Raw genomic sequence first — 112,238 nt, 5'->3', positions numbered from 1 at the left:
TTGCGCGACGCATGGCACCAGGCACGACAGCGCGAGGGCCGCGGCGGCCGCTGCTCGAGATGGCTCGAGTTTTCGGAATGTGATTCTCATTTTTTTGCCTCCATAGTTCGCTCACGCCGGCACCGAGATGGCGCCTGCCTCGCGTGAGGCCCTCAATCATCTTTGGCGGCGATTTTGAGAGAGCCCATTGTTTGAAAATCGGACGAAATAACCCCCCGCGCCTCGTTGCGTCGAGGAGGTTCAAAAAGAAAGCGGGAGAGAAATGGCGGGAGCGGACCTACCGATGGCGCGTGACGGTGCCGAGCATTCCCCGCATCCCGGGATAGTCCGGCAGCTGATTGACCGATACGCCGCGCGCCTTGGCGTAAAGCGCGAGCATGTCCGGCAGCCGTTTGATGATATCGAGCCGCCGGGCTACGGTATAAGGGTGCGCGCGAATGAAGCCGTCCTTGTCGCGCCGCGTGGCATCGGCGAGCTTGTCCCAGGCCGGCACGGCGGCACGAGGATCGAACCCGGCGCGGGCGGCGATATCCGCGCCGATGACGTCGGCTTCGGTTTCGTCGGTCGCGTCGTATTTCGTCGAGGCGGCAGGCGGACCGAAGGTCGCTCCCGTCGCCGGGGTGCCGTCGAGACCGGTTACCCCGAAAAGCGGCGGAATCGGGTTCGCGCCCAAGGAGATCGACGGCGGTTGACCGCCGAGCCGCTCGCGCACCTGCTCACGCAGTGCGTGCGCGATTTCGTGCCCGATGAGCAGGCCGAGCTCGTCGTCGCGCAAGCGAATCCGATCGAGCAGCCCTGAATAGACGAGAATCTTGCCGCCGGCCAAGCAAGACATGCCGATTTGAGGCGAACGGACGACGTTGACTTCCCAATGCCAGTCCTTGACGCGGTCGCTCCATTTTTCGGCAAGCGGGGCGAGCCTCATGGCGATGGCGCGGACTCGGTCAACTCGGGCATCGCTCGCCGGAAGCAACCGCCCCGACTCGCGCGCGCGCTCGACGAGCGCCGCGTATTCCACTGCCGACTGCGCCTCGAGAATCGGCGGCGGCACGAGGTTGCGGAACATCGCGTCGTTGCCGAAGTGGATGTCGGTGCCGGGCGTATAGGTCGGGTCTTTCGCGGCCGCGGCCGCGGCCGCGGTCGCGCTCGGCTTGGCCGCATGTGTGCGTCCCGGCAATCCGACAAGGCCCAGCAAAATAGCGAATGCTGACAGCAGCACGCGCGCCGACGCGAAGCAGCGCCGATCGAGCGAACGATTGTACGGACGGCCCTCCGCCGTTATGTGCGAACCCGCCATGGTGCGATCTTCGGCAACAGCAGCATGCCGGGTGCGGCCAGCACGGCGCAAACGAGAAAATAGTCGAACCAGCCGATGCGGGCGACGATGAAGCCGCTCGCGGCCGACGCCAGTGTGCGCGGCACCGACGCGAGGCTCGTGAATAGCGCGAACTGCGTCGCCGTGTAGCGCGGATCGGTGGTGCTCGCGATGTATGCGGTGAAAGCGGCGAGCGTGAGCCCCGTCGAAAACGTTTCGAAACCGTAGATGAGTGCCAGCGCCGCGGGCGAGGGGCCGATCTTCGCGAGCCAGGCGAAGCCGAGCGTCGAGACGATCTGCACCGCGCCGAAGATCCACAGCCCGCGCGCGATGCCGATCTTGACGAGCCACGCGCCGCCGATTATGCCGCCGGCGAGACTGGCCCAGAACGCCGTCGTCTTGGCGATCACGCCGATCTGCGTCTTTTCGAAGCCGAGATCGAGGAAGAACGACGTCGAGAGCGTCGTCGCCATCGTATCGCCGAGCTTGTAGAGGAAGATGAACGCAAGGACGACGAGCGCCGCCACCCAGCCGTCGCGTGCGACGAATTCCGAAAGCGGCAACACGATCGCCTCGCGCAGGTTTTTCGGCGGTGCGCCGTGCACTTCGGGCTCGCGCACGACGAGCGTCATCGCCATGCCGGGCAGCATGAACGCGGCCGTCGCGGCGAAGACCGTGGTCCAGGGCAGATGGTCGGACAGAATCAGCGACAGCGAGCCCGGAATCAGCGCGGCAACTTTGTACGCGTTCACGTGCACCGCATTGCCGAGGCCCTGCTCGGTATCGGCGAGCAGTTCGCGCCGGTAGGCGTCGATGACGATGTCCTGGCTCGCGCCGAAGAACGCGACGAGCGCCGTCAGCGCGGCGACGGTCCAGATCGCGTCGCGCGGCGACACGAAGCCGAGCGAGGCGATCGCGCAGGCGACGAGGATCTGCGTGGCCAGCATCCAGCCACGCCTGCGGCCTGGGCGCCAGCCGGGCAGGTGTGGCACGTAGCGGTCCATCAGCGGCGCCCAGATGAATTTCCAGGTGTACGGAAATTGAATCAGTGCGAAAAGACCGATTTCCTTGAGATTGACGCCTTCCGAGCGCAGCCAGGCCTGCACGAGATAAACGAGCGTGAAGAGCGGCAATCCGGACGTGAAGCCGAGAAAGACGCAAATCAGGATGCGCCGGTTGAGGAACGCCCGCCAGCCGGGATGGTCCTCGTGGGCGGCGAGCGCGCGCGCCTCATGCGGCGGATTGGGAATATCGCGTTTGATAGTCGGCCTCGTCGGTTTCGCGCGCAACGCCCGAAAGCCCGGGCGATGGCCCCGGGGGCTCAGCTGCGCTTCACGCGGTAGACCGCAAGACTACCACGCCAGTTCTCGCCCCATCGCACCGTGCGGCCGCCGTGCAGGACGACGCGATCGAGGATTTCGATGCCGACCTCGGGCGCGAGCGCCTCGAAGTCTTCGATGGTCAGCACGCGCACGTTCGGCGTGTTGTGCCACTGATACGGCAGCGACTTCGAAACCGGCATGCGCCCTTTCACGACCGACAGGCGATGCGGCCAGTAGCCGAAGTTCGGAAACGAGACGATGCATTGCTTGCCGACGCGCACCGTCTCGCGCAGGATCGCGGCCGTCTGATGGATCGTTTGCAGCGTCTGCGAGAGGATTGCGAAATCGAAGCTGTCGTCCTCGAAGAGACGCAGGCCGTCTTCGAGGTTTTGCTGGATGACGTTGACACCGTGCTTGACGCAGGCCAGCACGCCGGCATCGTTGATCTCGATGCCGTAGCCTCGCACCTCGAGCTCCTCGCCGAGCAGCGCGAGCAGTGCGCCGTCGCCGCAGCCAAGGTCGAGGACGGTCGAGCGCGGCTCGACCCAGCGCGCAATCGCGCGAAAATCGGCTCGCGTCGCGAGCGAATCGATGACGGCCTGGTTCACGCTCCGACCTCCTCGGCAATGCGTTCGTAATAGGCGCGCACGGCGTTGTGATAGCGCGCGTCGTCGAGCAGGAAGGCGTCGTGGCCATGCGGCGCATCGATTTCCGCGTACGTGACGTGCCGCTTGTTGTCGAGCAGCGCCTTCACGATCTCGCGCGAGCGCGCGGGTGCGAAGCGCCAGTCCGTCGCGAAGCTGATGACGAGATACCGCGCGCTCGTCAGCGCGAGCGCGGCGGTCAGGTCGCCGCCAAACGCCTTGGCCGGATCGAAGTAGTCGAGCGCGCGCGTGAGCAGCAAGTAAGTGTTCGCATCGAAGTAGTCGGCGAACTTTTCGCCCTGATACCGTAGATAGGACTCGACCTCGAACTCGACGTCGAAGCTGAAGTTGTAGGCCTCGGCGGCGCCGACCGAGCCGTTCTCGCGGCGCAACGCGCGGCCGAACTTCGTCGCCATATCGTCGTCGGACAGATAGGTGATATGTCCGATCATCCGCGCGACGCGTAGGCCGCGCTTCGGTTTCACGCCGTGCGCGTAATAGTCGCCGCCATGAAAGTCGGGATCGGAGAGAATCGCCGAGCGCGCCACTTCGTTGAACGCGATGTTCTGCGCGGAAAGCTTCGGCGTCGATGCGATATCGATACAGTGCGCGACGCGCTCGGGATACATCATGCTCCAGGCGAGCGCCTGCATGCCGCCCAGGCTGCCGCCCATCACGGCGGCGAAACGCTCGATGCCGAACGCGTCGGCCACGCGCGCTTGCGCATGGACCCAGTCTTCGACGGTGACGACGGGAAAACTCGCGCCATACGGGCGCCCCGTGGCGGGATCGATGCTCATCGGCCCCGTCGAGCCGAAGCACGAGCCCAGATTGTTGACGCCGATCACGAAGAAGCGGTTCGTATCGAGCGGCTTGCCGGGGCCGACCATGTTGTCCCACCAGCCGACGTTCTTCGGCTCGCCGGCGTACGTGCCGGCGACATGATGGGAGGCGTTGAGCGCATGGCAGACGAGCACCGCGTTCGAGCGCGCGGCATTGAGCGTGCCATATGTTTCGACCATCAGCTCGTAGCCCGCGAGCGCGCTGCCGTTTTGCAGCGCGAGCGGCTGGCTGAACTGCATCCGTTGTGGGGCGACGATCCCGACTGATTCCATTCACTCCGCCTTCTGATTGAGCGGCTAAATGGTGTCGGCGGTGCGCGGGCGGGCGAGTTGCGCGGCTGACGACCTCTTTAGCCGCATTTATACCGAACCTCAGGACACCCGGGTTCACGCGCCCGCAATCGAGTCGACAAATCGGCGCGTCACTTCGCTCGCCCGGGACGCTCCCGGGGCGAGTCGCAAAGCATAGCGGAAAATGTCATTAGGCGCTATCGGCTATTGCAGAATGAGCCGAAGCTGCGCGTCGGCATGCTCGGCGGGCGCGCGCGTAAACCCGCTCTTCGCGTAGCGATGCCAGCGGCCGAGCACATAGCTGACGACCAGGCTCGCGCGCACGGCGGGATCGTAGTCGGCCGGCAGCGGCACGCTTGGCGTCCCGTCGGCGCCGGGCGCGGCGCCCGCCGCTTGATTGGCCTCCATCAGCGCCAGCCGCAGACATTGTTTCACCGAGGCCTCGACGCGCTCGAGCATCTGGTTGACGCGCTCGGCGAGGCGCTCGTGCTCGCCGACGAGCGCCTCGCCCGTCAACACGCGCGTCATGCCGGGGTTCTTGGCGGCGAAGTTGAGCAGCATCAGGCCGATCGCGCGCGCCTGCAGGACGCCGTTCGGCTCCTTGGCGGCAATCTGGTTGATGAGCGCGAAGAACGTTCCTTCGATGAATTCGATGAGCGCTTCGAACATTTGCGCTTTGCTCGCGAATTGCCGGTAAAGCGCCGCCTCAGAGACGCCGAGCCGACCCGCGAGCGCGGCCGTCGTGATTTTTTCGCCTTTGGGGGCTTCGAGCATCGCCGCGAGCGTCTGAAGGATGTGCACGCGCCGCTCGCCCGGCTTCATGCGCGGTGCGCGGGCCGGGCCCGAGGGGTCCGGCTCGCCGTCTACGATCGCTGCTGACTGCCGCTCGGTCGATTGCATCTGCGCCCCCGACAACGTTGTCTTCCGTTTTGGAACGTGCGTCCGTGACCCCGGCGGCGTGCCGCTCGCCGGGACCGCGTTTGCCAGGTGTCCCGACTCGGGAAACCTGTTAGAGCTTTTGCTTTTGCAGCGATTTTAGCGAACGAACGCGGCGATCGACATAATGCGGTCGGCCCGTGCCGGGCAGGCGCGGGCTCGACCCATCGCGCTTCGGCGCGGCGACGAGGTGACCGACGACCCAGACCGTGCGGATGCCGAGACGCCGATAGCGCTTCAGGTGGCCGCGCGTGTCTTCGACGAGAACGGCGTCGGCCATCCGCGCGCGGGCCTCGCGCAGCACGCCGCGCAACATCGCGAGATCGGGCTTGGCGCGCCAGACGCCACCCTGCTGCATATGCTCGATGGCGACGACGCGCTCGAAAAGCCGCTCGATCCCGAGCCCAGCCAGCACGGCCCGCGCGTAAGCTTCGGGCGCATTGGTGAGAATGAACTTGCGGCCCGGCAGCGCGGCGATGAGGCGCGCGAGGCCGCGCTCGGCGCGCAGCATGTCGCTCAGGTCCGGCAGCGTGTGAACGACCCGCAGGAAATCGTGAGGATCGATCGGATGATGGCGCGCCAGCCCCGTCAGCGTCGCACCATAGCGGCGGACGTAGCCGAGTCGCAAACGGTCGGCCTCGGCGCGCTCGACGCCCAGCGCGTCGACGATGTACTGCGTCATCGCCTCGTTGATCGCCGGAAAGATCGCGAACGAGGCGCGATGCAGCGTGTTGTCGAGGTCGAAGAGCCAGACGGGGCGCGAGGCGTTCGAGGTGCGGCGCAGTCGGCGGCGCCGGGTCAGCAGGCTGGGCATGGTTGCGGAAGGCGGCTGCGGCGGCCGGCGGCTCACGTCCCCAAGGGGATTGCCTTCGGGGCACCGGTGCAGCCGCCTCCTGCCTTTGGAGCGCGTTAAGGGGCGCTCCTCAATGAGAGCGGATCATCGTGCCGAACGGCTGCTCGGTCAGGATTTCGAGCAGCACGGAGTGCTCGATCCGACCGTCGATGATGTGGACCGAGCGCACGCCGCTCTTCGCCGCGTCGAGCGCGGAGGCGATCTTCGGCAGCATGCCGCCCGAGATCGTGCCGTCTTCGAACAGCGCGTCGATCTCGCGAGCCGAGAGATCCGTCAGCAGGTTGCCCGATTTGTCCATCACGCCGGGGATGTTCGTCATCATGACGAGCTTCTCGGCGTTGAGGACGACGGCGAGCTTGCCGGCGACGAGGTCCGCGTTGATGTTGTACGAGAGGCCGTCCTCGCCGAAGCCGATCGGCGAAATGACGGGGATGAAGGCGTCGTCCTGCAGCGCGCGCACCACGGCCGGGTTGATCGACTCCACCTCGCCGACCTGGCCGATGTCGACGTATTGGCCGGGATTCTCGCGGTCCGGCATCATCAGCTTGCGCGCGTGAATGAGGCCGCCGTCCTTGCCGGTCAGGCCCACGGCATGACCGCCGAAATGGTTGATGAGCGTGACGATGTCCTGCTGCACTTCCCCGCCGAGCACCCACTCGACGACTTCCATCGTCTCTTCGTCGGTGACGCGCATCCCTTGCACGAACGTGCCCTGCTTGCCGATCTTCTTGAGGGCCTGGTCGATCTGCGGGCCGCCGCCATGCACGATGACCGGATTGATCCCGACCAGCTTGAGCAGGATCACGTCGCGCGCGAAGCCTTGCTTGAGCCGCTCCTCGATCATCGCGTTGCCGCCGTATTTGATGACGACGGTCTTGCCGTGGTATTGACGAATATAAGGCAAGGCCTCAGCCAGAATTTCGGCTTTCAGAGCGGGTGGGATCTGGGAGAGGTCGATGGGCTCGGACATGGCGGCAAGCTCGGCGGGCAAACGGGTTGAAACGGTAGGAACGGTCGAAAACGCGCGGAACCGGGGCGAAAACAGGCCGAATTGTACAGGACTGATTGTGGACGGGCGGCTTGCTCCGCGGTTTTTAGTCGCAGGCGCAACGGTTGCACGCGGCTCGGCGGCGAGGCGCGCATGCGGCGTGCCTCGAACGCTGGCATCATGCACTTATATCGTCATTTTCCGGCGGCGAACCGTCATGTGCCCCCCGAACCGATCCGCGGCCTCGGCAGCCTCCGCCGCGCCGGCGCGTTGTCCGCGTTGCGGCGAGGCGTTCGATTGCGGACGCCAGAGCGGATCCTCCGACTGCTGGTGCGCCTCGATGCCGAAGCTGCCTGCCGAGCGTCTCGCCCCCGGCGCGCCGTGCTTGTGTCCGCAATGCCTCGCCGCGGAACTCGCGGCCTCGGGCGGCGAGTCTTCGGGGCGTTCGGCGGCCGATACTCACGATTCGTCGTTTTCGCCCTCTTCGTCGTCTCCGTCAGACTGATCGTTCCGATGCAGCGTATCACCAACACCGGCCGCGTCAATCTGGGCCATCTGTTCTGGCTGCGCAGCCTCGCCATCATCGGCCAGTTGACGACGATCGCCGTCGTCCAGCAGTTCTTCGGCGTGCATCTGCCTTTGCCGGCCATGCTGATGATCATCGCGCTCGAGGTCATGTTCAACGCGCTGACCTGGATGCGCGTGAAGGGCGCGCGGCCCGAGACGAACCTGGAGTTGCTGGGGCAGCTCTGGGTCGATCTCGGCGCGCTGTCCGGTTTGCTGTTTTTGTCGGGCGGCACGACGAACCCGTTCGTCTCGCTTTATCTGCCGTCGCTCGCGATCGCGGCTGCCGTGCTGCCGTGGACCCACATGATCTGGCTCGCGATTTTCGCGATGTGCTGCTACGTCGCGCTCGGCTTCGACTCGGTGCCGCTCAATATGGATAACCCGGCGAACCTTTTCGACTATTACCGCGCCGGCATGTGGGTCAACTTCATGGTGAGCGTGGGCCTCATCGCCTGGTTCGTTGCGCGCATGTCGAATGCGCTGCGCCAGCGCGATGCGGCGCTCGGCGACGCGCAGCAGCGTTTGCTGCGCGACGAGCGGGCGGTGGCGCTCGGTGTGCAGGCCGCGACCGTTGCGCATGAGATGGGCACGCCGCTGTCGACGATTTCCATGATCACCGAAGAACTCCGCGACGCGGCACGCGCGGACAAGGGGCTTGCGCCTTATGCAGCCGATCTCGAAGTGCTCGAGAAGCAGATGACGCTTTGCACGTCGGCGCTGGCGCGGCTGAGAAGCCGCGCGTCGGTGTCCTCGCATCGCGAGGAGCTCGGCGAGTGGCTCGCCGGCTTCAGCGAGCAATGGCGGCTGCGGCATCCGCACGTCAAATTCGAGCGGCTTTCGGAGCCTTCAGGCGCTGCGTGGGTGGAAGACACGACGGCCGTCGGTCAGATTCTGACAATTCTGCTCGACAATGCGGCGCGTGTGAGTCGAGATAGCGTGACGTTGCGGGCGACGGTCGACGCCGGCTTGATCGAATTCGAAGTGCGCGACAGCGGGCCCGGCATTGCGCCGGCATTGCGCGCGCAACTCGGCGCGGCGCCCGTCGACAGTACGCAAGGCGGCCACGGCGTGGGCTTGTATCTGGCATTCTCGGCAGCGGCGCGACTCAACGGCTCGCTCGAGCTCATCGAAGGCGAGCCGCGCGGCACGCGCGCGGTGCTGCGCGTGCCGGCCGCCTCGTCGGCTTCAATTTCGGATTCGAAGGAGAGTACAACATGAGCGATACGAACTTCCTCGTGATCGACGACGACGAAGTGTTCGCGGGCGTTCTTGCACGCGGACTCACGCGCCGGGGCTACACGGTTTTTCAGGCGCACGATGCGAAGGAGGCCATCAAGCTCGCGAATGAGCATCAGTTCGAGCTCATGACGGTCGATTTACATCTCGGCGGGGATTCGGGGTTGAATCTCGTTGCCCCGTTGCGCGATCTGCAGCCCGATGCGCGGATGCTCGTGCTGACCGGCTACGCGAGCATCGCGACGGCCGTGCAGGCCGTGAAGGATGGGGCAGACAATTATCTGGCTAAGCCGGCGAACGTCGAGTCGATTTTGAATGCGCTGAAGGTGGAGGCGAGTGTTGAGCAGGCAGAAGCCGCGCTCGAGAATCCGTCACTACTATCGGTGGCGCGGCTCGAATGGGAGCACATTCAGCGGGCGCTGGCCGAGAACGGGGGGAATATCTCGGCGACAGCGCGCGCGCTCAATATGCATCGGCGCACGTTGCAGCGGAAGTTGGCTAAGCGGCCGGTAAAGCAGTAGGCGTCCGCCCCCTTCAGGCGCCGAATCCGATAACCGGCGCACTTGCCCGTGTCGATTCAGATGTAGTAACATCTCTACATTTTCCGCCTAACCCTGTGGGGGCCCCTATGACCATCACCACTCTGTCGAGCCGGGAACTCAATCAGGACGTGACCAGGGCCAAGAAGGCGACGAAGGACGGTCCGGTGTTCATCACAGATCGCGGTAGGCCCGCGCATGTGTTGTTGAGCTTCGAAGAATATCAAAAGCTCACTCAGCAGCGCCGCAACATCGCCGACGCCCTTGCGATGCCCGGCATCGAAGACATCGAATTCGATCCGCCGCGCGTCGACATCAAGACTCACCCGGCTGAGTTCGAATGATGTTTGTAGTCGATACCAATGTTGTTTCCGAACTGCGAAAGGTGAAAGCCGGCAAAGCCGATGCGAATGTCGCGGCGTGGGCGGCGAGTGTCGATGCCGCAGCGCTCTTCATTTCGGCGATCACAGTCATGGAGTTGGAGACCGGTGTCTTACAAGTGGAACGACGGGACGCAAAGCAGGGCGCAATGTTGAGAAGCTGGTTAGAGCACCACGTGTTGCCGGAGTTCGCAGGTCGGGTGCTACCCATCGATAGCACCGTGGCACAGCGGTGCGGCCGCTTGCACGTGCCCGATCGGCGCTCTGAGCGCGACGCCCTTATTGCCGCTACGGCGCTCGTGCACGGGATGACCGTTGCTACGCGCAACGTAGCTGATTTCGCCGCGACAGGCGTCGGTATCTGCAATCCTTGGATGGCCTCGGCATGAGAGCCATCTCAGCTATGGGTGGGATTCAAAATTCAATACAACAAATTCTCGGCCGAGCCCAAAAGTTTGATGGCGATACCCGGAGCGATCCCAGAAAGCATCTGTGAACCACCGACGAAATTTGTGCGCATCGGGAAAGCGGAACTCACCAAAATTCGGATCAAAAAAGATAATCCCCTCGTCTTTGTGCACGTACGCAGCCATCCCGTGGCTTCCGTGAGCACCTGAGAGCTCAATGCTTTTGTAACCGTCCTGCCGGCCGGCGGTGTCCAGCATTGCATCGAGCAGGCGCCCGGTGCCTTCGGCACCGGTTCTCCCCCTGCGTCTAAGCCCGTGCCGCTTGACGCCGTGTTCTCTTAACCAAGATTCGGTAACCCGATCCTGGTCAACGTCATTGGCCAACCCTGCGATTTGCAGCTGCTTGACTGAATACAACTCATCAATACGAAACTGTCCCTTCCGTCCGTTGGTATAGAGTCGGTCAAATAGACTCTGCCCGTCCGCATGCCTGGCTATCCAGTGCGCTGACAGCGCTTCACAGGTCCCCCCCGAAGTTTCGACATGCTTCATGATTTGCTCCAGGAAGGTGCCTTTTGTCTGGGCAAACTTGAAGCTGATCGTGCCGCCGTACGAGGCTACAGAGCTGCGCACGCGGCTCAGGCGAGCCCTGAAGTAAAGATGTATGAGCCGATCCCGGATCATGCTGGCGGCGAAGGTGCTGGTCTGGTTCCGCTGGCCTTCGCTCGTGAGTTCGCGATCTAACCGCGCGCTGCTAGGCAAACAGCTTAGCGCTGGCATGTAGCGGCTGGCGTGAGACGATTGCGACGTCGGGGGGAGGCGCGAAGGTATCTCGAGATTTGCAGAATAGTGCGGCGGTATATTGCTGAGTGCCCTCACGCCCGGAGTGATTGCAAGCGCCGTGTCCTGCTCACTTGGTGCTGCCGTGTCGGCATTTTTACTGAGCGGCCGCCTTTCGAAGCGTGAGCTTTCTGGACCCGAGTACATCACCGCTCCGTACCATTGGCGTTATTTGGTGCTCCGCAAGCGGTCGCACAATATGTGGGAGAGAGACCCGTCGTGCGCATCTCTCTATGGCAAAGTCGCAATTTGGCTGGACATCTGCGTCGCAGCTACTTTGGCGTTCAAAACATTCGGAACCGCATCCGGACGATCGCGTAGTTTGAATTTTATTGTTGCACCGAGATGAGATACCTGACAGTAATGAGAGTGTTCAGCGCGCCGACGAAGAGGTATGAAGACGCTGCGCTACCCGGTAAAGCGGCCTGCAAGCCGTTGGTGAGGGGGAAATGTCGCCAGACGAGGGGTAGTCGAGCCCGCAGCGTGCTCGTTTCGATCAGCAGGACCTCAAACCAGCGGCCCAACAAAGGCCGCTGATTTTTGCCGCCGCATTTGGCCATCGAGTGCGCTGTCTAAGGCAGGTATCGCTTACGGAACGTGGCGCTTACGGGCATAACGGTCACAGTACGTACCGCGACAAATCCTCGCTCTGCGCGATGTCGCCGAGCGCGTTATCGACATAGGCTGCGTCGATCCGCACGACCTTACCCGCATGATTGCCGGCCGCGAACGAAACGTCTTCGAGCAGTTTTTCGATGACGGTATAAAGTCGCCGCGCCCCGATGTTTTCCGTGCGCTCGTTGACCGAGTACGCTATTTCGGCCATGCGCCGGATGCCATCGTCCGCGAACTCGAGTTCGACGCTTTCTGTCGCAAGCAGCGCTTGATATTGCTTCACGAGGCTCGCGTCGGTTGCCACGAGAATCGATTCGAAGTCTTGCACTGACAGCGAATCGAGCTCCACACGAATCGGAAAGCGCCCCTGCAGTTCGGGAATCAAATCGCTCGGCTTCGAAAGGTGAAACGCGCCGCTCGCAATGAAGAGAATGTGATCGGTCTTCACCATACCGTAGCGCGTATTGATCGTCGTTCCTTCGACGAGCGGCAGCAGATCGCGCTGCACGCCCTGGCGCGACACCTCACCCCCGCCGCCGCCCAGCTCGCCGCTGCGCGAGGCGATCTTGTCGATTTCATCGAGAAAGACGATGCCGTTCTGCTCGACGTTCTGGACGGCCTTCGACTTGACCTCCTCGTCGTTGAGCATCTTGGACGCTTCCTCGTCGGTCAGCACTTTCAGCGCTTCCTTGACCTTCATCTTGCGGCGCGTCTTCTTGCCCCCACCCAGGTTCGCGAACATCGAGCGGATCTGCTCGGTCATGTCCTCCATGCCGGGCGGCCCCATGATGTCCATGCCGAGCTGCGGCAGCTCGACGTCGAGCTCGATCTCCTTGTCGTCGAGCTGGCCCTCGCGCAGGCGTTTGCGAAACGTCTGGCGCGTCGCGCTGCCTTCGGCAGACTCGCTGCTCGACGCTTGCGAGCCGAAGCCGACGGGCCGCGCGCTCGGCAGCAGGATGTCGAGAATGCGATCCTCGGCCTGATCCTGCGCCTGCGTGCGCACCTTGCGCATCTCCGTTTCGCGCGTCTGCTTCAGCGAAATTTCGACGAGATCGCGCACGATGCTGTCGACATCGCGTCCCACATAGCCGACTTCAGTGAATTTCGTCGCCTCGATCTTGATGAACGGCGCATCGGCGAGCTTCGCGAGACGCCGGGCGATTTCGGTTTTGCCGACGCCGGTCGGCCCGATCATCATGATGTTCTTCGGCGTGATTTCCTGTCGCAGCGGCTCGGCGACCTGTTGGCGGCGCCAGCGGTTGCGCAGCGCGACCGCAACGGCCTTTTTCGCCTTTTGCTGGCCGATGATGAATTTGTCGAGTTCCGAGACGATCTCGGCGGGCGTCATGGTGCTCACTCTGTTCTCCCTTCCTTACTCGATTGTCTCGATGACGCGGTTATGGTTCGTATAGATGCACATGTCGCCCGCGATCGCGAGCGATTTCTCGACGATCTCGCGCGGCGAAAGGCTCGTGTTTTCGGCAAGCGCGCGCGCCGCGGCCTGGGCATAGGCCCCGCCCGAGCCGATCGCGCAGATGCCACCTTCGGGATCGAGCACGTCGCCGTTGCCGGTGATGACGAGCGTGGTGTTCGCGTCTGCCGTGATCAGCATCGCTTCGAGGCGGCGCAACATACGGTCGGTACGCCAATCCTTGGCGAGCTCGACGGCGGCGCGCGTGAGATTCCCCTGGTGCTTCTCCAATTTCGCCTCGAACCGATCGAGCAACGAGAACGCATCGGCCGTGCCGCCGGCGAATCCGACGAGCACCTTGTCGTTGTAGATGCGCCGGACTTTCTTTGCGCCGCCTTTCATGACGATGTTGCCAAGCGTCACCTGGCCGTCGCCGCCTAGCGCGACCTGGCTGCCGCGCCGCACGGAAACGATCGTTGTGCCGTGAAATTGCTCCATTGTGCGTTCCTTCAAAAACGTCGAAAGCGCCGTCGGCGCATGCACCGCGCGGCAGAAACGGGTGGTGGGCGAACGGTGGCCGGCAAAAGGCCACCGCTCGCGCGACGCACGTCGAGTCCATTTTAGGGCGTGCGCTGTTTTATCAAGAGCCAACGGCACGCCTCGACCGGAAAGTAGCCCCCCGGCGCGCGAGTGTCGGGTGCCCGCTGCGGCCGCTCCGATGGCACGACGCTGAAATAAGGGACAGTTTTCAGTAAAAAATAAAAAACTACTGAAATTCGATGATCCTGGGAGCGGTGAGCAGACACTGCACGGACGCGAAGCGAGTCTCGCGCCGTAAGCGCGCAGTGCAGCCGCAGCGGGACAGGCACACGCGCATCGGCGCATCGAGCAGCGGAAAAAGAAAAGCGCGCGGTATGCCGCGCGCCTCTTGAGGAAGCAGCGTAAAGACGCGCGGCCGTTGCCGCCGCGCGAAAAACGCGCGTATCAGTCGCCGAAAAGCTTCTGACGCAACTCGCGGCGCTCCTGCGCCTCGAGCGACAGCGTGGCCGTGGGACGCGCGAGCAGGCGCGGTATGCCGATCGGCTCGCCCGTTTCCTCGCACCAGCCATACTCGCCCGATTCGATCCGCGCAAGCGATTGCTGCACCTTCTTCAGCAGCTTACGTTCGCGATCGCGCGTGCGCAGCTCGAGCGCATGTTCTTCCTCGATCGTCGCGCGATCAGCCGGGTCCGGCACGATCACCGTTTCGCGCAGGTTCTCGGTCGTTTGACCCGCATTGCGGAGGATCTCCGCTTGCAACTGTTCGAGCCGATTCTTGAAGAAGGCGAGCTGGTCCTCGTTCATGTAATCCTTCTCGCTCATCTTCAGGATTTCGGCTTCGGTCAAGAGTCGTTTCGTCGTCATCTGCGTGCTTCTTAAATTGCGAGGCAAAACCTATACATATTGCCTGCACTTTCGTGTTGCCCGCAAGCGGCGCCATAAACGAGAGGCGCCTGCGGCAGCCCGGCCGTCACTCCGGCGAGCGCCGCTGCGGGGCCGAACTCCTTGGAAACCGATCCTCGGATGCTCCTTCCCGTCTCGAGCCACATTGCTCGATACGGGCGGCCCGTCATCCGCGAAACGAGGCCGAGCGCCGACGTTTCGCTTCGTGTCGTTTTTGTTTCGACAATATCCGGATAAGGTTTTCCGGTGTCGCCGCACCCGCTCAGCCCCGTCTAAGCAGGCGCCCGCGCCCGCCGGAGAAGCCTTGCAGCCCCCTGCCATACTCTGGCGGGCACGTATTGTAACTGAATCGCCCTTGCGCGCCGCAACAGAGAAAACCCGTGTCGCGGCACCTCTAATAACCCAAAAATATAGCGTGCGAGCGGACAAAAAGCGATCACCCACTCTCGCAGCCGCGCTCGCTTGCGCACGCTCGGGCACTCGTCGTCGGCGGGAGCCTCAGACGAGGCAGGCGTCGAGGCCGTCCGTGATCAGATCTTGCGGCAGATCGATACCGATGAAGACCATCTTGTTCGTCTTCTTCTCCGCCGGCAGCCATTTGGCGGCCAAGTCGCTGCCCATCATCTGGTGGACGCCCTGAAACACCACCTTGCGGTCGACGCCTTTCATGTAGAGCACGCCTTTGTAGCGCAACAGTCGCTCGCCGTAGATTTGCAGGACTCCGCCGAGAAAATCCTCGAGCTTGTTCGGATCGAACGGACGGTCGTTGCGGTAGACGAACGACTTGATGCGGTCGTCGTGGTGCGCGTGATGGTGATGCGCATGGCCGTCGTGGGCGCAATGCCCGTGGTCATGATCGCAATCGGCATGATCGTGATCATGGTCATGGCCGTGCGCGTGGTCATGATCGTGATCGTCTTCGGCAAGGAAGTCCGGGTCGATCTCGAGCTTCGCGTTGAGGTTGAAGCCGCGCAGATCGAAGATTTCCTTGATGTCGGCGTCGCCGAAGTTGACCAGCTTGATCGGCGCCTTGGGATTCATATGCACGAGGCGGTGACGTAGCTCGCCGAGCGCGGCTTCGTCAACGAGGTCAGCCTTCGTGACGAACAGGCGGTCGGCGAACCCGACCTGACGCTGCACGACTTCGTGCTCGTCGAGCTGATTGTCGGCATGCTTCGCGTCGACGAGCGTGATGATCGCGTCGAGCAGGAATTCGTCGGCGATTTCATTGTCGATGAAGAACGTCTGCGCGACGGGGCCCGGATTGGCGAGGCCTGTCGTCTCGATGACGACGCGGTCGAACGCGAGCTGGCCCGAACGCTTCCTTTCGGCCAGATCGCCAAGCGCCCGCACGAGGTCGCCGCGGATCGTGCAGCAGATGCAGCCGTTGCTCATCTGCACGATTTGCTCGCCCTGCTCCTGGACGAGGATCTCGTTGTCGATGTTCTCTTCGCCAAACTCGTTTTCAATGACGGCGATCTTCATGCCGTGCTTTTCGTTCAGGATGCGCTTGAGCAGCGTGGTCTTGCCGCTGCCGAGGAAGCCGGTCAGGATGGTGACGGGAATCATGGGAATCGCCTGTCGGATCGGGTTAAATCAGGGTCGTAACCGCTATCGGGCGGTCAACTAAATATCGAAGGATACTCGTCGGCGGGATGGCGCGCTCGCGGGCGCGTCGGCGCTGGCGCCGTGGTGGCCGCCGGCGGCCTGCCTTTCGCACGGAAACTGCATTTAAATGGGGGTGCGCTAGAGGATTTGCAATAGCAGGCCTTTCAGATACTCGCCCTCGGGAAACGAAGCGAGCAGCGGATGATCGACGCCGGCGCCGAGCCGCCTGAGGATCCGAGCGTCGACGCGTGCATCCGCCGCGGCGCCCGCGACGATTTTTTGGAACAGGTCGGCATCGATCGCACCCGAGCACGAGTAGGTGAAGAGCAGCCCGCCCGGCCGTAGCAGCCGGAAGCCCGACAGGTTGATGTCCTTATAGGCGCGCGCGGCGCGATCGACGTGCTCGCGCGCCGGCGCGAACTTCGGCGGATCGAGAACAACGAGATCGAAGCGCTCCCCCTCGTCGGCAAGCCGCCGCAGCGTGCGGAACGCGTCGGCGTCGAGCCACTCGGCGCGGGCCGCGTCGAAGCCGTTCGCTTCGACGTTTGCGCGCGCGAGCCCCAGCGCTTCCCCCGACGAATCGATCGACACGACGCGCCGCGCACCGCCTTTCAACGCCGCAAGCGAAAAGCCGCCGGTGTAGCAGAAGCAGTTGAGTACGTCTCGATCGGCGGCGTAGGCCTGCACGAGTGCGCGGTTGTCGCGCTGATCGACATAAAAACCCGTCTTGTGCCCGCTTCGAACATCTACGTGATAGCGCACGCCGTTCTCGCTGGCGATCAGCGTCTCGGGCGGCGCGGCGCCCGCGAGTACGCCCGTCGTTTGCTCGAGCCCCTCCTTTTCGCGGATCGCCACGTCCGATCGCTCGTAGACGTTGGGGCAGCCCGTCGCGCCGACAAGCGCCGCGACGATCGCCTCTTTCCAAGCCTCCACGCCGGCCGCCATGAACTGGCAGACGAGCTGGCCGCGAGTGGTCGCTTCATCGCCGGGCTGCGGAAGGCTGCCGTCTTCCTTCGAAGAGTCGCCCAAAGGGATTTCCTTCGGGGCATCCCCCACGGGGACTACCTTCGGGGCATTCCCCACGGGGACTACCTTCGGGGCGTCCCCCAAGGGGATTACCTTCGGGGCATCCCACACGGGGACTACCTTCGGGGCATCCGCAACGTAATAGTCGACGATGAGCCCCGGCAGCCCGTCGGCTTCGCCGAACACGAGCCGCACGGCCCGCGTGCCGCTGACGAACGAGCGCCGGTGCCCCACGGCGCGTTGCACGCGGCGCTTGAAGAATGCGTGATCGATCGGCTCCGCTTCGTCGAAGCTCCAGACGCGCAGGCGAATTTGGGAGTGAGGACTGAAGGCCGCGCGGGCCAGAAAGCGGCCGTCGCTCGCGCGCACGACGACGGTCGCGCCGGGCGCGGGCTTGCCGTCGACGCGCTCGATGGCGTTCGCATAGACCCACGGGTGACGGCGCAACAGCGATTTTTCTTTCGACGGTTTGAGCGTGACGGTATTCATGATGATGCAACAGTTTTTGCGCATCGATGCTGCCTCACGAAGGCCACCGGTCTTCGTGACGCGCATCGAACGTCAATCGCGCTTTTTGGCGCGCGGATGCGCCGTATCGTAAATTTGCGCGAGGTGCTGGAAGTCGAGCGACGTATAAATCTGCGTCGCGGCGACGCTCGCATGGCCAAGCAGCTCCTGCACCGCGCGCAGATCGCCGCTCGATTGCAGCAGATGCGTCGCGAACGAGTGACGCAGGACGTGCGGGTGGACGTTCGCCGGGACGCCGGCGGCGAGCGCCGCCCGTTTGACGCGCTCGCGCACGACGTTCGGCGACATGCGCGCACCGCGCGCGGAGAGAAAGAGCGGATGCGGGTCGAGCTTGACGAATGCCCCACGCGCGGCGAGCCAGGCCGACAGCGCCTCGACGGCTTTGCGGCCGACGGGAACCGTGCGCCGTCGCTTGCCCTTGCCGAGCACCGTCACCTCCGCCGCCGCGAGATTGAGCCAACCGGCCGAGCGGTAGCCATCGACTTCAGCGAACGCGACGTCGAGCCCGACGAGTTCGGCCAGACGCAACCCCGACGAATAGAAGAGCTCGAGGATTGCCTGATCGCGCAGGCCTTCGGCGTCGACACTGCGCTCGGCATCCATGAGCGCCGCCGCGTCGTCCACGGACAGCGCTTTCGGCAGCCGCTTCGGCTGCTTGGGCGCACGCACGGCCGCCACAGGATTGGCCGGCATCTCGATGCGCTCGGCAAGCCATCGGTAGAACGCGCGCCAGGCCGACAGCCGGTGAGCGATCGAGCGCGCCGAGAGGCCGTTTGCATGCGCCCGCGCAACGGCGCCGCGCATATCGGTCGCTGTCAGGGCTGCAAGCGGGCGCCCATTCGCCAGCGCCGCAAGCGCCTCCAGCTCGTGCATGTAGCTGCGCAGCGTATGCTCGGAGAGCCTCCGGGCGTGCTCGAGGCTCGACAGATAGGCAGCGATCAGTTCGTTGTCGGCCGGCTGCACGGTCGAGGTCCCGGGGCGGTGAGCAAGTATCGAGAAGAAAACGGCCAGACGGCGCGCAACGCGTGTCCCCCGTTGTTCGGCTATCGCATCAGCAACCGGCTCAACGCCGCGCTGGCGAGCGTGCCGATCTGCATGAGGAAGTCGGTCGCCATTCCTTCGTGAAAACGTCGCGGATCGGGCGAGCCCATCACAAGAAGGCCGAACGTCGGGCCTGCATCGTCGGCGCCCGTCGACGAGCTCGCCGAGGCGGTGGCCGGCTCGCGCAGCGCGATCAGCGCGACCGACTGAAATGCTTCGGTCGATTCGCCCGGCGAGAGTTCGACGCCGCCGTTTTCCGATGCTGCGGCGCCCGCTTTCGCCGCAGGTGCCGCGGCGTCGAGCCATTGCGCCGCCTCGAAGCCCGTGTTGGCTCCGCAATAAGGCGCACCGAGGCTCGCCGCGAAGATCCGGACCTCTTCGCCGACATGGCGCGCAAACTCGGCCTGCGCGTAAGGCTCGGCGACATCCCAGAGACGCAGTGCCGCGCTCGGCACGTCGAAGACTTCGGTCAGCCCCTGCGTGACGGTGCGCGGCAGCGCATGCGTGTCGCGCTCGGCCATCACTCGGGCGGTCCAGCGGTTGAACTTCGCCGCGATGCTGTCGTTCTCGTGCCCATAGCGCAAGAGCTCGGCGAGCCGCCGCTCGAGCAGCTTGTTCTTCTCGCGCAGCATGTCCATCTGCTTTTCCTGCAGCGAGACGGCGGCTTTGCCATGCGGATTCGCGAGCCGGACGGCGGCAAGCAGCTCCGCGTGCCGCGAGAAGAACTCCGGGTTGGCGAGTAGAAATTCGGCGACTTCGCGATCGTTCATCATGGGGCGCAAAAAAGGGGCTGGCGGAAACGCTAACGACGTCTGCTCAATCCGGCAATTCGATTTCACCCTCGAACACCGTGGCGGCGGGGCCGGCCATCGTGAGCGGGGCCGTTTCGTCGCGCGAGCCGTCCCAGGCAATGGTCAATGTCCCGCCATGCGTTTCAACGGTGACGGGCGAATCGAGAAGGCCGCGCCGGATGCCGGCCGCGACCGCCGCGCAGGCGCCGGTCCCGCAGGCCAGTGTCTCGCCTGCGCCACGCTCGAAGACGCGCAGCTTGATCGCGTCGCGCGACACGATTTGCATGAAGCCGGCATTGACGCGTTGGGCAAACCGCACGTGGCGCTCGATCTCAGGGCCTACCGTCAGGACGGGATAGGCCTCGACATCGTCGACGACTTGCACCGCATGCGGATTGCCCATCGACACGACCGACACCCAATGCGTCGCTCCGGCTGCCTCGACGGGCCAGACGGTATCGGCGCCTTCCCGGCGACCCACGAGACCGCTCGCGTCGAACGGCACTTTTTCAGGCTCGAAGACGGGCCGGCCCATGTCGACGACGACTTCGCCGTTGTCCTGCATCGTCAGCGTGATGAGGCCGCCATGGACCTCGACGCGCACGCTGCGCTTGTCGGTGAGCCCTCTATCGCGGACGAACTTGACGAAGCAGCGCGCGCCATTGCCGCAATGCTCGACCTCGCCGCCGTCGCAGTTGAAGATGCGGTACCGGAAGTCGGCGCCGGCCGTACGCGGCCGCTCGACGAGCAGCAGCTGATCGGCACCGATGCCGAAATGACGATCCGCCAGCGCGCGCACGCGCTCGGGCGTCAGCGCGAGTTCGCGCGTGTAGCCGTCGAGCACGACGAAGTCGTTGCCCGCGCCGTGCATTTTGGTGAACTTGAGTCTCATGGCGGGCTATTGTAAGCGACGCGCGGCTCTCGCGAGGCTCGCGTTCAATAGAAGCTCGGCATGCCGGGCGGACGCGTCTTGAATCGCTTATGGACCCAGTAGTACTGCTCGGGCATGAGCGGAATCTGTTCCTCGAGGAATGCGTTCATGCGGCGTGCGTCGGTTTCGTCGTCGCCGCTCGGGTAGTTCGCCCAGGGTTTGAAGACTTTCAGCCGATACCCCTTGTAATTGGGCAGCACCTCGCCGATGAACGGTACGACTTGCGCGTTGCCGGCCTTCGCGAGCCGGCCGACCGCGGTCAGCGTGCAGGTCGGAATGCCGAAGAACGGCACGAAGGTCGAATTGCGCAGGCCGTAGTCCATGTCGGCGCCGAGCATCACGGGCTTTCGCTCGCGCAGCCAGCGCAGCACGATGCGCGCGCTGTCGGCGCGGCTCGCCATGTCTGCGCCGAAGCGGCCGCGCGCATGCTTGGCCACCTCCTCGAGCTCGGGGTTCGACATCGGCTGATAGAGCGACGCGCATTGGCGCCTGAGCGCCCGGTTGATGTAGATCGAGCCCGCCTCGATGCCGACGAAGTGAAAGCCAAGCAGCAGCGTCGGCGGCATGTCGGGATCGGTCAGATCTATTTCGCTGTCGACCTGAACGAGCTTGTCGAGCTTCTTCGCCGACGCGAACCATTGGACGCTGCGCTCGAGGTAGCTGCGGATCGCCTGCCGAAAATGCTTGCAAGCGATTTCCTCGCGCTTTTCGTCGCTCCATTCGGGAAAGCAGAGCGTCAAGTTCGTGTGGACGATGCGGCGCCGCCGGCTCGGAATCTGATAGAGCAGCCAGCCGAGGCCGTCACCCGCGCGCGCGACGAGGCCGTAGGGCAGCATGGCGAGCAGCTTGAGCAGCCCGATGGCGATCTTCGTGCCGACTCGCGTCAGCATGCGCGGCCTCCCGAACGGGCCGGGGTGGCGAGCGCGCAAACGCCTGAGGAAAGGGGGATCGGCAAGAGAAAGACCAGACCACTGGCAGGGTGATTCACGAGGCTCGGTATGTGGCGATTTTGGAAAGCCGCTATAATACGACCTTCGCCGAGTTAATTGACAACTTGCGGGGCGAAGCCGCCGGGCGCGATCAGCGCTCCCGCGGTGCAGGAATCCGCTAAAGCGTCGCCGCTTCAGGCTCCCGAAGTTGGCTACGTGAAACGCAAAGAACCGTAACCAATAAGGAGTCCGAAACGTGGCAAACGACTATCTCTTCACCTCCGAATCCGTTTCCGAAGGTCATCCCGACAAGGTCGCGGATCAGATCTCGGATGCCATCCTCGACGCCATCTTCGCGCAGGACAAGTACTCGCGTGTCGCGGCCGAGACGCTTTGCAACACCGGTCTCGTCGTGCTGGCCGGCGAGATCACGACGACCGCCAACGTCGACTACATCCAGGTCGCGCGCGATACGATCAAGCGCATCGGCTACGACAACACGGATTACGGCATCGACTACCGCGGCTGCGCGGTGCTCGTGGCTTACGACAAGCAATCGCCCGATATCGCACAGGGCGTCGATCGCGCGCACGACAACAACCTCGATCAGGGGGCGGGCGACCAGGGCCTGATGTTCGGCTATGCCTGCGATGAAACGCCCGAGCTGATGCCGCTTCCGATCCACCTGTCGCACCGGCTCGTCGAGCGTCAGGCGAGCTTGCGTCGCGATGGCCGTCTGCCTTGGCTGCGTCCCGACGCGAAGTCGCAAGTGACGGTGCGCTACGTCGACGGTAAGCCGCATTCGATCGACACCGTCGTCCTTTCGACGCAGCATGCGCCCGACGTCGAGCTTCCCGCGCTGCGCGAGGCCGTGATCGAAGAGATCATCAAGCCGACGCTGCCGGCCGAGCTCGTCAAGGGCGATATCAAGTTCCTCGTGAACCCGACGGGGCGGTTCGTCATCGGCGGTCCTCAGGGCGACTGCGGCCTGACGGGCCGCAAGATCATCGTCGATACATACGGCGGCGCGGCGCCGCACGGCGGCGGCGCGTTTTCGGGCAAGGATCCGTCGAAGGTGGACCGTTCGGCCGCCTATGCGGGCCGCTATGTCGCGAAGAACATCGTCGCGGCGGGACTCGCTTCGCGCTGCCTGATCCAGGTGTCCTATGCGATCGGCGTGGCGCAGCCGACTTCGGTGATGGTCAACACGTTCGGCACGGGACGCGTCTCCGATGCGAAGATCACCGAACTCGTGCGCGAGCATTTCGATCTGCGTCCGAAGGGCATCATTCAGATGCTCGACCTGTTGCGTCCGATTTACGAGAAGACGGCTGCGTATGGCCACTTCGGCCGCGAAGAACCCGAGTTCTCCTGGGAAGCGACCGATAAGGCGCTCGCTTTGGCCGAGGCGGCCGGCACGGAACCTGTGGCAGCCGTGGCATAAGTCGCGCGAAGGTCCGGCGACGCGAAGGCGCCCGCGCCGGGCGCTGACGGCCGAGTTCGGTCAGGATCATAGGAAACCCGGTGGCTCGCTGCGGCGGCTCCCGGGTTTCGTTTTATCTGGATAAGGTCGTGTCGTCCTGGCGCTGGCGAGATTAGCCGTCTTCGCCTACTTCGACTGGATCGGGCAACTCGGGCTGCGCGGGTTCTTCCTGTTGCTGTTCGGGCTCATCGGCCGGGTGTTCGGACGCGCCATCGCCGTCCGCGCCGCCGCCGCCGAAAAAGCGCTGTATCGACTCATCGACGTTCAAGCCGCGCAAAGTCGGTATCGGCATCATCAGCTCCCATTCGTCAACAATGACGATTGAAAGCCGCGCAATGCGCATACCCGCGCGAAGGCGCGGGCCGAGCGAGCGTCAGCTGTTCGACATCTCAATCGAAGCAGTTTCGGAACGCGACGGCCACGATGACGGGCATGCACATCACGAGCGGAATGGCGAAATACGGCACTTCCAGGTCGACGACCCAGCTGTAGACGAGCCAGCCGATCCCGGCCGCAAGCGTGCCCACGCCGACCAGTGCGGTGAGGACGTTCAGCATCCGTTTCGACATGCGCTTACGCGGCCTTTCTTCGTTAGGAGCCATATTCGGAGGCATCGAGCGCGGTTTCATGGGTTGTATTTTAGTCCGCTGCCGACCGCCGGGGCGGGCTGAAGCGTGCGCGCTCGCGCGCCGCGGCACGAGCCACCGTCTCTCCCCGATCTCGGGGAGGCACTCGTTCGTCAACAGTTCCGAGCTTCAGCGCCGCTCGTCAGTGGTCCACTGAGGAGGCGCAATTTTCGTGCTCACGGTGCGAACGAGAACCATCCCGCGCTGGCTGCGAGCCGCCTCACGCGCCGACTGCTCATCGCCCGATACGAATTGCGCGCCGCCGCGGCGCGAGGCCGTGTGTTGTGGCGCAGGAGGGTGTTCAGCGAGAACGACCGCACGGCATTCCTCGCCAGTAGCGCCGCAACGAGCGCGCGGAGCCAGGCGCGCAGGACGCCGGCCGGCTCTGACCTCACGCTCGGATTCGCGCGGGCCGATTGTCTGCGGGCGCTTGCGGCGTGGTGGCGCAACGCGCGAACGATGCCGCGCCGCGCCGGGCGCGCCGCTTTCAGCGCGGCTTGTTTCAGGCGGAAGGCAATTCGTCTTTTCATGGATGGCAGAGTAACAAGGTCAGTGCGCGCTGGACCGCTGCCAGCGAACTGTCTGTCCGCCAGCGCCCCGCGGCTGCGTCGCGGGCGCGCATAGCAAACCCCCTTGAGGAGCAGTCAGCGAACAAAGTGAGCAAGGGCCGTCCAGTGGCGCCGCGTTCGACGCAGCAATCGTGCCATGTGAAGCTCGAGGGACGGACGGCGCGCAGTCCGGCGTCAGAACGGCGGCCGAGCCGCGTCGCCGGAGAAGGGCTAGTGCAATCCATATAACACTCAAGCCTACACGGGGATCGTGACAGAGGAAAGTCGGTATCACCCCGGGGCAGCGCTGCACGGGTCCGGTGTACCGGTGCACCTGCGCGGTGTCGCGCAACCTGGACCGTCCCCGCAGCCCACGCGCGACCCGGAGCATACCGTTCGCGCCCGCTTTACAATAGGCGGTGCTGCTACAACAACCGCCTTTCGGGAACGGATCGTCTCAATGTCAGAGCAATCGAAGAAAGAGCAGGTAGACACGCTACGTGAGCGCGGCTACGTCGTGGTGAAAGGGCTCGTCTCTCCTGAGCGGTGCGCCGCGCTGAAAGCACTAGCGTTGAAAGAGCTGAACGAAGCGAAGCCGCCCATCGAATACGAGGCCGATCTGCGCTATCCCGGCGCCCCCGAATCGAGGCAAGCGCCCGGCGGACATACCGTGCGCCGCTTGCTCGACGCCTACGCGCGGCATGCGCTGCTGCGCGAATGGGCCGCGGCCGTGGAAGTGCGCGGATGGATGGAGCTTTACTTCGGCGAGACGCCGCATCTTTCGCGCGCCCATCACAACTGCATCATGACAAAGCACCCCGCTTACGGCAGCCTCACGGGCTGGCATCGCGATGCACGCTATTGGTCGTTCGAGCGCGACGATCTCATCTCGAGTTGGCTCGCGCTGGGCCCCGAATTCGTCGATAACGGCGCGCTCTGGTTCGTGCCCGGCTCGCACAACCAGGCGTTCACATCCGACCGCTTCGACGCGGCCAAGTTCTTCCGCTCGGATCTTCCCGAAAACAGCGCGCTGATCGCGACTGCCGTCTCGCCCGAGCTAGAGGCGGGCGATGTCGTATTCTTTCACTGCAACACGCTGCACTCGGCGAGCCGCAACGTCACCGACGAAGTGAAGTATTCGCTCGTCTTCACCTATCACGGCGCGAGCAACGTACCGTTGCCGGGCTCGCGTTCGGCGTCGAAGCCTGAGGTCGTGCTCTGAGCGGGTGGGGGCGGCTAGCCTCTGCGTGAGGAGCCCACGGACGAAGCCAATCCGATGAGCCCGGCGATCGTGGCGACGACGCCACCCGCAACGAGCCAGATCGTCTTGTTCGTCGGCGCGCCCGTGAAGATGCGCGACATGTCGTTCGCGAACGAATGGATCGACTGGCCGCCGAAATAGAGCAGTACGACGCCGCCTACGATCAATGCAATGGAAACCGCTTTCGTCATGGCAATTGGTGTGAATGGGAACGTCGCCGCCCGGGAATTGGCGTGGCGCGTGTCCGTGTGTTTCAAGTCCGCTCGCCGCCGAGTCGCCGCATGGTGCGTACCCGAGGGCGCCGGCCCCGTTTCGAGTTTATCCATGAGGACCCAAAATGGCCTATGAAGCCGCTTCGAGCCGCTACGCGGAAATGCAATACCGCACGTGCGGCAAGTCGGGATTGAAGCTGCCGGCGTTGTCGCTCGGTCTTTGGCACAATTTCGGCGATACGACGCCGCTTTCGACGCAGCGCGACATTCTGCGCACGGCGTTCGACCTCGGCATCACGCATTTCGATCTCGCCAATAACTACGGCCCCCCATATGGTACGGCCGAGATCAACTTCGGTCGTCTTTTCAAGGACGACTTCCGCCCCTACCGCGACGAACTGCTCATTTCGACGAAGGCCGGATGGGATATGTGGCCGGGACCTTACGGCCAAGGCGGCGGTTCGCGCAAGTATGTTCTCGCGAGCCTCGACCAAAGCCTGCAGCGCATGGGGCTCGACTACGTCGATATCTTCTACTCGCACCGCTTCGATGCCGAGACGCCGCTCGAGGAAACGGCCGCCGCGCTGGCGAGTGCGGTACACCAGGGCAAGGCGCTCTACGTCGGCATCTCTTCCTATTCGGCGGGCAAGACGCGCGAGATCGCCGAATTGCTGCGCGAGCACAAGGTTCCACTCCTGATTCATCAGCCCTCGTACAACATGCTCAACCGCTGGATCGAAGGGGGGCTGCTCGACGCACTCGACGAGACTGGAACCGGTTGCATTGCGTTCACACCGCTTGCACAGGGGCTACTGACATCGAAGTACCTGAACGGTGTGCCTGCCGATGCGCGTATCAACAAGCCGGGGGGCGGCTCGCTGCAACAGAGTCATTTGAGCGCCGAAAACATCGAGCGCGTGCGCAAGCTCAATGCGATCGCCGAGCGTCGCGGGCAAAGCCTGGCTCAAATGGCACTCGCGTGGGTGTTGCGCGATGCGCGTGTCACGTCCGCGCTCATAGGCGCGAGTCGGGCGGAGCAGGTACGCGAAAACGTCGCGGCGCTGGCGCGCCTCGACTTTTCAGCCGACGAGCTGGCCGAGATCGACCGCTATGCGACGGAGGCCGGCGTCAACCTTTGGGAGAAGCCGTCGACCGATCAGCCGATCCGATAAGGCAGTCGGGCTTACGCCCGCGCCGCTAGACGAGTGCGGGCAATCCTTCCACGAGCACGACCGCGAACACGACGCCGAGCATCGCGCCGATCACCCGCAAAAAGTTGTGGAGGAACGTCGACGAGGTGGGGCACGCCCCGAGGAATAGCGCGCCCGCGAGCGCCATCGGGATGATGAGGATGAAATCGCTGATCGTGAAGTAGTGCATCATGCTTGTCTCCTCCTTTTTGTTCGGCGCGCGGTGCCCCACTGGGCAGAGCGTTCGCGTTTGCCGCTTTTGCCGCCCTGGGTTCGCCGTGGGTGCGCCTCGGACGATCGGTCCGTAGCGCACCATGCCTTAAATCAGTATAGGAGACCGTTCAGCCAATGGTGTTATGTTCAGCGAACGCGCGTGCCGCCGCCGAATTGGCGCTTGAGCGAGGCCCGGCGTGCGTGACGCCCGGTCTCGGGCGCCGTTATTGAGCGTCGCTGGCCGGCGCCGCCAGGCTTGGCGCCGGTTGCGGCGCATCGGCGGCTCTCGCCGTGGTTGCTGTCGGCTTGACGTAATCGGGAGCTGTCTCGGCACAGCCGCCCAGCGCGACGGCGGCCGCCGCCACGCAGGCGACGCGCGCCGTTCCCGCCAGCAATGAAATGACCATACGAATTCCACTCCTTCGCGATGTGATTTGCCGCCGCGGTTTCGCATTGGCGGCATACTTCACGCATACCGACAATCGTACCGCGTGCAGCGTCTTTCGGCAGACAGCGATTCGTAAGGATGAATGCGGGAAATGACGGCAGATAGGTCGTTACATTCGGCTATCGTGCCGTGACGGTTCCGTGAACAATCGCTCCATGCGCCACGGCCCAACCACCCATTACTGACCACGGGGAAACATCATGCAAGTCGGTTCGATCGTCAGGTCCGTGCATATCGCGGTGCCCGCGGGCGCGCGCGGCATCGTCATGCGCATTCTCGGCAACATGGCGATGGTCGTTTGGTATGCGGGCGAGCCTGGCGCATCGCTGCAACTCAATACCGAGCCGTTCTTTCTCGAGGACCTCATCGATACCGGCGAGCTCGTCGCCCGCCCCGCCGGCGCGCTGGTCCACTGAGCCGAACTCCAACGCGCCGATCACAGCCCCCGGTAGATTCGGCTCGGATATTGAGCGCCGGTCCGGCCGCCGTTGCGGCACAATGCCGGAATGAACGACGTCCCTTTTAATTCGCCCGATCCGTCCGATTCGTCGGACTCTTCGAGCGCGCCGAACGCACACCCGCCTGGGCATCCTGCCACGCATCGGCCCGAGGGCGACGATGCGCATCCCTTCACGCGGCTCACGCCCGAATGCGTGCTGGACGCGCTCGACAGCGTCCTCGCGCCGGCCGGACAGCGCACGGATGGGCGGCTGCTGCCGCTCAACAGCTACGAGAATCGCGTTTATCAGGTCGGCGTCGAAGACGGTCCGCCCGTCGTCGCCAAGTTTTACCGGCCCGAACGCTGGTCCGACGAAGCGATCCTGGAGGAGCATGCCTTTGTTGCGGAGTTGGTCGCGCGCGAGATTCCGGCCGTGCCTGCACGCGTAATCGAAGCGAGCACGCTGCACGCGTTCGACGGGTTCCGCTTCGCCGTCTTCGACCGGCGCGGCGGGCGCGCGCCCGAGCTCGAGCGCAGCGATACGCTGGAGTGGATGGGGCGGTTCATTGGGCGTATCCATGCTGTCGGCGGCCAGGCGCCGTATGTTGCGCGACCGTCGCTCGACATTCGCTCGTTCGGCTATGAGCCGCGCGATTTTCTGCTCGAAAGCGGCTTCGTGCCCGTCGACGTTCGGCCCGCCTACGAGGCGGCCGCGGCGCTCGCGCTCGAGGGCGTCGAGCGCGCGCTCGAGGAGGCCGGCGACGTGCGGCAGATCCGCCTGCATGGCGATTGCCATGCGAGCAACGTGCTTTGGACCGACGCCGGCCCGCATTTCGTGGACTTCGACGACAGTCGCATGGGGCCGGCCGTGCAGGATCTGTGGCTCATGCTGCCGGGCGGGCGCGCCGATGCGACGCGCGCGCTGTCCGATTTGCTGGCCGGTTACGAGGATTTTTGCGAATTCGAGCGGCGCGAGCTGCTTCTGATCGAACCCCTGCGCACGCTACGGCTCATTCACTACGCCGCGTGGCTTGCGCGCCGCTGGGACGACCCTGCATTTCCGGCTGCGTTTCCCTGGTTCAACACGCAGCGCTACTGGGAAGCACGCGTGCTCGAGTTGCGGGAGCAAATCGGAGCGATGCAGGAAGCGCCGCTCAGCGCCTGAGCATCAGATTCATTACCATATTGAATCGCCTTCCGTAAGGCGGCAGCAACAGCGCGCGGCCGTTCAAGCGCGCCTGCCTGAACACGGGCTTCATCTTCGAGAATGTCATGAAGCCCTCGTAGCCGTGATACGCGCCCATTCCGCTCGCGCCGACGCCGCCGAACGGCAATCCTTCGCAGACGATCTGCAGCAGGGTTTCGTTGATCGCGACGCCGCCCGATACCGTTTCGCGCAGCACGCGCTCGACCGTCGCGCGTTCCTCGTCGAAGAGATAGAGCGCCAGCGGCCGTTCGCGCGCGTTGACGTAGTGGATGGCTTCGTCGAGCGTGTCATACGGAACGAGCGGCAGCAGCGGGCCGAAGATTTCCTCTCGCATCAACGCACAGTCCGCGGGTGCATTCGTCACGATGCAAGGTGCGACGCGACGGCTCGCCGGGTCCGCGGGAATCGAGGCGTGACGGGGCCGCGTTTGCGCGACCGCGGGCTCCAGTTCCCGATGCAGGTCCCCTTCCGGTCGCGATGATTCCGGCTCGAGCCCGTTCGCCAGCGGCTGCGGCATGTCCGCCAGCAGGTGCACCTGCGCGCCGCCCGTGACGGCTTCGTCGGCGAGATGCACGAGTCGGGAGAAACGCCGATCCGACACGATCGTCGTGTAGTCGCGGTTGTGCGCAAAGTCGGGGTAGAGCTTGGCGACACGGTGTCGGGCGCGTGCGATGAACGCCTCCTCGCTGCCGCGCGGTACGAGCACATAGTCGGGCGCAATGCAGGTCTGGCCGGCGTTGAGCGTCTTGCCCGCGACGATGCTGTCGACGGCGGCATGAAAGCGTGCATGAGGCCCCACGATCGCGGGCGATTTTCCGCCGAGTTCGAGCGTGACGGGTGTCAGATGCTCGGCGGCGCTGCGCATGACCTTTCTGCCGACGGAGGTGGACCCCGTGAACAGGAGATGATCGAACGGCAACGCGCTGAAGGCCGTGCCGACCGAAGCGTCGCCATTGACGACGGCGACATGATCGAGTGCGAAAGTCGCGCCGACGAGCCGCTCCATCAGCGCCGACGTATGCGGGGTCGACTCGGACATCTTGATCATCGCGCGATTGCCGGCCGCGAGCGCGCAGATGAGTGGACCGGCGGCGAGCAGAACCGGGTAATTCCACGGCGCGATGATGCCGATGACGCCGAGCGGCTGCGGCATGACCTCGGCGCGCGCGGGCCGCAGCCAGAGGCCTGTCGCTCGACGTTGCGTCTTCATCCATTGCCGGCCGTGCCTGAGCGCCGAGTCGATCTCGTTTTTCGCGAGCCACAGCTCGGACAGCAACAGCTCGGCCTTCGCGCGCTGTCCGAAATCGGCGCTGAGCGCGTCGGCAAGCGCGTCGCTGTTGTCGAGCAGCATGGCGCGCAGCGCTGTCAGGTGGGCAGCCCGTGCGTCCCACGGCGGATAGGGCTCGCGCATGTGGGCCGCTCGTTGCGCGCGCAACAGCTCGGTGAGCGCCGCGTCATCGGGCAAGTCGTTTTTCATCGTGCGCTCCGAAAGACCTCGGCGCTACTGGCCGAGGAGGGAAAATCGACTCGATGTTGGTCCGGTGTCGGGGTAGCCGCTTTCGACTCAAGGCGCGAATGCTCGCTCGACGATCGCGGCATGATCGAGTCCCCCCGGCAGCGTCCCGTGCACGCGGCCCCATTCGACGGCGCCGCCGGCTGCTGGACCGCCGGGCAAACCGGGCGCATCGGGAAGACGCGTGGCGATGAACGCTTCGGCGCTCGAAGCGGGAGCATGCCGGAGCATCAGTACCGCTTGAGCGCACAGCACCAGCTGCTGTACGAGGCGGCGCGCCAGCGCCTCGCGGGCCTCGGGCGGCGCGGCCAGGGACCACTCGAGGCCGTCCAGCGCCGCTTCCATCGAACGATGACCTTGTGCCTCGCCCCGCCAATGCGCGATGAGGGCCTGCGCGCCTACGGGATCGCGCTCGAGCGCGCGCAGCACATCGAGGCACATGACGTTGCCGGACCCTTCCCAGATCGAGTTGACGGGCGCCTCGCGGTAGTAGCGCGCCATCGGCGCTTCCTCGACGTAGCCGTTGCCGCCGAGCACTTCCATTGCTTCTCCGCAAAACGCCAGCGCGCGCTTGCAGACCCAGAATTTCGCGGCCGGCGTGACGATGCGGCGCCAGGCGCGGTCCACATCGCCTTCGCGTTCGCCGCTACCCGCCTCGGCTGCCAAGTGGGCGTCGAAAGCGCCTGCGAGACGCATGAAAAGCATCGTCGCCGCTTCCGATTCGAGCGAGAGGTCGGCCAGCACATTGCGCATGAGCGGTTGATCGATGAGCAGTCGGCCGAACGCGGTGCGGTGCCGCGCATGGTGGATCGCCTGAACGAGCGCCGCCCGCATCAGCGCCGCGCTGCCGATCACGCAGTCCAGCCGGGTGTAGTTCGCCATCTCGATGATCGTCGGCACGCCCCGCCCGGCCTCGCCGATCAGCACACCGTACGCGTCGAGGAATTCCACTTCGCCGCTGGCGTTCGAGCGGTTGCCGAGCTTGTCCTTGAGCCGGTTCAGCTGTATGGCGTTGCGCTTGCCGTCGGGCGCGAAGCGCGGCACATAGAAGCACGAGATGGCCTCGTCGTCGTCGATGCGCGCGAGGACGAGATGGGCGTCGCATTGCGGCGCCGAGAAGAACCATTTGTGGCCGACGAGCCGGTATGCGCCGCCGCGGCCGCCAGCTTCGAGCGCGTAGGCGCGCGTCTGGTTCGCGCGCACGTCCGAGCCGCCCTGCTTTTCCGTCATCCCCATGCCGACCATCATCGAACGCTTTTCGGCGAGCGGCACATCGCGCGCGTCGTGCTCGCGCGAGTAGAGCTTATCGGCGAGCCCGCTGAAAAGCGCCGGCTCACGGCGCAGCACCGGGATGCTCGCGAACGTCATCGTCAGCGGGCAGAGCGAGCCCGACTCGAGTTGCCCGTGCAGAAAATAGCCGGCGCAACGCGCGGCCATCGCACTGGGTCGCGGATCCGAGAACGGCAGCGCATGGAGCCCTTGCTCGCGCAGCAGCGCGAGGAGACGCTGCCAGCTTGGGTGAAACTCGATCGTATCGATCCGCTCGCCGCGCGGGCTGTACGTGAACAGCTCGGGGGCGTGGCGGTTCGCCTGGCTCCCGAGGGCCAAGATCTCGGGCGTAGCGAGGAGCGCGCCCAGGCCCGCCAGCGCTTCGCCATGCCAGCCGGCACCTTCGCGCTCGACGGCCGCGACGAGGGCCGCATCCGTCGCGTAGAGGTTGTAGTGCTCGAGCGGCGGCGTCTGGTTCGTCACGGCGTGCGTGGCCTGCGGAACCTGCGCTTTCATCGACGTTGTCTCCCGTTATCCCCGTTGTCTTGGCCTTGCTCGGGTTTCTCTGCTTTTGACATGGCGGGCGGCGCCGCGTTTGGGCGTCAACCGGCTTTCGAGCGTTTTACGCGTTTCGCGTTGCCCGTTCGTCGCGGCGTGCATGCCGCCGTCGGGCGTCCCTGCATGATAGGTTCGGTACGGCTGATCCGTTTAGAGGACGGCCTCTGCCGTCGAGTGCCGCAGACGTATGCGCACCGTCTTCATATGCGAAACGCATAGCGGGCAGGAATGGCGCGCACTCATGCCGGGGGCGATTCCGTTCGCATTGGGGAGAGGAGATCGAATTCGGTGGAGACGCGGCCTGGCAACGTTTCGCGCGCGACCTCCAGCCAGGCGCGTGCCGCATGCGAGAGGTAGCCATTGCGGCGCCAGCCGACCGCCATCTCCCACGATATCTCGGGCTCGATGACAGGGCGGCAGGTGAATTGCGCCGCGTCGAGCCGGCGGCAATAGAGCGCGGGCAACAGCGCAATCCCGAGGCCGGCGTGAACCAGCGCCGCCATGAAATCCCAGTGGCCGCTGCGCGCGACGATCGTCGGCGCGAAGCCCGCATCCCGGCAGGCGCGCGTGACGACATCGTTGAGCGCCAGGCTTTCGCCATAGAACACGAACGACTCCGCCGCGAGTTCGGCGAGCCGCACTTCTCGCGCGGCATCCCAGCGTGAGCCGTGGCGCGCGACGAGCCAAAGCGGGTGGCGCGAAATCGGCAGGACGTCGAAAAGCTCGGCATCGACCGGTAACAGCAGGCCCCCGAGCTCGAGCTCGCCCGCGAGCAACGCCGCTTCGATTCCGCGCGAACCCTGCTCGAAGAGCTTGAGCTCGATTTTCGGGTAGCGTCGCTTGAATTCGGCGATCGCGGGCGTGAAGAGGGAGCCCCCCATCGGCGGCGTGCCGATCGTCAGTTCGCCGCGCCCGAGCGTGCCGATATCGTCGAGCTCCGCTTGCAACTGCGCGTGCGCGGCGAGCACTTCCTGCCCGCGCTGAAAGACGATGCGACCTTCATCGGTCAGCACCATCTGACGACCTTCGCGCAAAAGAAGCGGCGCCCCGATCTCTTCTTCGAGCGCTTTCACCATCTTGCTGATGGTCGGCTGAGTCACGAAAAGTCGCTCGGCGGCCGCGGTGAAGCTTTGCTGGCGAACGACTTCGACGAAGTAGCGCAACGCGCGCAATTCCATAAGCTGTTCCAAATTGGAATGGACTCGATGAGTTTAAGTCATTTTATTTATGAAGTCGATGAGCCTACAATTTCGTCATGGAGTCAATAGGGAGTTGTGCGATGTCGGCGATGAAGCGAATGGAAGGCTTGGTGCGCATTGCGGGACAGACGGCGTTTCTGGCCGCGCTGTGGTTCGCGGCCGATTTCGTGTCCCGCCGCCTCGGTCTGCCTGTCCCGGGCAGCGTGCTCGGGCTTGCGGCGCTGCTCGCGCTGCTGCTTTCCGGGCGCGTCGCGCCGCGCTGGGTGAAGGCGGGCGCCGACTGGCTGCTCGCTGACATGCTGCTCTTCTTCGTGCCGGCGGCGGTTGCGGTCGTGCAATACGGCGGCCTCTTCAAGTCGGACGGTTGGCGCCTCGCGCTTGCCGTCGTCGCGGGCACGCTCACGGTGATGGTGGCGGTTGCCGTTACCGTCGACCAGACCGCGCGGCTCGAGCGCCGGCTTGCGCTGCGCCGCGTGCGTGTCTCGCGCCCGCCGGTCGCGCGCAACGCGCACTGAGGCCGGCGGCGAGCAAGAGCGCCGCCGATCGATCCCTGTCACGCTGAGAAGCCGATGATCGCTTCGTTCCATTCGCTGCTGGCCGCCGGCCCCAGGTGGGTCGCCGCCGCCTGCTTCGTGCTGACGATCGTGCTTTACGCGGTCGGAAAGCGGCTGTATGCGCGCGTGAAGAGCCCGTGGCTCACGCCGCTCTTCGTCGTGCCGGCGCTGCTCGCCATCGTCGTGCTGGCGGCGCATATCCCCTATTCCGTCTATTTCGCCGATACGCGCTGGCTCATGTGGCTGCTCGGCCCCGCGACGGTCGCGTTCGCTGTGCCGATCTACGAGTATCGCGAGCTGATCAAGCGTCACTGGCTTTCGCTGACAGCCGGGGTGACGGTCGGGATCGTCGTCGCGGTCTGCGGATCGTTCGCGCTCGCCAAGCTGCTGCACATCTCGCCGGAGGCTTCGCGCAGCCTGCTGACGCGCTCCGTTTCGACGCCGTTCGCGCTGGCCGTCTCCGACGCCATTCATGCGCCGCGGCAACTGACGGCGCTCTTCGTCATCGCGACCGGCATCGTCGGCATCTTCGTCGGCGAGCTCGTGCTCGCGCTGCTGCCGCTGCGCACGCGTCTTGCGCGCGGCGCGCTGTTCGGCGCCGGCGCGCACGGGGTCGGTACCGTCAAGGCGCGCGAGCTCGGCAGCGAGGAAGGCGTGATCGCGAGCCTCACGATGATGATCGCCGGTGTCGTCATGGTGCTGATCGCGCCGCTCATCGAGACGGTGTTCGGCAGCGCCTTCGGTTGAAACGGCGCGTGATCGGTCGGTGGAGCGACCGGTGACGGCTGCGGGCCACATCGATGCGACGCCCGCCCTCCCCGCGTTTTTGCTACAATTTCTGCCGTTTCCGAGGAGCGTTGCGACGGATCACTCCGCCAGGCTCGGAAACTTCAATCGGACCGGTGCGCGCAACTGCGCGTTTCGCGGCTCCATCGAACGGCGCTCACGTCTACTTTTTCTATGACTTTTTAGAAAGGAGGGCGTGATGAACGCCGCTGTCTTCGAATCGAAGCAAGACCAGAATTTCGTCGTCGCCGATCTCTCGCTGGCCGACTGGGGCCGCAAGGAACTGAACATCGCCGAGACCGAAATGCCTGGTCTCATGCAGATCCGCGCCGAATACAAGGCCGCGCAGCCGTTGAAGGGCGCGCGCATTGCCGGCTCGCTTCATATGACGATCCAGACGGGCGTCCTGATCGAGACGCTGACGGCGCTCGGCGCCGAAGTCCGCTGGGCCTCGTGCAACATCTTCTCGACGCAGGATCACGCGGCCGCCGCGATCGCGAAGACGGGCACGCCCGTGTTCGCCTTCAAGGGCGAATCGCTCGACGAGTATTGGGAGTTCACGCACCGCATCTTCGAGTGGCCGAACGGCGAGTTCGCGAACATGATCCTCGACGACGGTGGCGACGCCACGTTGCTGCTGATCCTCGGCTCGAAGGCCGAGAAGGACCGTAGCGTCATCGCGAAGCCGACCAACGAGGAAGAGGTTGCGCTCTACAAGGCGATCGAGCGTCATCTCGCCATCGACGGCACCTGGTATTCGAAGCGTCTTGCGCAAATCCGCGGCGTTACCGAAGAGACAACGACGGGCGTGCACCGCCTCTACCAAATGGAAAAGGACGGCCGGCTGCCGTTCCCGGCGATCAACGTCAACGACTCGGTCACGAAATCGAAGTTCGACAACCTCTACGGCTGCCGCGAATCGCTCGTGGACGGCATCAAGCGCGCGACCGACGTGATGATCGCGGGCAAGATCGCCCTCGTGGCCGGCTACGGCGACGTCGGCAAGGGCTGCGCGCAATCGCTGCGCGGGCTCGGCGCGACGGTCTGGGTCACCGAGATCGATCCGATCTGCGCGCTGCAGGCGGCGATGGAAGGCTACCGCGTCGTGACGATGGAGTACGCGGCCGACAAGGCCGATATCTTCGTGACGGCCACGGGCAATTACCACGTGATCACGCACGATCACATGAAGGCGATGCGCCACAATGCGATCGTCTGCAACATCGGCCACTTCGATTCCGAAATCGACGTCGCGTCGACGCGCCAGTACACGTGGGAAAACATCAAGCCGCAGGTCGATCACATCGTGTTTCCCGACGGCAAGCGCATCATTCTGCTCGCCGAAGGCCGCCTCGTGAATCTCGGCTGTGCGACGGGCCACCCGTCGTTCGTGATGTCGAACTCGTTCGCCAATCAGACGCTCGCGCAAATCGAGCTCTTCACGCGCGGCGGCGAGTACGAGAACGAGGTCTACGTGTTGCCGAAGCACCTCGACGAGAAGGTCGCGCGCCTGCACCTCGCGCGCATCGGCGCGCAGTTGACCGAGCTCTCGAACGAGCAGGCCGGCTATATCGGTGTCGACAAGAACGGGCCGTTCAAGCCGAATCACTATCGTTACTGATCGCCAGTCTCGCGCAAGACAGGGACGGTGCGTCCGTGGCATGCTTCGCCACGGACGCGATCGGCGCCCCGGCTTCGGCTGGGCCTTTGCAATCGGCCGCCTCGACGATCGATGACCGCATACCGGCAACCCTGTCTCGAAAACAACCACTGGAGCTGACATGACCGTGCTGCTGACCTGGGTGATCAATGCGCTCGCCCTCCTGATCATCACGTACATCGTGCCGTCGATTCACATCCGCAGCTTCGGCACGGCGCTCATCGTGGCGCTCGTGCTCGGCCTCATCAACGCCGTGCTGCGCCCCGTGCTGATCGTGCTCACGCTGCCTGTGACGATCGTCACGCTGGGCGTTTTCATCCTCGTCGTGAACGCGCTTTGCTTCTGGCTCGCGGCGTCGCTGTTGAAGGGCTTCGAAGTGTCGGGATTCTGGTCGGCGTTTTTCGGCTCCATCCTTTACAGCATCGTGTCGTGGCTGCTGTCGGCCGTGATACTCGGCAATCGCAGTCTTGGCTGACGGCCGCGGCATTTGGCAAGCGCAGGCAACATGAACCCCATCGAAATCTCTTTCGAATTCTTTCCGCCGAAGACGTCCGAAGGCGTCGAAAAGCTGCGCGCCACGCGCGGGCAGCTCGCGCGACTGAAGCCGAAGTTCGTCTCCGTCACGTTCGGCGCGGGCGGCTCGACGCAAGAAGGCACGCTCGACACCGTCCTCGAAATGGTGAAGGACGGCCTCGAGGCCGCCCCGCATCTGTCTTGCATCGGCTCGTCGAAGGACGATCTGCGCGCGATTCTGGAGCGCTACCGCGCGAACGGCATCCGGCATATCGTCGCGCTGCGCGGCGATCTGCCGTCGGGCATGGTCGAGCTGGGCGAGTGCCGTCACGCGTCGGATCTCGTTTCCTTCATTCGCGCTGAGCACGGCGACTGGTTTTGGATCGAAGTCGCCGGCTACCCCGAGTACCATCCCCAAGCGCGCTCGCCGCGGCACGATCTCGAGAACTTCGCGCGCAAGGTCAAGGCGGGCGCCAACTCGGCGATCACGCAATACTTCTTTAACGCGGACGCGTACTTCCGTTTCGTCGACGATTCGCGCAAGCTCGGCGTCGAGGTGCCGATCGTGCCCGGCATCATGCCGATCACGAACTACACCCAACTCATGCGTTTCTCGGAGAACTGCGGCGCCGAAGTGCCGCGCTGGATTGCGCGCCGGCTCGAAAGCTTCGGCGACGATCGCGAGGCGATCCGCGCGTTCGGACTCGATGTCGTCACGCAGCTTTGCGAGCGGCTCGTGAAAGAAGGCGCCCCGGGGCTGCACTTCTACACGCTCAACGGAGCGGCCGCCACGAAGGCGATTTGCGAGCGGCTCGGATACGGGCACGGCGCGTAAGCGGACCACACTGCTCGAGTAGGCGTGTTCTTATCGAGGAATTGGCGCGAGGGCCGCATCGCCTCGCGCTTTTTTCTTTTTCCGTCCTGACAGTTCGCGGGTTCGATCTTTGCGGCATTGGTATTTTCGACCGCTTGTTCGGGTAATTAAAGCTCAGTAATATCCGCCTACGCCGGCGGAGCCGGCATACGACTGGAGGATATATGAACCAAAACAAACGTTTGCGATTCGCGCGGGCCACCGCCTGCGCGGCCGCAGCCGTGGCGGTATCGCTCGGCGCCGCGACGATCTCGCAGGCGGCGACGATTCCGAACAAGACCCTCGTTTATTGTTCCGAGGGCAGCCCGGCGGGCTTCGATCCCGCGCAATACACGACGGGCACCGACTTCACGGCCAATACGTTTACGGTCTATAACAGGCTCGTCGAATTCGCGCGCGGCAGCACCAATGTCGAGCCGGGGCTCGCGGAGAAATGGGATGTCTCCCCGGACGGCAAAACGTATACGTTCCATTTGCGCCATGGCGTCAAATTTCAGACGACGGCCTATTTCAAGCCGACGCGAGAATTCAACGCGGACGACGTCGTCTTCACGTTTGAGCGCATGCTCGACCCCAACCAGCCGTTCCGCAAGGCCTACCCCGCGACGTTCCCGTACTTCACCGACATGGGTCTCGACAAGCTGATCAAGCACGTCGAGAAGGTCGATCCTTACACCGTTCGTTTCGAGCTGAGCGAGGTCAGCGCCCCGTTCATCCAGAACATGGCGATGGAGTATGCGTCGATTCAGTCGGCCGAGTATGCGGATCAACTGTTGAAGGAAGGCAAGGCGGCCGACATCAATCAGAAGCCCGTCGGCACGGGTCCGTTCATCTTCCACAGCTATACGAAGGATGCAACGATCCGCTACGACGGCAACCCCGACTACTGGAAGCCCGGCGAGGTCAAGCTCTCGAAGCTGATCTTCTCGATCACGACCGATGCGAGCGTGCGCGCGCAGAAGATCAAGCGCGGCGAGTGTCAGGTGATGAGCTATCCGAAGCCCGCCGATATCGCCACGCTCAAGGGCGACTCGAACATCGATATGGCGTCGCAAGCCGGCTTCAATCTCGGCTATCTCGCCTATAACGTGCAGCACAAGCCGCTCGACAATGTCGACGTGCGTCGGGCGCTCGACATGGCGATCAACAAGCAGGCCATCATCGAGTCGGTCTATCAGGGCGCGGGCCAGCTCGCGACGAACCCGATGCCGCCGACGCAGTGGTCGTACGTCAAAGACCTGAAAGCCCAGAAGTACGATCCCGACGAGGCCAAGAAGCTGCTCGCGAAGGCGGGCCATGCGAACGGATTCGATATCACGCTCTGGGCGATGCCGGTGCAGCGTCCCTACAATCCGAACGCTCGACTGATGGCCGAGATGATCCAGGCCGACTGGAAGAAGATCGGCGTCAACGCGAAGATCGTCACCTATGAATGGGGTGAGTACATCAAGCGTGCGCATACCGGAGAGGACGACACCATGCTGATCGGCTGGACGGGAGACAACGGCGATCCCGACAACTGGCTCGGCACGTTGCTCGGATGCGAGGCGATCAACGGCAACAACTTCTCGAAGTGGTGCTACAAGCCTTTCGACGATCTGATCCAGAAGGGCCGCACCACGAACGATAAAGCGCAGCGCACGAAATACTACGAAGAGGCGCAGCGGATTTTCGCGGATCAACTGCCGTTCTCGCCGATCGCGCACTCGACCGTCTATCAACCGACGACGAAGAACGTCGTGGACATGAAGATCGATCCGCTCGGCTACTCGCGCTTCGATGGCGTCAGCATGAAGTAGACGATCGGCGTTACCTTTGAACGGGCGGTGATGCACGACCGCGACACGGATCCGGCGACAGGGGCGGCATGCTCCTCGTCGCCGATCGCGTTTTCTTTCTCGACGATATAGGGACGAACCATGTTCCGATTCGCTTTGCGCCGGATCGGGATGGTGGTGCCGACGTTCATCGGCATCACCATTCTCGCATTCGCGCTGATCCACCTGATTCCGGGCGATCCCATCGAAGTGATGATGGGCGAGCGCGGCGTCGACCCCGCCCTGCACGCGGCCGCGCTGCACCGGCTCGGCCTCGACGAGCCGCTGCCGATGCAGTACCTGCACTATGTCTGGCGGGCGCTGCACGGCAACCTCGGCAGTTCGTTCATCACCGACACGAGCGTGATGGGCGAGTTCCTCGCCCGCTTTCCCGCCACCGTCGAGCTGTCGGTTTGCGCGATGCTGTTCGCGCTCGTCGTCGGCTTGCCGGCCGGCGTGTTCGCGGCGCTCAGGCGCGGCAAGCTGCTCGACCATGGCGTGATGGGCGCCGCGCTCACCGGCTACTCGATGCCGATCTTCTGGTGGGGCCTGATTCTCATCATGTCCTTTTCGGTCACGCTCGGATGGACGCCCGTGTCGGGCCGCATCGCCGTCGAGTACGACATCCCGCGCGTGACGGGCTTCCTCTTGATCGACTCGTTGCTCGTGCCCGATGAAGGCTCGTTCAGGTCGGCCGTGAGCCACCTCATTCTCCCGTCGATCGTGCTCGGCACGATCCCGCTCGCCGTCGTCGCGCGCATGACGCGCTCGTCGATGCTCGAAGTGCTGCGCGAGGATTACATCCGCACCGCGCGCGCGAAAGGGCTTTCGCCCGTGCGCGTGATCGTCGTGCATGCGCTGCGCAATGCGCTGATTCCGGTCGTCACCGTCATCGGTCTGCAAGTCGGCACGCTGCTCGCGGGCGCCGTGTTGACCGAGACATTGTTTTCGTGGCCCGGCATCGGCAAGTGGCTCATCGACGCGATCAGCCGGCGCGACTACCCCGTCGTGCAAGGCGGCATCTTGCTGATCGCCACACTCGTGATCGTCGTCAATCTCATCGTCGATCTGCTCTACGGCGTGCTCAATCCGCGCATTCGCCATACACGCTAAGAGGCTGACATGGCAGACATACAAAACGCAATCCCCGAGGCGATTACGCCGGCGAGCGGCCGCGCGCTGGCCGCTCGCGAGTTCTGGGCGCAGTTCTCGCGCAATCGCGGCGCCGTCGCGGCCGGCATCATCGTCCTCGCGCTCATCGTCGTAGCGATCGCGGCACCCGTCGTCGCGCCGCATAGCCCCATCGAGCAATACCGCGACTTCGTCAAGATTCCGCCCGTCTGGGAGAGCGGCGGCAATTGGCGCTTCGTGCTCGGCACCGACGAGGCGGGCCGCGACATGCTTTCGCGTCTCATCTACGGCGCGCGCATGTCGTTCTGGATCGGCTGCGTCTCGGTCGTCCTCGCGCTGATTCCCGGCATCGTGCTCGGGCTCGTCGCCGCGTTCTTCGAGAAGTGGGCCGATACGCCGATCATGCGTCTGATGGACGTGCTGCTCGCGTTGCCTTCCCTGTTGCTCGCGGTGGCCGTCGTCGCCATCATCGGGCCGGGCCTCCTCAATACGATGCTCGCGATTGCGATCGTCGCGCTGCCGGGGTACGTGCGGCTCACGCGCGCCTCGGCGCAGGGCGAATTGCACAAGGAGTACGTGACGGCCTCGCGCGTGGCCGGCGCCAGCACGCCGAGGCTCATGTTCTCGCAGGTGCTGCCCAACTGCGCCGCCCCGCTGATCGTGCAGGCGACGCTCGGCTTTTCGTCGGCCATTCTCGATGCGGCCGCGCTCGGCTTTCTCGGGCTCGGCGTGCAGCCGCCGACGGCCGAGTGGGGCGCGATGCTCGCCTCCGCGCGCGATTACATCGACAACGCCTGGTGGATCGTCACGTTTCCGGGGCTCGCCATCGTGATCTCGGTGTTGGCCATCAACCTGCTCGGCGACGGCTTGCGCGACGCGCTCGATCCTAAACTCAAGCGGATAGGGTAAAGACGATGACCGACCTTCTCACCATCCGCAATTTGGCCGTCAACTTCGGCGGCGCACCGGCCGTGGACGGCGTCGACCTTGCGATCGCGCCGGGCGAGGTCGTCGGCGTCGTCGGCGAATCGGGCTCGGGCAAGAGTGTGACGATGATGGCCGTGATGGGCCTCATCGACGCGCCGGGCGTCGTGACGGCCGACGAAGTCCGCTTCGACGGCGTCGATCTTTTGCACGCGGCGCCGCGCGAGCGGCGCAAGATCGTCGGCAAGGACATCGCCATGGTGTTCCAGGACGCACTGACGAGTCTCAATCCTAGCTACACGGTCGGCTATCAGATCAAGGAAGTGCTGAAGTTGCACGAAGGGCTGCGCGGAGCCGCGCTGGAAAGACGCGCGCTGGAACTGCTCGATCAGGTCGGCATCCCCGATGCGAAGAACCGCATTGCGGCGTTTCCTCATCAGATGTCGGGGGGCATGAACCAGCGCGTGATGATCGCGATGGCCGTGGCCTGCAACCCGAAGCTGCTGATCGCCGACGAGCCGACGACGGCGCTCGACGTGACGATCCAGGCGCAGATCATGGACCTGCTCGTGCAACTGCAGAAGGAACGCGGCATGGCGCTCGTGCTGATTTCGCACGATCTCGCCGTCGTCTCACAGGTCGCCCAGCGTGTGGCCGTCATGTACGCGGGCGAGGTCATCGAGACGAACCGCGTCCCCGACATCTTCGCGAGCCCCCATCATCCTTACACCGAGGCCCTGCTCGCCGCCATTCCCGAGCATAATCTCGGCGCGAAGCGTCTTGCCGCGTTGCCGGGCATGGTTCCCGGCCGCGAAGACCGGCCGAGCGGCTGTCTGTTCGCCCCGCGCTGCAAGTACGTCGTCGACGATTGCTGGAAGGGGCGGCCGGCCTTGGCGCCGCTCGATCCGCGCAACGAAGGCATGCGCGCGCGCTGCATCAAGCCGCTTAATCTCGATGCCTTACAGTCTGGCATGATGCCGCAAGGGACGTCCACGCAAACGCAGGGAGGCGCACGATGAACGCAGTACACGATGCACCGCGCGCGCCTTCGCGCGATGGCGAGGTGCTCGTCGCCAAGCGCCTCGCGAAGCATTACCCGGTACGCCGGGGGCTCTTCGGCCACGGCACCGTGAAGGCGCTGAACGGCGTGTCGTTCTCGCTGGCGCGCGGTCGGACGCTCGCGGTCGTCGGCGAGTCAGGCTGCGGCAAATCGACGCTGGCGAGGCAACTCACGATGATCGAATCGCCGACGTCGGGCACGCTTGCGATCGAAGGCCACGACGTCGCCGGTGCCGACAAGGCACAGATTGCTGCACTGCGGCGCCGCGTGCAGATGGTATTTCAAAACCCGTTCGCTTCGCTCAATCCGCGCAAGACGGTCGAGCAAACGCTCGGCGAGCCGCTCCTCATCAACGCGCCGATGAGCGCGGCCGAGCGCGCCGAGCGGATCGCGCAAATGATGCGCACCGTGGGGCTGCGGCCCGAGCATGCGAAGCGCTACCCGCATATGTTTTCGGGCGGGCAGCGTCAGCGCATCGCGATCGCCCGGGCGATGATCCTCGATCCGCGCATCGTCGTGGCCGACGAGCCTGTTTCCGCGCTCGACGTCTCGATCCAGGCGCAGATCCTCAACCTGTTCATGGATCTGCAGGATCAATTCAAGACGAGCTACGTGTTCATTTCCCATAACCTGTCCGTCGTCGAGCATATTGCCAACGACGTGATGGTCATGTACTTCGGGGGCGTGGCGGAGCTCGGCGACAAGCGGACGATCTTCGCGAACCCGCGCCATCCGTACACGCGCTCGCTGATGTCGGCGACGCCGGCTATCTTCGAGTGGGACCGGCGCATTCGGATCAAGCTCGAAGGCGAATTGCCGTCGCCGCTCGATCCGCCGTCGGGCTGCACGTTCCACCAGCGCTGTCCGTATGCGATCGAGCGTTGCCGGATCGAAGAGCCCGCGCTCCGAGAAGTCGACGGGCGCCTCGTGTCATGCCATCGCGCCGAGGAGGTGGGGGACGCGGATGCCTGAAGCAGGGGCGGCGCCCAACGCGCGCCGTTCGCGGTATGGCGGGATTACCGTCTGCGCGCGGCCGGCGCGTGCGCTCGCGCTGACGCTCTTGTTGCTCGCCGCCGCCGGACTGTCTCGCGACGGTCCGATCGAGGCCGCTCAGGCCGCGGCAACCATGCTGGGCGCGGTACGGGCTGCCGCTCCGCCCGCTCCCGCGTCACCCGCGCCCACCCGTACGGCCGCGCCTGCCGATCCGTTAACGCCGATTCCCGGCTTCCACGGACCACCGAGCTCGCCGACGACCGTGAGCGGCCCCGTGCGGGCAGAGCCGGCGCATATGCCGTTCTATGTGGCGACGAAGGGTCCCGTCACGATCTATCTGCTCGGCACGCTGCACGTTGGCGATCCTGCCGACTACCCTGTCGGCCAGCCATTCCGACGCCCGATTCTCGCGGCGCTGGCCGCGTCGCCCACGCTTGCTCTCGAGCTTTCGCCCGACGACCTGATCGAGTCGCAGGACGATGTCGCCAAGTATGGCGTCTGCTCGTATGCCTGCCTGCCGCGGCTGTTGCCGGCCTCGTTGTGGAACAAGCTCGCCACGCGACTGCGCGACAATCCGGCCGCGCTGGACGGCATCAAGAAGACGCGGCCATGGCTTGCCGCGCTGCTCGTCGAGACCTATGGCTCGCTCTCGGCGGGGTTGCAGACCGAATACGGGACCGAGGCGCAATTGCAAAACGTCTATCTGCGCTCGCACGGCAAGATCGTGGGCCTCGAGACGCTTGCCGAGCAGATGCGCTCGTTCACGAACCTCACGCACGCCGAGCAGCGCGAAATGCTCGCTCAGGACCTCGCGGAGACGCCCGACGAAACAGTGGCGGATGTAAAGGAACTGCATCGGCTTTGGCGCATTGGCGACGCCGATGCGATTGCCGCCTGGTCGACGGCGAAGACGGAGCGCTTCGCGAGTTCTCAAGCCGTGGCGCGCGCGCTCGACAACCGGATCGTCTATGACCGCAACCGGCGATTCACGACGCGCATGCTGGCAATCGCCGCGCCGAACAAGCCCGTCTTCGTTGCGATCGGCTCGCTGCATCTGGGCGGCCCGAAGGGGGTACTCGCGCTGCTCCGGCAGCGTGGGTATATCGTCGAGGCGAATTGAGGGGGCGCTGACGGCGGTGAGTCCCGGATGGCCTCCCGGGAGTCGAGGCGGCCGGCGATCGCCGACCGTCGAGGGTGCATCGGAATCCGGCCGCTCAGCTGCGCACCGCTGACACCGCATGCACGCCGATGCCGTTCGCTGCGAGCGTCGCCCGCAGCCGCCTTGCGAATTCGAGCGCGTGCGCGCCGTCGCCATGCAGGCAGAGCGTTCGCACATTGAGCGGCACCCAGCGGCCATCCACGGAGCGCACGCGCTTTTCCCGCACCATCGAAAGCACGTGCTCGAGCATTTCCTCCTCGCCTTCGATCAACGCACCACGTTCACTGCGCGGCACGAGCGAGCCGTCGTCACGATAGCCGCGGTCGGCGAAGCCTTCTTCGATCGCGATGAGCCCCGCCTCGCGGGCCGTATCGATGAAACGGCTGTTGGCCAGGCCGAACACCGCGAGCGACGGGTCGAAGTCGTGCACGGCCGAAATGATGGCCTCGGCGATGGCGGGATCGCGCGCCGCCTGGTTGTAGAGCGCGCCGTGCGGCTTGACGTGCACGACGCGCCCGCCCTCGGCCTGCGCGATCGCGGAAAGCGCGCCGAGCTGGTAGAGGATGCCCGCGTAAATGTCGTCGGCGGGCAGATCCATTTCCCTGCGGCCGAAGTTCTCGGGATCGTGAAAGCTCGGGTGCGCACCGATCGCGACACCTTTCGCGAGCGCGAGCCGAACGCAGTCGCGCATCGCGTTCGCGCCGCCGGCGTGCCAGCCGCAGGCGATGTTCGCCGAGCTGACGAGATCGAGCAGTGCCTCGTCGGAACCGCCGCCTTCGCCGAGATCGGCATTCAAATCGATTTCCATGACTTCCTCTATGAACCGCATTCAAGCGGCGCGCGTGGATCGTTGCAGCCGCTCTTCGTACATCGCCATCGCGGCATCGATTTGCCGCAGATAGGCATTTTCCTCGCTGAGTGCGAAACGGGCCTCCTCAATTGTGCTAGGCATGAACCGAATCGTGCCATTCAACCTGACTTGAGCGAGCCGCCACAGATCGGCGCGAATCACGGCGCCGATACGCGGGTAGCCGCCCGTCGTTTGCGCATCGCTCATCAGCACGATAGGCTGGCCGTTCGGCGGCACCTGGATCGTGCCCGGCAGTACCGCGTGCGAGGCCAATTCGCCGGGCGATTCGCGCACGAGTTGCCGGCCCGACAGCCTATACCCCATACGGTTGCTTTGCGGTGTCACGCGCCATTCCTCGGACCACAACGCTTCGTGCGCCGAATCCGCGAAGCTATCGTATTCCGGACCGCGCAGCACGCGGATCGGCACGCCGGGCTGGGCGCCGGCCGCATGCTTGCCGCGCCGCACGCGTCCGTGCTCGTGCCCCACCTGCGCGAAGCGGCACCATTCGGGCGCCTTGACGCCGACGGGCGGTGCGTCGATGGGCACTGCACCGCCGACCCTCGCGACCGTCGCGCCGAGGGCGAGCACGTCGCCTTCTCGCAGCGAGCGTCCGCCGACGCCGCCGAAATGCGCGCCAATGTCCGTGCTGCGCGAGCCGAGCATCGGGAGCACGTCGATGCCGCCGCGGACGCAGACATAGCCGCGCATGCCTCGCCTTGCTCCATGCAAAACGAGCGCCTGCCCCGCGCGCACGGGCAGGCTCCACCATGCGGGAACGGGCGCGTCGTCGAGCGTTGCGCCGAACTCGGCGCCCGTTACGGCAATGCGCGTCGCTTCCGTGAAGCGCAGCGCCGTCGGGCCCACGGTGACCTCGATCGCAGCCGCCGACGGCATGTTGCCGACGAGCCGGTTGCCGACTTCGAGCGCCAGCGTGTCGAGCGCGCCGGCCGCCGCGATGCCGAGGTGGCGGTAGCCGTGCCGGCCGAGATCCTGCACCGACGCGATCGCGCCGGCGCGCAGCACTTCGATCATCGTTCGAACCCCGCTATCGTGAACCGTACGCGGTCGCCCGGCTGCAGCAGCGTGGGCGGCGTGCGGGCCGGATCGAAAAGCGTGACCTCGGTGCGCCCGATCAGCTGCCAGCCGCCCGGGGAGGAAGCCGGATAGACGCCCGTCTGCGCGCCCCCGATGCCGACGGACCCGGCCGGCACCTCGATGCGCGGCGCGGCGCGACGCGGCGTATGGAGCGCCGCGTCGAGGCCGCCGAGATAGGCGAATCCCGGCTGAAAGCCGAGAAAGAAAACGACGTATTCGCCCTGCGTGTGCCGCTTGATCACCTCCTCGGCGTCGAGGCCGGTGTGGGCGGCCACATCGGCGAGATCGGGGCCGAACTCGCCGCCGTACCGCACGGGAATCTCGATTTCGCGCGCGGGCGGCCGCGCCTGCGCGGGGCGTTCCCACGCCTCGGCGAGCATCGAAGCGAGCGTCGAGGCGTCGGCGGCGAACGGATCGAAAACGACGGTCAGGTTGTTCATGCCGGGCACGACCTCGACCACGTTCGGCCACTGCCGCGCGGTTTCGGCGACGGCCCAGACGCGCTCCTGCCAGGCCAGTGTTGCCGGCGGCGGCGCTTCGCAGACGAGCGCGGCTTCGCCGAAAGGGAAGATACGGGGCGCGGTCATGGTCGGAGTCTCGGCGATAGTGGGCATCGGCACTCGAGACGCTGCACGCGGCATCGCCTTTTGCCGGCACGATCGACATTATCGGGGAAGCGCGCGGCGTCGGCTTGGCGTCCGCTTCGCAGCGGCGAATCGGCGCATTGCCTTATGCTTGGGCAACCGTTTACTTCATTCGCTTTCCTTTTTCTTTCAGTCCCATGTCCACATTCAACTGGCAGAACCCCTATCCGACCGTCCGCATGCCCGTCTTCGCGCGCAACGTCGTCGCCACCTCGCATCCGCTGGCCGCGCAGGCCGGGCTACGTGCGATCTGGCAAGGCGGCAACGCGGTCGACGCGACCATCGCCGCGGCGGCCGTCATGACCATCGTCGAGCCCGTCTCGAACGGCCTCGGCAGCGATGCCTTCGCGCTCGTCTGGGACGGCGAGAAGCTGCACGGCCTCAATGCGTCCGGCGTCGCACCCGCCGCGTGGAGCGTCGACTACTTCAGGAAGAAATACGGCGAGGAGCGCGGCATCGCGCGCCAGCCGAAGCGCGGCCCCGACTCGATCACGGTGCCGGGCGTCGTCGCCGGTTGGGAGGCCCTGCACGCGCGCTTCGGCAGCCTGCCGTTCGCCGACCTGATGGCCAGCGCGATCGAGATAGCCGAACGCGGGCACGCCGTCGCCCCTGTCGTCGCGCACAAGTGGGCGGCCGCCGTCCCCGAGCTGAAAGACTTGCCCGGCTATGCCGCGACGTTCATGCCGCACGGCCGCGCGCCGACGACGGGCGAGTTCGTCCGGTTTCCCGGCCATGCCCACGCGCTGAAAATCCTGGCGAAGGAGGGGCCGCGCGCCTACTACGAAGGCGAACTGGCCGAGCGTATCGCGGCGTTCATCGCGCAGTGCGGCGGCGCCATGACGAAGGAGGATCTGCGCGAGTTCAAGGCCGAATGGGTCGAGCCGATCGAGAAGGATTACCGCGGCTGCACCGTGCACGAGATTCCGCCGAACGGTCAGGGGATCGCCGCGCTGATCGCGCTCGGCATTCTCGAGAAGTTCGGCGTCGGCGACCTGCCGCTCGACAGCGTCGCGTCGCAGCATCTGCAAATCGAAGCGATGAAGCTCGCGTTCGCCGACGTCTATCGCTATGTGGCCGATCCGCGCTCGATGGAGGTGACGCCAGGGCAAATGCTCGACGACGCCTATCTCACGGCGCGCGCGAAGCTCATCGATCCGGACCGGGCGACGCAGTTCGATTTCGGCATGCCGCGCGCGGGCGGCACGATCTACCTCTCCGCCGCCGACGAGAAGGGCATGATGGTGAGCTTCATTCAGTCGAACTACATGGGGTTCGGCTCCGGGCTCGTCGTGCCGGACTACGGCATTTCGCTGCAGAACCGCGGCAGCGGGTTTTCGATGGACCCGCGCTCGCCGAACGCCGTCGCCGGCGGCAAGCGCCCGTTTCACACGATCATCCCGGCCTTTCTCACGCAGCGCGTGAACGGTCGGCGCGAAGCCGTGATGAGCTTCGGCGTGATGGGCGGCGATATGCAGCCGCAGGGCCATCTGCAGACGGTCGTGCGCATGCTCGACTATCGCCAGCAGCCGCAAGCGGCCTGCGATGCGCCGCGCTGGAAGGTCAATCGCGATTTCTCGCTCGATGTCGAAACGGCGATGAGTCGCGAAACGGTCGCGGGACTCCAGGCGCGCGGGCATCGACTCAAGTCGGTCGACGATCCCTACATGGATTTCGGCTCGGGGCAGTTCATCTGGCGTCTCGACGGCGCTAACCCCGATCACGGCTACGTCGCGGCGAGCGATAGCCGGCGCGACGGCATCGCGGCCGGGTCCTGAGTCCGCGGGCGTCCGGTTGCTTCGACGGGCGTAAAGTTCAGCGCGGTCAGCGCGCGGAGCGAATCCGCACGCGCCGTTCGGTGACGACCGCGTCGAGCGGCACATCGTGCGGCTCGCGCGGCAGCGCCGCCACACGGCATGCTTCGAACGCGACGCCGGCCGTCACCGGTTTCGCGGTGTCGGGCCACGCGGCCAGCGTGCGATCGTAGTAGCCGCCGCCGTAGCCCAGACGGTAGCACTCTTCGTCGAAGCCGACGCAAGGCACGAAGAGCAGATCGGGCAGCACGGCGGGCGTATCCTGCGGCTCGGCGATCCGGTGCTCGCCGACGCGCATCGGCGTCGTGGGCGTCCATGCGTGAAACGCAAGCGCCTGCCCTCTCACGGCGATGACGGGCAACGCGGCCTGCCTGCGGACATCGCCCGCGAGCCATTCGGCGAGCGCGCCGCGCGCATCGAATTCGCCGGCGAGCGGCCAATAGAAGCCGACCGTACGAGGCTCGTAGCGAGCCAGCAGATCGAGCATCGCGGCCTTCAGCGCAATATCGGCGCCGTTCTCTGCGGCCGCCGCGAGCCGTGCTTCGCGCAAGGCTTTTCGCCATTCGGCTTTCGATTTTTCGGCAGGGTTGCGTGCTATGCTTTCGCTCAATTTTTGCTCCACGATCCAAGATGTCGAATCGCCTTTTTCGAGTATATCGCGCGGCTTGCTCCGCTCTGGCCGCGGCGGCACTCGTTGCGTGCGCCACGGCGTCCGCCGGGCGTCACAGCACTTCTCCCTCGGCCCTGACAGACGATCAGATCTTCGTTCAGCTTCGCGAAGCGGCGCGCAACAACGATGCGGCGCGCGCGGCGCAGCTCGCGAGCATGATCCCCGACTATCCGGCGCCGTCGTACGTCGAATACTTCCAGATCAAGCCGCAGCTCTTCGACAGCTCCGGCCATGCACGGCTCGACGCGCCCGATGCGCCCGTGCTTTCGTTCCTGCAGCGTCACGACGGCGAGGCCATCGCCGATCGTCTGCGCAACGACTACCTCGTCGTGCTCGGGGCGCGTCACGACTGGAAGAACTTCGATGCGCAGTACGCGCGTTTCGTCCTCGACGACGATACGCAGGTGAAATGCTATGCGCTCGAATCGCGCGCCGCGCGCGGCGAGAGCGTGGCCGGTGCGGCGCGCGCATTGCTCGTCGAGCCGCGCTGGTATGGCGACGGCTGCGTCGATCTCATCACAGCGCTGGCGATCAACGGGCAATTCACGTCGGACGACGTCTGGCAGCAGATTCGCCTTTCTTACGAGCAAGGCGCGACCACGACGGGCGGCCGGCTCTTCGACGCGCTCGGCACGGCGCGGCCCGATCCGACGCTGATCGATCAGGCGACGAGCGCGCCGCCCCTCGTGCTCGCGCGCGGCGTGGGGATCGATGCCGCTTCGCACCAGCTCGCGTTGCTCGCGATCACGGAGATGGCGCACAACGACGCCGCCACTGCCGCGGCCGCTTTCGCGACGATCGCGCCGTCCCTGTCGCTCGCCGAGCGCGCGATCGGCTGGGGGACGATCGGCTATCAGGCCGCCGTGCATCAGGTGCCGGGCGCCGTCGACTGGTACCGCCTGTCGGCCAACGCGCCGCTCTCGTATCCGGCTTATGAGTGGCGCACGCGCAGTGCGCTTTTGGCCGGCGATTGGACGATGGTGCGCTGGTCGATCGAGCAGATGCCCGAGGCGCTGCGTGCCCGGCCGGCCTGGGTCTATTGGCACGCGCGCGCACTGAAGCAGGCCGGCGACACCGCGACGGCCAACGCGGAGTTCGAGCGCATCGCCTCGCGCTTCGACTTCTACGGTCAACTGGCGGCCGAAGAGTTGGGCCGCAAGATCACCCTGCCGCCGAAGACGGTCGTGACGGACGCGGAAGTCGAAGCCGCAAGCAAGACGCCAGGTTTTGAACTCGCGCGGCGCTTTTATGCGCTCAATTTGCGGCTCGAAGGCAATCGCGAATGGAACTGGCCGCTACGCGGCATGACGGATAGGCAACTGCTCGCCGTCGCCGAATACGCGCGCCGCATCGAGCTCTACGATCGCACCGTCAACACGGCCGATCGCACGCAGGCCGAGCACGATTTCTCGTTGCGCTATCTGTCGCCGTTCCGCGATATCGTCGAGCGCGACGCGCAGACGAACGGGCTCGACGTCGAATGGGCCTACGGCCTCATCCGTCAGGAGTCGCGCTTCATCATCGATGCGCGCTCCGGCGTCGGCGCGGGCGGCCTGATGCAGCTGATGCCGGCCACCGCGCGGATGGTCGCCAAGAAGATCGGGCTCGGGCCCGTCACGGCGGAGCAGCTGAGCGACATCAACACGAACATCCTGCTCGGCACGAGCTACCTGTCGATGATCTACAATCAGTTCGACGGCCAGCCCGTGCTCGCCACGGCCGGCTACAACGCCGGGCCGGGCCGTCCGCGCCAGTGGCGGGCGGCGTTGACGCGTCCCGTCGAGGGTGCCGTTTTCGCGGAGACGATTCCGTTCAACGAAACGCGTGACTACGTCAAGAACGTGATGTCCAACACCGTCTATTATGCGGCGCTGTTCGAAGGTCGTCCTCAATCGCTGAAGGCGCGGCTTAGCGTCATCCTGCCCGAGCAGTGATGCTTTGACGCGCTCGCTCCGGGCACCGCGCCCGGGGTGACCGGCGATGCATGGCGCATTCGGGCGCGACGGCTTGGCGGCGCTGCGTCAGGAGGCGAAGATGCGACATGAATCGATTGCTTTGATCGGCGGCTCCGGCTTCATCGGCAGTCATCTCGCCAACGCGCTCGTCGCGGCCGGCAAGCGGGTGCGCATTGCGACCCGCCGCCGCGATAACGCGCGGCACCTGACGCTGCTGCCGCTCGACGTCATCGAGGTCGACGTGTTCGATCCCGTCGATCTCGCCCGGTTCGTGGAGGGCACGGATGCGGTCGTCAATCTCGTCGGCACCTTGCAAGGCGGACGATGCGATCCGTACGGCCCCGAGTTCGCGAGGCTCCATGTCGAGTTGCCGACGAAGATCGTCGCGGCCTGCGAGGGCAAGAGCGTGCATCGGCTCGTCCACTTGAGCGCGCTCGGCGCGGACCCTCAAGGGCCGAGCATGTATCTGCGCTCGAAGGGCGATGGCGAGAAGGCCGTGCGCGGCGCGATGCGGATTGCTTCGACGATCTTTCGGCCGTCGGTCGTCTTCGGGCCCGAGGATCGTTTTCTCAATACCTTCGCGCTGCTGCAGCGGTTCTTTCCCGTCATACCGCTCGCGAAGCCCGACGCGAAGTTCCAACCCGTGTTCGTCGGCGATGTGGCGAGGGCCATCGTCAACACGCTCGATCTCGACGCGGCCACGGGCCGGACCTATGAGCTCGGCGGCCCTTCCGTTTATTCGCTCGAGGCGATCGTGCGTTTTTGCGGCGAGGCGACGGGGCGGCACGCGCGCGTCGTAAGGCTGCCCGAGGCGTTCGCCTATATGCAGGCGATGACGTTCGAGCTGCTACCGGGCGCACCGCTCATCACGCGCGATAATCTCGATTCGATGAAGATCGATTCGGTCATGCACGGGCCGCTTGCGCCCGAGCTCGGCGTCGAGCCGGCGAGCATGGAGGCAATCGCGCCCGCGTATCTCGGCAATGCGTCGTTCGGCTCGCGCTTCAGTAGTTTTCGGACGACGGCGGGCCGGTAGTATCGTGGTACGGCTCGTGACGCGGCGACACCGCGGCGGCGCCGCGTCGCCCGCGCCGTGTTGAACGGAATTGCACGGAATCGCATCGAATTCGAGCGCACCATTCGGCAAGATTTCCTGAACCTGTTTCTACGTCCGTCCTCGAAAGGTGATCGATGAAACTGATAATCGCTGACAAGAACTATTCGTCGTGGTCGATGCGGCCTTGGGTGCTCATGCGGCACGCCGGCATTCCTTTCGAGGAAGTGCTCATCGAGCTCGATCGACCCGACTCGGCGGCTCGCATCCGCGAATACTCGCCGTCGGGGAAGGTGCCGTGCCTCGTGACCGATGACGGCCAATCGATCTGGGAATCGCTCGCCATCTTCGAGACGCTCGCCGAGCGTTATCCGGACCGCTCGCTCTGGCCCGAAGATGCGGCCAAGCGTGCGCACGCGCGCTCGATCGCGAGCGAGATGCATGGCGGTTTTGGCGAGCTGCGTTCGGCGATGCCGATGAACATCCGCGCGAAGGGGCCCGGTATCGGCGGCACGCCGGCGGCGCTGGCCGATGTCGCGCGGATCGACGCGATCTGGTCCGAGTGCCTGGCGCGCCATGGCGGCCCGTTCCTCTTCGGCGCCGCGTTCGGCATTGCCGACGCGATGTATGCGCCCGTCGTCATGCGCTTCAATTCGTATGCACCGAAGCTTTCCGCGGCCGCGAATGCTTACGCCGGCCGCGTCACGGCGCTGCCGGCCGTGAACGAGTGGATCGCGGCGGCGCGCAGCGAAACGCACCGTATCGACAAATACGACAGCATCGTTGCTTGAACGTCGATGAAGATCTACGCAGTCGGCGGCGCCATCCGCGATGAATTGCTCGGCGTGCCCGTGGTGGACCGCGACTACGTCGTCGTCGGGGCGACACCCGAGCAGATGATCGCGCAGGGATTTCGCCCCGTCGGCAAGGATTTCCCCGTTTTCCTGCACCCGCAGACGAACGAGGAATACGCGCTCGCGCGCACCGAGCGCAAGACGGCGGCCGGCTATCACGGCTTCCAGTTCTACTACGCGCCCGATGTGACGCTCGAGCAGGACCTCGAGCGCCGCGATCTGACGATCAACGCGATGGCGCGTGAGCTGCGGCCCGACGGCGAGCTGACGGGGCCCGTGATCGACCCCTTCGGCGGGCAGGCCGATCTCGCCGCGAAGCGGTTTCGTCACGTCGGGCGCGCGTTCGTCGAAGATCCCGTGCGCATTCTGCGTCTTGCGCGTTTCGCGGCACGCTTTCATGACTTTCACGTCGCCGCCGAAACGCTCGCTTTGATGAAGACGATGGTCTCGGCCGGCGAAGTCGATGCGCTCGTGCCCGAGCGCGTGTGGCAGGAGATCTCGCGCGGGCTGATGGAAAAAAAGCCGTCGCGCATGTTCGAAACGTTGCGCGAGTGCGGCGCGCTGAACCGCGTGCTGCCCGAAGTCGACGCGTTGTACGGCGTGCCGCAGCGCGCCGATTACCACCCCGAGGTCGATACGGGCGTGCACGTGATGATGGTGGTCGATTATGCGGCCGCGCGCGGCTATGCCTTGCCCGTGCGTTTCGCCGCGCTCACGCACGATCTGGGCAAGGCGACGACGCCCGAGGACGTGCTGCCTCGCCATATCGGTCACGAAATGCGCAGCGTCGATCTGTTGAAGGGGCTATGCGAGCGCTTGCGCGTGCCGAACGAATGCCGGGACCTCGCGGTGCTCGTCGCGCGCGAGCACGGCAACATTCATCGCGTGATGGAGATGGGCGCGGCTGCGCTCGTGCGGCTCTTCGAGCGTTCCGACGCACTGCGCAAGCCCGCGCGGTTCGCCGAGGCGCTGCAGGCTTGCGAAGCCGATGCGCGCGGGCGGCTCGGCTTCGAGACGCGCGAGTATCCGCAGGCGGAGCGGCTAAGGGTAGCCCTCGTGGCCGCGCGGGGCGTCGATGCGGGAGCCGTTGCCCAGAAGTTCGCCGAGAAGCCTTCGAAGATCAAGGAGGCGGTGCACCGCGCGCGCGTGGAAGCGGTGGAGGCGGCGCTCCGTTAGAGCGTGTGCGATCGATCGCCGCGCGCGAACGCGTCGAGCGTGCCGTCGACGCCGCGCGAGAAGGCGATCACCTTGAAGAGCTCTCCCATCTCCGCTTCCGACAGCAGCTTCTGGACCGCGTTGGCGGCCGGAAGAAAGCGTGCCGGATCGGCTGGGTCGAGCTCGCCTAGCGCCTCGGTGATGCCGGCATTCATCAGAAACCGCGCTTGCGACGTATAGCCGAGCAAATCTGCCCCCGTTTCGACGCCCGCCTCGGCGATGCCCGTGAATTCAACGTGCGCCGTGATGTCCTGAAGGCCCGGATAGACGAACGGATCGCCATGGGCGCGATGCCGGTAGTGGCACATCAGCGTGCCTTCCGTGCGCTGGACGTGGTAGTACTCGCGGCGCGGAAAGCCGTAATCGACGAAGAACGCCGCGCCGCGTTTCAGCATCGCGCATACCGTTCGCATGAAGCCGGTAGCGGCTGCGTGCGTTTCGGTCACGTAGTCAGTCCCGACGTCCGTTTCCGCATCGATTTCCGCCAGCAGCGCCGCGTCGTGCTCGGACAAATCGAGACCTGCCTCGCCTGGGCGCCGATCTTCGAAGGCGAAGCCGCCGTTGCCGCTCTTCGCCACGCCGCGTTCGTGCCAGATTCCTCCCGCGCGCGAGAAGAGCTTGACCGGCATTGCATCGAGCACTTCATTGCCGAGCATGACGCCTTCGAACCGATCCGGCAGCGCATCGAGCCAGCGCACGCGCGAGGCGAGCGGGCCCGCAAGCTTCGAGATCGTTTCGCGTTGCCGTTCGCGCAATTCGCCCGAAAGCTCGACGATCGAGTAGCTGTCGAATTCCGCGCCGAGCGCGCCAAGCGCATCGAGAACCCCTGCCGCGAGCCTTCCCGTGCCGGCGCCGAACTCCATCAGATGGCGCGTGCCGCTTGCTTCGAGCGCTTGCGCGAGCGGCCGGGCGAGCGTGGCCGCAAAAAGCGGCGAAAGCTCCGGCGCGGTGATGAAATCGCTGCCGTCGCCGCTGCCGCGGCCGAACTTGCGCGCGCCGCCGCTGTAGTAGCCGAGGCGCGGAGCGTACAGCGCGCGTTCCATGTAGCGGTCGAAGGGCAGCCAGCCGCCCGCCGCGGCGATCTCCTCGCGAATCAGGCCGGCAAGCGCCGCCGAGGCCGCGAGCGCGTCCGCGCCGGGAACAGGTAAACTATCGGGTTCGTGAGCATTCTGAATCATTCGAGCATTGTAAATGAGCGTGTTTCCCGAGTCCGCCACCGGCACTGACGCCGCCTCCGCGCAGGCCGCGCATGTGAGCCGCGTCGTCCTCGTCACGGGGGGCGCCCGGCGGATCGGCCGTGCGCTCGCGCTCGGGTTCGCGGAGGCGGGCTGGGACGTGGCCGTTCATTACGGCGCCGCGCGCGCCGAGGCCGAAGCGACCGTCGCCGAGATTCGGGCGCTCGGCCGCCGTGCCTGCGCGCTCCATGCCGATTTAGCCGTCGAGGCAGCCGTCGCCGAACTCGTGCCGGCATGCACGGCGGCGCTCGGGCGGCCCGCTTGCGTCATCAACAACGCCTCGATCTTCGAGGAAGATACCGCGCAAAACGTCGGCTACGACATGCTGCTGCGGCTGACGGCCGTCAACGTCGGCGCGCCGCTCGTGCTCGCGCGCAAGTTGTATGACGCAACGCCCGAAGCGGCGCGCGAGGACGAGACGTTGCGCTCGGTCGTCATCAACGTGCTCGATCAGAAGCTCTATAACTTGAACCCGGACTATCTGTCGTACACGCTGACAAAAGCGGCGTTGCAGACCGCGACCGTGACGCTTGCGCAGACCTTGGCACCGAAAGTGCGCGTCGTCGGGTTGGCGCCCGGGCTGACGCTGCAATCGGGGGACCAGACGCCGGAGAGCTTCGCCGCCGCGCACCGCGTGACGCCGCTTGGCCGCGCGACAAAGCTCGAGGATATCGTTGCCGCGGCGCGCTATCTCGCCGATGCCCGTGGTATGACCGGGGCGACGTTGCTGGTGGATGGCGGTCAACACCTCGTGCCGCTGCCGCGCGACGTGATGTTTTTGGCCCAGTAAGTCGCGCACGAGACGCTTTGCGTCGTCGCCCTTACGAGGCGCGAACATTTTGGATGGAACGAACATGGTTGCCGCTCTGTTGGACCCCCGGCTCGCCGATTGCCGCAGGCTGTTTCTGCGCAACTACGAGGTTTACATCAACATCGGCGTGCACGAGTTCGAGAAGCGCGGCGAGCAGCGCGTCGTCATCAACGTGGAGCTGTTCGTGCCGTTGAAGGAGACGACGCCCGTGGAAGACAAGTTGCATGAGGTCGTCGACTACGATTTCATGCGCGCAACGATCGCGCACCGCGTCGGCAAGGGGCACATCCACCTGCAGGAGACGCTTTGCGACGACGTCGCCGAAGCTATGCTCGAGCATCCGCAAGTGCGCGCGGTTTGCATATCGACGGAAAAGCCCGACGTCTATCCGGATTGCGACGCCGTGGGCGTCGAGATCTTTCGCTTCAAAGAGGACCACCAAGTATGAACGCGCCCGAGACGGTGTCCATCGCACGAGAGACGACGGAAGAACGCGCCGCGCATGGCGAGCACGGCGCCGCCGATGTCAGCGGCGACGTGCGCGGCACGAGCCGCGCGCTTACGCGCCGCGAGCAGAAGGAAGCCTACGAGAACAACAAGCTCTTCAAGCGGCTTGCGCGCCAGGTCGGCCAGGCGATCGGCGACTACAACATGATCGAGCAGGGCGACAAGGTGATGGTCTGCATGTCGGGCGGCAAGGATAGCTACGCGCTGCTCGATATCCTGCTGCGTCTGCGAGACCGCGCGCCGATCGACTTCGAGATCGTCGCGGTCAGCCTCGACCAGAAGCAGCCCGGATTTCCCGAGCATGTGCTGCCCGAGTATCTGTCGAGCCGCAACGTGCCGTTCCACATCGAAAATCAGGACACCTACAGCATCGTCAAGCGCCTCGTGCCCGAGGGCAAGACGACGTGCTCGCTCTGCTCGCGGCTGCGGCGCGGCATTCTCTATCGCGTGGCCGGCGAGCTGGGGGCGACGAAGATCGCGCTCGGGCATCATCGCGACGACATCTTGCAGACCGTCTTGCTGAACCTGTTCTATGGCGGCAAGTTGAAGGGCATGCCGCCCAAGCTGCAGTCTGACGATGGCAAGAACATCGTCATCAGGCCGCTCGCTTATGTGAAGGAAGCCGATCTCGAGAAATACGCCGAACTGCGCGATTTCCCGATCATTCCTTGCAACCTCTGCGGCTCTCAGCCGAACTTGAAGCGCGCCGAGATGAAGGCGCTGATCCGCGAATGGGAGAAGCGTTTTCCGGGGCGCGTCGACAATATGTTCAACGCGCTGGCGAATGTCGTTCCTTCGCATCTGATGGATGCGAACCTTTTTCCGTTTTCAGGCTTGCGGGCGACGGGAACCGCTGATCCGCTCGGCGATATCGCGTTCGACGACGACCCTTGCTCGACGAGCGCCGGCGGTGCGGACTCGGGAGCGAGTGGCGGCGACGAGCCGGGCGCGCAGCGGATTTCATTCGCTCAGTTCGACGATCTCTGAAGGCGCGGCGATCGTTCTTTTGCGCCTCGCCGCGGCGCTTTTTGCCGTGCGTCACCCAATATAGAGGCGCACGACGCGATGCTAAAATCGCTCCCTTGAATCCGACTTTATCGCCGCGCAATGAACATCGTCATTTTGGCCGCAGGTGTAGGCAAGCGCATGCGCTCGGCGTTGCCGAAAGTGCTCCATCCGTTGGCCGGCCGGCCGCTCTTGTCCCATGTGATCGATACGGCGCGAGCGCTTCGTCCGTCACGCATCGTCGTCGTGGTGGGGCACGGCGCGCAAGCTGTGCAAGAGGCCGTTGCCGCGCCCGACATCAAGTTCGCGCTGCAAGCCGAGCAGCTCGGTACGGGCCATGCCGTGCGGCAGGCGTTGCCGCTGCTCGATCCGGCCGAGCCCACACTCGTGCTTTATGGCGATGTGCCGCTGACGATGGCCTCCACGTTGAAGCGCCTCGTCGATGCGGCCATCGACGGATGTTACGGAGTCCTGACGGTCACGCTCGACGATCCGCACGGTTATGGCCGGATCGTGCGCGACTCGGCCGGCTCCGTCGTGCGTATCGTCGAGCAGAAGGATGCGACGCCCGAGGAACTGCGTATCGCCGAAATCAACACTGGCATCGTCGTCGCGCCGACGGGTCAGCTCGCGATGTGGCTCGGCTCGCTGAAGAACGACAACGCGCAGGGCGAGTTCTATTTGACCGATGTGGTCGAGCGCGCGATCGAAGCGGGCTTCGAGATCGTCACGGCTCAGCCCGACGAGGAATGGGAAACGCTGGGTGTTAACAGCAAGGCGCAGCTCGCCGAGCTCGAGCGGATACACCAGCGCAATATCGCTGAATCGCTGCTGCAGGCGGGCGTGACGCTCGCCGATCCCGCGCGGCTCGACGTACGCGGGACGCTCACCTGCGGGCGCGACGTGTCGATCGACATCAATTGCCTCTTCGAAGGTGCCGTGACGCTGGCCGACGACGTGACGATCGGCGCGCACTGTGTGCTGCGCAACGCGACGATCGGTGCGGGGACGCGCGTCGAGCCGTTCACGCATATCGACGGCGCGACGGTCGGCGCGCAAGCGGTTCTGGGCCCGTACGCGCGGCTGCGACCGGGCGCGACGCTCGCCGACGAAGTGCATGTCGGCAACTTCGTCGAAGTGAAGAACGCGATCATCGGAGCGGGCTCGAAGGCCAATCATTTGACGTACATCGGCGATGCCGACGTGGGCGCGCGCGTGAACGTCGGCGCGGGCACGATCACTTGCAACTACGACGGCGCGAACAAGCATCGCACCGTCATCGAAGACGACGTCTTCGTCGGCTCCGATACGCAGCTTGTCGCGCCAGTGCGCGTGGGCCGCGGCGTGACGATCGCCGCGGGCACGACCGTCTGGAAGGACGTGCCCGAGGGCACGCTCGTGCTGAACGAGAAGACGCAGAAGACGCGCGATTACGTGCGTCCCGTGAAGAAAAAAGACTGAAACGGCTGACCGTTTCGCGAGCCGGCGCGCCCACGATGCGCGCCCGCCGAAACGGCCACAGCATCACTCGAAAAAGGAACGACCCATGTGCGGCATTGTCGGCGCGGTTGCGCAACGTAACATCGTTTCCGTCCTCATCGAAGGACTTCGCCGCCTCGAGTATCGCGGCTATGACTCGTGCGGCGTGGCGGTGCTGGCGGGCGGCGAGCCGCACCGTGCGCGCAGCGTGTCGCGAGTGGCCGATCTGGACGCACAAGTGGGCGACGCGCGCCTCGAGGGCGTGACGGGCATCGCGCATACGCGTTGGGCGACACATGGCGCGCCCGTCACCGATAACGCGCATCCGATTTTCTCGCGCGATGCGGTTGCGCTCGTGCACAACGGGATCATCGAGAACTTCGAGTCGCTGCGAGAGGTGTTGCGCGGCAAGGGCTACGAGTTCGTCACGCAGACCGATACCGAAGTGATCGCGCATTTGATTCACAGTCTTTACCGCGGCAGCCTGTACGACGCCGTTTGCGAGGCCGTGAAGCAATTGCACGGTGCCTATGCCATCGCCGTCGTGCATAAGAACGAGCCGAACACGGTGGTGGGTGCGCGACAAGGTTCGCCGCTCGTCGTGGGGCTCGGAGCAGGCGAGAACTTCCTTGCATCGGACGCGCTTGCGCTGGCGGGCAGCACCGAGCGATTCGTTTTCCTCGAAGAAGGCGATGTGACCGAACTGACGCTCGGCGGCGTGCGCATTCGCGACCGTGAGGGCCGCGACGCCGAGCGCGAGGTCCGCACCGTGCATGCTTACGGCGGGGCCGTCGAACTTGGACCCTATCGCCACTTCATGCAGAAGGAGATCTTCGAGCAGCCGCGCGCGATTGCGGACACGGTGCCGCAGACGGATACATTCGACGCGCCGCTCTTCGGCGATGCGGCCGAAGCGGCGTTTCGCGAGATCGACAGCCTGCTGATTCTGGCGTGCGGGACGAGCCATTACTCGGGGCTCACGGCGAAGTATTGGCTCGAATCGATCGCGAAGATTCCGACGCAGGTGGAAATCGCGAGCGAGTACCGTTATCGCGATTCCGTGCCGAATCCGAAGGCACTCGTCGTGGTGATTTCGCAATCGGGCGAGACGGCCGATACGTTAGCCGCGTTGAAGCATGCGCAGAAGCTCGGGCATCGTCATACGCTCTCGATCTGCAACGTTGCGACGAGCGCGATGGTGCGGCTGACCGAGATGGCGTTTCTTACACGGGCCGGACAGGAGATCGGCGTTGCTTCGACGAAGGCGTTCACGACGCAGCTCGTCGCGTTGTTCGCGCTCGCCGTGACGCTCGGGAAACTGCGCGGACATGTCGATGCGGCGGCCGAGGCTGACTATGTGAAGCAGTTGCGGCATTTGCCGGCGGCGCTCAATAGCGTGCTCGCGCTCGAGCCGCAGATTATCGCTTGGTCGGAGGAGTTTTCGCGCAAGGAGAATGCGCTTTTCCTCGGGCGCGGCATGCACTATCCGATCGCGCTCGAAGGCGCGTTGAAGCTTAAAGAGATTTCGTATATTCACGCCGAGGCTTATCCGGCCGGTGAGCTCAAGCACGGGCCGCTCGCGCTCGTGACGGAGGCGATGCCAGTGGTGACGGTCGCGCCGAACGATGCGCTGCTCGAGAAGCTGAAGTCGAATATTCAAGAGGTGCGGGCGCGAGGCGGGCAGCTTTATGTGTTTGCCGATGCGGATACGCGCATCGTCAACGGCGAGGGTATTCACGTCATTCGGATGCCCGAGCACTATGGGATGCTCTCGCCGATTCTTCACGTCGTGCCGCTGCAGTTGCTCGCTTATCACACGGCGTGTGCGCGCGGGACGGATGTCGATAAGCCGCGGAATTTGGCTAAGTCGGTGACGGTGGAGTGAGGGGGGGTATTTGCGTCGCGAATGGTACTGGTCTCGTATCTGATACCACCACTCGCGCGCCCGCAGTCCGCGCACGGCCGGCTCAATGATGTCGATCTCCTCGCGGCCGGATGTGCCTCATCCGCCTGACGGGAGGTCCTATGGAACAAATGCACGAAGCGTCTTTCCCTCTTGCGAGGATATCGAGCGTTCGTGGGGTCGAAAAACTGGAAAACGGAGCCAATCTGCCGAAGTGGCTGGATTCCGACGACCTGTTTTGGATCGACATTGTCGGCGGCGACAAACCCACGCGAGCCGGTCTGTTGCAGCAACTCGGGCTTGAAGACACCGATATCGAATGGGCACAGCGCTTTGGACAAGCCGGCCGGATCACCATCAGCCGCGAAAAATTACGTGCGGTCACATGGCTTGCCAAAGAGGCGAACGGCGGCCTTACCGAAATTCACCTTCTGCGCACGCGGAACTTCATCCTGACCATTTGGGACGGTGACGCCGCCACCCTAGATGGAGCGATGACAGGTTTTGCCGAGCGCGTTGGGCAGTTGAAAGGGACTCCTTATCGTGCTGCCGCGATCGTGCTGCAATTGCTACTCGGAGTACTGGAACATGCAGTCAGTGATATCGACGGTCAGCTTCAGGCAACTGACGTGCAGTTCGAGCGGAATCCGACCGCCATTGATTTCAGAAGCCTGAGCAGTCGTATCCAGCGGTTGCACACTGCTTGGGCGAGCATTGATCGTTACAGCATTGCCGTGAAATCAGCCACCGTCGGCATCGAGGCCATGCCGGGGATGGACCAAAGGGGTGCGGCGGAACTGAATGACTATGCGGAACAGGTGGAAGACGTACAGCACCGACTCCAGGAGCGGTATCGTTGGGGCGCGGAGATCATTCAGCATTTCGCGACCGCGCTCGCGCAGCGTCAAAGCGAGCAGATCAGTCGCTTAACAGTCGTCTCGGTCATCTTTCTGCCGATCACCTTTCTGACGGGCTATTTCGGGATGAATTTCAACTGGATGATCGCGAGACTCAACAATCCCGTTGCATTTGGGCTCCTCGGCGTCCTTCTGCCGATATCGTCCGTTGTCGTCACGGTCGTCTGGTTCAAACGCCGGGGGCTGATGTGAAGGATTACGCGACGCGGCGCCGACACCATTCCATACAGCGTATCCCCGCTCGCTTGGAGCTGCTGCCTGCGCCCTCCTGAGAGCTGAAAGCGGCGCGTTCGCGGTCCTCCAGAAAGTCGAGAAGCCGCTGCAGCCTCAGCATCTGCGCGGTCACCAAACCGTCGGCCTTGGTCAGCTGCGTCACTCTACTGCGCCAGTAGTCGACGCTGAACACCTGATGAGCTATCTCGAGCGATAGAACGCGCTCCAGGTGATGGATTTCGGAATCGATGGTGTGGTCCATGGCAATTACTCGCAATGTGGGCCGTTGATGCTCGGTTCGCAACCCTTCTGCACTCACTGTGCCAACGCTGGCGAACAGGCCCTTGTCGCTTCCGGTGCAAGCGTTTCGACGCGTGCTACTGACACCAGACCGGTAAGCAGAGGCGGGGAAGTGTTGGCCCGCGGCAAACACATTAATCATTGCTGCCGAAGCTCGAAACCAACAGCTGCGTTCGGCACGAGTCCCCGCGCGACAAGCTATCGAATCGCGTTCCTTGGGGACATCTCTCATCAGAACGCAGACGGCTAATCACGCTCGTTTTTGTCTGGCCGTGCCATTACGGTCGGGCTAAAACGAGTTGCAATACTCCAAAAATCGCATTTGACTCCAAGCGTTCGCCGAGCAGCGTGCGCCGTACACCGCTAAACGAGTTCCATCGCTGGAAAATTCCCATCAAAACCGAAGCAACCCGGGGGGGCCGACGTCAGCGTCTTGCACTGATGACGACCGATGCCGTGACGTCGTGGGTGATCTGCACGGCAGTGCAGGTGACTTGCGTTGACCGATTTTGGAGATAAAAGGAGATGAAGATGTCCAACAGCTACTTGAATAAGGCGGTGGCAACCGCGATTGCACTGTTGTCGCTGAATAACGTGGCTTTCGCTCAGGATAGCGACGCATGTACGGTAGCGAGCCTGAGAGGAACGTTCGGCACAAAGATACATGCTGAATTGCTAGGTGTCCTCACCGGAACCGCGCCGAACCAGACGCTCCACCGCTTTGCAGTTCCTGGTGTTATCGACGGCATTGCGCTTCAAACCTTCGACGGAAACGGCACAGGCGCTCAAAAAGACTTCGTGATGCTCAACGGAACGCGACTGCCCGGTGCCCCGGCCGATTTCGAGTCCGACGAGACGCTCTCGTACACGGTGAATTCCGACTGCACCGGCGAGCTCGTCGTCAATATCGGCAATGGCAAACGAACGATTACTACCAAGCTCATCGTCCTCGACCACGGCAATCAGCTGTACAGCGTCACGAGCGCGCAACATGTTTCCACGGGGCCGTCCGCCGCTGACGGAACGAGCTGCGCTGCAGGTTGTGACTTGGCCATCCAGACAAGCACGGTTTCTGTGCGAGTCGGCGGGGAGCGAGGCCGCTAGCGATAAACCCATCCGAATCCCGCTGCGTTACGGCCGACAATCGTCGTCGACCACACCTATGCTAAATGACCGGGGGTAGGCCGGACATGAGATGTTCCGGAGCAATGATCCAGGATAACTAACTTCGTACCATCCCTTTCCTGGGAGACTGTCATGAAGGCGTTTGTCCTGACAACTGCGATGGTCGCGCTCGTACCAATGGCGAACGCTGAGCAAGGCGATGCGGAGGATAGAGCATTAACAGAACAAATGATGAATCAAATGGCGACGCGAGAAGCGCAACCAACGCAGACGCAGACGCAGCCCAGCGCCGACCGTGTCGATAGTGAGAAGCAGGCTAATCCGGTACTGCAAGAAAAGATAAATACGAGCAATGGCCAATGAGCCGATGGCGAAGAAATTCTGCTTCGCCGATGGCAGTAGCTGCTTCCATCTCGGCGACGGGGGAGCGCGTCCGTTGTTGGAAAGAGCGCGCTCCCCCGGGGAATTTGCGCGACGCCGATGAGAGAAGTTGGTGCGTGTGATCACCGGCGCCACTAGCTCAATGGTGTCGGTACATCGCATTCCAAGTTGAGGTGTGGGTTTGATGCCCCGGCTCATAAGTCGTCGTTCCACCCATCCAACTCGAGGTGTTGGTTTGATGCCCCGACTCCGAAGCGCTCGTCGTCGTTCCACCCATCCCTGTCGCCGTGCCGCTCGTTCCGCTAGTGCCGTTCTGCGCCGCAACGCGCGCTTCAGCCGCCTGGATATCTCGCGGATAGTGCGATCCTCGATTACCCTCCGCCGGGTTGTAGCCGGCGCGTTCGAGCTGGATCAACTGGGCTCGCACTTGCGCGCGGGTCAGCGGCCCGTTCGATGGCTGACCGAACGAAACGGCCGGTACGGCCAGTGCAATCGCAATAGCGATGGCCTTGATCTTGCCGTCCATGATAGGTACCTCCGTGTCAGTTGCGGCTGCGAAGAGACATCTCCGCAACCGTTGACACGAGCTTGGCACCGCGAGCTTAAGGCACGGTTAACGCATGGGCGTCGTTCAAGACGATCTGCGCGCGACGTAGCGTAGCGCTGCTATTCGACCTTTTGGGCAGGCAAATGCCGTGCAGTGCATTCCTCCAACGCGGATATCGCCTTGCGCGTGACCGCCAGCGTTTCCTCACAGGCGTTATGATCGGTAGCCCGGCGGCAACCACCGGCTGCGTTCGTCTCTGCAAGCGCTGCGCGCACCTCACGCAGTGCGGCTTCGGGCGAGCCAGTGTCGGAGATGAGATCCGCCACGCTGAATACGGTGCCCGAGCTCAGCTCGACAAACTTTGGACAAGCCCCCACGGCGTAGGCGCTTCCCGGAAGCAGCGTTGCAATGACTGTAGCGGCGCACCAGCGCGAGTGATGCAACCGATTGAGGATGGTTCGCATATCGACTACCCGATAGACAGTTGCTGTCTCGAATGGAATAACTCGGCGTTGCCATGACGGGCCGCATAAGGGAGCGCGGCGGGCGCGCGGATTCCCTTTTCATAGACAATACCGATGCGCCGATTGAACGCATTAACCATGCCCGAGCATATGGAAACCCCGACGACATCACCGCACGCTACTCGCGTCGCCGCCGCGCCCGAGGTTCTCAGAGTGTTTCTCAAGTTGGGGCTGACGTCTTTTGGCGGTCCGATTGCTCATATCGGCTACTTCCGCCGCGAATTCGTCGAGCGACGTCGCTGGCTCGACGACGAAACTTTCACCGACCTCGTCGGCCTTTGCCAATTCCTGCCGGGTCCCGCCAGCAGCCAGGTCGGATTCTCGATAGGCCTGCTGCGAGCCGGGTGGCTCGGCGGCCTCGCCGCATGGTGCGGGTTCACGCTGCCTTCGGTCATCTTGCTGCTCGCTTTCGCCGCGATTGCGCCGAGCCTCGGAGGTCCGCTCGGCACAGGCCTGATTCATGGCTTGAAAATCGTCGCTGTCGCCGTTGTCGCGCAAGCTGTCTGGGACATGGCCCGACGTCTATGTCCGGACCACCGCCGCGCGGCCATTGCGCTCATTGCCATGGTACTGCTCAGCGTGATGACGACCGTTTATTCTCAATTGGTCGTCATTGTCATTGGCGCAGCGCTTGGCGTTGCGTTATGTAGGACAACGGGATCGGCGATGGCAGTAACGCCGCCGCAACATGCTTTCGAATTCCGGGTCTCGCGCACTGCCGGCGCGGTTGCGTTGATGCTCTTCTGCGTGCTCCTCGCCGGGCTTCCTGCCTTGGCCACGCTAGACGCAAGCCATGCGATCAAAGTCTTCGACGCCTTCTACCGCTCCGGCGCGCTCGTTTTCGGCGGTGGTCACGTGGTGCTGCCGCTGTTGCAGCAGCAAACCGTCGCAACGGGCTGGGTGACGCCGAACGTGTTTCTCGCTGGCTACGGTGCCGCTCAGGCCGTCCCTGGGCCTCTTTTTACGTTCGCCGCTTTCCTCGGTTGGATGCTGGCAGGAACCCCGAGCCACGCCCTAGGTGCGGTGATCGCAACTGTGGGAATCTTCCTGCCCGGGCTGCTGCTCGTCATCGCGGCGTTACCGTACTGGCAGGCGCTGCGTTCCCGCCCCTCGATGGCCGCCATGCTCGCCGGCATCAATGCGGCCGTCGTCGGCTTGCTCGCGACTGCGCTGTACACACCGGTCTGGACGAGCGCCATTCTCACGGAAGCCGATTTCGCCATCGCTGTCATCGGTTTTTTCCTGCTGGCGCGTTGGAAAGTCCCTCCGCTCGTCGTCGTCGTATTCTGCGCGCTCGCCGCGATCGGCGAAGCTGTCCTTCACTGACGCGCCGTCCGTCGTTTCGCGCAATGCATGCGTGAATCGCATGTATCGCCGCCGCGAACCCGATGTCGGCACCGTTCAAACGTCTGTCGGGTTTTGTCTCTCGTTCTCCCTTCGTTCCGGACTACTCTCGACGAGTCACGCTTGCAGCCGGCGTGCGGCAGCGCCATAGAACGGAAAGGAGACAGTGCGATGAGTAGCAATCGAGGTGTCGTGTATCTCGGGCCGGGCAAGGTCGAGGTGCAAAAGATCGATTATCCGAAGATGGTGGACCCGAGCGGGCGCTCGATCGGCCACGGTGTGATTCTCAAGGTGGTCAGCACGAACATCTGCGGCTCGGACCAGCACATGGTGCGCGGCCGCACGACAGCGCCGGTCGGGCTCGTGCTCGGCCACGAGATCACGGGCGAAGTGATCGAGGTCGGCCATGACGTCGAGACGCTGAAGATCGGCGATCTGGTGTCCGTCCCGTTCAACGTTGCGTGCGGACGCTGCGCGATGTGCAAGGAGCAGCATACGGGGGTTTGCTTGAACGTGAACCCGTCGCGGGCGGGCGGGGCCTATGGCTACGTCGACATGGGCGGGTGGATCGGAGGACAAGCCGAGTACGTCTTGGTGCCGTATGCGGACTTCAACCTGCTGAAGTTCCCGAACCGCGACCAGGCGATGGCGAAGATTCGCGACCTCACGTGCCTTTCAGATATTTTGCCCACGGGCTATCACGGCGCGGTGACAGCGGGTGTGAAACCCGGCTCGACGGTCTACATCGCGGGCGCGGGACCGGTCGGCATGGCGGCGGCCGCATCGGCACGTCTGCTGGGCGCGGCATGTACGATCGTCGGCGACATGAACGCGGCACGTCTTGAACACGCGAAAGCGATGGGCTTTGAAGTCGTCGATCTCTCGAAGGACGCGACGCTCGGCGAGCAGATCGCGCAGATCCTCGGTAAGCCGGAAATCGATTGCGCGGTCGACTGTGTCGGCTTCGAAGCGCACGGTCACGGTGCGTCGGGCCATTCGCAAGAAGCGCCTGCGACGGTGCTGAATTCGCTGATGGAAATCACGCGGCCTGCCGGCGCGATCGGCATTCCCGGTCTCTACGTGACTGACGATCCGGGCGCGAAGGACGTCGCCGCGCAGCACGGAAGCCTCAGCATTCGCTTCGGGCTCGGCTGGGCGAAGTCACACTCGTTCCATACGGGCCAGACGCCGGTGTTGAAATACAACCGCAATCTGATGCAGGCGATTCTATTCGACCGGCTGCCGATCGCGGATATCGTCAACGTCACCGTGATTTCGCTCAACGAAGCGCCGGAAGGCTACAAGCAGTTCGACGGCGGTGCGCCGCGCAAGTTCGTCATCGACCCGCACGGGTTGCTCAAAGCCGCCTGATGGTCCTCTGAATGGCGAAAGGGGCGAAGACATCTTCGCCCCTTTTTACATTTGGCAATGCAGCCAACGCTCATCGCACTGATCGATCGTCGAACCTCTACGCGTGCCGGACGCGGATCGAAGCTAATTGGTCCGGCTGTCAGGGCACGACGGTAATCTCATCGATCCATGAGAACGGGGGCCCTTGCTGCGTATTACTGGAATCGCTGAGCAAAGTCCGCTGTCCCGTCTGCGGGTTGACTCGGAAGAGGAGCGTCGGTTGTGCGGCGAGATTCGCCGCGACGCTGGCGCCGACGATAAAGTCGACATGGGTCGCCGACTGCTCCAACGCGATGCCCGAAAGACGCCGTCCAGGAGTCCCTTGCGCGGCATTGTCGAAATCGCTGACGACGGTACGGTTTCCGGTGGCGGGATCTACCCGTACCAGTAGATCCCGCGGAGTGGAAGCGGTCGACGTTCCTCGCGTATTCACCAGAATTTGACCGGACGGGTCGGTCGCAATACCCGTTGACGGCACCACCTGGGTGACACCCTGCGCCGCGTTGCTGAAATCGCTGAGCAGCGTTCGTTGACCTGATGCCGGATTGACGCGATAGAGGTCGCCTGTATCTCGCGAGGGCCCGACTGGCGAAAACCATGTCACGCCCGCGACGATCGACCCCGAGTGTTCGAGCGCGAGGTCCGTGAAGTAGGCGACACAACAGTTGAACGAATCTCCCTGAGCGGGGTTCGTCAAATCAGTGACGATAGTGCGTGCATCGCTGCGCGGATCTACGTTGACGATGGCCCTCGGCGCTCCGCCGAATTGCGGTTTCGCCCAGTTGACGTTGACGTGCCCGAATGAATCGACGGCCGAGCCGAAGACGTCCCCTTGAAACGTGCCCTGGGCGAAGTTGCTGACGAGCGTGCGCGTGCCGGTGGCAGGATCGACCGCGTAGATGCCGGTCGTTGCGGCGGTGACGAAGATCCGCCCGCCTGCCATGGAGACGCCGCCGAGGAACGATTGATCGACGGGACCTTGCGAAGAATTTCGAAAATCGGTGATGACGGTGCGCACACCTGTCTGCGGGTCTACGCTAAAGAGCTTGCCGTTGCCTGTATCGACAACGAGGATGTCGCCGCTCTTGATCGTCGCGGCCTGCGCAAAGCTGCCAGCCAGCGCGAGTGCGCCGAGCCCATAGAGGCAAACGCGTAGCAAACGTCGACAGGATCGCCAAAATGCCGAGTTTCGACTTGAAGCCTGTGCACCGCGGTACGTGAAAATGGCCCACCTTGTCGCGTTTCTCATCGCTATTCTCCTTTGGGAGCGTGTCGCGTGGTGACCGAGAAAGTCGAAATTTCGGTCCGCTGTTTGCATCTGGCCGTCTGTAGCATAAGAGACGGTCAAGCGATTGCAAAGATTGGCAAAAACCGCACTTGACGTTCGGTTCAGAGAGGGGGCCGCTGGCGCCGAGAGCCTGCGGTCAAGAAGTCGCTGATACGGTTGCCCGCGAGCACGGCGACGAGAAGCACAACGGTAACTTTGAAGAGTCGTTTCATGGACGACGGTGACAGCATCGATCGTGCCTGCACTACGCCGCGCGATGACGCACGAACGCGGCATGCCGCTTGCTGCGGAACGCTAGACATTGTGCCCTTTTCGGGTAGTCGTCACGTTGCGTAAGGAGGGAGGCCGTTATGCGAGTTACAGGTAAGGGAATCGTTGTTTCCGCTTTGATGCTTGGATTATCCGGTGCCGCTTATGCGGCGGGGGCTGGTGGAGGGGCTGCCGGCGGCGGCGGCACAGGGATGGGAACGCCGAATGCCGGAGGCACAACCGAGTCACCATCGGGCGCATCGGGGACGAGCACGATGGAAAACGGCATGAACAAGTCGAACGGCATGCATAAACATCACATGCGGCATATGAAGCATAGGAAGGGCATGGCGGCGAGTGAGCCAGAACCGAGCAGCGGTTCACAGTAATCGATCGAAGGGTGAAGAGTTAGCGCTTCATTTTTCGAGAACCAAGGTCGTGCGTGATTACGCGGCCCGGCTACCGCAGTTGCCGGGCCGCTCGCATTGGAGCGAGCGAAAAATCAAGCAAAACCCCCATTGACGCGGACGACCTGCGAGTTGACCCAGGCCCCATCGGGGCCAGCGAGAAACGACACGGCGGACGCAATATCTTCCGGCTGACCGATGCGCTCCAACGGCGCCTGTTTGGCGATCTGAGCAATCAGCTCGTCGGACTTGCCCTTCAAGAAGAGTTCGGTCGCGACTGGCCCGGGCGCGATCGCATTGACCGTGATGCCACGTCCGCGCAATTCGTTCGCGAGCACGTGCACGAGCCCTTCGACACCCGCCTTGCTCGCGATGTAGGGGCCATAACCCGGGAAGGACTTTGCGATCACGCTCGTCGACAGTGCAATGATCCGCCCGCCCTTCTCGAGATCCTTCGCCGCGTGCGCCATGACGAGGAAAGTGCCGCGCAGATTCGTCGCGATCACTTGATCGAACGCTTCGAGATGGACCGTGTCGATCGTTGCCATCGGCATGATGCCGGCGCTGTTCACGACGACATCGACGCCGCCGAACGCCGTCTTCGCGGACGTAAACAGTTTCTCGACATCATCCGGGTTGCTCACGTCGCCCCGGATCGCCAGTGCCATGCCGCCGGCTGCCTTGATCGCGTCGACCGTCTCCTCGGCCTTCGCCGCATTGCCCGCATAGTTGACTACGACCGCGAAGCCGTCCGCCGCCAGCCGCAGCGAGATCGCCTGACCGATTCCGCGCGAGCCACCGGTGACGATGGCGCTCTTCCGTGCTCTGTTGCTCATGATTTGCTCCTCGAGAGATAGGGGATGTGCCCGTCTGGATGGAGTCCATTCTTGCCGTTTCGGTGGGGGCGATAAATGGCTGCAGGTTGGTAATCGCATTCAATGGGGCTCAACAATCCCGTCGAGGCGGCCCCCTATAATCGAACAATCATCCATGACCCCATTTCAGGGACGGTAAGTTACGATGGACCGGCTCGACACGCTTCAGCTCTTTACTCGCATCGTGGAGACGGGAAGCTTCAGTCGCGCGGCCGACATGCTCGACATTCCGCGCGCGACGGCGACACATGCGATCAAGCAGCTCGAGGCGAGGCTCAGCACGCGGCTGCTGGAGCGGACCACGCGGCAAGTGCGGCCGACGCTCGACGGGCAGGCCTACTACGAGCGCTGCGTGCAGGTACTGAACGAGCTCGAGGACGCCGAGGCGTCACTGCGGCATGTTGCGGCGAACCCGCGCGGCGTGCTGCGCATCGACATGCACGGCACGCATGCGACGCGCATCGTGTTGCCGAAGATCGACGAATTTCGTCGCCGATTTCCGGCGATCGATCTCGTCGTCAGCAGTGGCGACCGGCTGGTCGATCTCGTGCGGGAGGGTGTCGATTGCGTCATTCGCGGCGGCCATCCGCGCGATTCGACGCTCGTGGCCAAGCGGCTTGCCATGATGCCGCAGGTCATCTGCGCGAGCCCGGATTATCTGGCTGCGGTCGGCACGCCCCATCACCCTGATGAGTTGCCTTCGCATCAGGCCGTCCGATTTTTCTCGAGCAATGGAAACATCGCCTATCCGTTCGAGCTCGTCGTCGACGGATTGGCACGCACCTACGAGCTCGGGGGATGGATCGCCGTCAATGATGCCGAGACTTATGTCGTCAGCGCGCTGCGCGGCTGCGGGCTGATCCAGGTTCCTCGTCATCATGTCGAGGACGAACTGCGCGATGGGCGCCTCGTCGAAGTGCTGAGCGAGTGGCAAAGCCCCGATATGCCCGTGTCGGCGCTCTACCCATACCGGCGACATCTGTCGCCGCGAGTTCGCGTTTTCGTCGACTGGGTCGGCGAGCTGTATGCGAAGAAATTTGGATGACGCGCTGGGAGACAGACGCCTACCAGTCTGATCGGCGTCCACGAAGACGATGCCGACACGGGGCGGCTCCTATCGATAGTCAGGGCATTGACTCCCAATCCGTGTTTTATCCCCTCGGCCCAAGCTGACGATTCGGACGTTTCTACGCCGTAACGAGTGAAGAAAGTACAGGCGGCTGGACAGTGCAGTCTGGCTACCACGCGGAGCGACGTCACTCCGAGCCGCCATGGCGTTGCCCCGGCGAAGCAATAAGCCCTTTCAGGCATGCTAATTGCTGTCCCTTGTTTGCTCTTTGATACGGGATTTTCGCTTGGTTACAATCCTCGCCATCGACGACGACCGTAACTTTCTGCGCGCCCTTGGGGCTCTTTTCGCGGAGGAAGGGTATCGCGTCGTGACTGCAAACGACGCCGAATCCGCGATCGCGAAGGCGATCGCCGAGCGGCCGGACCTTATCGTCACGGATTACATGATGCCGCGCATCGACGGCGCCGAGCTTTGCCGGCGTCTGAAGTCGAATCTGACGACGGTCCGTATTCCCATTGTCATGCTTACCGCGCTCTACCCGCCGCCATCGGTGGACGAGAGGCTGTGGGACAGGCTATTGACGAAGCCGGTGCCTGCCGCGCGGCTAATGAGCGAAGTTCGGGTGCTGTTGAGCGAAGCAGCGCTGGCCGAAGGGTATCCGGCCGGCGCACTGGCAGCTGCACCGCGTGCGCCCCGCTGCTAGTGACGCGTTCCCCAGTGCTGAAGCGAAGACGGGCTTCGCCCCTCAAGGAAAGATCGGTGTCGTAGGCTCGGCGCCTTCGCGATCCGCCGTCGGGAAATGCTGAGCGACCCTCTCTTCGATTTCTTGTTCTCTCAACGCAGGCACGTCGGCCATGATCAGAATCTGGCCGTCTTTGATCGCGTCCTGAAAGCGTGCGAGCCGCGCGTTCGGTTCGGCGATGCCGATCATCGCGGCGGTCCACGCCCCGAAGCCCGCACCCGCCAACGTCAATGCGACCACGGCGCCGCCCGCTATGACGAGTTCCGCGGGCGGAAAGACGAGTGCCGCGAGACCGACGAGCGCGCCCGTTGCACCCCCGAGCGCCACGCCGCGCTCGAGCGCATGCACGAGGTCGCTGCTTTGGAGCAAAGATGCTTCAGGCAACTGATCGAGCGCGACGTTGTGGTTCGCGAGAACGTGGATATGCCGCCAGGTGATTCGCGCGCGGAGCAAGTCGTCGACGATCGCTTTCGCCATCGCCGTATCAGGTACGAGAAAGTAGAGGCGTCTCATGGCTGGTTCCCCCGATTGCATCTCTACCGTGAGGTCATCCTCGATCGGATGATGGAAGCGATAGTACGCCTGGAAGCCCGCCGCCGCACGTCGCAATGTGCGCGGCCGAACGAGCGACCACCCGCCCCATGGCGCGCGATTCGCGCGCCGCTGCTCAAGCCTTCCTGCCCTGGCGCGACCGCGTCTCCGCTTGGCGCCATGACATGCCGCGACACAGTTTTTCAATCGCCAGCTTCCCAGGTACGCCTCTAAGATTCGCCTGCCGTCGCTCGAGTCGGAGCGCAGTGCGCCGACAGGCGGCGATGATTCCATGAGGAGTACTTAATGAAACGTATGCTTATCACGATTGCCATCTGTGTCGCCTCGACAGCTGCGTCCGCGCAGGTGCTCTCACCCGGAGCGGCCGCTTCGCCCGCGAGCGGCGCGGCGCGCATGGAGCAAGGGTTGGAGATCCTGCACGAGCGCTTCGCCAACGCTAACACTACGCACGACGGCAAGCTGACGCGGCAGCAGGCCGCTGCCGGAATGCCGATGGTGGCACGCCACTTCGATCAGGTCGACACGCGTCATCAGGGTTATGTCACGCTCGCACAGGTCGAAGCGTATTTCGCACAACGAGCGCGATCGCGCTGATGCGCGCGTGAGCGGCACCTCACGTTGAACGAGCCCATACCGCCTATGATGATGTCAGCGTGGACGCGCGGCATTGGGCCAACGCGGTATTGCCGGAGGTACGTCATGGATCGGCCGGACAAGATCATCGTGCTCGACGATGACGCGGAGCTGCGCAACATGCAGCAGCGCTTCCTGACGGGACAGGGTTTCCATGTGCGCTGCGTTGCCGATAGCAGGCGGCTCGATCGCTATTTGCAGCGTGAGCCGTTCGACATGCTCGTGCTCGATCTGATGATGGAGCCCGAGGATGGGCTCTCGGTTTGCCGGCGCTTGCGCGCGGAGGGGCACACGTTACCGATCCTCATGCTGACGGCCAAAGGCGATCCCGTCGACCGCGTCGTCGGGCTCGAAATGGGCGCGGACGATTATCTGGCGAAGCCGTTTCTGCCGAACGAGCTCGTTGCGCGGATACGCGCGTTGCTGCGCCGACAGAAAATCGCGTCGGGCGAAGCAACGGTCACGTCGGAGCAGGTGCGGTTCGGGGACTTCCGCTTCGATCTGAGGAAACAGACGTTGCTGCGGGCCGGGCAGCCTGTCGAGCTGAACTCGGCGCAGATGCGGCTCTTGCAGGCGCTCGGTTCGTCGCCAAACCGGCCGGTCAGCCGCGAGAATCTTCTGGCCCGCGCGCGGGGGCGCGAGCACGAAGCGCTCGATCGCAGCATCGACGTACAAGTGTTGAGGCTCAGGCAAGTCGTGGAAGACGATCCGTCGAAGCCGAGATTCATCAAGACGGTCTGGGGCATGGGCTACATGCTGGTGGCGGATGTCGACCGATGAGGCGCTTCGGCCCGCCGCGCTCGCTGCTCGCGCGCAACATTGCGCTGCTGGTTACGCTCGTCGTCTTGACGCAGGCGTGCTCACTGACAGTCATCGTCTATTACATCCAGCGTCCACGCGTAGAACGAGCGGCGGTTACCTTCGCCCAATACGTGCGGACGCTCGATCGCGCGCTGGCTTCACTGCCGGCAGGCGAAGGCCGAGCGGTGATCGCCCGACTCGATGCTCAACCTGAGCCGCCGCGCGACGCTGTCGAGGCGCCGCGTCCGAGTTTCATTCACTTCTTTCGCACCTACCAACGCGATCTGTTCGCTCAGGCTCTGCATCGTAGCCTTCCAGCCGACACGCTTATCCGCTGGGAGCCCGCCGCGGCTGAAAGGCTTTGGATTCGCATTCATATCGCGGGCTCGCCTTACTGGATCGCGCCGGCGATGGGACCCGATGCGCAAACCGATGCCGTCACGACCGCGATCGCGCTATCGATCGGTCTGGTGCTCGTCGCGGCCCTGACGGGCTATTTCATTCAAAGCTACATCAATCGACCGTTACGGCAGCTCGCGCATGCCGCGCGTGAAGTGAGCGCGGGCAACGCGCCACAGACGCTGCCTGTCGACGGCCCGACCGAAATTGTGCAGGTAAGCCGCGCCTTCAACGAAATGACGGATGCGTTGCGCCAAGCCGAAGCGACACGCGCACTGATGCTGGCCGGAATCTCGCATGACATTCGGACGCCGCTCACGAAGCTGCGTCTCGCGCTCACGCTCGCGATTCCGGCCAACGGCGACGCAGCACTGTCCGCATCGGCCGATGGTTACCTCGAGCAGATCGACGCCATTCTTCAGCAATTCATGGACTACGCGGGCAGCGGCGAGCGTGAAACGCCGCAAGTCGGCGACCTCAATGCGCTCGTCGATCAGATCGCGGGCGATTTCGCGGGGCTTGGGCACGGATTCGAGCTATCGCTCGGCGATGTGCCGCCGTTTCCGTTTCGCCCGACAAACACGACGCGCTTGCTGATGAACCTTATGCAGAACGCGGTGGCTTACGGACGCATCGGCCTGGCCGTCCGTACCTGGTGCGAAGGCGGCTATGCCTACGCAGCGGTTTGCGATCGAGGCAAAGGAATCAGCGCCGACGAGCTCGAACGTCTCAAAGCGCCGTTCGCGCGCGGCGCGAACGCGAGCCGCCAGTCGCGCGGCACCGGGCTCGGGCTCGCCATCGTTGAAAGGATCGCTCGATCTCACGGCGGCTCGGTCAGCTTTCACTCGCGTGAGGGGGGCGGCCTCGAGGTACGCGTCGCTCTGCCGCTGAAAGCGCCTCACGCGTGACCAGGGTTCGGTGCTGTTGCTGGGCAGCGCCGGCCGGCGCTTGCCCGACGGTTTGGGGGCGCTACCCCCGAGCGCGGACGACATTTCCCGACATAACTCATCGATAGTGTTTACGCGGCGCTCCCTCGATACTTGCCTCCATGTTCCGGGAGACGCCTGGTCGACCGGTCGAGCGAACTCACGCATAGCTGAATCGAGGTCCGAATGAGTATGCAGAATCCATCCCAGCTTGCGGCACGAAATTGGAAACGCGCGGCCGTCGCGGCGTTGTCAGCAAGTTTCGTTTTGCTGACCGGTTGCGCGGCGCCCGTGACGGGCGTCGCTCATTACCCGGTAGACGCCCGCGAAGCGCCGGACATTGTCTATGTCAGGTCGTTCGACGTTGCGCCGGACCAGTGCCTGCCCGTGAGTGGACAAGGACAGCGTCAGGGCCTGCGCTTGATGTCGGGCGGTTCGACGGGCGTGAGCCAAGCGGCCTGCGCGGCCGAACTGCGCGATAACGTCGCCAACGAAATCGTCAGCCGCCTGCAGTCCCAAGGCTGGCGCGCCATGCGCTCGGATTCGGCCGTGCCGGCCGGCACGAGGGCGCTGCTCGTCGAGGGCAACTTCGAAACGGTCGACGCCGGCGACGCACGCCGGCGCGTCGTCGTCGGGCTCGGAGCGGGAAAGCGTGAACTCGCAGCGTCAGTCAGGCTGACGTATCAGCCGGCGACAGGCCCGGCGGTGCCGATCCAAAGCTTCACGGCAAAGGCGGACAGCGGCAAGGCGCCGGGCATGGCTGAAACGGGTGCGATGGGAGCGATCACTCATCATCTGCCGATCGCGCTTGCCGCCGGGGCGGCGCTGCATGTGGTATCGGAGCGCCGGCACACGACGGACACCGACGCCAAAAAGCTGGCCGACAAGATTGCTGACCAGGTGCAGGCGGCCGGCACCGCCAACAACTGGCCGGTACGTGGGCGCGGCTAACGGAAGACGCACCTGCGTGTGATGTAGGCGCGAGCGTGGTGAGCGTCAATTCGATATGAGATTACTTGTATTTGTTAGGAGTTCTAAATGAAAGTAGAAGGGAATTTGACTGCCTTGGCGCTGGGCGGACACGTCAGGCGCGATTTGGCCGGACTGCTGTCGGGCGTCGAGCGATTCAGCCGTGAGGTGTTTCCGTCGAACCGGGCGTTGTTCGAAGACCTGGCTCACGGACAGGCGCCACATACATTGTTCATCACTTGTGCAGACTCGCGCGTGTGTCCGGAAACAATCACGCAGAGCCAGCCTGGGGAGCTCTTCGTCTGCCGCAACATCGGCAATATCGTACCGCCCTATGGGGAAACGCTTGGCGGAGTCTCGGCCATTATCGAATACGCAGTGACGCTGCTCGGCGTTCGACAGATCGTGGTTTGCGGTCATACGGACTGCGGTGCGATGAAAAGTCTTGCCGTGGAGGCCACGCCTTGCTGCCAGATGCCGACCGTTCAGGCGTGGCTGCGCAACGCCGAGGCTGCGCGCAGCGTCGTGCGGGCGCGGCGCTTGGGCCCCTCGCGGATGATTCAGGAAATCGCCGAAGAAAACGTTCGGCTGCAGGTCTCGCACCTGCGCACCCATCCGCCGGTTGCCGCTCGGCTCGCGCAACAACGCCTCGCGCTGCAGGGATGGCTCTACGACATCGGCGCGGGAGCGGTCACGGTACTCGACGCGGACACCAGGCGCTTTTTACCGCTAGACGAGGCCCGCGAGCGCATGCAGCGGCCGCGCAGGGTGGCGGCGTGATCGTCCCGGGGCGTGCATGCGCAATACAGATCATCCGCTACGTGGGGCGGCCGCTGGGGCTCCTGTGCCTGTGGGATATCGTCGTCACGGTTGCCTATCTTTACGCGCCAGAAAGTGTCACCTTTCCGCCGCTGCCGCTATCGCTGTTCGGCTCGGCGATCGTCGTCTACCTGAGCTTTCGCAACTCCGCCGCGTATTCGCGATGGTGGGAGGCTCGAACGCTTCTGGGCGCGACGGTCAACTACTCTCGCAGCTTCGCTCGCGAGCTGAGCATCCTGCTGCCCGAGCATGCACGAGCGCTGCGGCGCCTGTTGGTCTTGCGTCAGATCGCTTACGTTCATGCGCTGCGGCTGCACCTGCGCCGCGAGCCGCCGTGGGACGAGTTGGATGGACGCCTTCCCGCGGAAGAGATCGAGCGTTTGCGTGGCGTTGCCAACGTTCCGCACGCGATTCTCTCGGAGAGTGCGCGACTGATTGGGCGCGAAGCGTTGCTCGACAGTATGCGGCTTGCGATCGTCGCGCAAACGATGCGCGAGCTTTCAAATGCGCAGGGAGGGATGGAGCGGATTCGAAACACGCCGTTTCCGCGGCAATATGCGACGTATCCCGCGCTGTTCACCCACGCGTTCTGTCTGTTGCTGCCGCTCGGGCTCGTACAGACGCTCGGCGTCTTCACGCCTCTTGGCTCGACGGGACTCGGCTTTCTGCTGCTCGCGCTGCTGCGGACCGGCGACGACATCGCTCAACCGTTCTCGAACACGGTCAACGACGTGCCGTTGACCGCCGTCGCGCGTGCGATCGAAATGGATTTGCTCGATAGCCTCGGCAGCGATCACGGCTTGTCTTCGCTGCGTCCGGAAAACGGCGTGTTGTGGTGACGATAGGGCCGGTCTCACGTTGATTGAAACCGCTCGACATATCTTTCCGATCGCGCTTTCAGAGCTCGTTCGCTAAAGTCATTGCATCGCGGGCCGGCCGACGAAATCCTCTCAATCTTATTCACTGGAGTCGAGATGACCTCTACCGCACTAATTTCGCTCATCGCGTCTTCGTTCGTCGTCGGCGTTTCGCTGATCGAGGCGTGCTGGCTGACCTGGAAAAACCGAAATACCCATGCGCGCTTTCAATGGCACGAGGTCTGGCTGTCGCTTGTCGATCTGGCTGGCCGGAAGCTGCTTGCCTTTTTGCCGCTGTCGCTCGCGACGCCGATCTTCGCGCTGGCGTGGGAGCACCGAATCTTCACGGTGACGCTCGACAGCGCATTGATGGTGATGCTGTTGTTCGTCGGCCAGGAGTTCTGCTACTACTGGTACCACCGTTGCTCGCACCGCATTCGCTTTTTCTGGGCCACACACGCTGTCCATCACTCGCCGAATCAATTGACATTGTCATCGGCCTATCGCCTCGGCTGGACCGGCAAGATCACGGGCAGTGCGATGTTTTTTGCACCGCTCGTATGGCTTGGCGTGCGGCCCGAGGTGGTGCTCGTTACGCTCTCGTTGAACCTTCTCTATCAGTTCTGGCTGCACACCACATGGATCCCGAAGCTCGGCTGGCTCGAATATGTGTTCAATACGCCGTCGGCTCATCGCGTTCATCACGCGTCGAATGCGACTTACCTCGACGCGAACTACGGGGGCGTGTTGATCGTATTCGATCGGCTCTTCGGAACCTACGTCGAAGAGCGGGATGAAGAGCCTTGCCGCTATGGGTTGACCACGCCGACGCATTCGCGCAATCCGCTGGTCGTTGAGCTCGAACATTGGGTGAGTCTTGCACGCGATATGAAGTCGGCGCCCGGTTGGTGGACGGCGCTCGCGTATGTTTTCCAGCCGCCGGGTTGGCGCCACGACGGGGCGGGCGAGACGACCGAAGCGTTGCGCGAGCGTGCCAGGTTCGGGTGAACTCGTTGCGCTACGGCGATCGCGGTCGTCGGCTCGTACGTTGAGGTGGGCGGCAACGCCCTCTGTTGCCCCGGGGCGTTGCAGGCCTGCGTTTTGCGGACGCTTGGGTTCGCCGCGATTTGTGAGTAAGCAGCGCCTTGAAGGGGCTCAAATGCACGTTCTCAACGCCATCGGCCACGCCCTTTGGATGGCCTTCACGATGCTCTGGCAGATATTCTGGGGCCTGAGCCTTGGTTTTCTCGTTTCCGCGGTCATCGAGGTAATGGTCTCGAAGGCAGAAATGTCGAAGCTGATGCCCGATTCGTCGCCGCGTTCATTGACATTGGCTGCATCGCTCGGTGCCGCTTCGTCTTCTTGCTCGTATGCGGCTGTCGCGATGGCTCGCTCAATTGTGCGCAAGGGCGGGGACTTTATCGCTGCCATGGCCTTTCAGTTCGCGGCGACTAATCTCGTTCTAGAACTCGGGATTCTCATGTGGGTCCTGATCGCCTGGCAGTTTGCGGTCGCGGAGTTCATCGGTGGGCCGATCATGATCGCGGTGCTCGTGCTGCTTTTTCGGTTCTTCCTCAGCGGATCGTTGAAGAAACGTGCCACCGAGCAGGCCGATAAAGGCGTGGCCGGCAGCATGGAAGGGCACGCTGAAATGTCGATGAGCGCGCAGGAGGGGACTTGGCGCGAAAGGTTGACGTCGAAGCAAGGATGGATTGCGGTTAGTCATGGCTATGTGATGAACTGGGCGATGCTGTGGCGCGATATCGGCGTGGGGATTCTCATCGCAGGTGCGCTCGCTGCATGGGTGCCCGACAGCTTCTGGCAAATGTTTTTTCTCGCGGGTCACCCGATTGCCGCGATGATTTGGGGCGCGTTCGTGGGGCCGCTCATCGCCGTTGCGTCGTTTACCTGCTCTGTGGGCAATGTCCCGCTTGCCGCGGTGCTTTGGAATGGCGGCATTAGTTTTGGTGGTGTCGCTTCGTTCATTTTTGGTGACTTGATCATTCCGCCGATACTGAATATCTATCGGAAGTACTACGGCGGCCGGATGACGGTCTTCATGCTCGTGACGTTCTATTTGGCGATGGTGGTGGCCGCACTTGTCGTCGAGGCGATTTTCCAGGGCGCGGGATGGGTGCCGCAGCAGCAGCATACGGCCGTGGTTGGCGCGCAGATTACGTTCAACTACACCACCGTGCTCAACATCATCTCTGGCGCCGTCTTTGTCGTTCTGTCGACGGTCTTCTTCAGGACTGGAGGAGTGGAGATGATGCGGATGATGAGGCGGTAAGGGGCGAGGACTCATGGTCCTCACCACCACCGCGTACTACTTTCGGAACTCCTTGGCGATTGACGAAAGCTTCCAAGTAACTCGGTAGCTGGCAACGCACTCGGTTTCTATGCTGTTGTTTAGTAAAGAGCGCACTTCGTGAAAGGGCGTGTCATCGTATGCCTCGCCACCGCCAGCGGCAATGTCGAAATAGGTAAGACCGTTCCAGGAAAAGAGGCGCGTCACGTTGTCACCGGCGAAGACCGGCTGCAAGTAACCGCTGGAAGAGCCTTCCCAAGCGTGCTGAAGTGCCATCAGCAGCTTGTGTCGCCCCGCTTGAGACACCGTCTCTCCGTCACTGGCGACGTCGAAATAGGTTGCTGCTCCTCCACGACCGCCGCCATGCTCGTACTCTAGCTGTACGAGTCTGGCGGCAATGCCCGAGTTGGTGAAATCAGCGATCGTTAATCCAGCAATGCTCGTTTCTGCTCGAGGCCCGCCCGGATACTCGAGCGTTGAGGCCGGACCACGGTCCACTGAAAGGAATTTGATCCGGTTAGTCGCTACTGCGCGACACAGCGGTTTGGCTGCGTCGACTACGGGGGCTAGCGTCTCATGTTCCTTGACCGTAAAGGTGCACAACAGATGCTCCCGGTTCTTTCTATCGATGACACTAAGATGCCTCACGCGACGCAGGCTTTCGGACTCGAAGATCAGCGCATATGTATGTCCTCCGTAGCGAAGCCAGCGTGCCCCGAAACCCCAATCGGCCCGCGGCCGTTCATCGAAGTAGCTGGTTTCGATTGGAGGAGCTTTTATCGATGCGCCTCGAGGTCGGTACTCGAGAATCTCTCCAGCCGCCGAGCCATCGCTCGTTCCGATGGTTGCATCAACGACTCGCCCGTCATTTCTAGCGTCTATCGCGGCATCCCGCAGAAGTTCTGAACGGATCGCAGGCCCGCGATCGGCGACGTACTCGCACGCCTCTCTGATCTCTGCTGGGGTTGGCGGTGTAGCGGCCGCCGCTTCGCGAGACCAGGAGTCGGGAACTTCGAAGAGCGAGACAGCCGCGACGATAGCGAAAAGTGCAGCCCGGACGATGGACGGCGCGCAGCGATTCCATGTCGGCGGCAACATAGAGAATTACTCCATTGGTGGCGAAGTAGCGACAAAAATGCAGCGTTTTCATCGATATCGGCTTTGTAGCATTGAACTTGAGGCTATAACGCTTTTCCCCGGAGATCAGCTCTCGCGCTGAGGCGGTGCATGACCAACTGTACTTGGTCGTCCTGATCGGTTTGCCTTGGAGTACTTGCGAGAAGCATAGGGACGCGGCCATCCGTGCAATAATCACCTACTCGGAATTACCGCCAAAGGAGACGTCGATGACCGCATCAGCCGCCGTTTTCGCCATTCTCGCCGCGTTGTGGTTGGGCGCGATGATTCCGGGGCCTAGCTTCGTCCTCGTTGCGCGCAACTCGATCGGTCTATCCCGCAGCGACGGCCTTGCAACCGCGCTCGGTATGGGCGCGGGAGGCATCTTCTTCGGCAGCATTGCACTTGCCGGCCTCTACACGCTGTTACAGGCTGTCGAATGGCTCTACATCGGCCTGAAAATCGCCGGTGGCGCTTATCTGATCTACGTCGCTTCGAAGATCTGGCGCGGCGCGAAGCATCCGATCACGGTCGACGTCGAACAGACTTTGAGATCGAGCAGCGCGCGCAAATCCTTCTGGATGGGGTTGACCACGCAGCTCAGCAACCCCAAGACGGCGATCTGGTACGGCAGTATCTTTGCTGCGCTGCTTCCGCAGCATCCGCCGCTTTGGTGCTACTTCGTACTGCCGCCTCTCGTATTCTCGATCGAATTCGGGTGGTACACGATCGTCGCGCTCTGCTTTTCGAGCCGCGGACCGCGCGAGGTCTACCTTCGTGCGAAAAAGTGGGTGGACCGCATCGCCGCCGGCGCCATCACCCTGCTTGGCCTGCGATTAATCCTCAACGCGCCGAAGATCGGCATTTGATAGCGCTGCCTCGCAGACCATCGCGAGGCAGAGTGTCAAAGCGCTAAGCGCGGATAAGGTCCCGTAATGACCTGAAACCGAATCGCGTCAGCTTTCGTTATAGAGTCGGTGCCAGTAGCAACACTCGAAACTGGCCATGCCCTTCAACCGACCATTCTCGCGACGGCGATTTCTTTCGACAACGCTGACGCTCGGCGCGACGCTGCCTTTTGCGACCAGCAGTCACGCAGCACGACCGAGCGAACTCGCGTTGTGCAAGCTAACCCCTGAGCAAGAAGTAGGACCGTACTATCTCGACGACAACCTCGTGCGGAGCGACGTCACTGAGGGCAAGCCGGGCGTGCCGCTTACGCTCGACATCACGGTGATGGACGTGCGCCGCTGCGCGCCGTTGGTCGGTGCGATCGTCGACATCTGGCATTGCGACGCCCTCGGCATTTATTCGGGATTCACGCAGATGGGCGGCCCACCCGGACCGCCGCCCGATGGCGATCATTTGCCGCACGAAGGCTACGCGCACGACCGGCACCCACCCACAATGCCGCCGGGGCCGCCGCCGACGATGACGGGCGCGGACGCATCTGACGTGCTGCGGGGCAGACCAGCGGGCCCGCCTCCGAACTCGACGCCGAGCGACCATCTGACCTTCCTGCGCGGCATTCAGCGCACCGATGGGCAGGGCATTGCCACGTTCCATACTATTGTTCCGGGGAACTATATGGGGCGCACGAACCACATCCACTTCAAGGTGCGAGGAACGGGCGCCACGCATGCCGATAGCCATGTGTCACATGTGGGGCAGGTCTTCTTCCCCGAGGCGCTGATGGTGCAACTGATGAACCTGTCGCCATACCGGAATCACCGCATTCATCGCACGACACTGGACGAGGATTCGGTGTTCACGCAAGAGGGCGGCTCCACGATGAGCGCGCGTGTCAGTGCTTTGCACGGAAGCGACTATGCGAAAGGATTGGTTGCGCAGGTTGTCGCCGTCGTCGACCCGGAAGCGAACCCGCGGGGCGTCAGCGCTTTGGGTACCTCGCGATGAGTTGTGCTTGATCGGGAACGTATCAGGGGGCAGCCTTCCCTCCTTAAGGCTCCGTCGTCCAGCCGCCGCCGAGGGCCTGAAACAGCGCTGCCGTGTCGGCGAGCCGATCGCCCTCTGCACGTGCCCGATCGAGCGCTGTTTGCAGCGCCTGCCTCTGCGCGTCCAGCAGCGCGGATCGGCTGACTCCGCCCGCCGCGTACTGCTCGCGCGTGATCGCATTCGCCGCCTCCGCCTCTCGGGCCGCCGCCTCGCGCGCGTGCAACGTACGTGCATCGTCCTGAACGGCTTGCAGCGCGTCGGCTACCTGCCCGAGCGCTAAGAGAACCGTCTGCCGATAATCGCCGAGCGCAGCCTCGTATGCGGCCTCCGACGAACGCTTCCGTGCTCGCAATTCGCCGCCGTGAAAGATCGGCTGCGTCACGTTCAACCCGAGATTCCAGATATTGAGGCTGTCCAGCTCGTCCGCAATGCGCGTCCGCTCCGAGCCCGCACCCGCGGAAATCGAAAACTTCGGATAGAGGTTGGCCGTGGCAACGCCGACATTGGCGCTCGCTTCATGGAGCAACGCAAGCGCCGCGCGAATATCGGGACGCTCACGCGCTAGCGTCGACGGTAGTGTGATGGGCACGGTCTCCGGTAGATGGAGCGAGTCGAGCGTGACAGCGGCACCGTCCGCATCGGAAGGCGGCACGCCGAGCAGAATCGCCAGTTGATGATCGACCTGCGCCAACTGCGTGGTAAGGGGCGGCAGCGTCGCGCGTGTTTGAGCCAGCAGCGTGCGTTGACTGTGCACGTCGACGATGGGGACACCGCCAGCCGCATAACGCGATTCGATTACGGAGAGCTGTTGCGCTTCGTCGGCCGCGAGCGCTTCGGTGAGCTCGATCTGTCGCTGCAGCGACGCGCGCCGGATCGCCGCCGCGACGATGTTGCCTGCCAGCGTGAGGCGCGCCGCCTCGAGTTCGTATGCCTCGTAATCGACTTGCGCCCGCAGCGCTTCGAGCGCGCGGCGATTCGCACCGAACAAATCGAGCATGTAAGACACGCTGACGGATGCGTTGTAGAGCGTAAACGGCGAGGGCGGCGGAAAGGACGTGATACCGAACGCCGCGATATCGATCTTCTCTCGCGTGGCCGACAGATTTGCGTCGATTTTCGGCCATTCGGTCGCACCGGCTTCGGCCGCGTAGTTTTCCCTGGCTTCGACGAGCTTCGCACGCGCACTGTCGAGCGTCGGGCTCTGACGAAACGCGAGCTCGACGAGTCGATCGAGATCGTCCGACTCGAACTGCTTCCACCATTGCCGCGGAGCATGCGCGGCGGGGGCGAAGGTCTGTGAGGCGCCGACCGCGCCGCTGGCCCCCACGGTCGCCGATGGCGTTTCTTCGTGCGAATAGCGCTGTGTCGTTGGCGGCGGCGGTGCATGGAAGTCGGGACCCACCGTGCAGGCGCAGACGATCAGTGCCACGGGAACGAGGGCGGTCCAGCCATGAAGGTGTTGAAGAGCTCGGCGAGCGATCGCTTTCATGTGCCCACCCCGCTAGTCGAGCGTGCGCCGATAAAACCGCACGGCCACCGCCATCAACACCAGCGTGAAAACGGCGATCGGCCAGACGGAAGGCCAGAGGTCGGCCCAGCCGTCGCCCTTGAGCAGGATGCCGCGCACGAGTCGGTTGAAGTACGTGAGCGGCAGCACGTTGCCGATGATCCGCGCCCAAGCCGGCATGCCCGCGAACGGAAACATGAATCCCGAGAGCAGGATGTTGGGCAAGAAATAGAACACGGTCAGCTGCATACCTTGCAGCTGGTTTTGCGCAAGAGACGAAAGCGTGATGCCAACGGTCAGGTTCGCGGCGATGAAGAGTAGCGACGCGCCATAAATGGCGAGCACGCCGCCGACGAACGGCACATGAAAGACCCAGCGCGCGGCGGCGAGGATGATCGAGACCTGGATAAATCCGATGAAGACGTACGGTACGATCTTCCCGGTAATGACTTCGATCGGCAGCACCGGAGTGGCGAGCAAATTTTCCATCGTCCCTCGCTCGCGCTCGCGTGTGATCGCGAGGCCCGTCATCATCACCATCGTCATCGTCAGGATCACGCCCATCAAGCCGGGCACGACGTTGTATTGCGTGATTCCCTCCGGGTTGTAGAGGCGATGAACTTCCACGTCGAATGCGGCCGCGCGTCCGTTCAAATGGGCGAGCGGCCCGATGATGTCTTTGTCGACGACGGGCTGCACGAGCCCCGGCAGCGCGTTGAGCGCGGTGCTCGTCGCGAGCGGATCGGTCGCGTCCGCTTCGACGAGCAGCGACGGCCGCTCGCCGCGCAGCAGCCGCCGAGAAAAATCGGCGGGTATGGTGAGCACGAACTGGACGTCGCCGCGCGCGAGCGCACGGCGGCCCTCCTCTTCGTTCCGCAGGGTTCGGACGATGTCGAAGTAGGCCGAGTTCTGCATGGCGGCGATGAAGCTGCGCGAAAACACGCTGTCGTCGGCGACGATGACGGCCGAAGGCAGATGCTTCGGATCGGTGTTGATCGCGAATCCGAACAGTGCCAACTGAATGATCGGTACGCCGACGATCATGGCGAACGTGACCCTGTCGCGGCGCAACTGCAAGAACTCTTTCAACACGATGCTCCACCAGCGTGAGAACGAGAACGAAAAGTACCGCGCCGGAAACGGGGCTCGCGTGCTCATGTTCGTCCCTTGTCGACGTCGCTGTCGGCCGTCCGGCTCATCAGAAAAACGAAGACGTCCTCGAGCCCCGTCGCGATTTCTCTCATTTCCAACGAGGGATCCTTGCCGACTTCGGCTAGCGTCGCGCCGAGTGCGGCCCGATCCCGTCCGCTGACGTGCAGCAGCGGGCCGAAGACGACGGTCTGCTCGACGCCCGGCATCGCGTGCAAGCGATCGGAGAGCTCGGTGAGGCGTGCACCCGATATCGTCCACGTCGTGAGGCCTTGCGCCGCGATGACTTCCTGCGCCGTTCCCTCGGCCAGTAGTTCGCCGTATGCGATGTAGGCGAGCTTGTGACAGCGCTCCGCTTCGTCCATATAGTGCGTGCTGACGAGCACGGAGATGCCTCGCGCGGCGAGCCGATGCAGCTCCTCCCAGAAGTCGCGGCGCGCGGCCGGATCGACGCCGGCCGTCGGCTCGTCGAGCAGCAGCAGTTGCGGCTCGTGCAGCATGCAGGCAGCCAGCGCGAGGCGCTGCTTCCAGCCGCCCGATAGCGCCCCGGCCAATTGATTCGCACGGCTAACGAGTCCGAGCGATTCGAGCGCCTGCTCGACAACTTGCCTGCGGCGCGGCATCTGGTACATCCGCGCGACGAAGTCGAGGTTTTCTCGGATCGAGAGGTCCTCCCAGTACGAGAAGCGCTGCGTCATGTACCCAACGCGACGCTTGATCTGCGCACTCTCGCGCACGATGTCATACCCGAGGCACGTACCGCTGCCGGAATCTGGCGTGAGCAGCCCGCACATCATGCGGATCGACGTCGTCTTGCCGCTGCCGTTCGGCCCGAGAAAACCGAAGATCTCGCCGCGCGCCACGCGCAGCGAAAGATCCTTCACGACGTGCTTGGAGCCGAAATGCTTGTTGAGCTTGCGCACGTCTATCGCGTAGCCGGCGGCGGCATCGCGTGGCTCGGCCGAGTCGTTCACTGCAGCCTCACCGTGACGGGCTGGCCCGGATGCAGCTTCGGCGCATCGGCGGCCGAAGGATGCGCCTCGATCAGGAACACGAGCTTCGAACGCGTCTCATTGCTGTAGATGATGGGCGGTGTGTACTCCGCCTCGGTCGCGATGTAGGTGACGGTGGCCGGGATATCCGCGGCGCAGCCGTCGCAGTGGACGATGACGCGGCGCCCCACCGCCAAAGAGCCGACGACGGTTTCCGGCACGAAGAAGCGCACTTTGATGTTCGGCGGCGGCAGCAACTGAACGACGGGGTTGCCTGCCTGCACCCATTCGCCGACGCGATAGAGCGTGTCGTAGACGAGGCCCGCGCTCGGCGCCGCCACGCGCTTTTGATCGACGCGCCATTGCGCCTGGGCGAGCGACGCTTGCGCCGCCTCGACCTGCTCGTTTTGTGCGCGGACTTGCTTCTCGCGGCTCGGCAAGCGCGCGACGACCAACTGGCTTTGCAGTTCGCGAACCTGTGCCGCGGTCGTGGCGGCCGAGGTGCGCGAGTTGTCGAGCTGTTGCGCGGAAATGCCGCCCGCCTGATATTGCGCTTCGTCGCGCGTCAATTGCCGCGCGGCCATTCGCGCCTGTGCCACGGCCTGTGCGAGCTGCGCTCGCGTCACGTCCACTTCGGGTGGCCGCTTGCCCGTTTGCAGGTCCGCCAACTGTGCCTGGGCCGCTGCGAGCTGATGCCGGGCTTGCTGCAATGCAGCGGTTTCGTCGACTGCCTCGAGCGCGAAGAGCGGCGTGCCGGCCGCGACGTTCTGGCCGCGCTTCACCGAGAGCTGGGCGAGCGTGCCGGATTGGGACGACGACACATAGACGAATTCGCCTTCGGCAAACCCTTGATAGGTTGCAATGCCGGCGCTGTGCTGTCCGCAGGCGGTCATTGCCGCCGCCGTGAGGCAGAAGACGCAAAGCCGTGTCAGGCGAGAGCGAACGACTGCTTGCTCGCTACGCGCGATGCGGCCCGCTCGGCGAAGCGTCCGATGCTTCGATGACGGGGCAAGGCGCGTATTCATCGTTCGAATTATTTCGCCGGTTACTTAGTTCGAGTACTGTTGGGCGGCCATCCTTGCCACTGGGCGATTTATCGAGAACCGATCGCGCGCGAGCTCAGCTCTTTCTCGTCGTCTTCGCGACAAACGGCGTCAGAACATGCTGGACCACGTCGCTCCCGCACTTGGGGCACTGCGGATGCGCCTTCTCGTGCTCGGCGAGGTGCTCGATATGCTCGAACGTCTCGCCGCACTTTTCGCAACGATACTGGTAGGTCGGCATGGCACACCTCCGCGTCGATTCTGCGCACGCTTATTAGTATCGTTCGTGGCCGCGCGAACTCAAGATTGCAATGAAACGGTGCGGACCGCAATCGCAATCCCACCTGCGCTCGGTGCGAACCTGCCGCGCGCCTACATCGACCGTTTCAGTTCGATCGCTTTCACGAGCGTATGGAGGACCCGATTGGCCGGTGTCGCGACGCCGTGTGCTTCGCCGCGCCGTGTCACGTATCCGTTCAGATGATCGATCTCACTGCGCTTGCCGCGCGCCAAGTCCTGTGCGGTCGACGAGTATTGGTTCGGCATGGTCTCGGCGATCCTGCGTACGGCGGCATCGATGTCGCCGGGAATCGTGACGCCGTCCGCCTGCGCGACGGCCAGGCATTCCGCGACGACGTCGTGCATGACTTCGTGCACGCCCTCGCAGTTCGCGAGCTTGCCATACGGCAGTTGAGCGATCGCCGACATCGCGTTGTACGCGCAGTTCAGAATCAGCTTTGCCCAGAGGGCGCCTCGGACGTTCTCGGAGATCTCGGTCGGGATGCCGGCGTCGATCAGCGTTCGTGCGATTTCAGCGGCGGACCTGGACGGCTCGATGACGAGCTCGCCGCGCCCGTGGTGCTTGACATGCCCGGGGCCGGCCATTTCGGTCGCGACGTAGACGACCGCCGCCGCGATTTCGTGCGGCAGCCGCGCGCGCAGACGATCGGCATTGTCGACGCCGTTCTGCAAGGTCAGCAGTACGGTGCCGGCCAGCAGGTAGGGCTGCAGCTCAACGGCCGCACTTTCGGTATCGGTGGATTTCACGCAGAACAGCACGAGCTTCGCGTTTTCCGCGGCACTTGCCTCAGTGCTCGCCGCCAGCGCGATCCGTTCTTCGACGTCGTGCTTCGTGAAGCGTAGGCCATCGCGCCGGATCGCATCGGCGTGGTGCGCGCGGCCGATCAGCACGACCTCATGTCCGGCGCGCGCCAGCATGCCGCCGTAGTAGCAGCCGACAGCGCCCGCTCCCATTACTGCGATTTTCATCGACGTTTCTCCCGGCATTGGCGTATCCGCCGTCATTTTACGGAACTGCGTCCTTGGTCGATTGCCCGCGCGCATCGCGGCCCTGCTTCCCCTTCCGATCGCGAGCCCACGGCCTACAATCAAGGTGATCTTGCGTTTCCGTGTTACCGACGGCCGCGGGTTGGCGACGCAATCCTCGCTAGACGTCATCGACGTCCTACAACCGCCGCGTGCCCCATCATCGATCGGAATCAGAAGGAGGTCTGATGAATACCGAGCAAAGAGGCGATGTCCGCGCTTTCGTTCAAACGGCCGAGCGGGCAGGTGGCTATGTCTGGGTCATTACGCTCGTCGATTTCGCCGCAAGGCAGGTCAAGCGTTCGCTGGTTTCAGATGAAAACTATACGACGCGGGCAGCCGCGCAAGACGCCGGCGAGGCGTCCCTGAAAGGGATGGCGTCCGACACCTGACCGGCACCGACATTGGCCGCCCCCCGGCAGCCCGTCTCGCTTTCGGCCCTTGTTTTTGTTCGAAGACGTACTAAGGTCGAACATGAGCAGGGCAGAGAAGGAGGCGGGCCATGTCGTCAACAGTACCCACGGGGGCGTCGCCGTTCGAAGTCTTCGCCGAACCGGGCAGCTATCGCGTCGTGCGTCCCACGAATGCCGCGGAGGTGGTCGACCTCATCAAACGGCATGGCGTTCAAATCGTCGACCTGAAATTCACGGATCTGCCCGGGCTTTGGCAGCACTTTTCGATTACGCTGCCCGAAGTCACCGAGAGCCTCTTCCAGAGCGGGATCGGCTTCGACGGCTCGTCGATCCGCGGCTTTCAGGAAATCCACGAATCGGACATGCTGCTCGTGCCCGACCCGACGACAGCCTTTGTCGACCCGGTCTGCACGACGCCGACGCTCACGATCATCAGCGACGTGGTCGATCCCGTGACGCACGGGCCGTACTCGCGCGATCCGCGCTACATCGCGAAGAAGGCTGAAAACTATCTGCGCGAAACAGGCATTGCCACGACTTGCTACTTCGGGCCGGAGGTCGAATTCTTCATCTTCGACTCGATCCGGTTCGGTCAGGACGCGCATAGCGGGTACTACTTCATCGATTCGTCGGAAGGCGAATGGAACACGGGCAGCGACGAAGGCGCGTACGGCGGCGGCAATCTCGGCTACAAGATGCGCCGCAAGGAAGGATACTTTCCCGTTCCTCCGCACGACACGCTGCAGGACATCCGCTCGGAGATCGTGCTGACGCTCGAGCGTATCGGCGTACAGGTGGAGGTTCATCATCACGAAGTCGCGACGGGCGGCCAGAACGAAATCGACATGCGGTTCTCGACGCTGACGCGCATGGCCGACAACGTGATGCTCTACAAGTACATCTGCAAGAACGTCGCGCGCAAGCACGGCAAGGTGGCGACGTTCATGCCGAAGCCGCTTTTCGCCGACAACGCGAGCGGCATGCACTGTCACCAAAGTCTCTGGCAAGACGAGCGCAATCTCTTTTACGACGCGAGCGGATGGGCGCTCACATCCGATGCCTGCCGCTGGTACATCGGAGGACTGCTTCAGCACGCGGGCGCGTTGATGGCGTTCTGCGCGCCGTCGACGAATTCATACAAGCGCCTCGTTCCCGGCTACGAGGCGCCGGTCAATCTGGCGATGTCGCAGCGCAACCGGTCGGCGGCCGCGCGTATTCCGATGTATTCTGATTCACCGAGCGCGCGACGCGTGGAATTCCGCTGTCCCGATCCGTCGGCGAACGCCTACCTGGCCTTTGCGGCGATGCTGATGGCCGGGCTCGACGGCATCGAGAAAAAGATCGATCCGGGCGAGCCGCTCGATCGCAATATCTACGACTTGCCGCCGGAGGAGGCGGCGGCCGTGCGACAAGTGCCCGGTTCGCTCGATGCCGCGCTGGCGGCACTCGAAAGCGATCACGCGTTTCTCTGCAAGGGCGGTGTCTTTACCGACGACGTCATCGCGACCTGGCTCGACTACAAGCGAAAGTACGAAATCGATGCGGTCAAGCTTCGCCCGCATCCGTGGGAGTTCCATCTTTACTTCGATGTCTGAGCGGCAATCGGCGACCGTCAGCAGCCGTCAGCGACCGACGACGATGAACCGTCGCAACTGTCGGACGAATTCCTCGCGAGCCGCGGTCGGCAACTGCTTTCCGACGGGGATCCGTTGCCATCCGTCGCAAAGATAGACCGACGCCGCATCGCCGCTATCGACAAAGACGGTCAGACGCGCGGCGTTCATGCGGTGCACGGTGCGCCGCCCGCCGTCGTCGACTTCGACGATCATGAAAGGCGGCACGAGCCGCAGGGTCTCGCCGTCCGTCGCGTGCCTCGTGTAGGCGATGAACGCGACGCCGATGGCGAGCATGTAGATCAGCGAGAACGGTAGAGCCAGCCATACCCCAAAGGAGACGGCCGATGCGACGCCGATCAGGGCGACCAGCGCGATCAGGAATGTCGTCGCGGCGAGCGACTGGCGCGGTGTCAGCGAGCAATTGCGCTTGATGCGCCACTCGCAAATCGGGGCGCCCTCCTCGCCACCGGAAGAGCCGAATGGCCCAAGTGTCTGCCGGAAATATGCGTACATCGTCGGTATCCGACTCGTAGAAGCCCCTGCTGACATGCAACCTACGTGCCGCATCGCATCGCATCGCTCGCAATGCATAACGACACGATGCATCGCCGCCCGCCCCGAGTTGGAGCCAGGATCCGTGATTCGATCTGATTGGATGCGGTGGGACGCGAGCCGATCAGGCGTGCGCTCGTTGCGGCACGAGCGTTGCGTACTTACCGCTGATCGATGGTAGGAGGGCCTCCGCATGACAACCGCGACCACACCGGCCGATCGCCGCCACGAACATGAGCACGGTCACGCGGCCCCGCCGGCGGGCCTCATGCGCTGGCTGCGCACGACGAACCACAAGGATATCGGCACGCTCTACCTCATTTTTTCATTCACGATGTTCATCGTCGGCGGCGTATTCGCGCTCGCGATACGCGCCGAACTTTTCTCGCCGGGGCTGCAGTTTCTACGTCCCGAGTTCTTCAATCAGCTCACTGGCCTGCACGGCCTGGTCATGATCTTCGGGGCGATCATGCCCGCTTTTGTCGGTTTCGCGAACTGGATGATCCCGCTGCAGATCGGCGCACCCGACATGGCGTTCGCGCGGCTCAACAATTTATCGTTCTGGCTGCTGCCCGCGGGCGGGGTGCTGCTCATCGGTTCGTTCTTCGCGCCTGCCGGCGCGCAGGCGGCCGGTTGGACCATGTATGCGCCGCTCTCCGAGCAGATGGGCCCCGGCATGGATTTCACGATCTTCGCCGTGCACATCATGGGCGCGTCGTCGATCATGGGTGCCATCAACATCATCGTGACGATCATCAATCTGCGCGCGCCGGGCATGACGCTGATGAAGCTGCCGCTTTTCGTCTGGATGTGGCTCATCACGGCCTATTTGCTGATCGCGATCATGCCGGTGCTGGCCGGCGCCGTGACGATGCTGCTGTTCGATCGCCATTTCGGCACGAGCTTCTTCAGCGCGGCCGGCGGCGGCGACCCGATCATGTATCAGCACGTGTTCTGGTTCTTCGGCCACCCCGAGGTTTATGTGATGATATTGCCCGCGTTCGGGATCATTTCGCAGGTGGTCCCCGCGTTCTCGCGCAAGCCGCTCTTCGGCTATAGCTCGATGGTCTACGCGGGCGCTTCGATCGCGATTCTCTCGTTTCTGGTCTGGGCGCATCACATGTTCACGGTCGGCATGCCCGTGACGAGCCAGCTCTTCTTCATGTATGCGACGATGCTGATCGCGGTGCCGACGGGCGTGAAGGTCTTCAACTGGCTCGCCACGATGTGGCGCGGCTCGCTCACGTTCGAAACGCCGATGTTGTTCGCGATCGGCTTCATCTTCGTCTTCACGATGGGCGGTCTGACGGGGCTCATGCTGGCGATGGCGCCGACCGACATTCAGTATCACGGCACCTATTTCGTCGTCGCCCACTTTCACTATGTGCTCGTCGCAGGATCGCTCTTCGGGTTGTTTTCGGGTTGGTATTACTGGTCGCCGAAATGGACCGGCTGGAAGTACAACGAGCTAAGGGGAAAGATTCACTTCTGGCTAACGATGATTTCATTCAACGTGACGTTCTTTCCGATGCATTTCCTGGGGCTCGCCGGCATGCCGCGTCGGTATGCGGACTACCCCGCTCAGTTCACCGACTGGAACCGTGTCGCGACGATCGGCGCATTCATTTTCGGGCTCGCGCAAGTTTATTTCCTGTTCGCCGTTGCGCTGCCGCTTTACTTCGGCAAGCGCGAGCATCGCGAGCCCGCTGGTGCATCGCCATGGGAGGGCGCGCAGGGTCTCGAATGGACCGTGCCGAGCCCAGCACCCTATCACACGTTCGAGACGCCGCCCATCGTCGAATGAGCGTTTAGCCCGACCTCGGAGCGATGGTTTCTCCGTCAATCGAACTTAGTCACGGAACAGCATCAACACGACGACGGCGCTCGCCGGCGTCGGTTATCGATTCTGCTCGAGGCTGATGGCCGCGAGAGCCTCCTCGCGGCTCCGGAGCCGGCCCACGGTCGCTTTGCGCTATCCTTGCGCCATCTCTTTCGCCCGTCATGCCGATGAAGCGGCCATCGTTCTCGACGCAACTCATGATCTCGTGGGGCCTCGTCGCCGCGATCTGCGCGATGCTGGCCGCGGTCATCGCTTTCATCGCGAGCTCGGTCGGAAGCGAGCAGGTCGCGGGAGCCAAAGAGCGGGCAGCCGCGGCCTGCGAGGCCGTGGCTTCGCGCTACAGCCTCTCGGACGCTTCCTCGCGTGCAAATTCGAATCGCGATCTGATGTGGGCCGTCCTCGATGTCGTGTTGCTCAGGTTCGACGGTGTCGAGGGTGGCTTCTGGACGAATGCGCCGCCACCGGCCGGCAGCGCGCAAGACAGTGCCGCTCGGAGCGGTTTCCTCGCCTACGCATTTCCTACCTATCAAGGCAGCGGCGTCAAGCGCGACATCCCGGAAGCCGAGACGCCGTTGATCCTGCGCACGCTGCAAGCGGCCGCCGCGCAGCACGCGAGTGCGCAATTCGTCATCGAGAGCGGACAGGATGCCGTCGTCGCGGCGGCGTGTCCCGTGCGCGGCGAAGGCACGCTCCTCGCGTGGATGCTCACGCGTGCGCGCCCGCCGCTCGGCCCGCACGGTGAGGCGCTGAGCGCCAGCCTCGCCATCGTGCTCGCCGTCATACTCGTCATCGCCGTCGTGCTCGCGCTGGCGTTGCGCCGCTGGAAGCGCAACCTCGTCGAGCTCGAGGCCGCGCTTTCGCCGGGGAGCGAACATCCGGGGACGACGCGCTTCGAGCCTCTCGGCGAGCCCGATCTCGACAAGATCGTGGCGGCGCTGAACCGTTATGTCGAACGCACCGCGGCCTTGCAGCAGCAAGCGGCCGATCTCGCCAAAAGGCTCGCCGACGCGGAGCGATTCGGCGTGCTGGGCAGGCTCGCGGCCGAGATCGCCCACGAGATACGAAATCCGGCGGGCGCGATGCGGCTCAAGGCGGAGAACGCGCTCGCGGCGGACAGTGCGCGGCAGCGCGATGCACTGCGTGTGATCCTCGAGCAGATTGGGCGCATCGAGACGCAGCTCGCGAGCTTGCTCGCGTTGACGCAACCGATCGTCGTTCGACCCGTCGGAGTGGATGTTGCCCGCTGGCTCGAGGCGATCGTCGAGGCATATCGAGAGCGCGCGGAGAAACGGCGCGTGACGCTCGCGCTCGAACTGCGGATCGATGCCGATGCATCGGCGGGCGCCGCTTCTCCGGTCTTGCGGCTCGACCCCGAGCAACTGCGCCGCGCGCTCGACAATCTGCTCATCAATGCCCTGCGTCATGTCGGCGAGGAGGGAACCGTTATCGTATCCGCTCGGCGCGTGTGCCGCGGCGGCGACTCGCTGCTCGAGATCGAAGTGGCCGACGATGGCCCCGGCGTGCCGCCCGATCAGCGCGAGCGAATTTTCGAGCCATTCGTGACCGGCCGCCCGGACGGCACAGGGTTGGGCCTCGCCGTGGTGCGCGAAGTGGCGTCCGCGCATGGCGGACTCGTCCGGCTCGACGATGCCGAGGCGGGCGCCCGTTTCGTCATGGAGATACCGTGGCAACCATCCTCGTAATCGATGATGACGACGCGTTTCGTGAGGGTCTCGCGGAAACGCTGAAAGACCTCGGTCATCGCGTCGTTGAAGCCGACTCGGCCGCCGCCGCGCTCGACCGATTGCATGGCGGCGAGCCAGCCCACTGCATCTTTCTCGATTTCCGTCTGCCCGACATGGACGGGCTTGCCATGCTGGAGAGGCTGCGTAACGACAGCAGGTTCAAGGCCGTGCCGGTCGTCATGCTGACGGCCTATGCGACGAGCGACAACACCATCGGCGCAATGAGGCTCGGCGCGTTCGAGCACTTGACGAAGCCGGTCGGCCGCGACGATATCGCGTCGTTATTGCAGCGCGTCTTTACCGCCAACGAGCCGCCGCCAAACGCAGTGCAAGCCGATGCGCCGTTCGCGCACGAGCCACCATCGCGCAGCGAGGTGAGGCTGTTGGGCATCAGCGAGGCCATGCGCCGTGTCCAGAAGCAACTGGGACGCGCCGCCTCCACCGATGCAAGCGTCCTGATCACGGGCGAAACCGGAACGGGCAAAGAGGTGGCCGCGCGCGTGCTGCATGAATCGTCGATGCGGCGCGGTGCGGCGTTCGTCGCCATCAACTGCGCGGCCATCCCGCATGATCTGCTCGAGAGCGAGATGTTCGGTCACGCGAAGGGGGCGTTTACCGGTGCGGCCGCCGAGCGTGTTGGCCGGATCGCCGAGGCCGACGGCGGCACGCTCTTTCTCGACGAGATCGGCGACATGCCGGCCGCCATGCAGGCGAAGCTGCTGCGCGTGCTGCAAGAGCGGCAGGTGATGCCGCTCGGAACGAGCAAGCCGATTTCCGTGAACGTTCGCGTCGTGGCGGCGACGCATCGCGACCTCGACGCGATGGTGGCGGCCGGCGATTTCCGTCAGGACCTGCTCTACCGGCTCAATGTCGTGCCGCTGCACTTGCCGCCGCTGCGCGAGCGGATCGCCGACATTCTTCCGCTCGCGGAGCACTTCCTCTCGTCCGCGCGGATGTCGACGGGGCGCGCCATACATCTTTCGCCCGAGGCCGAGCGGCGCCTCGTCGAGCACTCGTGGCCCGGCAACGTGCGCGAGCTCAAGAATGCGATCGAACGTGTCGCCTCGCTTGCGCCGGGCCCGGCGATCACCGGCGACGACCTTTCGTTTCTCGGCGCGCGAGCGGGGGCGGCCGACGACGCGGTGTTGGCCGCGCTCGCCGAGCTGCCGCTTGCCGAGGCGATCGAGCGAGTCGAGCGCGCGCTGATTGCGCGCGCGCTCGAGCTCGCAAGAGGCAATCGCGCCGATGCCGCGCGCAGGCTCGGCATCAGTCGCCAGTCGCTCTATACGAAGATGGCCAGTCTCGGGCTCGAATAACGTCGCGCTGCGCCTGCCGTGTGGCGCGCCGGTTTGCGCCCATGCTGTCAATGAACCGGACACCCCCCTGTCCGGCAACCGGACACCTATCGATGCCCGGTTGCGGCTCATCGTCGGTCTTTCCCTTGTCGTCAGGCGGTTTCGCCGATGGCATGCTCATTGCCTTGTTCTCCTCCGCGCACGACGGCCAACCGTCGATGCGTATCCCCAACGCCCAAGGAGAACTGAACATGCATTGGATAGACCCCGAAAGCCTGCCCGAAACGAAAGGTACCGTCACGCGCCTATTGCTCGACCCTCATGGCGATGCGGACGGTTTGATTCTCGACGGACATCTGCAGGTTCATCTGCCGCCGCATCTTTCGTCGACGCTCGTCGAGCGCGTTGCGCCCGGCGATGTCGTGAGCGTGCGAGGAGTCAAGCCGCGCGGCGTCAACATGGTTTCCGCCGTATCGATCGTTACTGCGCATGGCGACGTCGTCATCGACGATGGACCTCATGGCGGCGAGAAGAAGCGTAGGAAGCCCGCAGCCGACCTCGACGAAGGAGATCCCGGCCCCGCGCGACGCGCGCAGAAGGTGTCGGGTGCCGTCGTGCTGTCGCTGCATGGGCCGAAAGGCGAGCTGCGCGGCGCGCTGCTCGATGACGGCACATCGTTGCGGATGTCCCGCGAATCAGCCGCCGAGCTGGCTTCCCACCTGATGCCAGGCGCCTGCGTCGAGGCTTGGGGCGAACTCGTCGAGACCGGTATCGGGCGCACGCTCGATGTCGACGAGATCGCGCATGCGGCCGGCGCCGAAACGGACGCCTGAGGCCATGGGCGCGGCGGCGATGCGGTCTGTCGACGAGACCGATGATGGCGCGGCGGCATCCCGCTCGCCGTCGAGGCGAAGCCTCGGCGCGCTCGACGCGCTGACGTTTCTCATGGCCGATGTGCGCGACGGCATCGGCCCGTTTCTCGCTGTCTTCCTCAAGGGATCGCAGCATTGGTCCTCGGGCGACATCGGGCTCGTCATGGGCGCAAGCGGCATCGCGGCCGCGCTGAGCCAGATCCCCGCGGGCATGCTCGTGGACGCGGCGCGGGCCAAGCGAACCGTCATCGCGGTCTCGTCATTGACGATCGCGCTCGGATGTCTGGCAATCGCACACAGCTCGACGTTGCTCGTCGTCCTCGCGATACAGGTCATGCTCGCGCTCGTCGCGGCAGTCATTCCGCCATGTCTTGCCGCGCTCAGTCTCGGCATCGTCGGCCATCGCGCGTTGCCGGCGCGCGTGAGCCGCAACGAAAGCCTCAACCATGCGGGCAACTTCACGGCCGCGGCGATGGCTGGCCTCGCCGGGCAGTACCAGGGCGCGATCTGGTTGTTCTACCTCGTCTGCTTCTTCGCATTCGCGAGTTCGCTCGCTGTGATGCTGATCCGGCCGTCGGAGATCGATCACGAACTGGCGCGCGGAGGGGAGACCGTCCGCGATGGCAAGGCGCAGCCGTTGCCGCTTGGCCGCATCGTCACGCGCCGCGACGTGTGGGTGTTCCTCGCGACGGTCGTTTTCTTCCATTTCGGGAACGCGGCCATGCTGCCGCTCGCGGGGCAGATGATCGCCAAAGCCCACCCGGGCCAGGACTTGATCGGCCTCAGCGCATGCGTGATCGCCGCGCAGCTCGTGATGATGGTGACGGCATCGGCCGTGGGCCGCGCCATGCGAGCCGGCATCGGACGGAAGAAGATTTTCCTCGTCGCGCTTGTCGTGCTGCCGATCCGAGGGCTGCTCTTCGCCGCGACCGACAACGCGTACGCGGTGATCGGCATTCAGATCCTGGACGGAATATCCGCCGGCATTTTTGGCGTCGTGGCGACGATCATTGCGTCGGATCTGATGCGTGGGACAGGGCGGTTCAGCTTTGCGCAAGGGGCGATCGCGCTGGCGGTTGGCATCGGCGCCGCGCTCAGCAATCTGACGAGCGGCTTCATCGTCGACAGATTCGGCTTTGGGGCCGCGTTTTGCGTGCTCGCCTTCATGGCGCTGATCGCGCTCGTCCTGTTTGCGGCCGCGATGCCGGAAACGCTTGCGAACATCCGGTCCTCGAGTGCGTCCACGATCATCCACATTCCACCAGCGATTGCGGCTGCCGATGCCTGCGAGGGGCACCGCCGATGAATGCACTCTTCGCTTCCCCGTTTTCCGTCTGGGCTATCGCCTTCGCGGCCACGTTCGGCGTCGTCATGCGGCCGTTCAGATGGCCCGAGGCGATCTGGGCGCTTCTTGGCGCATTGGCGCTTTGCTTATCGGGGGCATTGCCGTGGGCCGATGCACTGCGTGCGGCCGGCAAGGGAACCGACGTCTATCTGTTCCTCACGGGCATGATGATCGTGGCCGAACTGGCGGGCAGAGAGGGGCTCTTCGATTACATGGCCGCGCTCGCGGCAAGACGCGCGGCGGGATCGGCCAAGCGTCTTTTCTTCCTGTTGTATGGCGTGGGCACGCTGGTCACGATCACGATGTCCAACGATGCGACGGCCGTCGTGCTGACGCCTGCCGTCGTAGCCGTTGCGCGTGCCGTCAAAGCCGAAAAGCCGCTGCCTTTTCTTTATATCTGCGCGTTCGTGGCGAACGCGGCGAGCTTCGTGCTTCCGATCTCGAATCCGGCGAATCTCGTCGTCTTCCACGATCGGCTGCCGGGTCTCGCCGCATGGCTCGCGCGCTTCGCGGCGGCGTCGGCGCTTTCGATCATCGTCACCTATATCGCGCTGCGATTGGCTCAGCGCGGCGCGCTCTCCGGACGCATCGAACGAAACGTCGACGTGCCCCCGTTGGGCGCCTCCGGCAAGACGACGGGCTGCGGCATCGTCATGATGGCTGCCGTGATGATGGCCTCTTCCGCCAGAGGGATCTCCTTAGGACTCCCGACTTTCGCGGCAGGCGCGGCGGTCTTCGTCGCGGTCTGTCTGCAACAGCGCCGCGTGCTCTGGTCCCATCTTGCGCAGATGTCTTGGTCCGTGCTGCCGCTCGTTGCAGGGCTCTTCGTCATCGTGGAAGGGTTGGACCGGACCGGCGCGATCGGCATGCTGGCTCATCTGCTCGATGCGCTCACGCGCTATTCGGTGACGCTCACGGCCTGGCTGTCCGGGGTGACGATCGCGCTCGTTTGCAGTCTCGTCAACAATCTGCCCGCCGGCTTGCTCGCGGGCACGGCGATTACTGCGACGAAGGCGCCCGCAACCGTTGCCGGCGCCGTACTTGTCGGCGTGGACCTCGGCCCGAACTTGTCGATCACCGGATCGCTCGCGACGATTCTCTGGCTCGCCGCGCTGCGCAAGGGCGGGCTCGTCGTGCGGGGCGTCGATTTTCTCAAAGTGGGCGCCGTGGTGATGCTCCCCGCGCTCGTCGCCGCGCTGCTCGGGCTCTCCATTTCCTTTTCGTGACCGATCCGTTGCGAGCTCGTCGATGCATGACCGGATGTACAGGGTGTCCGGGACTCGGAATTTCGGCTATCGTTTTAGCCTTACCTCACTACACCTACTTGCCCCGCGGCGATCATGGCCGACTTCCAAGCATTGATGAGGCGAAGCGGCGACGCTTTGCGCGCGACGGCCGGCTGGGGGCCGGGCCTGCTCGTGATGCTTGCCGATTGTGATGCGGGCAACGTCGTCACGGCCGCTCAAAGCGGAGCGAGATGGGGCGTGAGACTGCTACCCGTGCTGCTCGCGCTGATTCCGCTGCTTTACATGATTCAGGAGCTCTGTGTGCGGCTCGGCATCTTCAACGGCCGAGGATTCGGCGAACTCGTGCGTCGACGTTTCGGCGCGCCGTGGGCCGGCATTGCCGCAGCCGGGCTCTTCGTGGCCGTAATGGGCTCCCTCGTGACCGAATTTACCGGTGTTGCCGGCGTGGGCGAGATGTATGGGGTGCCGCGGTATGTCACGCTGCCGCTTGCCGTATGCGTTCTGCTCGCCGTCGTGGCGACCGGCTCGCATAAGCGCGTCGACCGCGTGGCGATGCTGATCGGGATGTTCGAACTCTCGTTCTTCGCGGTCGTCTGGCATGCGCGGCCCGACTTCAGCACGTTGGCGAGGCAGCTCCAAGACATGCCGTTCCGGCATGCCGAATTCTGCTACCTGGCGGCGGCGCTGATAGGCGCGACCTTCAATCCGTGGATGATCTTCTACCAGCAGGCCGCCGTCGCTGACAAGAAGTTCACGTCGCTCGATTATCACAACGCGAGAGTCGAGACCGCGCTCGGTTCGGTGCTCACGCAATTGCTGACCGGGGCCGTTCTCGTCGCGACCGCCGCAACACTGTCGAACGCGGGAGATCCGCGCGGCCTGCAAAGCGTCGGCGAAATCGGCGCGGCGCTCTCGAGCGTCGTCGGTCCCGATGCGGGGCGGTTGTTGTTCGGCGCGGGCGTGCTCGGCGCATCGCTCGTTGCGGCCATTGTCTGCTCGCTGGCGCTCGCCTGGGGAATCGGTGAAGTGTCCGGCTACAGCAGAAGCCTCGAAGGCGGGCCGACGCGCGCGCCTTGGTTTTTTGGCGTCTATGCCGGGGCGGTTGGCGTCAGCGCGCTCATCGTCGGCGTCGAGCCCGATCTCGTGTCGTTGAACGTCGGCGCGCAGGTCGTCAATGCCTTGATGCTGCCGCTCATCGTCGGGCTACTCATCGCGCTCGCCGCCGTGGCGCTGCCCGTCGCGCATCGGCCGAGCCGTTGGTATCTCGGGCTCGTCGGCGCGCTGGCGGCCGTTGCCTGCGTGGCCGGGTTCGTCGGGGCGGCCGCCGGGTGGCTATTTTGACTCGAGAGGACTCCTGAGCAAATAACCGCGTGCATCCGTTTAAGGGGCCCTTAAGCAAGCCTCATGCAACCTCCCGCATGAATCTGCCCAGAGCCGCCGCGTAAGCGATGTCGCTCTGCGCTATGCTGACGACGTGCGGGAATGAGGAAGCCAAGGCCATGCGACTGTTGTTGGTCGAAGACGATCAGATGATTGCCGAGCCCGTGCTCGGTGCGATGCGGCGCGAAGGCTACGCGATCGATTGGGCGCGGGACGGTCGCGAGGCGCAGCTCTCGCTTTCAAACGGCGTGTACGACCTCGTGCTGCTCGATCTCGGCTTGCCCAAGAGCGATGGGATCGAGGTCCTTCATGCTTATCGGAAGGCGGGCGGTGCCGCGCCCGTGATCATCGTCACGGCGCGTGACGCCGTCGACGAGCGCGTGCGCGGGCTCGACACGGGCGCGGACGACTACCTCGTCAAGCCGTTCGATCTGCACGAGCTCGCGGCGCGCATTCGCGCGCTGCTGCGTCGGCGCACGGGGCAGAAGCACCCGATCTATGCGCATGGCACGTTGACGCTCGATCCCGCATCGCGCGAGGTGACGAAGGACGGCGAATCGATCCCTCTGTTGCCGCGCGAGTTCGCGTTGCTGCGGGCGCTGATCGAGATGCCTTCGCGCGTCTATACGAAATCCGAGCTCGAAGAGAAGATCTACGGCTGGCAACAGGAGATCGGCAGCAATGCCGTCGAAGTGCACGTGCATAGCTTGCGACGCAAGATCGGCGCCGAGGAGATCGTCACCGTGCGCGGCGTTGGTTATCGCCTGAGGCGAATCTGATGAATTCGATCAAGGGCCGCCTGCTGGGCTGGCTCATCTTCGGGTTCGTCGCTGTTTCGGCCATTGCCGGCTATGGCGTTTATTTGAAAGCGCGCGGCGAAGCGGGCGAGCTCTTCGACTACGAACTGCGTACCGTAGCACTCTCGTTGCCGTCCGACGTCGCCGCGGTAGATGCGGCCGCGGGGCCGAGCGAGCAGCTGGAAGGCCTCTCTGAAGACCGCATCGCCATCGAGATCCGCGATGGTCAAGGCCACGTCGTTTATCGGTCGGAAGAGGCGCCGCCGTTCGAGCGCGGCACTGAAGGCTTTCGCACGATCGAGGTCGACGAAAAGCATTGGCGCGTGTTCGGGGCGCAGATCGGCGCGCGGTTCGTTCAGGTGGCGCAGCCGGTCTCGGTGCGCGACGCGCTTGCCGCGCGGCTCGCGTTGCGCACGCTCTGGCCGTTCGCGTTGCTGTTGCCGGCCACGATCGCGCTCGTGCTCGTCGTCGTCGGGCGGGCGCTCGCTCCGATAAGGGGAGTGACGCGTGCCTTGTCGACGCGTTCGTTCGAAGCGCTCGAGCCGCTGCGATTCGACTCGGCCATGCCCGTCGAGATCCGGCCGCTCGTGCACGCGCTCAACGATCTATTGGCGCGCCTCGGCACCGCCTCGCAGGCCCAACGTACCTTCGTTGCCGATGCCGCGCACGAACTGCGCTCACCGCTGACCGCGCTGCGCCTTCAGCTCCAGGCCGCCGAGCGCGACGGCTCGTTGAAGGGTGAAGGGCCAACGCTTGCGCAAATCGAGGAGAGGCTCAACCGCCTCATCCGGCTCGTGCAGCAGTTGCTCGCATTGGCGCGCGAAGACGCGCTGGGCGTGGCCGAGATGCAGCCGGTCGATCTGCGTCGGCTCGCCGAGCAGGCCGTCGGCGATCTCTCGCTCGTGGCCGAGACGAAATCGATCGACCTCGGCCTCGAAGTCGAGGATGCCGCGGCGGCCGACGGCGAATTCGCCGTGATGGGCGAGCCGCATGCGCTGACCGCGGTGCTGAACAATCTGCTCGACAATGCCATTCGCCATACGCCGGCAGGCGGCAAGGTCGATGTCGTGTTGCGGCGTGACACGAACGGTATCGGCCTCTCTGTGCGCGATAACGGACCGGGCATTCCCGAAGACGAACTGCCGCGCGTCTGCGATCGGTTTTATCGCAGCCCGGGGGCGGAGGGGCAAGGCAGTGGTCTTGGTCTTGCCATCGTTGCGCGGATCGTGCAGCGTCATCACGCGTCGCTCGCGCTGCGCAACAACGAAGACGGGCCCGGCCTCACGGTATCGATCGCGGGGCTGAATCCCGCGGCGGTCGAGACTTTGCAGCGATCGACGCAGCGAGCGGCCGCGCCCGAGTAGCGGCGCCTGAAAGGTGGCGCTGGCGCAAACGCTCACATCCGGCCTTCATCGCGGCATCGTTGCATGGAATTTGAAAGCAGATCAGACGATTAGGAGTCCTGCACAGACCGAAACCTCGATCCGTGATAGCGTTTCCGTGTCGAGCTTCGCGCGGAGGGACGATGAGGAGGAGATTCATCGCCGCGGCAGTCTGTCTTCTGGCGCTGGCCGCAACGGTCGTCACGTTTCACCCATCGTGGCTCGCCTCGTTCGCATCGGAACAGAAACCGACGCGCGGCGCCGCCAATGACGCTTCGATCCGGCGCGGCGCCGAACTCGCCGCGCTCGGCGATTGCGCGACGTGTCATACGGCGCCCGGAGGGGCGCCCTTCGCTGGAGGCCGCGCTTTCGCCACGCCGTTCGGCACGCTCTACTCGACGAATATCACGCCGGACGCGGAAACAGGCATCGGCCGCTGGTCGCTGGACCAATTCGAACGGGCAATGCGAGAGGGCGTCGCAGCCGATGGCCATCTGCTCTATCCGGCGTTCCCCTACCCGCATTTCACGCACATGACCGATGCCGACATCGCATCGGTCTATCGCTTCATCATGTCACGCCCGGCACTTCACGCTGCCGCGCCGAAGAACCACCTCGCGTTTCCGTTCGAGTTCCGGCCATTGCTCGCGGGCTGGAATCGGCTCTTCGCCCATCGCGCCGCCGAGCCGTCGCTCGTTCCGGCCGACGCGCTGGCGAGACGCGGCAAATATCTCGTCGACAGCGTGGGTCACTGTGCCGCCTGCCATACGCCGCTGAATGTGCTCGGCGCCGAGAAATCCGGATATGCATTCGAAGGCGGCGTCATCGAGGGCTGGGAAGCGCCATCGCTGACGACGCTGCTGCGGCGGCCGAAGCCGTGGACCGTCGATCAGCTCGAAGCGTATCTGCGCACCGGCTTTGCGAGCGAGCACGGCGCGGCGGCGGGACCGATGCGGCCGGTGACGGATTCGCTTGGCGCCGCGTCCGCGGACGATATCCGCGCGATGGTCGCCTATTTGATGACGTTGCAAGCGGGCGAGAGCCCGACGCTATCGCGCGCGCAGTCAACGGGATCGGCTATATCGAGCTCATCCACCGATCGCGCCCGATTGGAAAGAGGCGCGACGCTCTTCGACGGCGCGTGCGCATCGTGTCATCGCGCCGCCGCTCCGATGTCGACGCTCGGCGACCGCCCCTCGCTCTCTCTCGGTACGGCTGTCAATGCGCAGACTCCGCGCAACGCGATCCGCGTGATTCTCGATGGCATTCCGGGCGGCAATGAAACGCGGGGCCCATTCATGCCCGCGTTCGCCAAGATGCTCGACGACGCTCAGATCGCCGACGTCGCGACGTACATGCGTTCGCGTTTCAGCGCCGAGGCGCCGTGGACGCTCGATAGCGCGGACGTCGCCAAGCTTCGCAAGGAGACCGTGCAACCATGATCGAACTGACAGTGAATGGTGAACGCCGCGCTCTCGACGTCGACCCTTCGATGCCACTGCTTTATGCGCTGCGCAACTCGCTCGGCCTGAACGGCGCAAAGTTCGGATGCGGCCTGGGCCAGTGCGGCGCGTGCACGGTGATCGTCGGCGACGAGCCGGTGTTCTCGTGCTTGCTGCCCGTCGCGGCCGTCGGCGATCGCCCTGTCCGGACCATCGAAGGCCTCGGCAGCGCGAGCCATCCGAGCAAGCTGCAAAAGGCATTCATCGACAAGCAGGCGGCGCAATGCGGCTATTGCATAGCGGGCATGGTGATGCGCGCGCAGGCATTGCTCGAACGCGTGCCGTCTCCTACCGAGGAGCAGATCCGTGAGCACATGATGACGAATCTTTGTCGCTGCGGCACGCATATGCGCATTCTCGCGGCGATACGCGAAGCGGGGCGCGAGACATGACGAATCACTCTTCGCTCGAGAACGCGAGCCGCCGGCATTTTCTGGTGGCGGGCGGCGTGACAGTTGGCTTCTCGCTGTTGCCGCTGGCACGCGCGCTGGCGCAGACGACGACGGAAGCCGGCACCTTCACCGCGAGCGCGCCGCAACTGCCGGGCAGCTTGAAGTCGACGCCGTCGCTCGATTCGTGGATCAAAATCGACGAGAAGAGCGGCATTACCGTCTTCACGGGCAAGGCTGAGCTCGGCACGGGCATTCGAACGGCATTCATTCAGATCGCCGCCGACGAGCTCGGCGTCCCACCTGAGCGCATTACGCTGATTACGGCCGACACGGCCGCGACGCCGAACGAAGGCTACACCGCGGGGAGTCATTCGATGGCCGATAGCGGCACGGCGATCGAGAATGCCGCCGCGCAGGTGCGCGCGTTGCTGCTGCAATCGGCTGCGTCGAAGCTTCAGGTCGATGCGGCAACGCTCGACGTCAAGGGCGGCGAGATCGTCTCCGCCGACGGCCGGCGGATGTCGTTCGGCGACGCGGTGAGCGGCGTGAATCTGCATCGGAACGGCGACGCGGGGCAAGCGACGAAGGACCCTCGCGCATTCACCGTCATCGGGCGTTCATTTCCGCGCGTGGACATTCCGGCCAAAGTGACGGGCGGGCCGAGCTACGTGCAGGACATGCGGCTGCCAGGGATGGTGCACGCGCGCGTCGTCCGACCGCCGTCGTACGGGGCGACGCTCGCCTCGGTCGATACGGCTCGGGTCGGCAAGATGCCGGGCGTCATCGCCGTCGTCAAGAACGGCAGCTATCTGGCCGTGGTGGCCGACGACGAATGGCGCGCGATCGTCGCGATGCGCGAGCTCGCCGTGAGCGCGAAATGGAACGACGGTCCGCCTTTGCCCGAGCAGGCGACGATCCACGAGACGCTGATGAAGCTGCCGGCGCAGGAGATCGCCGTTGCGGACGTGAAAGCCGAGGCGCCGCCCGCGGCGAAGACGTTGCACGCACGCTTCGAAAAGCCCTATATGACGCACGGTTCCATCGGCCCGTCTTGCGCGATCGCGCAATTCGACGGGACGCGGCTGACCGTATGGACGCATACGCAAGGCGTTTTCCCATTGCGCAATGGGCTCGCCGAGATGCTGTCGATGCCGCGGGAGCACGTGCGCTGCGTGCATGTCGAGGGCTCCGGCTGTTATGGACACAACGGCGCCGACGATGTCGCGGCCGACGCCGCATTCATCGCGCATGCCGTGCCGGGACGGCCCGTGCGCGTGCAATGGATGCGAGAGCAGGAGCATGCATGGGAGCCGTTCGGGCCCGCGATGGTGACGGACGTGACGGCTTCGCTCGACGCTTCCGGGCAGATCGTCGATTGGCGCTTCGAGATCTGGAGCAACAGCCATAACAACCGCATCGAAAACGCGGGGCGGTTGATGCCGACGTGGTTTTTCGAGAAGCCGTTCGTGCCGGCACCGCCGAAGCCGATACCGATGCCCGAGGGCGGTGGCGATCGCAACAGCATTCCGCTCTACCGGATTCCGAACGTACACGTGCAGCACCACTTCCTGCCCGACATGCCGATTCGCGTATCGGCGATGCGCTCGCTCGGCGCTTATCACAACATTTTTTCGATCGAGAGTTTCGTCGATGAACTCGCCGCGGCTGCCGGCGCCGACCCGGTAGCGTTCAGGCTGCGTCATCTCGACGACCCGCGCGCGCAGGACGTGATCCGCGAAGCGGCACGGCGCTTCGGCTGGACGAGCGCGGCGCCGCGCAGACGATGGCATGGGCGGGGGGTCGCATTTGCGAAATACAAGAACCTGATGGCCTACTGTGCGATTGCTCTAGAGGTGATGGTCGAGCCCGAGACCGGTGCGGTGAAGATCGGCCGCGTGGCGAGCGCCATCGATTGCGGTCAGATCGTCAACCCGGACGGCGTGCGCAATCAGGTCGAAGGCGGCATCGTTCAGTCGGCGAGTTGGACCTTGTTCGAGGAGACGACGTTCGACCGGCGCACGATAACGAGCTACGACTGGAGCACTTACCCCATCCTGCGCTTCGATTCGGTGCCCCAATCGATCGAAGTCGATCTGATCGACAGGCCGGGGCAACCGTTTCTCGGCGTGGGCGAGGCGTCGCAGGGGCCGATGGCGGCCGCGCTTGCCAACGCCGTGGCCGATGCGACGGGGCAGCGGATTCGCGAGCTGCCGTTATCGCCGCCGCGGCTTGCCGCGCTCCTGCGGAACAGCTAGAAGCGGTTCGTTCGTCGAGGCTGACCCGATGCGTCGACGGCGCTTTCCCGCGATGGTCATTTGGTCAGAGCAAGCGATTCGACGAGAAGGTCTGTTCATCGGCGTGGCTCATCGAGTTCCGGCAGTAAATCAACGCCGCGTACGCCGGGAATCGGTTTGCAGGTGCATTGAGATAGTGGGCGTTGCGATGCCTTAGGACATTCCCTATAAGGCGTCACCCTTATCGCGGGCCTCCGTCAATGCCTCGCCAGCCAACGCGCTGGCCGCAAACCGTTGTCAGTGCTGGCCTCGCCCGAAGTCTGAATTTCCGCTCATTTTTTCGGCGAACGCTACATAAAAGCCGAGCATTACCAGAGGTATGGGAAAAGGTGCAGAAAATGTAGCGGGATAGGGCGATTTGGCTTGATACGCTGAGTTCATGCTTTGGACACCCAAACGGATGACAGCATGACTCCGAATCTGACATTCGCGCCTGACGACATGTTGCAGCCCGGCGCGATCAACGTGGACGCCGCCCCATCGCCGACGCGATCGATCGCGGTCTCCGGCACCGATATTCTCGCCGTACGGCACTTGTCGAAAATCTTCGGCCAGAAGCCCGAGCGTGCCGCCGAGCTGGTCAAGCAAGGACTCGGCCGTGATGAAATCTTCAAGCGCACGGGCAACATGGTGGCGGTCAACGACGTCAGCCTCAATGTCAAGGCGGGCGAGATTTTCGTCATCATGGGCCTCTCCGGCTCCGGGAAATCGACGCTCGTCCGGCTGCTCAACCGCCTGATCGAGCCCACCTCCGGCCAGGTCATTCTCGAAGGGCGCGACATTGCGCCGATGTCGACGCTGGAGTTGCGCGACGTCCGCCGCAAAAAGATGGCGATGGTCTTCCAGTCGTTCGCGCTGCTGCCGAACCGAACGGTGCTCGACAACATTTCGTACGGCCTCGAAGTCGCCGGCATGAAGAGGTCCGAGCGCTACGAAATCGCGCAAGCCGCGCTGACAAGGGTGGGCCTCGGCTCGTACGAAAAGCTGCTGCCCGGCGAACTGTCCGGCGGCATGCAGCAGCGCGTCGGCCTGGCGCGGGCATTGGCGGTGAATCCCGCGGTGCTTCTGATGGACGAAGCGTTTTCCGCGCTCGACCCATTGATCCGATTTGAAATGCAGAGCGAACTGCTGCGGCTGCAGAAGGAAGAGCGGCGCACCATCGTATTCATTTCGCACGACATCGAAGAGGCCATCAAGATCGGCGGTCGCATCGGCATCATGAAGGATGGCTGTCTGATCCAGGTCGGCACGCCGGCGGAGCTCATCCAGTCGCCGGCAACCGATTACGTGCGCGACTTTTTCCGCCATGTCGACGTTTCGCGCTTTCTGACGGCCGAAAGTCTGCTGAGCCGGGTCGAGCGCGGATTGATTTCATGTGATGTCGGCGCGCCCTCGGAGCGTTACCTCAATCAGCTTATCGATAGCGGCGTGGAATGCGGCTATGTATGCGACGAATCGGGCCGCTATCAGGGCTGCGTGACGCCCGCCTCGCTGCACAAGGCCGGCGCGCTTCCCGTCCGGGAGGCGTTACTCCGGGACTTGAAGACGGTCTCCCTGGAGGCCGACCTGCATGAGCTCGCCTCGATTGCCCTCAGCCAGGAACACGACGTGCCGGTCGTCGATGCCGCCGGAAAGCTCGCGGGCATTGTGTCGTGCCGGACGATTCTCAAGCAGGTCATCGAGCGGAGGGGAGCATGAACTCGTCAATCGTCGGCAAGTTTGCCGAAAACGCCGTCAACTTTCTCTTCAATCATTTCCAGGGCGGCTTCAACGCGTTTTCCGCGGCCCTGGGGGCCGTCGTCAAGCTGCTCGAGCAAGGGCTCGGTGCCATCCCGTTCGCCGCGATGCTCATCGCGCTCGTGGCGCTTGCCGTGTGGCGACGCGGCATCGTGTTCGCGGTTTTCGTCGGCGCCGCGCTGCTGCTCATCGATTACATGGGCCTTTGGCCTCAGACAGTCTCGACGCTTGCCCTTGTCGTCGCGGCCACGTGCTTCAGTCTGATCATCGGTGTGCCGCTCGGCATCTGGGGCGCGCGCAACAAGCGCGTCGAATTGGTTCTGCGCTCGCTGCTCGATTTCATGCAGACGATGCCGGCATTCGTCTATTTGATTCCCGCCGTGATCCTGTTCGGCTTGGGCAGAGTGCCCGCCGTCATCGCTACCGTGGTGTTCGCGATGCCTCCCGTCGTGCGTCTCACGACACTCGGCATTCGCCAGGTACGCGAGGAACTGCTGGAGGCAGGGTGCTCGTTCGGCAGCACGGACGCGCAACTGCTCTGGAAAATCCAGTTGCCGAACGCGATGCCGTCCATCATGGCCGGCGTGAATCAAACCATCATGATGTCGCTCTCGATGGTAGTCATCGCCTCCATGATCGGCGCGGGCGGCCTGGGCGAGTACGTGCTGAGCGGCATCCAGCGCCTCGATATCGGAATCGGCTTCGAGGGCGGCCTTGGCGTCGTGTTGCTCGCGATCGTGCTGGACCGCTTGACGGAGACGTTCGGCGTGAAGTCGAAGAAGCGGGCGAGACCCATCGCAAAGACGGAGAAGAGCGCGGCAAACGGGACAGCACAGACCTGACGGATCGGCGATCCACCCGGCGTCGTCGA

General features: G+C 64.1%; 110 protein-coding genes and 1 riboswitch (1 of these 111 only partly in view). Of the genes, 64 read left to right on the top strand and 46 right to left on the bottom strand.

Annotated features, from left to right (window positions below; all coding sequences use genetic code 11):
• From C9I57_RS07635 to argB, 8 genes are all read right to left on the bottom strand, one after another.
• A protein-coding gene (locus tag C9I57_RS07635) for a carboxylesterase/lipase family protein (RefSeq protein ID WP_107150012.1) crosses the window boundary here: on the bottom strand, positions 1 to 90 show its 5' portion. It extends 1,752 nt beyond the left edge of the window; only the first 90 of its 1,842 coding nucleotides appear in the window; its start codon is at positions 88 to 90; its stop codon lies off the left edge, out of view.
• Positions 91 to 277: 187 nt separating this feature from the next.
• The gene (locus C9I57_RS07630; RefSeq protein ID WP_107150011.1) at positions 278 to 1,297 is read right to left on the bottom strand and encodes a M48 family metallopeptidase; all 1,020 of its coding nucleotides are present in this window, start codon (positions 1,295 to 1,297) and stop codon (positions 278 to 280) included.
• Entirely contained in the window at positions 1,279 to 2,565 is a 1,287-nt protein-coding gene (locus C9I57_RS07625) for an AmpG family muropeptide MFS transporter (RefSeq protein WP_107150191.1), read from the bottom strand. The genes C9I57_RS07630 and C9I57_RS07625 overlap by 19 nt, the downstream gene beginning before the upstream one ends.
• A 71-nt stretch (positions 2,566 to 2,636) precedes the next feature.
• On the bottom strand, positions 2,637 to 3,245 hold the full coding sequence (gene metW / locus C9I57_RS07620; protein WP_107150010.1) for a methionine biosynthesis protein MetW: 609 nt from the start codon (positions 3,243 to 3,245) through the stop codon (positions 2,637 to 2,639).
• A complete protein-coding gene (gene metX / locus C9I57_RS07615; RefSeq protein ID WP_107150009.1) occupies positions 3,242 to 4,396 on the bottom strand; it encodes a homoserine O-succinyltransferase MetX in 1,155 nt (384 codons plus the stop codon). Before metX ends, metW begins: the two co-directional genes overlap by 4 nt.
• 222 nt (positions 4,397 to 4,618) lie before the next feature.
• Positions 4,619 to 5,314: a nucleoid occlusion factor SlmA gene (slmA, locus tag C9I57_RS07610; RefSeq protein ID WP_107150008.1), complete on the bottom strand. Its 696-nt coding sequence runs from the start codon at positions 5,312 to 5,314 to the stop codon at positions 4,619 to 4,621.
• Between the two features lie 109 nt (positions 5,315 to 5,423).
• A complete protein-coding gene (locus tag C9I57_RS07605) occupies positions 5,424 to 6,164 on the bottom strand; it encodes a pyrimidine 5'-nucleotidase (RefSeq protein WP_018441263.1) in 741 nt (246 codons plus the stop codon).
• A gap of 109 nt (positions 6,165 to 6,273) precedes the next feature.
• On the bottom strand, positions 6,274 to 7,173 hold the full coding sequence (gene argB / locus C9I57_RS07600; protein ID WP_026229775.1) for an acetylglutamate kinase: 900 nt from the start codon (positions 7,171 to 7,173) through the stop codon (positions 6,274 to 6,276).
• On the opposite strand from argB, the gene C9I57_RS33790 reads away from it, so the two are divergent.
• From C9I57_RS33790 to C9I57_RS07575, 5 genes are all read left to right on the top strand, one after another.
• A complete protein-coding gene (locus C9I57_RS33790; protein ID WP_440130183.1) occupies positions 7,160 to 7,696 on the top strand; it encodes a cysteine-rich CWC family protein in 537 nt (178 codons plus the stop codon). The two genes, argB and C9I57_RS33790, sit on opposite strands and share 14 nt — an antisense overlap.
• An 8-nt stretch (positions 7,697 to 7,704) precedes the next feature.
• Positions 7,705 to 8,976: an ATP-binding protein gene (locus C9I57_RS07590; RefSeq protein ID WP_107150007.1), complete on the top strand. Its 1,272-nt coding sequence runs from the start codon at positions 7,705 to 7,707 to the stop codon at positions 8,974 to 8,976.
• Complete coding sequence (locus C9I57_RS07585) at positions 8,973 to 9,515, top strand: response regulator transcription factor (protein ID WP_107150006.1); 543 nt, start codon at positions 8,973 to 8,975, stop codon at positions 9,513 to 9,515. The genes C9I57_RS07590 and C9I57_RS07585 overlap by 4 nt, the downstream gene beginning before the upstream one ends.
• A gap of 107 nt (positions 9,516 to 9,622) precedes the next feature.
• Positions 9,623 to 9,877 (top strand): type II toxin-antitoxin system Phd/YefM family antitoxin, encoded by a 255-nt coding sequence (locus C9I57_RS07580; RefSeq protein WP_107150005.1) that lies wholly within the window; start codon positions 9,623 to 9,625, stop codon positions 9,875 to 9,877.
• Positions 9,874 to 10,302: a type II toxin-antitoxin system VapC family toxin gene (locus C9I57_RS07575; RefSeq protein ID WP_107150004.1), complete on the top strand. Its 429-nt coding sequence runs from the start codon at positions 9,874 to 9,876 to the stop codon at positions 10,300 to 10,302. Before C9I57_RS07580 ends, C9I57_RS07575 begins: the two co-directional genes overlap by 4 nt.
• 12 nt (positions 10,303 to 10,314) lie before the next feature.
• Here C9I57_RS07575 and C9I57_RS07570 read toward each other — a convergent pair whose 3' ends face one another.
• From C9I57_RS07570 to C9I57_RS07520, 10 genes are all read right to left on the bottom strand, one after another.
• Complete coding sequence (locus C9I57_RS07570; RefSeq protein WP_107150003.1) at positions 10,315 to 11,307, bottom strand: YopT-type cysteine protease domain-containing protein; 993 nt, start codon at positions 11,305 to 11,307, stop codon at positions 10,315 to 10,317.
• Positions 11,308 to 11,779: 472 nt separating this feature from the next.
• On the bottom strand, positions 11,780 to 13,132 hold the full coding sequence (gene hslU / locus C9I57_RS07560) for an ATP-dependent protease ATPase subunit HslU (RefSeq protein ID WP_107150001.1): 1,353 nt from the start codon (positions 13,130 to 13,132) through the stop codon (positions 11,780 to 11,782).
• Positions 13,133 to 13,147: 15 nt separating this feature from the next.
• The gene (hslV, locus tag C9I57_RS07555) at positions 13,148 to 13,684 is read right to left on the bottom strand and encodes an ATP-dependent protease subunit HslV (protein ID WP_026229773.1); all 537 of its coding nucleotides are present in this window, start codon (positions 13,682 to 13,684) and stop codon (positions 13,148 to 13,150) included.
• 486 nt (positions 13,685 to 14,170) lie between these two features.
• A complete protein-coding gene (gene dksA, locus C9I57_RS07550) occupies positions 14,171 to 14,590 on the bottom strand; it encodes an RNA polymerase-binding protein DksA (RefSeq protein WP_018441253.1) in 420 nt (139 codons plus the stop codon).
• A 537-nt stretch (positions 14,591 to 15,127) separates the two neighbouring features.
• Positions 15,128 to 16,198, bottom strand: a complete 1,071-nt coding sequence (locus tag C9I57_RS07545) for a CobW family GTP-binding protein (protein WP_107150000.1) — start codon at positions 16,196 to 16,198, stop codon at positions 15,128 to 15,130.
• Between the two features lie 177 nt (positions 16,199 to 16,375).
• Positions 16,376 to 17,752, bottom strand: a complete 1,377-nt coding sequence (locus C9I57_RS07540; protein WP_107150189.1) for a class I SAM-dependent rRNA methyltransferase — start codon at positions 17,750 to 17,752, stop codon at positions 16,376 to 16,378.
• A gap of 72 nt (positions 17,753 to 17,824) precedes the next feature.
• A complete protein-coding gene (gene xerC / locus C9I57_RS07535) occupies positions 17,825 to 18,754 on the bottom strand; it encodes a tyrosine recombinase XerC (protein ID WP_107149999.1) in 930 nt (309 codons plus the stop codon).
• An 80-nt stretch (positions 18,755 to 18,834) separates the two neighbouring features.
• The gene (locus tag C9I57_RS07530) at positions 18,835 to 19,602 is read right to left on the bottom strand and encodes a DUF484 family protein (protein ID WP_107150188.1); all 768 of its coding nucleotides are present in this window, start codon (positions 19,600 to 19,602) and stop codon (positions 18,835 to 18,837) included.
• 46 nt (positions 19,603 to 19,648) lie between these two features.
• Positions 19,649 to 20,515 (bottom strand): diaminopimelate epimerase, encoded by an 867-nt coding sequence (gene dapF, locus C9I57_RS07525; protein WP_107149998.1) that lies wholly within the window; start codon positions 20,513 to 20,515, stop codon positions 19,649 to 19,651.
• Positions 20,516 to 20,559: 44 nt separating this feature from the next.
• Positions 20,560 to 21,444: a lipid A biosynthesis lauroyl acyltransferase gene (locus tag C9I57_RS07520; RefSeq protein ID WP_107149997.1), complete on the bottom strand. Its 885-nt coding sequence runs from the start codon at positions 21,442 to 21,444 to the stop codon at positions 20,560 to 20,562.
• Positions 21,445 to 21,739: 295 nt separating this feature from the next.
• On the opposite strand from C9I57_RS07520, the gene metK reads away from it, so the two are divergent.
• Positions 21,740 to 22,927, top strand: a complete 1,188-nt coding sequence (metK, locus tag C9I57_RS07515; protein WP_018441245.1) for a methionine adenosyltransferase — start codon at positions 21,740 to 21,742, stop codon at positions 22,925 to 22,927.
• A gap of 151 nt (positions 22,928 to 23,078) precedes the next feature.
• Here metK and C9I57_RS07510 read toward each other — a convergent pair whose 3' ends face one another.
• The 3 genes from C9I57_RS07510 to C9I57_RS07500 form a co-directional block, all read right to left on the bottom strand.
• Positions 23,079 to 23,261 carry a hypothetical protein gene (locus C9I57_RS07510; protein WP_146166182.1) on the bottom strand — a complete coding sequence of 61 codons (183 nt, stop codon included), beginning with the start codon at positions 23,259 to 23,261 and terminating at the stop codon, positions 23,079 to 23,081.
• A gap of 94 nt (positions 23,262 to 23,355) precedes the next feature.
• Positions 23,356 to 23,535, bottom strand: coding sequence for a hypothetical protein (locus tag C9I57_RS07505; RefSeq protein ID WP_440130182.1), 180 nt, complete (start codon positions 23,533 to 23,535; stop codon positions 23,356 to 23,358).
• A gap of 233 nt (positions 23,536 to 23,768) precedes the next feature.
• Positions 23,769 to 24,122: a hypothetical protein gene (locus C9I57_RS07500; RefSeq protein ID WP_107149995.1), complete on the bottom strand. Its 354-nt coding sequence runs from the start codon at positions 24,120 to 24,122 to the stop codon at positions 23,769 to 23,771.
• Between the two features lie 478 nt (positions 24,123 to 24,600).
• On the opposite strand from C9I57_RS07500, the gene C9I57_RS07495 reads away from it, so the two are divergent.
• Positions 24,601 to 25,362, top strand: coding sequence for a phytanoyl-CoA dioxygenase family protein (locus tag C9I57_RS07495; RefSeq protein WP_107149994.1), 762 nt, complete (start codon positions 24,601 to 24,603; stop codon positions 25,360 to 25,362).
• A gap of 14 nt (positions 25,363 to 25,376) precedes the next feature.
• On the opposite strand, the gene C9I57_RS07490 is transcribed toward C9I57_RS07495, so the two are convergent.
• Positions 25,377 to 25,592, bottom strand: a complete 216-nt coding sequence (locus C9I57_RS07490; protein ID WP_107150186.1) for a DUF3185 family protein — start codon at positions 25,590 to 25,592, stop codon at positions 25,377 to 25,379.
• A gap of 146 nt (positions 25,593 to 25,738) precedes the next feature.
• Here C9I57_RS07490 and mgrA point away from each other — a divergent pair, with 146 nt between their 5' ends.
• Complete coding sequence (gene mgrA / locus C9I57_RS07485) at positions 25,739 to 26,785, top strand: L-glyceraldehyde 3-phosphate reductase (protein ID WP_107149993.1); 1,047 nt, start codon at positions 25,739 to 25,741, stop codon at positions 26,783 to 26,785.
• A 25-nt stretch (positions 26,786 to 26,810) separates the two neighbouring features.
• On the opposite strand, the gene C9I57_RS07480 is transcribed toward mgrA, so the two are convergent.
• Both C9I57_RS07480 and C9I57_RS07475 read right to left on the bottom strand, forming a co-directional pair.
• A complete protein-coding gene (locus C9I57_RS07480; RefSeq protein WP_181321761.1) occupies positions 26,811 to 26,996 on the bottom strand; it encodes a hypothetical protein in 186 nt (61 codons plus the stop codon).
• 244 nt (positions 26,997 to 27,240) lie between these two features.
• Positions 27,241 to 27,423, bottom strand: coding sequence for a hypothetical protein (locus C9I57_RS07475; RefSeq protein WP_107149992.1), 183 nt, complete (start codon positions 27,421 to 27,423; stop codon positions 27,241 to 27,243).
• A 241-nt stretch (positions 27,424 to 27,664) separates the two neighbouring features.
• On the opposite strand from C9I57_RS07475, the gene C9I57_RS07470 reads away from it, so the two are divergent.
• Both C9I57_RS07470 and C9I57_RS07465 read left to right on the top strand, forming a co-directional pair.
• Positions 27,665 to 27,880, top strand: a complete 216-nt coding sequence (locus tag C9I57_RS07470; RefSeq protein WP_018441236.1) for a hypothetical protein — start codon at positions 27,665 to 27,667, stop codon at positions 27,878 to 27,880.
• Between the two features lie 90 nt (positions 27,881 to 27,970).
• The gene (locus tag C9I57_RS07465) at positions 27,971 to 29,068 is read left to right on the top strand and encodes a serine/threonine protein kinase (protein ID WP_107150184.1); all 1,098 of its coding nucleotides are present in this window, start codon (positions 27,971 to 27,973) and stop codon (positions 29,066 to 29,068) included.
• Here C9I57_RS07465 and C9I57_RS07460 read toward each other — a convergent pair.
• The 3 genes from C9I57_RS07460 to C9I57_RS07450 all read right to left on the bottom strand — a co-directional run bounded on the left by C9I57_RS07460 (position 29,058) and on the right by C9I57_RS07450 (position 33,628).
• Positions 29,058 to 30,521, bottom strand: a complete 1,464-nt coding sequence (locus C9I57_RS07460) for a coniferyl aldehyde dehydrogenase (RefSeq protein ID WP_440130186.1) — start codon at positions 30,519 to 30,521, stop codon at positions 29,058 to 29,060. The genes C9I57_RS07465 and C9I57_RS07460 overlap by 11 nt on opposite strands.
• 153 nt (positions 30,522 to 30,674) lie before the next feature.
• Positions 30,675 to 32,408: an isovaleryl-CoA dehydrogenase gene (locus tag C9I57_RS07455; protein WP_107149990.1), complete on the bottom strand. Its 1,734-nt coding sequence runs from the start codon at positions 32,406 to 32,408 to the stop codon at positions 30,675 to 30,677.
• A gap of 281 nt (positions 32,409 to 32,689) precedes the next feature.
• Positions 32,690 to 33,628, bottom strand: coding sequence for a LysR substrate-binding domain-containing protein (locus C9I57_RS07450; RefSeq protein ID WP_107149989.1), 939 nt, complete (start codon positions 33,626 to 33,628; stop codon positions 32,690 to 32,692).
• A 101-nt stretch (positions 33,629 to 33,729) separates the two neighbouring features.
• Here C9I57_RS07450 and C9I57_RS07445 point away from each other — a divergent pair, with 101 nt between their 5' ends.
• The 6 genes from C9I57_RS07445 to C9I57_RS07420 all read left to right on the top strand — a co-directional run bounded on the left by C9I57_RS07445 (position 33,730) and on the right by C9I57_RS07420 (position 39,835).
• Positions 33,730 to 34,164 carry a CidA/LrgA family protein gene (locus C9I57_RS07445; RefSeq protein ID WP_018441231.1) on the top strand — a complete coding sequence of 145 codons (435 nt, stop codon included), beginning with the start codon at positions 33,730 to 33,732 and terminating at the stop codon, positions 34,162 to 34,164.
• Positions 34,165 to 34,218: 54 nt separating this feature from the next.
• Positions 34,219 to 34,950, top strand: coding sequence for an LrgB family protein (locus C9I57_RS07440; RefSeq protein WP_107149987.1), 732 nt, complete (start codon positions 34,219 to 34,221; stop codon positions 34,948 to 34,950).
• Between the two features lie 96 nt (positions 34,951 to 35,046).
• Positions 35,047 to 35,155, top strand: a riboswitch (S-adenosyl-L-homocysteine riboswitch).
• 33 nt (positions 35,156 to 35,188) lie between these two features.
• The gene (gene ahcY / locus C9I57_RS07435; RefSeq protein WP_107149986.1) at positions 35,189 to 36,610 is read left to right on the top strand and encodes an adenosylhomocysteinase; all 1,422 of its coding nucleotides are present in this window, start codon (positions 35,189 to 35,191) and stop codon (positions 36,608 to 36,610) included.
• A 160-nt stretch (positions 36,611 to 36,770) separates the two neighbouring features.
• Entirely contained in the window at positions 36,771 to 37,124 is a 354-nt protein-coding gene (locus C9I57_RS07430) for a phage holin family protein (RefSeq protein WP_107149985.1), read from the top strand.
• A 30-nt stretch (positions 37,125 to 37,154) separates the two neighbouring features.
• Complete coding sequence (gene metF, locus C9I57_RS07425) at positions 37,155 to 37,997, top strand: methylenetetrahydrofolate reductase [NAD(P)H] (protein WP_018441226.1); 843 nt, start codon at positions 37,155 to 37,157, stop codon at positions 37,995 to 37,997.
• 203 nt (positions 37,998 to 38,200) lie between these two features.
• Entirely contained in the window at positions 38,201 to 39,835 is a 1,635-nt protein-coding gene (locus C9I57_RS07420) for an ABC transporter substrate-binding protein (protein ID WP_107149984.1), read from the top strand.
• On the opposite strand, the gene C9I57_RS32670 is transcribed toward C9I57_RS07420, so the two are convergent.
• On the bottom strand, positions 39,802 to 39,957 hold the full coding sequence (locus C9I57_RS32670) for a hypothetical protein (RefSeq protein WP_181321760.1): 156 nt from the start codon (positions 39,955 to 39,957) through the stop codon (positions 39,802 to 39,804). The two genes, C9I57_RS07420 and C9I57_RS32670, sit on opposite strands and share 34 nt — an antisense overlap.
• On the opposite strand from C9I57_RS32670, the gene C9I57_RS07415 reads away from it, so the two are divergent.
• The 5 genes from C9I57_RS07415 to C9I57_RS07395 are packed head-to-tail and all read left to right on the top strand — an operon-like array spanning position 39,956 to position 45,081.
• Complete coding sequence (locus C9I57_RS07415; protein ID WP_107149983.1) at positions 39,956 to 40,966, top strand: ABC transporter permease subunit; 1,011 nt, start codon at positions 39,956 to 39,958, stop codon at positions 40,964 to 40,966. The two genes, C9I57_RS32670 and C9I57_RS07415, sit on opposite strands and share 2 nt — an antisense overlap.
• A gap of 9 nt (positions 40,967 to 40,975) precedes the next feature.
• Positions 40,976 to 41,893 carry an ABC transporter permease subunit gene (locus C9I57_RS07410; protein ID WP_107149982.1) on the top strand — a complete coding sequence of 306 codons (918 nt, stop codon included), beginning with the start codon at positions 40,976 to 40,978 and terminating at the stop codon, positions 41,891 to 41,893.
• A gap of 5 nt (positions 41,894 to 41,898) precedes the next feature.
• On the top strand, positions 41,899 to 42,927 hold the full coding sequence (locus tag C9I57_RS07405) for an ABC transporter ATP-binding protein (protein ID WP_107149981.1): 1,029 nt from the start codon (positions 41,899 to 41,901) through the stop codon (positions 42,925 to 42,927).
• Entirely contained in the window at positions 42,924 to 43,940 is a 1,017-nt protein-coding gene (locus C9I57_RS07400; protein WP_107149980.1) for a peptide ABC transporter ATP-binding protein, read from the top strand. The genes C9I57_RS07405 and C9I57_RS07400 overlap by 4 nt, the downstream gene beginning before the upstream one ends.
• Positions 43,933 to 45,081, top strand: a complete 1,149-nt coding sequence (locus C9I57_RS07395; protein WP_107149979.1) for a TraB/GumN family protein — start codon at positions 43,933 to 43,935, stop codon at positions 45,079 to 45,081. Before C9I57_RS07400 ends, C9I57_RS07395 begins: the two co-directional genes overlap by 8 nt.
• Before the next feature lie 94 nt (positions 45,082 to 45,175).
• Here C9I57_RS07395 and pxpA read toward each other — a convergent pair whose 3' ends face one another.
• The 3 genes from pxpA to pxpB are packed head-to-tail and all read right to left on the bottom strand — an operon-like array spanning position 45,176 to position 47,655.
• On the bottom strand, positions 45,176 to 45,928 hold the full coding sequence (gene pxpA, locus C9I57_RS07390; protein ID WP_107150183.1) for a 5-oxoprolinase subunit PxpA: 753 nt from the start codon (positions 45,926 to 45,928) through the stop codon (positions 45,176 to 45,178).
• Between the two features lie 21 nt (positions 45,929 to 45,949).
• Positions 45,950 to 47,005, bottom strand: coding sequence for a biotin-dependent carboxyltransferase family protein (locus tag C9I57_RS07385; protein WP_107149978.1), 1,056 nt, complete (start codon positions 47,003 to 47,005; stop codon positions 45,950 to 45,952).
• Positions 47,002 to 47,655, bottom strand: a complete 654-nt coding sequence (pxpB, locus tag C9I57_RS07380; protein ID WP_107149977.1) for a 5-oxoprolinase subunit PxpB — start codon at positions 47,653 to 47,655, stop codon at positions 47,002 to 47,004. The genes C9I57_RS07385 and pxpB overlap by 4 nt, the downstream gene beginning before the upstream one ends.
• A gap of 194 nt (positions 47,656 to 47,849) precedes the next feature.
• Here pxpB and C9I57_RS07375 point away from each other — a divergent pair, with 194 nt between their 5' ends.
• On the top strand, positions 47,850 to 49,487 hold the full coding sequence (locus C9I57_RS07375) for a gamma-glutamyltransferase family protein (protein WP_107150182.1): 1,638 nt from the start codon (positions 47,850 to 47,852) through the stop codon (positions 49,485 to 49,487).
• Between the two features lie 46 nt (positions 49,488 to 49,533).
• Here C9I57_RS07375 and C9I57_RS07370 read toward each other — a convergent pair whose 3' ends face one another.
• Entirely contained in the window at positions 49,534 to 50,133 is a 600-nt protein-coding gene (locus C9I57_RS07370) for a 5-formyltetrahydrofolate cyclo-ligase (RefSeq protein WP_181321759.1), read from the bottom strand.
• A gap of 20 nt (positions 50,134 to 50,153) precedes the next feature.
• Between C9I57_RS07370 and C9I57_RS07365 the strand changes: the two genes are divergently transcribed.
• The 4 genes from C9I57_RS07365 to C9I57_RS07350 all read left to right on the top strand — a co-directional run bounded on the left by C9I57_RS07365 (position 50,154) and on the right by C9I57_RS07350 (position 55,232).
• Entirely contained in the window at positions 50,154 to 52,127 is a 1,974-nt protein-coding gene (locus C9I57_RS07365; protein WP_107149975.1) for a lytic transglycosylase domain-containing protein, read from the top strand.
• Positions 52,128 to 52,227: 100 nt separating this feature from the next.
• On the top strand, positions 52,228 to 53,184 hold the full coding sequence (locus C9I57_RS07360) for a complex I NDUFA9 subunit family protein (protein ID WP_107150181.1): 957 nt from the start codon (positions 52,228 to 52,230) through the stop codon (positions 53,182 to 53,184).
• Between the two features lie 155 nt (positions 53,185 to 53,339).
• Positions 53,340 to 53,993: a glutathione S-transferase family protein gene (locus C9I57_RS07355; RefSeq protein ID WP_107149974.1), complete on the top strand. Its 654-nt coding sequence runs from the start codon at positions 53,340 to 53,342 to the stop codon at positions 53,991 to 53,993.
• Between the two features lie 6 nt (positions 53,994 to 53,999).
• Positions 54,000 to 55,232 (top strand): multifunctional CCA addition/repair protein, encoded by a 1,233-nt coding sequence (locus C9I57_RS07350; RefSeq protein ID WP_107149973.1) that lies wholly within the window; start codon positions 54,000 to 54,002, stop codon positions 55,230 to 55,232.
• Here the strand turns inward: C9I57_RS07350 and C9I57_RS07345 are convergent.
• Positions 55,229 to 56,449, bottom strand: a complete 1,221-nt coding sequence (locus tag C9I57_RS07345) for a class I SAM-dependent methyltransferase (RefSeq protein ID WP_107149972.1) — start codon at positions 56,447 to 56,449, stop codon at positions 55,229 to 55,231. The genes C9I57_RS07350 and C9I57_RS07345 overlap by 4 nt on opposite strands.
• 13 nt (positions 56,450 to 56,462) lie before the next feature.
• On the opposite strand from C9I57_RS07345, the gene C9I57_RS07340 reads away from it, so the two are divergent.
• From C9I57_RS07340 to C9I57_RS07315, 6 genes are all read left to right on the top strand, one after another.
• Entirely contained in the window at positions 56,463 to 57,296 is an 834-nt protein-coding gene (locus C9I57_RS07340; RefSeq protein WP_107149971.1) for an SDR family oxidoreductase, read from the top strand.
• A gap of 64 nt (positions 57,297 to 57,360) precedes the next feature.
• Positions 57,361 to 57,765 (top strand): dihydroneopterin aldolase, encoded by a 405-nt coding sequence (locus C9I57_RS07335; protein ID WP_107149970.1) that lies wholly within the window; start codon positions 57,361 to 57,363, stop codon positions 57,763 to 57,765.
• Complete coding sequence (gene ttcA / locus C9I57_RS07330) at positions 57,762 to 58,811, top strand: tRNA 2-thiocytidine(32) synthetase TtcA (RefSeq protein ID WP_107149969.1); 1,050 nt, start codon at positions 57,762 to 57,764, stop codon at positions 58,809 to 58,811. The genes C9I57_RS07335 and ttcA overlap by 4 nt, the downstream gene beginning before the upstream one ends.
• A gap of 120 nt (positions 58,812 to 58,931) precedes the next feature.
• Complete coding sequence (gene glmU, locus C9I57_RS07325; protein WP_107149968.1) at positions 58,932 to 60,290, top strand: bifunctional UDP-N-acetylglucosamine diphosphorylase/glucosamine-1-phosphate N-acetyltransferase GlmU; 1,359 nt, start codon at positions 58,932 to 58,934, stop codon at positions 60,288 to 60,290.
• 85 nt (positions 60,291 to 60,375) lie between these two features.
• The gene (gene glmS / locus C9I57_RS07320) at positions 60,376 to 62,193 is read left to right on the top strand and encodes a glutamine--fructose-6-phosphate transaminase (isomerizing) (protein WP_107149967.1); all 1,818 of its coding nucleotides are present in this window, start codon (positions 60,376 to 60,378) and stop codon (positions 62,191 to 62,193) included.
• Positions 62,194 to 62,333: 140 nt separating this feature from the next.
• Positions 62,334 to 63,320 carry a CorA family divalent cation transporter gene (locus C9I57_RS07315; protein ID WP_181321758.1) on the top strand — a complete coding sequence of 329 codons (987 nt, stop codon included), beginning with the start codon at positions 62,334 to 62,336 and terminating at the stop codon, positions 63,318 to 63,320.
• Between the two features lie 4 nt (positions 63,321 to 63,324).
• Here the strand turns inward: C9I57_RS07315 and C9I57_RS07310 are convergent, their stop codons facing one another.
• Positions 63,325 to 63,603, bottom strand: a complete 279-nt coding sequence (locus C9I57_RS07310) for a hypothetical protein (RefSeq protein ID WP_107149965.1) — start codon at positions 63,601 to 63,603, stop codon at positions 63,325 to 63,327.
• A gap of 569 nt (positions 63,604 to 64,172) precedes the next feature.
• Here C9I57_RS07310 and C9I57_RS07305 point away from each other — a divergent pair.
• Together C9I57_RS07305 and C9I57_RS07300 are read left to right on the top strand one after the other, a co-directional pair.
• Entirely contained in the window at positions 64,173 to 64,745 is a 573-nt protein-coding gene (locus C9I57_RS07305; RefSeq protein ID WP_146166181.1) for a hypothetical protein, read from the top strand.
• Between the two features lie 153 nt (positions 64,746 to 64,898).
• Positions 64,899 to 65,129 carry a hypothetical protein gene (locus tag C9I57_RS07300; RefSeq protein WP_107149963.1) on the top strand — a complete coding sequence of 77 codons (231 nt, stop codon included), beginning with the start codon at positions 64,899 to 64,901 and terminating at the stop codon, positions 65,127 to 65,129.
• Positions 65,130 to 65,286: 157 nt separating this feature from the next.
• On the opposite strand, the gene C9I57_RS07295 is transcribed toward C9I57_RS07300, so the two are convergent.
• Entirely contained in the window at positions 65,287 to 65,673 is a 387-nt protein-coding gene (locus tag C9I57_RS07295; protein ID WP_107149962.1) for a DUF4148 domain-containing protein, read from the bottom strand.
• 635 nt (positions 65,674 to 66,308) lie between these two features.
• Between C9I57_RS07295 and chrA the strand changes: the two genes are divergently transcribed.
• Positions 66,309 to 67,544 carry a chromate efflux transporter gene (gene chrA / locus C9I57_RS07285; RefSeq protein ID WP_107150180.1) on the top strand — a complete coding sequence of 412 codons (1,236 nt, stop codon included), beginning with the start codon at positions 66,309 to 66,311 and terminating at the stop codon, positions 67,542 to 67,544.
• Positions 67,545 to 67,733: 189 nt separating this feature from the next.
• On the top strand, positions 67,734 to 68,933 hold the full coding sequence (gene fdhA, locus C9I57_RS07280) for a formaldehyde dehydrogenase, glutathione-independent (protein WP_107149960.1): 1,200 nt from the start codon (positions 67,734 to 67,736) through the stop codon (positions 68,931 to 68,933).
• 139 nt (positions 68,934 to 69,072) lie between these two features.
• Here the strand turns inward: fdhA and C9I57_RS07275 are convergent, their stop codons facing one another.
• A complete protein-coding gene (locus tag C9I57_RS07275) occupies positions 69,073 to 70,131 on the bottom strand; it encodes a PQQ-binding-like beta-propeller repeat protein (RefSeq protein WP_181321757.1) in 1,059 nt (352 codons plus the stop codon).
• Positions 70,132 to 71,011: 880 nt separating this feature from the next.
• Complete coding sequence (locus C9I57_RS07265; protein ID WP_107149957.1) at positions 71,012 to 71,752, bottom strand: SDR family oxidoreductase; 741 nt, start codon at positions 71,750 to 71,752, stop codon at positions 71,012 to 71,014.
• A 184-nt stretch (positions 71,753 to 71,936) separates the two neighbouring features.
• Here C9I57_RS07265 and C9I57_RS07260 point away from each other — a divergent pair, with 184 nt between their 5' ends.
• Together C9I57_RS07260 and C9I57_RS07255 are read left to right on the top strand one after the other, a co-directional pair.
• The gene (locus C9I57_RS07260; RefSeq protein ID WP_107149956.1) at positions 71,937 to 72,836 is read left to right on the top strand and encodes a LysR family transcriptional regulator; all 900 of its coding nucleotides are present in this window, start codon (positions 71,937 to 71,939) and stop codon (positions 72,834 to 72,836) included.
• A gap of 310 nt (positions 72,837 to 73,146) precedes the next feature.
• Entirely contained in the window at positions 73,147 to 73,566 is a 420-nt protein-coding gene (locus C9I57_RS07255) for a response regulator (protein WP_107149955.1), read from the top strand.
• Between the two features lie 42 nt (positions 73,567 to 73,608).
• Here the strand turns inward: C9I57_RS07255 and C9I57_RS07250 are convergent, their stop codons facing one another.
• Positions 73,609 to 74,118 carry a DUF1269 domain-containing protein gene (locus C9I57_RS07250; RefSeq protein WP_107150179.1) on the bottom strand — a complete coding sequence of 170 codons (510 nt, stop codon included), beginning with the start codon at positions 74,116 to 74,118 and terminating at the stop codon, positions 73,609 to 73,611.
• Positions 74,119 to 74,442: 324 nt separating this feature from the next.
• Between C9I57_RS07250 and C9I57_RS07245 the strand changes: the two genes are divergently transcribed.
• The 8 genes from C9I57_RS07245 (at position 74,443) to C9I57_RS07210 (ending at position 81,851) form a co-directional block, all read left to right on the top strand.
• Complete coding sequence (locus C9I57_RS07245) at positions 74,443 to 74,751, top strand: hypothetical protein (protein WP_107149954.1); 309 nt, start codon at positions 74,443 to 74,445, stop codon at positions 74,749 to 74,751.
• A 105-nt stretch (positions 74,752 to 74,856) separates the two neighbouring features.
• Positions 74,857 to 75,570 (top strand): response regulator, encoded by a 714-nt coding sequence (locus tag C9I57_RS07240; protein ID WP_107149953.1) that lies wholly within the window; start codon positions 74,857 to 74,859, stop codon positions 75,568 to 75,570.
• Positions 75,567 to 76,898, top strand: coding sequence for an ATP-binding protein (locus tag C9I57_RS07235; RefSeq protein WP_107149952.1), 1,332 nt, complete (start codon positions 75,567 to 75,569; stop codon positions 76,896 to 76,898). Before C9I57_RS07240 ends, C9I57_RS07235 begins: the two co-directional genes overlap by 4 nt.
• Before the next feature lie 204 nt (positions 76,899 to 77,102).
• A complete protein-coding gene (locus C9I57_RS07230) occupies positions 77,103 to 77,867 on the top strand; it encodes a DUF4410 domain-containing protein (protein ID WP_107149951.1) in 765 nt (254 codons plus the stop codon).
• A gap of 87 nt (positions 77,868 to 77,954) precedes the next feature.
• Positions 77,955 to 78,665, top strand: coding sequence for a carbonic anhydrase (locus C9I57_RS07225; protein ID WP_107149950.1), 711 nt, complete (start codon positions 77,955 to 77,957; stop codon positions 78,663 to 78,665).
• Positions 78,662 to 79,543, top strand: a complete 882-nt coding sequence (locus C9I57_RS07220) for a bestrophin family protein (protein WP_107149949.1) — start codon at positions 78,662 to 78,664, stop codon at positions 79,541 to 79,543. The genes C9I57_RS07225 and C9I57_RS07220 overlap by 4 nt, the downstream gene beginning before the upstream one ends.
• Positions 79,544 to 79,678: 135 nt before the next feature.
• Positions 79,679 to 80,569 carry a sterol desaturase family protein gene (locus tag C9I57_RS07215; RefSeq protein ID WP_107149948.1) on the top strand — a complete coding sequence of 297 codons (891 nt, stop codon included), beginning with the start codon at positions 79,679 to 79,681 and terminating at the stop codon, positions 80,567 to 80,569.
• Positions 80,570 to 80,720: 151 nt separating this feature from the next.
• Positions 80,721 to 81,851: a permease gene (locus C9I57_RS07210; RefSeq protein WP_107149947.1), complete on the top strand. Its 1,131-nt coding sequence runs from the start codon at positions 80,721 to 80,723 to the stop codon at positions 81,849 to 81,851.
• A gap of 36 nt (positions 81,852 to 81,887) precedes the next feature.
• Here the strand turns inward: C9I57_RS07210 and C9I57_RS07205 are convergent, their stop codons facing one another.
• On the bottom strand, positions 81,888 to 82,967 hold the full coding sequence (locus tag C9I57_RS07205; protein WP_107149946.1) for a hypothetical protein: 1,080 nt from the start codon (positions 82,965 to 82,967) through the stop codon (positions 81,888 to 81,890).
• A 248-nt stretch (positions 82,968 to 83,215) separates the two neighbouring features.
• Between C9I57_RS07205 and C9I57_RS07200 the strand changes: the two genes are divergently transcribed.
• Positions 83,216 to 83,854 (top strand): LysE family translocator, encoded by a 639-nt coding sequence (locus C9I57_RS07200; protein WP_107149945.1) that lies wholly within the window; start codon positions 83,216 to 83,218, stop codon positions 83,852 to 83,854.
• Between the two features lie 250 nt (positions 83,855 to 84,104).
• Positions 84,105 to 84,902, top strand: coding sequence for an intradiol ring-cleavage dioxygenase (locus C9I57_RS07195; protein ID WP_181321756.1), 798 nt, complete (start codon positions 84,105 to 84,107; stop codon positions 84,900 to 84,902).
• Between the two features lie 43 nt (positions 84,903 to 84,945).
• On the opposite strand, the gene C9I57_RS07190 is transcribed toward C9I57_RS07195, so the two are convergent.
• The 6 genes from C9I57_RS07190 to C9I57_RS07165 form a co-directional block, all read right to left on the bottom strand.
• Positions 84,946 to 86,430 carry an efflux transporter outer membrane subunit gene (locus C9I57_RS07190; protein WP_107149943.1) on the bottom strand — a complete coding sequence of 495 codons (1,485 nt, stop codon included), beginning with the start codon at positions 86,428 to 86,430 and terminating at the stop codon, positions 84,946 to 84,948.
• Positions 86,431 to 86,442: 12 nt separating this feature from the next.
• Positions 86,443 to 87,606 carry an ABC transporter permease gene (locus C9I57_RS07185; protein ID WP_107149942.1) on the bottom strand — a complete coding sequence of 388 codons (1,164 nt, stop codon included), beginning with the start codon at positions 87,604 to 87,606 and terminating at the stop codon, positions 86,443 to 86,445.
• Positions 87,603 to 88,571, bottom strand: coding sequence for an ABC transporter ATP-binding protein (locus tag C9I57_RS07180; protein ID WP_107149941.1), 969 nt, complete (start codon positions 88,569 to 88,571; stop codon positions 87,603 to 87,605). The genes C9I57_RS07185 and C9I57_RS07180 overlap by 4 nt, the downstream gene beginning before the upstream one ends.
• Positions 88,568 to 89,482 carry an HlyD family secretion protein gene (locus C9I57_RS07175; protein ID WP_107150178.1) on the bottom strand — a complete coding sequence of 305 codons (915 nt, stop codon included), beginning with the start codon at positions 89,480 to 89,482 and terminating at the stop codon, positions 88,568 to 88,570. The genes C9I57_RS07180 and C9I57_RS07175 overlap by 4 nt, the downstream gene beginning before the upstream one ends.
• Positions 89,483 to 89,708: 226 nt before the next feature.
• Complete coding sequence (locus C9I57_RS07170; protein WP_107149940.1) at positions 89,709 to 89,873, bottom strand: FmdB family zinc ribbon protein; 165 nt, start codon at positions 89,871 to 89,873, stop codon at positions 89,709 to 89,711.
• A gap of 131 nt (positions 89,874 to 90,004) precedes the next feature.
• Positions 90,005 to 90,901 carry a ketopantoate reductase family protein gene (locus C9I57_RS07165; RefSeq protein WP_107150177.1) on the bottom strand — a complete coding sequence of 299 codons (897 nt, stop codon included), beginning with the start codon at positions 90,899 to 90,901 and terminating at the stop codon, positions 90,005 to 90,007.
• Positions 90,902 to 91,146: 245 nt separating this feature from the next.
• Between C9I57_RS07165 and C9I57_RS07160 the strand changes: the two genes are divergently transcribed.
• Together C9I57_RS07160 and glnA are read left to right on the top strand one after the other, a co-directional pair.
• Positions 91,147 to 91,350 (top strand): hypothetical protein, encoded by a 204-nt coding sequence (locus C9I57_RS07160; protein WP_107149939.1) that lies wholly within the window; start codon positions 91,147 to 91,149, stop codon positions 91,348 to 91,350.
• A 110-nt stretch (positions 91,351 to 91,460) separates the two neighbouring features.
• Positions 91,461 to 92,966, top strand: a complete 1,506-nt coding sequence (glnA, locus tag C9I57_RS07155; RefSeq protein ID WP_107149938.1) for a type I glutamate--ammonia ligase — start codon at positions 91,461 to 91,463, stop codon at positions 92,964 to 92,966.
• 27 nt (positions 92,967 to 92,993) lie between these two features.
• Here glnA and C9I57_RS07150 read toward each other — a convergent pair whose 3' ends face one another.
• Complete coding sequence (locus tag C9I57_RS07150; RefSeq protein WP_181321754.1) at positions 92,994 to 93,500, bottom strand: DUF2244 domain-containing protein; 507 nt, start codon at positions 93,498 to 93,500, stop codon at positions 92,994 to 92,996.
• Positions 93,501 to 93,807: 307 nt separating this feature from the next.
• Between C9I57_RS07150 and ctaD the strand changes: the two genes are divergently transcribed.
• The 14 genes from ctaD (at position 93,808) to C9I57_RS07080 (ending at position 112,209) form a co-directional block, all read left to right on the top strand.
• The gene (gene ctaD / locus C9I57_RS07145; RefSeq protein WP_258187556.1) at positions 93,808 to 95,343 is read left to right on the top strand and encodes a cytochrome c oxidase subunit I; all 1,536 of its coding nucleotides are present in this window, start codon (positions 93,808 to 93,810) and stop codon (positions 95,341 to 95,343) included.
• Between the two features lie 203 nt (positions 95,344 to 95,546).
• A complete protein-coding gene (locus tag C9I57_RS07140; RefSeq protein ID WP_107150176.1) occupies positions 95,547 to 97,082 on the top strand; it encodes a sensor histidine kinase in 1,536 nt (511 codons plus the stop codon).
• Positions 97,064 to 98,440 carry a sigma-54-dependent transcriptional regulator gene (locus C9I57_RS07135; protein ID WP_107149935.1) on the top strand — a complete coding sequence of 459 codons (1,377 nt, stop codon included), beginning with the start codon at positions 97,064 to 97,066 and terminating at the stop codon, positions 98,438 to 98,440. The genes C9I57_RS07140 and C9I57_RS07135 overlap by 19 nt, the downstream gene beginning before the upstream one ends.
• A 230-nt stretch (positions 98,441 to 98,670) precedes the next feature.
• Entirely contained in the window at positions 98,671 to 99,252 is a 582-nt protein-coding gene (locus tag C9I57_RS07130; protein ID WP_107150175.1) for a hypothetical protein, read from the top strand.
• Positions 99,224 to 100,597 carry an MFS transporter gene (locus C9I57_RS07125; RefSeq protein WP_107149934.1) on the top strand — a complete coding sequence of 458 codons (1,374 nt, stop codon included), beginning with the start codon at positions 99,224 to 99,226 and terminating at the stop codon, positions 100,595 to 100,597. Before C9I57_RS07130 ends, C9I57_RS07125 begins: the two co-directional genes overlap by 29 nt.
• Positions 100,594 to 101,862, top strand: a complete 1,269-nt coding sequence (locus C9I57_RS07120; protein ID WP_107149933.1) for an SLC13 family permease — start codon at positions 100,594 to 100,596, stop codon at positions 101,860 to 101,862. The genes C9I57_RS07125 and C9I57_RS07120 overlap by 4 nt, the downstream gene beginning before the upstream one ends.
• A 114-nt stretch (positions 101,863 to 101,976) precedes the next feature.
• Positions 101,977 to 103,224 (top strand): NRAMP family divalent metal transporter, encoded by a 1,248-nt coding sequence (locus C9I57_RS07115; protein WP_107149932.1) that lies wholly within the window; start codon positions 101,977 to 101,979, stop codon positions 103,222 to 103,224.
• Between the two features lie 158 nt (positions 103,225 to 103,382).
• The gene (locus C9I57_RS07110; protein WP_107150174.1) at positions 103,383 to 104,042 is read left to right on the top strand and encodes a response regulator; all 660 of its coding nucleotides are present in this window, start codon (positions 103,383 to 103,385) and stop codon (positions 104,040 to 104,042) included.
• Positions 104,042 to 105,424, top strand: coding sequence for an ATP-binding protein (locus tag C9I57_RS07105; protein ID WP_107149931.1), 1,383 nt, complete (start codon positions 104,042 to 104,044; stop codon positions 105,422 to 105,424). The genes C9I57_RS07110 and C9I57_RS07105 overlap by 1 nt, the downstream gene beginning before the upstream one ends.
• A gap of 161 nt (positions 105,425 to 105,585) precedes the next feature.
• The gene (locus C9I57_RS07100; RefSeq protein WP_107149930.1) at positions 105,586 to 106,884 is read left to right on the top strand and encodes a c-type cytochrome; all 1,299 of its coding nucleotides are present in this window, start codon (positions 105,586 to 105,588) and stop codon (positions 106,882 to 106,884) included.
• The gene (locus C9I57_RS07095) at positions 106,881 to 107,336 is read left to right on the top strand and encodes a (2Fe-2S)-binding protein (protein WP_107149929.1); all 456 of its coding nucleotides are present in this window, start codon (positions 106,881 to 106,883) and stop codon (positions 107,334 to 107,336) included. The genes C9I57_RS07100 and C9I57_RS07095 overlap by 4 nt, the downstream gene beginning before the upstream one ends.
• Positions 107,333 to 109,591 (top strand): xanthine dehydrogenase family protein molybdopterin-binding subunit, encoded by a 2,259-nt coding sequence (locus C9I57_RS07090; RefSeq protein WP_107149928.1) that lies wholly within the window; start codon positions 107,333 to 107,335, stop codon positions 109,589 to 109,591. The genes C9I57_RS07095 and C9I57_RS07090 overlap by 4 nt, the downstream gene beginning before the upstream one ends.
• Positions 109,592 to 110,038: 447 nt before the next feature.
• The gene (locus C9I57_RS07085) at positions 110,039 to 111,328 is read left to right on the top strand and encodes a quaternary amine ABC transporter ATP-binding protein (protein ID WP_107149927.1); all 1,290 of its coding nucleotides are present in this window, start codon (positions 110,039 to 110,041) and stop codon (positions 111,326 to 111,328) included.
• The gene (locus C9I57_RS07080) at positions 111,325 to 112,209 is read left to right on the top strand and encodes an ABC transporter permease (protein ID WP_107149926.1); all 885 of its coding nucleotides are present in this window, start codon (positions 111,325 to 111,327) and stop codon (positions 112,207 to 112,209) included. The genes C9I57_RS07085 and C9I57_RS07080 overlap by 4 nt, the downstream gene beginning before the upstream one ends.
• Positions 112,210 to 112,238: the final 29 nt, after the last annotated feature.

This window comes from Trinickia symbiotica, assembly GCF_003028655.1.
Taxonomy (GTDB): domain Bacteria; phylum Pseudomonadota; class Gammaproteobacteria; order Burkholderiales; family Burkholderiaceae; genus Trinickia; species Trinickia symbiotica_A.
This window is presented reverse-complemented; position numbering and strand designations above follow the sequence as displayed.

Coding starts and splice junctions, on each gene's coding strand:
- C9I57_RS07630 (WP_107150011.1), bottom strand. CDS start 1,297: ATGGCGGGTTCGCACATAACGGCGGAGGGCCGTCCGTACAATCGTTCG.
- metX (WP_107150009.1), bottom strand. CDS start 4,396: ATGGAATCAGTCGGGATCGTCGCCCCACAACGGATGCAGTTCAGCCAG.
- slmA (WP_107150008.1), bottom strand. CDS start 5,314: ATGCAATCGACCGAGCGGCAGTCAGCAGCGATCGTAGACGGCGAGCCG.
- C9I57_RS07605 (WP_018441263.1), bottom strand. CDS start 6,164: ATGCCCAGCCTGCTGACCCGGCGCCGCCGACTGCGCCGCACCTCGAAC.
- C9I57_RS33790 (WP_440130183.1), top strand. CDS start 7,160: ATGGGCTCGGACATGGCGGCAAGCTCGGCGGGCAAACGGGTTGAAACG.
- argB (WP_026229775.1), bottom strand. CDS start 7,173: ATGTCCGAGCCCATCGACCTCTCCCAGATCCCACCCGCTCTGAAAGCC.
- C9I57_RS07590 (WP_107150007.1), top strand. CDS start 7,705: ATGCAGCGTATCACCAACACCGGCCGCGTCAATCTGGGCCATCTGTTC.
- C9I57_RS07585 (WP_107150006.1), top strand. CDS start 8,973: ATGAGCGATACGAACTTCCTCGTGATCGACGACGACGAAGTGTTCGCG.
- C9I57_RS07580 (WP_107150005.1), top strand. CDS start 9,623: ATGACCATCACCACTCTGTCGAGCCGGGAACTCAATCAGGACGTGACC.
- C9I57_RS07575 (WP_107150004.1), top strand. CDS start 9,874: ATGATGTTTGTAGTCGATACCAATGTTGTTTCCGAACTGCGAAAGGTG.
- C9I57_RS07570 (WP_107150003.1), bottom strand. CDS start 11,307: ATGTACTCGGGTCCAGAAAGCTCACGCTTCGAAAGGCGGCCGCTCAGT.
- hslV (WP_026229773.1), bottom strand. CDS start 13,684: ATGGAGCAATTTCACGGCACAACGATCGTTTCCGTGCGGCGCGGCAGC.
- dksA (WP_018441253.1), bottom strand. CDS start 14,590: ATGACGACGAAACGACTCTTGACCGAAGCCGAAATCCTGAAGATGAGC.
- C9I57_RS07545 (WP_107150000.1), bottom strand. CDS start 16,198: ATGATTCCCGTCACCATCCTGACCGGCTTCCTCGGCAGCGGCAAGACC.
- C9I57_RS07540 (WP_107150189.1), bottom strand. CDS start 17,752: ATGAATACCGTCACGCTCAAACCGTCGAAAGAAAAATCGCTGTTGCGC.
- C9I57_RS07530 (WP_107150188.1), bottom strand. CDS start 19,602: ATGAACGATCGCGAAGTCGCCGAATTTCTACTCGCCAACCCGGAGTTC.
- dapF (WP_107149998.1), bottom strand. CDS start 20,515: ATGAGACTCAAGTTCACCAAAATGCACGGCGCGGGCAACGACTTCGTC.
- C9I57_RS07520 (WP_107149997.1), bottom strand. CDS start 21,444: ATGCTGACGCGAGTCGGCACGAAGATCGCCATCGGGCTGCTCAAGCTG.
- C9I57_RS07510 (WP_146166182.1), bottom strand. CDS start 23,261: ATGATGCCGATACCGACTTTGCGCGGCTTGAACGTCGATGAGTCGATA.
- C9I57_RS07505 (WP_440130182.1), bottom strand. CDS start 23,535: ATGTCGAAACGGATGCTGAACGTCCTCACCGCACTGGTCGGCGTGGGC.
- C9I57_RS07500 (WP_107149995.1), bottom strand. CDS start 24,122: ATGAAAAGACGAATTGCCTTCCGCCTGAAACAAGCCGCGCTGAAAGCG.
- C9I57_RS07495 (WP_107149994.1), top strand. CDS start 24,601: ATGTCAGAGCAATCGAAGAAAGAGCAGGTAGACACGCTACGTGAGCGC.
- C9I57_RS07490 (WP_107150186.1), bottom strand. CDS start 25,592: ATGACGAAAGCGGTTTCCATTGCATTGATCGTAGGCGGCGTCGTACTG.
- mgrA (WP_107149993.1), top strand. CDS start 25,739: ATGGCCTATGAAGCCGCTTCGAGCCGCTACGCGGAAATGCAATACCGC.
- C9I57_RS07480 (WP_181321761.1), bottom strand. CDS start 26,996: ATGATGCACTACTTCACGATCAGCGATTTCATCCTCATCATCCCGATG.
- C9I57_RS07475 (WP_107149992.1), bottom strand. CDS start 27,423: ATGGTCATTTCATTGCTGGCGGGAACGGCGCGCGTCGCCTGCGTGGCG.
- C9I57_RS07470 (WP_018441236.1), top strand. CDS start 27,665: ATGCAAGTCGGTTCGATCGTCAGGTCCGTGCATATCGCGGTGCCCGCG.
- C9I57_RS07465 (WP_107150184.1), top strand. CDS start 27,971: ATGAACGACGTCCCTTTTAATTCGCCCGATCCGTCCGATTCGTCGGAC.
- C9I57_RS07460 (WP_440130186.1), bottom strand. CDS start 30,521: ATGCGCGAGCCCTATCCGCCGTGGGACGCACGGGCTGCCCACCTGACA.
- C9I57_RS07455 (WP_107149990.1), bottom strand. CDS start 32,408: ATGAAAGCGCAGGTTCCGCAGGCCACGCACGCCGTGACGAACCAGACG.
- C9I57_RS07450 (WP_107149989.1), bottom strand. CDS start 33,628: ATGGAATTGCGCGCGTTGCGCTACTTCGTCGAAGTCGTTCGCCAGCAA.
- C9I57_RS07445 (WP_018441231.1), top strand. CDS start 33,730: ATGTCGGCGATGAAGCGAATGGAAGGCTTGGTGCGCATTGCGGGACAG.
- C9I57_RS07440 (WP_107149987.1), top strand. CDS start 34,219: ATGATCGCTTCGTTCCATTCGCTGCTGGCCGCCGGCCCCAGGTGGGTC.
- ahcY (WP_107149986.1), top strand. CDS start 35,189: ATGAACGCCGCTGTCTTCGAATCGAAGCAAGACCAGAATTTCGTCGTC.
- C9I57_RS07430 (WP_107149985.1), top strand. CDS start 36,771: ATGACCGTGCTGCTGACCTGGGTGATCAATGCGCTCGCCCTCCTGATC.
- metF (WP_018441226.1), top strand. CDS start 37,155: ATGAACCCCATCGAAATCTCTTTCGAATTCTTTCCGCCGAAGACGTCC.
- C9I57_RS07420 (WP_107149984.1), top strand. CDS start 38,201: ATGAACCAAAACAAACGTTTGCGATTCGCGCGGGCCACCGCCTGCGCG.
- C9I57_RS07415 (WP_107149983.1), top strand. CDS start 39,956: ATGTTCCGATTCGCTTTGCGCCGGATCGGGATGGTGGTGCCGACGTTC.
- C9I57_RS32670 (WP_181321760.1), bottom strand. CDS start 39,957: ATGGTTCGTCCCTATATCGTCGAGAAAGAAAACGCGATCGGCGACGAG.
- C9I57_RS07410 (WP_107149982.1), top strand. CDS start 40,976: ATGGCAGACATACAAAACGCAATCCCCGAGGCGATTACGCCGGCGAGC.
- C9I57_RS07405 (WP_107149981.1), top strand. CDS start 41,899: ATGACCGACCTTCTCACCATCCGCAATTTGGCCGTCAACTTCGGCGGC.
- C9I57_RS07400 (WP_107149980.1), top strand. CDS start 42,924: ATGAACGCAGTACACGATGCACCGCGCGCGCCTTCGCGCGATGGCGAG.
- C9I57_RS07395 (WP_107149979.1), top strand. CDS start 43,933: ATGCCTGAAGCAGGGGCGGCGCCCAACGCGCGCCGTTCGCGGTATGGC.
- pxpA (WP_107150183.1), bottom strand. CDS start 45,928: ATGGAAATCGATTTGAATGCCGATCTCGGCGAAGGCGGCGGTTCCGAC.
- C9I57_RS07385 (WP_107149978.1), bottom strand. CDS start 47,005: ATGATCGAAGTGCTGCGCGCCGGCGCGATCGCGTCGGTGCAGGATCTC.
- pxpB (WP_107149977.1), bottom strand. CDS start 47,655: ATGACCGCGCCCCGTATCTTCCCTTTCGGCGAAGCCGCGCTCGTCTGC.
- C9I57_RS07375 (WP_107150182.1), top strand. CDS start 47,850: ATGTCCACATTCAACTGGCAGAACCCCTATCCGACCGTCCGCATGCCC.
- C9I57_RS07365 (WP_107149975.1), top strand. CDS start 50,154: ATGTCGAATCGCCTTTTTCGAGTATATCGCGCGGCTTGCTCCGCTCTG.
- C9I57_RS07360 (WP_107150181.1), top strand. CDS start 52,228: ATGCGACATGAATCGATTGCTTTGATCGGCGGCTCCGGCTTCATCGGC.
- C9I57_RS07355 (WP_107149974.1), top strand. CDS start 53,340: ATGAAACTGATAATCGCTGACAAGAACTATTCGTCGTGGTCGATGCGG.
- C9I57_RS07350 (WP_107149973.1), top strand. CDS start 54,000: ATGAAGATCTACGCAGTCGGCGGCGCCATCCGCGATGAATTGCTCGGC.
- C9I57_RS07345 (WP_107149972.1), bottom strand. CDS start 56,449: ATGATTCAGAATGCTCACGAACCCGATAGTTTACCTGTTCCCGGCGCG.
- C9I57_RS07340 (WP_107149971.1), top strand. CDS start 56,463: ATGAGCGTGTTTCCCGAGTCCGCCACCGGCACTGACGCCGCCTCCGCG.
- C9I57_RS07335 (WP_107149970.1), top strand. CDS start 57,361: ATGGTTGCCGCTCTGTTGGACCCCCGGCTCGCCGATTGCCGCAGGCTG.
- ttcA (WP_107149969.1), top strand. CDS start 57,762: ATGAACGCGCCCGAGACGGTGTCCATCGCACGAGAGACGACGGAAGAA.
- glmU (WP_107149968.1), top strand. CDS start 58,932: ATGAACATCGTCATTTTGGCCGCAGGTGTAGGCAAGCGCATGCGCTCG.
- glmS (WP_107149967.1), top strand. CDS start 60,376: ATGTGCGGCATTGTCGGCGCGGTTGCGCAACGTAACATCGTTTCCGTC.
- C9I57_RS07315 (WP_181321758.1), top strand. CDS start 62,334: ATGGAACAAATGCACGAAGCGTCTTTCCCTCTTGCGAGGATATCGAGC.
- C9I57_RS07310 (WP_107149965.1), bottom strand. CDS start 63,603: ATGGACCACACCATCGATTCCGAAATCCATCACCTGGAGCGCGTTCTA.
- C9I57_RS07305 (WP_146166181.1), top strand. CDS start 64,173: ATGTCCAACAGCTACTTGAATAAGGCGGTGGCAACCGCGATTGCACTG.
- C9I57_RS07300 (WP_107149963.1), top strand. CDS start 64,899: ATGAAGGCGTTTGTCCTGACAACTGCGATGGTCGCGCTCGTACCAATG.
- C9I57_RS07295 (WP_107149962.1), bottom strand. CDS start 65,673: ATGGACGGCAAGATCAAGGCCATCGCTATTGCGATTGCACTGGCCGTA.
- chrA (WP_107150180.1), top strand. CDS start 66,309: ATGGAAACCCCGACGACATCACCGCACGCTACTCGCGTCGCCGCCGCG.
- fdhA (WP_107149960.1), top strand. CDS start 67,734: ATGAGTAGCAATCGAGGTGTCGTGTATCTCGGGCCGGGCAAGGTCGAG.
- C9I57_RS07265 (WP_107149957.1), bottom strand. CDS start 71,752: ATGAGCAACAGAGCACGGAAGAGCGCCATCGTCACCGGTGGCTCGCGC.
- C9I57_RS07260 (WP_107149956.1), top strand. CDS start 71,937: ATGGACCGGCTCGACACGCTTCAGCTCTTTACTCGCATCGTGGAGACG.
- C9I57_RS07250 (WP_107150179.1), bottom strand. CDS start 74,118: ATGAGACGCCTCTACTTTCTCGTACCTGATACGGCGATGGCGAAAGCG.
- C9I57_RS07245 (WP_107149954.1), top strand. CDS start 74,443: ATGAAACGTATGCTTATCACGATTGCCATCTGTGTCGCCTCGACAGCT.
- C9I57_RS07240 (WP_107149953.1), top strand. CDS start 74,857: ATGGATCGGCCGGACAAGATCATCGTGCTCGACGATGACGCGGAGCTG.
- C9I57_RS07235 (WP_107149952.1), top strand. CDS start 75,567: ATGAGGCGCTTCGGCCCGCCGCGCTCGCTGCTCGCGCGCAACATTGCG.
- C9I57_RS07230 (WP_107149951.1), top strand. CDS start 77,103: ATGAGTATGCAGAATCCATCCCAGCTTGCGGCACGAAATTGGAAACGC.
- C9I57_RS07225 (WP_107149950.1), top strand. CDS start 77,955: ATGAAAGTAGAAGGGAATTTGACTGCCTTGGCGCTGGGCGGACACGTC.
- C9I57_RS07215 (WP_107149948.1), top strand. CDS start 79,679: ATGACCTCTACCGCACTAATTTCGCTCATCGCGTCTTCGTTCGTCGTC.
- C9I57_RS07210 (WP_107149947.1), top strand. CDS start 80,721: ATGCACGTTCTCAACGCCATCGGCCACGCCCTTTGGATGGCCTTCACG.
- C9I57_RS07205 (WP_107149946.1), bottom strand. CDS start 82,967: ATGTTGCCGCCGACATGGAATCGCTGCGCGCCGTCCATCGTCCGGGCT.
- C9I57_RS07200 (WP_107149945.1), top strand. CDS start 83,216: ATGACCGCATCAGCCGCCGTTTTCGCCATTCTCGCCGCGTTGTGGTTG.
- C9I57_RS07190 (WP_107149943.1), bottom strand. CDS start 86,430: ATGAAAGCGATCGCTCGCCGAGCTCTTCAACACCTTCATGGCTGGACC.
- C9I57_RS07185 (WP_107149942.1), bottom strand. CDS start 87,606: ATGAGCACGCGAGCCCCGTTTCCGGCGCGGTACTTTTCGTTCTCGTTC.
- C9I57_RS07175 (WP_107150178.1), bottom strand. CDS start 89,482: ATGACCGCCTGCGGACAGCACAGCGCCGGCATTGCAACCTATCAAGGG.
- C9I57_RS07170 (WP_107149940.1), bottom strand. CDS start 89,873: ATGCCGACCTACCAGTATCGTTGCGAAAAGTGCGGCGAGACGTTCGAG.
- C9I57_RS07165 (WP_107150177.1), bottom strand. CDS start 90,901: ATGAAAATCGCAGTAATGGGAGCGGGCGCTGTCGGCTGCTACTACGGC.
- C9I57_RS07160 (WP_107149939.1), top strand. CDS start 91,147: ATGAATACCGAGCAAAGAGGCGATGTCCGCGCTTTCGTTCAAACGGCC.
- glnA (WP_107149938.1), top strand. CDS start 91,461: ATGTCGTCAACAGTACCCACGGGGGCGTCGCCGTTCGAAGTCTTCGCC.
- C9I57_RS07150 (WP_181321754.1), bottom strand. CDS start 93,500: ATGTACGCATATTTCCGGCAGACACTTGGGCCATTCGGCTCTTCCGGT.
- ctaD (WP_258187556.1), top strand. CDS start 93,808: ATGCGCTGGCTGCGCACGACGAACCACAAGGATATCGGCACGCTCTAC.
- C9I57_RS07140 (WP_107150176.1), top strand. CDS start 95,547: ATGAAGCGGCCATCGTTCTCGACGCAACTCATGATCTCGTGGGGCCTC.
- C9I57_RS07130 (WP_107150175.1), top strand. CDS start 98,671: ATGCATTGGATAGACCCCGAAAGCCTGCCCGAAACGAAAGGTACCGTC.
- C9I57_RS07125 (WP_107149934.1), top strand. CDS start 99,224: ATGCGGCCGGCGCCGAAACGGACGCCTGAGGCCATGGGCGCGGCGGCG.
- C9I57_RS07120 (WP_107149933.1), top strand. CDS start 100,594: ATGAATGCACTCTTCGCTTCCCCGTTTTCCGTCTGGGCTATCGCCTTC.
- C9I57_RS07115 (WP_107149932.1), top strand. CDS start 101,977: ATGGCCGACTTCCAAGCATTGATGAGGCGAAGCGGCGACGCTTTGCGC.
- C9I57_RS07110 (WP_107150174.1), top strand. CDS start 103,383: ATGCGACTGTTGTTGGTCGAAGACGATCAGATGATTGCCGAGCCCGTG.
- C9I57_RS07105 (WP_107149931.1), top strand. CDS start 104,042: ATGAATTCGATCAAGGGCCGCCTGCTGGGCTGGCTCATCTTCGGGTTC.
- C9I57_RS07100 (WP_107149930.1), top strand. CDS start 105,586: ATGAGGAGGAGATTCATCGCCGCGGCAGTCTGTCTTCTGGCGCTGGCC.
- C9I57_RS07095 (WP_107149929.1), top strand. CDS start 106,881: ATGATCGAACTGACAGTGAATGGTGAACGCCGCGCTCTCGACGTCGAC.
- C9I57_RS07090 (WP_107149928.1), top strand. CDS start 107,333: ATGACGAATCACTCTTCGCTCGAGAACGCGAGCCGCCGGCATTTTCTG.
- C9I57_RS07085 (WP_107149927.1), top strand. CDS start 110,039: ATGACTCCGAATCTGACATTCGCGCCTGACGACATGTTGCAGCCCGGC.
- C9I57_RS07080 (WP_107149926.1), top strand. CDS start 111,325: ATGAACTCGTCAATCGTCGGCAAGTTTGCCGAAAACGCCGTCAACTTT.